Source organism: Bacillus sp. BHET2 (genome assembly GCF_005938125.1).
Lineage (GTDB): Bacteria > Bacillota > Bacilli > Bacillales > Bacillaceae_B > Rossellomorea.
Genome location: NZ_VCQN01000003.1, coordinates 346,029 through 461,371, shown reverse-complemented (window position 1 = coordinate 461,371; position 115,343 = coordinate 346,029). Strand labels below are relative to the sequence as shown.

The following is a 115,343-nucleotide window of genomic DNA, read 5'->3' as shown; positions in this document are numbered from 1 at the left end:
GCTCTACCTTCAACGAATCTCGCTTCAATGTCGCTTGCACGAAGCATAGCAATCGCAAGGTATGCGTAATCCTGACACACACCTGTTTTGGTTTGGAGTGTTTTCAATGCGCTGTCATCCCAGTTAAAGTCATCATTCTCATACTTTTCAACATCGTAGGAAACATTTTTCGCCACATAATCGTAGATGGCTTTCGTTTTATCTCTATCGTTCTTCTTTCCATTTGTAACGGTCTTCGCCCGTTCGATAATTTCAGGGGCGTCTGACTGAACTCCCCGCGAAGGCAGCAAGTCCCTCTGATCTTCACTTGTCGATTCCACTTCAAACTTCGCGAAACCGAAAAATCTGAAATAGTCACTATTCTTCTCCTTTATCTCAGGCACGCTAAGGGTTACCTCATATGTACCTGGTCCAAATCGCAGATAAAAAGAATCATCAAAGGTAAAATCCTCTACAGGAATCACATCAAGTGCCTCATCTTCCCCTTTTTTAGTCGTGATATAGATATGAGAGGTTTCCGGTCCGAATTCTGCTTTCGGATCGATGCTTCCTTTAATGGAGTAAGTACTATCTGCCTCCCCACCGCCAAATTGAGGGGATTTCAGGGTAACTCCCCGTTCACGGTATGTGTCCGCATATTCAATGGGGCTCATCACCCGCTCGGACTTATTATCAATGAGGAGGGTGCTTGCTGTTTGATAGTAATTTTCACGTTTGTCATCAGGAACCAGAACTTCAAGCTCATGAATTCCTTTTCCATAAAACAACGGGACATCGAAGCTGAATTTCCCATTTTCCACTGGAATGACATGTGTCCAGTTTTCCGAATCTTTCTTTAACCTGAGCATGATCGTATCTTCATCCTTCAAGTTGGCAGCATCCCCTTTTAAAGAAAAAACTTCACTCTCTTCCACATAGCTTGAGTTGGAATTCAAGGCTAGCCCAGCCTCCTGTCCAAACGGAGTAAGCGTCACATCCCTCTTTCTGTCAGGATTCACATTATGAACGGTGAAGGAAGCTGTATCATAGTAATAATTTTCACGGTCCTTATCAGGCAGCTGCACAGAAACCTTGTACTCCCCTTCACCATTGAAAAAGTGGATGTCCTGTTTGAACTTGCCGTTTTCAATAGGGGTGTAATATTCGAGCTGTTTCCCTGCAGGACCTTCTTCACTTGCCCTGACCTTGATCCATGCGTAACCTGACTTCAGTTCAGCATGCTGTGCGATTTCCCCGTTGACTGTCACTTTCCCATTCGCCGCGAATTCCTTGTAGACAGGTGCATTCATTTTAACTCCGATTTCCTCACTATAGGAGGTTAAAGGAAGTGGCTCCATTTCTCCAATTTCATCATTCATTTTCTTCATTTCATTATTAAAAGGACTTTCTTCTTTTTTATCAGTCCTCGCATCCTCACTCTTGGCACTCGGATCACTGCATGCCGTCAAGACCAGGAAACTTGTCACCAAACTCAACAAAACAATCCCCAAAGGATTTCTCTTCTCCATGACTTCCTCCTCAAAAAAATATACTTACTATTCGTACGAATCATCCCGCCAGTGGTTCCTAATTCTATTTACCTATTATTCCCCAGTAGGGACGGACCTCTAAACCTATTAAATTATCTAAATTCAAGTGTGATTTTGAGGTCCGTCCCTCTTATCGTCCCAGGAGCTTATAATAAATAATTGTTGCTTCTAGTTTTCACACTCAATAGCGCCGATTTCCCCGAACCTGATAAAACTACATTCAACACGAAATTCCCCTTCTTATACTTAGCAGATACATTCAATAAAGCATGATTTTCTATACCTTGACCCATTTGTTCTCTTTTAGATCCCTGGATTTTTTTGGGTTTTTAAACATTAGCACAGGTTTGAAATTGAAAGAGGGACGGACCTTTCTGATTTAAAACGCTGTATATCTGGCAAAATGATAATGAAGGTGTTAGCTCCTCAGGAATTCTTAATCAAAAATCTTTGCTTCACACTTCCATCCCATTTATCCTGATGATAAATGGACAAAGGAAAGAAAGGAGGGTGAACGATGTCTATCATTCTGAAGAGAATCTATGATGAACCTCCCCGACTAGGAGGTCACCGAATCTTGATCGACCGTGTATGGCCCCGAGGAATATCAAAAGAAGATGCCGGACTGGACGAGTGGATGAAGGAAATTACCCCAACTCCTACTTTACGAAAATGGTTTAATCACGAGCCCGTCAAGTTCGAAGAATTCAGACAAGCCTACAAAGAGGAACTCTATCAAAATAAAGAAAAGCAGAAAAAGTTACAGGAACTAAAGAAAATTGCGGCAGATAAACGTGTAGTCCTTCTCTACGGAGCAAAAGACGATCAGCACAACCATGCCATTGTGTTAAAAGAAGTATTAGACGATATGTAAGAGGGACGGACCTCTAAATCAGCAGAAAACTATTAGGTTATTCGCTCATTGTAGGTCCGTCCCTCTTAATAAGACCCTATAAATTAAAGGCTATCTATCAGCAGATAGATTCCCGTGAATAATAGGAGTGCATAGGTAAAGGTTTGAAAAGTTTTTTGATTGATTTTGCTGAATAGGGCCTGTCCAAACACTAGACCTATCGCGACTACCGGTAATGCTTGCAGGCTTGATTTCCACACTGTTAGAGTGGTTCCTGCCACTTTCACCTGGATCCCTAAACTGACGAGATAAATGAACAAATAAAAGGCAAGGGTTGTTCCTCGAAGTTTCTCTTTCCTTGTCTCGGTTCCTGAAAAATAGAGAAGCAGGGGTGGTCCAGGCATACCGATACTTGTGGTCAGGAACCCCGACAATCCCCCTGCCACAAAGTCCCGGATAGTTGTCTGCCTGATACGGTATTTCATCATAAGGAAAACGGTTAGCAATATGACGACCAGGCTGATAGAGGTCTTTAAGAGACTCATATCAATAAGAATGAAAAACAATATACCCAATGGTAAACCGGGTATGCTCCCTATCATGAACCGTTTCACCATGGGAAAATCGATGTCCTGTCTAATTTTCACTAATAGTGAGAGTGAGATCACAAGAGATAAGATCAAATTAATCTGTATCGCTTCTTTAGGTGGAAACATGAGCAATAGAAAAGGTGTTGCCATTATGGAGAATCCAAAACCGGTACTAGCTTGCAATATGGATGCACATAAAATGATAGCCATAAACAAGATTAATGTACTCAAGAAACACTCTCCTTACTCTTTCTGTCGAATAGATAACCATTCGATCCCACCCATAAACCCATTTCAGTTAATAGAAACAGGAGGACAATCCACGCCCAAAAATGTAAGAAGTCCCTATGAAAATCATAGAATGCATTCAAATAATAAGGATTGTCATGCATAGTTAAGGTAAAAGCATAAAACATTCCGAAGGTGAAATTCCGAGACCATTGACTTACATGATAGGTGAAAATTCCTTTTTTCCAACCCAGCTTCTGAATCCGTTTAACCGCCCTCACCATTTCCAACGATTCCACACCAATCAGGAGGACAAACACAAAAGACCAAAATATCATCATAACCATCCCTGACAACATTTGTGAAGAGACTATCGCCAAACCCGTAATAGATAAAGCACCATGAATGATACAATTTGTGCTTGGCCAATCATCAATGATTGTCCAAGGGTATCCTCTCACATAGCGAAGCACGATCAATGTCATACCAATCAAATAAAAAAGGATTCCTAGTGACATCACCCCAATCAGCAGTCCCTCCGAAAATGAAAAGACCTTTACCCAGAAAATCACCAATGATTGAGTAGCAACAGTAGACAGTAGTACAATCCCATGGGTAGAATACGCTGTCGGCCGTTTCATCATCTCTTTAAAATGGTAGAAGCAGGTTGCCATAAAGACGAGCCACAAAAGGGTATTGATGAGCATCACAGCCTGTGCACCCACACTCATACCAGGAAAATATTTAACGACCACATTGCTCAAAACCGAAATGCCAGCAACCCACGATCCAATGACGAAAGAGTGAACAGGATTACATATCAGTGCATATGAAAATGGTTTATTGAACAATTGCTTGAAAAGAGATTTATAAATGATGGCTGCTAATACAATCAGGGTCACAACCAGTATTTTTCCAATGGTATGGTTGATCCACGTAAAAGCATCAATAGCAGCAAAGAGAAAGATTCCAAGTGCCATAATGACGGCACCTGAAGCCGGATTGATGATTTTGTTGTTTTCTTTAGTTTTCATCCTTATGTTCAGAGACCTCCCCTCTGACTGTCGAATCACAAAGCCACTTAAGAAGATCATCATGTGGAAAATGAACCCTTGTCTCAAGGATAAGCTTTGGAAGAAGTCCATCAAGACTCTCCACTAATAATTGTAGATCTCCCAGCACATCCCCATTCTCAAACTCTCCCATTGCAACTGGCAATTCCTCTTCATCCAGAACAAAAGCTCTTCCATCGGTAAAAACGAGGACATCTATGATGAGATCTTCGAAAGAAACCACCTTATTTTTAATAGTAGTATTTCTAACAATATTAAAATAGGATCCTAAATACACACCTCGATAGTCTCTCCAAATATATACATTATAAGCACGATTTTTCCAATAATACGCAAGGGTGTAGCTTCCTTCAGGGATGGTTATACTTGATTGGTTTGTTGACATAGTGAAGGCATTCTCTATTTTATGAAAGAGGACCACTTCATCCACACCCGCTTTCAAAACCCTGCAGCAATGCTCCACTACACTTCCGTCATAACCAACCTTTCTCTCTATAACCGGATCACCAACCTGAAAGGGGATGCCCGTCGTATTTTCGTTCACGATCATCCCTCCTAAACTCTAAGTATCAACCCTATAAGTTTAACAAACATACACGAGGGACGGTCCTTTAAACGGGAAAATCCTTGTGAAATATTTGACTGTTTTGAGGTCCGTCCCTCTTCACTAACCAACACTCTAACTTTTTTGGGAATAATTCGCATTTTGTTATATCTATACCAGAACAATTCTGTTATACTAAGCATATAACAAAGTAGGAGGTGAAATCTTGTTTATCCAAATAGAACCTCATTCGGATTTACCGATATATACTCAGGTGAAAAATGGCATCATGGAAGGGATTGTCCGGGGGGAATTGGTTCCCGGAGATATACTTCCATCGGTCCGGAGCCTTGCCGGAGACCTTGGAGTGAACATGCATACCGTAAATAAAAGTTATCATGAATTGGAAAGCAAGGGCGTGATCCGGATTGTGCCAAAATCGGGAGCTGTAATTTGTACGCCTTTCGAAGGTGAAGTTCCCCATTCCCGCTTGGAGAAAATATCACAAGATTTGCGACCGATATTAGTCGAAGCTCTGGTAATGGGCATGTCTGAACAGGAAATTCAAGCATTCGTAACATCCATCATTCTGAAGGTTAAGGGGGAGTAATAAATGGAAATGATTCTTTTATTCATCACGGTCGGATTTCTAATGGTGATCCAAATCGCCATTCCTTTTATCGTTAAGCGAACAGTGGTGTTTGGGGTAACTATACCTGTGGATGAAGTAAGGAATACTCAGCTTCTTCGCTACAAGAAAATCTACGCTATCTTAACATGTCTCATTTCAATGCTGGCATTAGTACTCTATTTTATCTGGTCAATGAGTATTCCAGTAACGGAAAATCACCTCATCTTAGCGGGACTATTCCTTCCGTTTGTGATTCTGCTTATATCTCTGTCTCTTTATTTTTACTTTCACATGAAAGTTACCACACTAAAGCAACAAAAGCAGTGGTTCAAAGATCGCAGACAGGTAAAGGTTTCAGAATTGAACCTACGAACGAAAGATGAGATGCTCCCTTGGATTGTGTATACGATTCCCATGATCATCACGGTTGGATTAATCGTATTTACACTGGTCAACTACCATGGCTTCCCTGATCGATTCCCAACCCATTGGGGACCCGATGGAAAACCGGATTCCTTCACTACGAAAACGTATCTTTCTGCTTTAACATTACCCACCATATTGCTGGTGATGAATGGAATGTTCCTAGGGATCAATCAAATGACGAAGAACTCTGGAATCAAGCTAAGTGCAGGAAATGTGAAAGCTTCCCGCATCCGGCAGCTACGCTTGCGTAAATACACAAGCTGGCTTCTGTTCTTCATTTCCATCTTAATATCTATGCTGTTTACGTTCTTACAATTTACTACTCTCTATGAAAATAGTGTGAACGACCTGTTAATTCTCACTATGCCGCTTGCATTCTCTGCACTCGTCCTGATAGGGACCGTCATTCTGGCCATCAAGGTAGGCAGAAAAGATTCAGATCTTGATGTAGAAATCATAGATGAGGACTCTAGTGAAGTGATCAATGCCGATGATGATCAATACTGGAAGGGTGGACTCATCTACTTCAACCCGAATGATCCATCCATCTTCGTCGAAAAGCGCTTCGGAGTAGGCTGGACCTTGAACTTAGCAAGGCCGCTTGGATACATCATCCTAATTGGACCACTACTGGTCATATTGATCATCACATTACTATAAGACTTAAGGGACGGACCTCTAACATTCAGCGATAACACGGTACCAAATGCCGCTGAATGAGAGCTCCGTCCCTTTATTTATACGATTCCACCCCTTTCGATTTACTTCAAGTGCTTCTTTCGTGTAGGTGAAATGGAGGTCCGTCCCTACTAAAAAAGGCTCAATCTCTGGAAATTGGGACGTTTTATATGGACAGATTGTTCGGAATACTATATAAATAGTAGATGGAAACTCACAAAGAAAACGTTTACAACATGAGATTACACTAGGAGGATTCTATGTTAGATGTGCTAGACAAGATTAATTCATTCTTATGGGGAACACCAAGTTTAGTACTGTTATTCGGGACAGGCCTTTTCTTAACCTTTAAGCTTAGAGGGCTCCAGTTCAAAAAACTACTGTATGCTTTTAAGCTTGCATTTACGAAAGAGGATAAATCAGCCAAGGCTTCTTCAGAATCCGAAGGTGATATTAGTAACTTCAAAACCCTGATGACAGCCTTATCCGCTACAATCGGAAACGGCAACATAGCCGGGGTTGCTACTGCTCTGACGATTGGTGGACCTGGAGCCATCTTCTGGATGTGGATTGTGGGTCTCCTTGGAATGGCCACGAAATACGCAGAAGCCCTTCTTGCCATGAAATACCGGGTGAAGAATAAAAACGGGGAATACTCCGGTGGGCCTATGTACTATGTGGAAAAAGGACTGGGCACCAAATGGAAGTGGCTGGCTGTGGCATTTGCGTTATTCGGTGCTTTCGCCGCCCTAGGAATCGGGAACAGCGTACAATCCAATACAATTGCAGACGTCATGACCACAAGCTTTCACATTGACAATCTAGTCACAGGGATCGTTCTGGCCGTCCTGACCGGTTTGATTATCTTTGGAGGGATTCAGCGGATCAGTACAGTCGCTTCTTTCTTTGTCCCAATCATGGCATTTCTGTACGTTGGAGGCTCACTCATCATCATCGTTCTGAATTATGACATGATCATTCCGGCGTTTGAAATGATCTTTTATTATGCGTTCAATCCTGTAGCAGCTGCCGGTGGTTTCACGGGGATCATTATTTCCGAGGCAGTTCGCAGCGGGGTTTCCCGAGGAATCTTCTCAAATGAAGCAGGCCTTGGTACCGCAGCACTGATTGCAGGTAATGCCAAAACCGATCATCCGGTCAAGCAGGCACTTGTTGCCATGACCGGTACATTCATCGTTACAATTGTGGTTTGTACGATGACCGGCCTGGTGCTGTTAATCACAGGATTCTGGGATCCGACAGGCGGAGCGATTTCGGGTATCGAGCATGCTCAAAGCCTTGATGGTGGAGCATTGACCAGTGCAGCATTCGGACACGCCCTCGGTATCGTTGGAGAATATATTGTTTCATTCTCCGTTATCTTCTTCGGTTTCTCGACGATCGTCGGATGGTATATGTACGGGGAAAAATGCTTCGAGTATTTAACAAATTATCGGTTTGCCAACACTTACCGACTCATTTACATTTTTGCCACAGGACTTGGTGCAGTTGCAAACCTCGAGCTCGTATGGGCTTTTGCCGATATGTCCAACGCATTAATGATGATACCGAACTTAATCGCGTTACTGTTGCTCTATAAAGTGATTGTTTCTGAGACGAATCATTACTTTAATGAGTATATGCCTATGATGGAAGCAAAACCAAGGAAAAAAGCCAGTTAAAAAAAAGCCCGGCGTGATTTATGATCATGCCGGGCTTCTTTTTTTATGATATGATTTCATATTTACTGTGACTGCCGTGAATATGTGCAACTGCTTTTAAGGGATATCGCTTCTTGGTAATAGTGGTTCAATCCTTCGTTACTCGCGATACAATCAAAGCGGATGATTTTTTCACTTGCTTGATTTCATAAACTTCTTCATCATTTGGATATAAACTTTGCAATTCCTTCATTTAAAAGAAAAAAACCATCCCTATTTACACACAGGGACAGCTCCATCTATCAAGCAAACCACTTATGCCACATATGATCATTTCTGCCCCTGGCAAAAGCGTCCACTCTGTTTGGACCCCAGGACACGGCTCCCGGTGATGAACGAACGCCTCCTCTAGGTGCTCCGAGGTCTTCCCATTTGCTCCAGCGGGAACCGTTCCACCACTTGTGCCACATATTGTTATTGTCGCCACGGACGAAGGTGTCGATGCGGTTACTTGCCCATGAAGACGCTGCGGGGGCGCCTTCGAAACCTCGAGGTGGTGAGCCAAGATCTTCCCAATTACTCCATCTCGAACCATCCCACCACTTATGCCACATCCGGTCGTTGTTTCCCCGGACAAAGCAATCTATGCGATTGGGTCCCCAGGATACCGCACCCGGTGAGTCTCTCAAACCGCCTCTTGGAGCGCCAAGGTTCTCCCATTGACTCCAGTTTCTTCCGTCCCACCATTTATGCCAAAGGTTATTGTCGTATCCTTGCACGAATACATCCAACCGATTGGCTTGCCAAGAAGACACTGCCGGGTCCCCCTTGAAGCCACGCGGTGGCCCCCCAAGGTCTTCCCATTCACTCCATCGCGAACCGTCCCACCATTTGTGCCATAGAATATCCCGGTTTCCTCTTACAAACGTATCAATCCGGTCCTGTCCCCAAGATACGGCAGAAGGTGAACTCTTTAATCCTCTTTTAGGAGCTCCGAGATCCTCCCAGTTACTCCAGCGTGTACCGTTCCACCATTTGTGATACATCCTGTCGTTCTCACCACGCACAAACGTATCCAACCGGTTCGCCTGCCAGGAAGCTGCGGCTGGTGAACCCTTCATCCCATGTGGCGGTGCACCAAGATCTTCCCATTCCCTCCAATTCGCTCGCTGATCAAATGGATCATTGTATACAGGTTGCTCAAGATATCCTTGGTAAGGATCAAAGTAGTTCAGATTCTGTGGATAGTAATTGAATTCAAACTCACGTTGCGGAACATATGGTTGCTGGTAAGTATGTGGAAAAAGAGTATCTTCATAGTCGTTTCTTACTTCCGATTCATTTGGATAGCATTCATACAGAATAGGATAAAGCGGAAAACGTCTTTGAAAAAACATACTGCATCCCTCCTCTGCATTTACTCTATGCAGGAGCCCAGTTGGAGGAGTATGTACATTATTTACATAAAAAAAGACCCCTTCCACAAGTGGAAAGGACCCTGTTTGTTACACCATATACTCCCGGTACCGCTCAGCATCACTCAATTTACACTCTAGTGTCAATTTCGTACCGTTTTCTTCATACTCGGTTTCTAATACGTTGGCATTCTCGTTAAAATAAGAAATCAAATGTCCTTTATCAAAAGGAATCAACATTTGACAACGTTTATAATCTTTAAAAATATAACTTTTTACGACTTTCAACAACTCGTCGATTCCGATTCTATTTTTAGCTGAAAAATAAATGCGGTCCTTTTCCACTCTCGGAACCTCTTCTTCCATCAGTTCTGCCTTATTGAATGCATAGATGACAGGGATATCGCCTGCTCCTATATCTGCAAGGGTACGCTCTGTCACCTCCATCAATTTCTCATAATGGGCATCTGAATAGTCCACCACATGAATGATGAGATCTGCTTCTACCACTTCTTCAAGAGTGGACCTGAATGCCTTGACCAACTGATGGGGCAGCTTGTTCACAAAACCGACCGTATCCGTCAGCAGAAACGCCTTTTTGTCCGGTAACGTAATATTTCTCACCGAAGTCTCAAGGGTGGCAAACAGCATATCTTTTTCAAATACCTGCTTATTTTCGTTCGGATGGAATTTTTCTACGAATGCGTTCATCGTCGTCGACTTTCCTGCATTCGTATAACCTACAAGAGATACTACCGGGATTTCACTTCTTTGACGTTGCTTACGCTGAGTCGTTCGCAAGTCGACGAGTGAATCGAGTTCTTTATTTAACGCCGTGATTTTATCTTCAATACGGCGGCGATCAAGTTCCAGCTTCGTTTCACCGGCCCCACGGTTAGAAAGTCCCGATCCGCCTCCTTGACGACCGAGTGATTCACGGCGGCCAATTAAGCGTGGAAGCATGTATTGAAGCTGAGCCACCTCGACTTGAAGTTGCGCTTCCCTTGTATTCGCACGTTCCGCGAAGATATCAAGAATCAACATCGTCCTATCCATGACGCGAATATCAAGCTGTTCTTCGAGTACACGGATCTGTGATGGTGAGAGCTCATCATTAGAGATGAGGACATCCGCTTCCCACTCTTCTACAAGAGGCAGCAGTTCTTCAATCTTCCCTTTTCCTATATAATGAACGTGGTTCGGTCGGGGCAGGTTTTGAGTCAGTTCACCGACAACATCCATATGTCTCGCTTCAGCCAATCCTTTCAACTCAAGCATCGAGTAGTCGAAGTCATTATTCTTGTCTTTCGTATTGACGCCAATGGCGATTGCCTTTAAACGTTCTTCCATCATTTCGTCACTTCCCATCCTTTTTCTTGTATTAAATGCATGAAAAAAACACAGACATCTGCCTGTGTTCTTGTAAATGGATTTGAATAACCGGGAGTACACGAAGAAGCCCGCATTTCTTCTGGCGCTTTCTAGTTGGAGACACCATTATTAGCGTCACCCGGTAAATATTCAATTCTATTCCTAACCAAACAAGAAAGAGAAGCCAATTGGCATCCCCGTCCTCCATTCATCGTCAAATGAAGAATCCTTTAGAAATAGTCAGACCGATCCCATTTACCCTGCACACAGGCAGAGCCTTTGAACTTATTCAATTAAGCGTTCAAATTGCGGATGCGTTGTCTGATTAAAATCAAAAGGAAAACCTCCATTTCATATAAATTATACCCATTCTACCACAACCGGAGATGGATGGGAAGATATGGTTTGGTGAGGGACGGACCTCCAATCGGCATAATCTGTCCTTATTCGGAGGCGTTGGAGGTCCGTCCCTTATCACGATCCCCTGCAAATCAAGTTTTCCAATGAATGAAATTCCTCCCGAAACACCAAGATCCCCGTAATACTAGTAATGCTTCTATTTCAAGGTCCGTCCCTCAATTCTTAATGGATACGTGCACTTGATCGGCTTGGGTGATGGTGATGGGGTGTTGTCCGTTTCCAAGTTTCAAGGTGGCGGATTTGTTTGGGGTTGTTTCTGTGTAATCATCGTTCTCATCCTCATGGACATTGGAGATGTTGGCGATTTTGGTGTATTGCCATTTAGTGTCTCCGCCTTGAATGTCCCTAACATTTTCAGCATTGATGCTTACGTTTTCTGATGAGGGAAGGACTAGGTTGACCAATGATGAACGTGATACTTCCCAAGAGCTTGAAAGGGTTCTCGGCTTCAGGGTGACTTCATTGTCATCACTCGAGATTTCCAAGGCCGTGTATGCCGGTACAACAAGCGTCGCCTCCATTTCGCTTCCCGATTGCATCCAGCCGTTCTGATCCGGAAGACTTTTCAACGTGATATACAATGTATCACCTTTTTTTGCGGTCATCAGGTAATCTTCCGAACCAGTCAACAAAGATTTCCCTCCGATTAAAGATGAACGATACGTCCCGAAGACGCTCACTTCATTACCCGTAACCGTTTCTACCGTTAAAGGATGATGGCTCGAATCCACAACGATCCTCTTAATATCTTCATCCACCTGCTTGTTAAATGGAGGAAGATCTGCTGTTTTCACTTCCGAATCAAAAAAAGCATGAACCTGCCCCATCAAACCTGTCGCCTGCAGTACTGTAAACCCAATCCCAACCGTTCCAATGACTGCCACAAATAGTATACTTAAAATATCATATTTTACTATCGGATTTTCCTGCTTTGATAAAAATAAGTACACTAGGATCTCTGCCCCTAACACGATAAAGAGTACTGGCCACCAACCTGCTAACATGTATGCTGAATCCCATTTTAATAGTTGGGATAGCAGTAAATAAATTCCTAAAAACAGAAGGGATGCCCCCATTGATATAGATCCCACTCTCCATGTTCTCATTAAGATACCTCCTCTTTCGAACTGGTCTTTTTACTTCCCGCCACCAATTTGATGCCTCCCCCAATCAGGAGAAGACAGACGATTCCCGGCTGGATATAACTGTTCATCACATGATATGGGTCAATTCCATAAAGCTCTAACATAGGAAGGGATAGAGGCATCAGGATGTTCGTTGCCAGGTAATACACACCAAGAAGCATCAATCCGATTCCCACCCACTTTTGTTGATTGATAAGATAAGAGACAATCGGAGTATCTTCTAAAGGTTCTTTGCCGTGTTTCGAGGACCTTTGCAAACCATCGAAGAAGCTATAGAACCAGATGATCGGTACTAAGAAAAGAAAGATTCCTAATCTGAGAACATCTAAAATATATATAGAGAACAAGAACGTAGCCATAAGCTGAATGCCCCGTTTCTGGTAACCAAGGTACAAATGACCCGCCCCGGGGAACATGGATAGAAATGTAGCGAACGCTTTACTCTTTCTGCCTCCCTCATGCTGCGCCTCGAGGTCTTCCAACACGGACCGGTCCTTCAGCACTTCCCCTACCTGCTTTTTATTCAACAGCTGCATCGTATCGAAGAAGTTGTATACCCAAACAACAGGGAGGACGATCAAGAATACCATGAATTCCCCTCTTCCTGTCATGGCTGTCACAAATAGGATCATTGCGGCAACACCGAGAAACGTAGCCAAAAACGTAACACCACGATTCATCAATCCAAGCTGGAAATGACCAAGTCCTGGAATCATGGAAAGGATGATGGTGTAGAATCGTTCACTGCTTAAATTTTCATCATTTGTTATGCTTTTTTCCCGGCCCTTTAATCCTTTTGATGCCAATAAAGCTGTATTCACAATACTGATTACATAAACGAGAAATCCACATCCTACCAACAATATGGCAAGCGGAACACTCATGATATAATCTGCTGCAAAAAAAGCGACTGGAAGGGATCCGAAAACAATTAATAAGAACCCGAATCCTCTCATCACCTTCCCCAAATACATCAACCCAACCCCTGGGATAAACGCCAACAAAAATGCAATAATCGGATTCTTCCTATTTTCCATCTTACTCTGCCTCCTGTTCTTTTACTTTTTCGACATCATCGAGTAATGCCGTTGTTTTACTTAAGATATTTTCCGTAAAGGATGATTGACGATTTTTTTCAAATTCTGAGGGTACCTTCAGTATCTCACCAAAAATACCCGTAGCCATCAAAATCAGCGTCATCGCAGTCGCCAGTACATAATGGAACACTTTTTCCTCATACCAACGCTTCCGGGACAAATCTCTTACTCGTTCGCATGCAAACGGAATCCGCTCCATCACCTCATCTGTGTAGAGGGACGGACCTTCAAGGGAAGGAAGATCTTCCTGAACCGCATTCACTGCTTCCATATAAAGCCCCATACAATGATCACATCTGTAAAGATGCTCTTCGTATTCGATACGCTTGTTATCATCCGTTTCATCTCTGGCATACATTTTCCATTCATCCAGGGCGATATGACTCATCTGAAATCCTCCTCCTTCCAATTCTTCCGCATCCAAAGCCTTGCCCGGTACAGTTTCGTTTCAATCGTCTTTACCTGCACCTGCTGTTCACTCGCCAGCTGTTGATACGATTTTTCTTTTATGTAGAAACCTTCAATCACTTCTCTGTAGGATTCAGGTACATCCTGTAAATGCCTCATCACGAGCTGCTTTTGCTCTTTTTTTAACAACAGGGTTACTGCTGAATCTCGTGTTTCCTTCACCGGGAGCTCGTCGACAAGGTCCTCACTCTTCCTTTCAAGCTTTCGCTTACAATCAATCGCATGATTCACCGCAATCCTTGTCATCCACGTCTTAAAGCCTTGATGCTCATATTGAGGGAGAGAGTTGTAAATCTTCATCCACACTTCCTGGGACGCATCTTCTGCATCCTTCTGGTTCCTCAAGACACCGTAAATGCATTTAAACACATACTGTTTATGCATTTCGATCAGCATCCTGAAAGCATGCCCACTACCATTCTTCGCTTTTTCAACTACCGGATCCACCAACCTCTCTCCCCCTTTCTTGTGGTCTCATAGTAATAGACGAAAGAAAATAGAGAATCACTACAGTTTTAATCAAAAAAAAAAAAAAATAAGTTTAATAGACATGTTTCTTTTTCTTCCATTTGTCAGATTGGCTATAACCTGACACTCAATCTACATTCCTGTTATACTCGTAAAGTACAAATTCCATAAAAAAGTGGTGTTTATTGTATGAAAGAAAGCATTACGTTTATAGTGGAGATCATCAACAACCTCCACGACATGTTCATTGTACTGGCGGGTGATCTCGGATTCACGCTTACGGATAAAGATCTTCATTTTTGGATCATGGGTATCATTGGAATGTCAGTATTCTTTCTTGTATATGTTGTGTCGAAGATTCTATCGAAGTTTACTTTCGGGATTACAGCACTTGCTTTCTTCTATACATTGACCTTCATGTTTGTGTTGGTCTTCGCAATCGAGATTCAGCAATCGATTACAAACCGTGGGCAGATGGAATTCATTGATGCCATCATTGGGTTATGGGGATACATTGTCTTTTTCCTCATTTATATCGGAATCGCTGCTTTTGTTTTGTTGGTAAAGCATTTTTATCAAAAATTGCATCAAAATAAGAAGAAGACCCATTGAAGTGAATCGGGTCTTCTTCGCTTATCAATACTCCCCAAACATACCGCTCATTTCTTATAAAAAAAAAAGCAAACGCAATTAGCGCCTGCTCTAAAGTTCTCTTATATAAATACTTCAATCCTATTCCCTTCCTCATTCAACAGATTCTCAAGAACCTTATGATTAACCCTCACTCCACCAGTTCGATAACGGTTTGAAACCGTTTCTGTCACTACCTTTTCACCATTCACAACAATATGGTTACTCTCTTGTCCTATGTGATAAGTAAAGGCTACCGGACGATTCATAAATCTAAATTCAAAGGTCAAGCCATCAAATGTCTCTGGTAATACGGGATCAATGATCAAATCCTTTGCTTCTTGCCGGATTCCCAAACAATTGGAGATCAATTGGTTCATATAGATTCCAGGTCCGCTTGAGTAAATTCTCCAGCCTCCTTTTACAGGTACAGTTCCTTCACGGAGCTCATGAAAGCGTTCTTGTGCTTCATATCGAGTATTAAATTTGCCGTCTGAACTGCTGAAATATGTGTTACTTTGTCTTCTTTCTGCATTCGGAACGACTTCTTTCAACCCTACAGGATTAATGATTTCAAGGCCCTTCCACACTTCTTCCTTATTTCCGAGCTTAGCCATCGCCTCTACAAAACGGATATGGGCATGTACATATTGGAGACCGATTTCCCGTCCAAAGTTGGCTGCTTGTTCTGCTCGTTTAAAATGTGTACTTACACCGCCTTTGTAGTTGGCAGGCTGATTCATTAATCGGACCCCATCTGGGCAATAGAGATGTTCCTTTATTAATTGATAATGGGAATCGGCTTGTTCTCGTGTAAATAACTCAGAAATGATGCTCCGGTTCATTGGCAGAAGGCGATAGTCTATGCCCGTTTTCGTGTCGGTTGGATGCAGCATCATCTCTGCATGTTTCGGGTCTTCCAAGTATACAAAGCCCGGTATCACATCATCTTGCAAAATGTATCGATTATAATCATTCTGAATTCCTGTAGCAAGGGCTTTGAATTCCTCGGCTTCCCCATCACGGACACCTTGAAGAACATCAGCAAGCTTATTCAATACCTGATAAGTAAGCGCGACGGTCCAGCTACTAGCCATATACTGTTTAAGTTGAGGATTGGCCGGTTGGAGTGTATCATCCCAATCGCCGTCCCCATATGAGGAAAGAAATGTGCCATGTAAAAAATGTTCTTTCATATACCCGATTTGTTTATGAATATGATGTAACAGCGTCGCCTTTCCCTCTGAAAAAACAAAGCCTTCCCTGCTTGTATAAGGGATCTCTTCCTCCAGAATACTGTAATCATGAGTTGCAGCGATATAATCACCGACTACCTTTAACGGCCAAACAATGATATCTCCATGACTATCATCCTGCTGAATCGTATAATAACGATCAAACATGAACCACTGTGGCCAATTACCGTTATCTTCATATTGATGGGAATAAACCGTTTTGATGATATCTTTCACGGCTTGATAGTTATGAGTTGCCATGAAGTACTCCGTCGGTCCTTGGCACACATCCCTCGTTCCCCAAGCCGCTCCCCCGTATTGCTCCAACCCATGAGGGACCGAAAAATGAACAAGCATATTGTGGGTATACCACCATGCTATGGAATTGACTTTCGCTAGTTCACTTGGAGCTTTGCCATGTTGAGAAAGATTAAACCCGTTCATCACTTGGTGATAGTAATGGCGATAACGCTCTATTTCACGATCACTATCCCGCTCTTGAATTTCTATGTCCTCCCCGTAAAGAAGACCTTGAATGGTCATGGTCCATTCCGTGGTCGCTGTTAAATCGAGTACACAAAGTGATGCACTGCCAGGCTGGATATTCTTACCCAATATCCCTTCATCTTTCACGCTCATGTCAGCCCCATCCACCTTCAGTTTATAGCAAAGGTCAGGGTATGTTTGACTGCTTTCAGATTGAGAATCAGCAGATACGGTAAGGATGTCTCCGTTTCTTTCAACCTTATAAGGTACTTCATATTCATTGTTGTTCATCGTAATCTGATTTGACACAAGATACCGGTATTGTCGTCCGTTCTCAGATCGGACATTTAATCGGACTTCAGGCGTATCAATAGTCGTATAATTTGTGATGATGATTGTGTCATCCTTTGTCTTGTAATACCAGCGTGCATAATTGAAGCCCAGTTCAAACAAGGATGGCATGGTAAATAAACGATATTTCCCATCGATTTCAACATAAATACGCTGTCCTGAGGTTTTCAGGACGTTTAAATGATTGCGGGTATTCGTTAACATCTTATTAAACGATGTATTTCCAACCACAAGTTGCGAATTGAATACTCCGTACATGAAGGATGTGGATGTGATAGTCCCTTCCTTCCGTTCATGATTCCCACCAGACATGAGAATATGTCCATGTGGACGTTCAACGATCAATTCTTTTTCTTTTAACACAACATGTTCATGAGTCGTTGTGAAAAAGGATAGCAAACGGTCTCCATCCCATTCTTCCGTATGACGTTCCGCGAATAGATTGTCGATTTCTTCTTTAGATATTCCATCAGTTTGAAGAGGCTCACCAATTCCCGCCGCTTGTGACACTTTTTCAAGTGGAGCTGTGAATGCCTCATCTCCCCTTTGTGCTTCTTCCCAAGCACTTCCAACTTCTTGTTGAAATTCTAAAGTGGAAATGGCTTCAGAATGATTTTCTCTAAACAAACCATAAAAGACAAACTGTTCTTTCCCTGATAAGCGAACCTTCTCTGTTTGGAGTGCCGTATAGGCAAATTCATATTGATAAACTTCATTTGCTAATGAAGACTGTGTTAAGATTTGCGGTTTATTTGTCTCTTTGTAAGATAATCCGAAAAATTGAAAACCGTCCGTTGAGTAGCCGATCGTCTTTCCAATAGATCCTTGCTGAAAATAAGGAAACCCACTCGTCTGCGGTTGATTTTGACGGGAACAGACCACAAAACCTTTTCCATCATCAACAAACACTTTATGGTCAATGTATTGAGACATATAAGCTTCGTTCGAGCGGACTCCACCTTTATCTGCCAGCCCTAAATCTTGTCCATAAATCACATCTATCTCTGAATCTTGTCCATCCACCATCACATCCCAGAACCAAATCCCGTCTTGTGTAAGGGTAAACGTTACGTCGTACTGAAGATTCATGTATTTCCCGGACCACTTCACCTGTGATTCTGAAAATTGGACCGCACTCTTTGACCCGACACCGAGTAATGGAACAACTTCGATACCAGATGGTTGATAGATCCTTAAATAAAGATTATTTAATGAGCCATCAATCGGGTTACTCAATAATTGATTGATCATTGTAGATGTATGGCTTATTTCAAAGACATCACCACTATTTAAAAAGGTGAATTGAAGGCCTCCGGATGAAAGCTTTTGTGTAGAATTCATTGCGTTCCCCTCGTTTCTTCTATTTTACTAGTGTAAATGAATGGCTCATTCCTTCTTTGCTATTGGGACCTACATAGACTACAAATGTGCCAGGGTCACTTTCAAATTGTAAATCTGAGTGATGATAGCGTAGCTGTGGTTCTGTAATAGTGAAAGTAACCTTCTTCGTTTCTCCAGGTTCCAGGATCAATTTCTGGAAATCCTTCAGTTCCTTTAAAGGTCGGATGACTTCCCCACTTACATCTCGAACGTAAAGCTGGACCACTTCTTCTCCCCTATAGGATCCGCTATTCGTTACATTAACGGAGACGGAAATCGGCTGCTTTGCGGTCATCGTCTCTTCGGAAATGGTCAATTCACTATACGAAAAAGAGGTATAGCTCAACCCAAACCCAAATGGCAGGAGCGGATCATTCGGAATATCCAAGTATTGTGAAACATACCGAACCTGAGCGTCTGGTGCTCCTTTTGGTCTACCTGTATTGAAGTGGTTATAGTAAACCGGCACTTGACCAACACTATATGGAAACGACATGGTTAGTCGTCCTGAGGGATTTTCATCGCCGAATAACAGGTCAGCAATCGCAGTCCCTCCTTCTGTTCCAGGGTACCAGGCTTCTAATACCGCATCGACTTGATCGATGACGCCGTGTAAATCCAGTGGTCGACCATTAAATAGAACAGCCACCATCGGTTTATTCAATGTCTTTAATCTCGCTACTAGTTCCAACTGAGGATCAGGTAGTTTAATATTCGCTCTACACCCTGCCTCCCCACTCATTTCAGAATCCTCACCAAGTGCAAGGACAATAATGTCTGCTTCTTTCGCTTCTCTCTCAGCCTCAAGTAATTGCTCTTCAGACGCTGATTCAATTTCAGATCCTTTAGCTATCGTAAGGTGAGAAGATTCCACTTTCATTTTCATTCCGTCCATTAATGTCACAGCATCTGCTTTCGATCCCAACCACGACCATGGCCCCAGGATGTCAGTGTTTTGTGCAAACGGTCCAATAAGGGAAATTTTCTGACCCCGTTTCAATGGTAAAACGTGATTATTTTTTAGTAGAACACTAGATTTTGCTGCTAGTTTACGAGCTGCTTCACGATGTTCCTCACTCATGACAACTTGCTGTTCAAGCTTTTCATCTGCACCGCGATATGGATTCTCGAATAATCCTAATTTTTGTTTAAGTTCAAGTATACGGAGAACCCCTTCGTTGATAACCGATTCGTCTACCGTTTTTTCTTCCACCAGCGTTTTTAAGTATTTCACATACGTCGAGGTCATCATTTCGATGTCAACCCCTGCAGTGATGGCTTTCCTGGCAGCTTCTTTTTCATCTTCTGCCACTCCGTGAGGAATCATTTCTTTCACTGCTCCCCAATCAGATATGAGAATGCCATTGAATTCCATTTCGTCCCGAAGAATGGAGCGCATCAGCTTTTTATTTCCAGTAGCCGGAATCCCAAATACTGTGTTAAAAGCCGTCATCACCATTTCACAACCTTCGTCAAGAGCTGCTTTGTAAGCTGGTAAGTAAGTCTCACGGAGCTCACGCTCAGACATATCAACCGTATTATAGTCACGGCCTCCTTCAGCAGCTCCGTAAGCCGCAAAGTGCTTGACACAAGCTGCCACACGGGTAAGATCGTTTGATAAATCATTTCCTTGGAACCCTCTTACGAATGCCCTGGCGAATTGGCTGTTCAAATAGGAATCTTCTCCGGTTGATTCCATTACTCTTCCCCACCGAGGGTCGCGAACGAGGTCAACCATGGGGGCAAATGTAACATGAACACCTGACACCGATGCCTCTTTCGCAGCAATTTCCGCACTCTTTTCAGCAAGTTCAAGATCCCAAGAGCAACCGATCCCGAGCGGTACCGGAAAGATTGTTTTGAAACCGTGTACAATATCAGACATGACTAACAATGGTATTCCCAGTCTATTCTCTTCCATATGAGTTCGCTGAATATTCATCACTTCCTGAGCACCTGATGCCCCTAACACAGAACCACTATTTCGCACAACTTCTTCATCGATCCCCATGTCGACCATCGGGCCTGTAATCTCCCCTTGATTGCTTGCCCCTTTAAAAAAAGGAGTAGCAAGTTGAGTAAGCTGTGCAATTTTCTCATCCAGCGTCATTTGATCTAGTAATAGAGTCAGTTTACTGTTATTCATTGTAGAACCTCCAATTCAGGTTTCTCAGTCTATTTTTTATGAAATTGAAACGTTTCGATTAACAATTGATGAAAAGTATAAAGGTAAATAGAAAGACAGTCAACTATATATCTATACCCTTTCATTCTCCATTAAACATTGATATTACAACACTTAACCCTCGAATACTGTAGGGATAATATGGTATGAATCTTAAAATTGTAGTATTTTTCAGAAAAGTATTGAAAGCGGATACACCTTTGATTATAATATAGTCATCGAAACGTTTCAATAACACTTGATAAGATATCTCCTCTTAAGAGAAGAACTCTTATCACCCCTGATTCAATTTTTTAATAGTGTTACAAACTAATAGAAATGGAGATGAAGGCATGAAAAAGAAAACATTCGCTCTTCTTTTGATCTGTATTCTGACGCTTTCAGCTGTACTTGCAGGCTGCGGTGGCGGAGGGGATTCAGAAGATGGCAAGAAAACGATCACTGTATGGGCAATGGGTGAAGAAGGTAAAAAACTGAGTAAACTTGCTGATCAATTCGAAAAAGAGAATAAAGATATTGATGTAAAAGTACAAGCGATTCCTTGGGAAACAGCTCATGACAAGCTGTTGACTGCCGTAGCTTCTAAAAATGGTCCTGATGTTCTTCAATTAGGAACGACTTGGGTACCGGAATTCGCTGATGCAGGAGCATTGCTTGACTTGACTCCTTACCTAGAGGACTATCCGGATTTCAAACCTGAGAATTATTTCGCAGGTTCCGCAGACTCTATGACATATGATGATCAAATCGTCGGAATTCCCTGGTACATTGATACTCGCGTATTATACTATCGTACCGATTTACTAAAAGAAGTCGGGTACGATCAGGCTCCCGCTACCTGGGATGAAATGAAAGATGCTGCGAAGAAGTTAAATGACAGAGGCGATGACGTTTATGGTCTTGATATTGACCGCAACGATCAAATCACACCATTTATTTTCGCTTGGCAAAATGGATACGAATTTGAAGGTAAAGATAAAATGAATTTCGATAGCCCGGAATTTAAAGAGGCGATGGAGTATTACACAAGCTACTTTAAAGAAGGAATCAGTCCTACGACTGAAGGGATGGATATCGTTCAAGCCTTTAAGAACGGTGTGAAACCGATGTTCTTCAGTGGTCCTTGGATGATCAATATCATTAATGATCAAGCTCCTGACCTTAAGGACAAATGGTCAGCGGCCGTTATGCCGAAGAAAGAAAAAAATACATCAAGCATGGGTGGAGCAAACTTCTCTATCTTCCATAATTCAGAGAATGTAGATGAGTCACTTAAGTTCATCTCTTTCGTGAATGAAGTGGATACACAAATGGATTGGCTGGAAATGTCGAATACACTTCCTTCACGAAAAGAAGCATGGGAAGAGCCTAAATTAAAGGACGATCCACTATTATCAGTATTTGGTGAACAGCTGAAATCGACGAAAGCTTCTCCTCAAATCAAAGAGTTCGAGAAAATTGCACAGGAATTCCTTTCAACAATCGAAAAAGTTACCGTTGGTGGAGCTGACTTAGACAAAGAATTAAAAACCTTCAACAAAAAAGCGAAAGAAATCGTGGAAGAATAACGTTTAAACTAAATTAATGAAACAAACGCTTCTCAGTGGAAGTCATAGGATGGAAGGATGGAGTTCCAGGCGAATGCCTGAGCTCCATTTTTAGAATCTGAGGTAGGGGCGTTTTAGTTAGGTGGGATATCATGGGCAATGGATTCAAAAGGATTACGAACAATAAACATCCATATGTGTTTATAGCTCCTGCGGTTATCATATTAGCTGTCTTCAGTATCATTCCGATTATCGTTGCATTCTTTATCAGTTTCACCGATCTCGATTTAAAAGGCCTGGCAGATTGGTCGAATATCAACTTTATCGGGTTAGAAAACTATTCAAAACTGATATCTGATGAATTGTTTCATAAGTCGATTCTTAATACTTTATTTTATGTTGTGATTGGGGTTCCTCTCGTTATCCTATTCTCATTAGGGATTGCGTTATTGCTCAACTATGGGACAAGCTCAATCTTTAAGGTATTTCGAAGCGTTTACTACATGCCCTCCATTACAAATATCATTGCAGTCGCTGTTGTGTGGGGTTTTTTGTATAACACCGAGTACGGCTTATTCAACTACCTCCTGTCACTCCTGGATGTAGAGAAGATTCCTTGGTTAGGAGAGCCAACGATCGCTAAGCTATCGTTGATTGTTTTAGCTGTATGGAAGGGTATCGGAATCAATATGATCATCTTTCTCGCTGCCTTACAGGGGATTCCAAAGTCTTATTATGAAGCAGCTGAAATGGATGGTGCCAACAGATGGCAAGTACTATTTAACGTCACGATTCCTTTACTTAGGTACGCGACTTTCTTCGTGACCGTCACAACCTTGATCGGCTGGCTGCAGTTCTTCGAAGAGCCATTCGTCATGACGAACGGAGGTCCACTGGACGGTACTGTTTCCATGGCCCTGTTTATCTACCAAAAAGGCTTCCAATTCAGTGAATTTGGTTATGCGGCAGCAGGTTCCTTTATCTTATTTATCTTTATCATTCTCATTACACTATTCCAATTCAAGCTTAGAAAATCTGATACAGAATATTAAGTCTGAAAATCTCTTAGTATCGGGGCTGAATCCATGAAAGCTAAAACGATGAAACAAAAAACTGAAAAGACATTTGTCATCCTCTTAATGATTCTTGGCGGGATCATCGTCTCGATCCCCTTCATTTGGATGATATCAAGCTCATTCAAGCCTGAAAGTGAAGTAATGCAAATACCACCGACCATATTTCCTGAGAGTCCAACACTTGAAAATTATTTCAACTTATTTGAAAGCATGAACTTCGGAGTCTATTTACGAAATACGATTATCATTGTCTTATTCTCATTCATGGGATTATTCTTCAATGCCATGGCTGGTTATGGCTTTGCCAAATTTAATTTCAAAGGAAAAGAAAAAATCTTCTACATCGTGCTTGCGACCATGATGATCCCTGCACAAGTCACAATGATTCCCGTTTACCTGATCTTGAACGAAATGGGATTGACTAATACGATGGCAGGAATCATCCTGCCCGGTCTTGCGGCGGCATTTAGCATCTTCCTGTTCAGACAGTTCATGACGACCATCCCAACTGACCTGCTTGAAGCAGCACGCCTAGATGGAGCCGGGGAATTCTATATCTTCTTTAAGTTAATTGTCCCAATCGCCAAGCCAATCTTTGCCGTACAAGGAATCCTTACCTTTATCGGAGCATGGAATAGCTTCTTATGGCCATTAATCATCGCCAACGATGAAAGCCTGTATACACTTTCAGTAGGGCTATCCCTTCTTCAGGGGCAGTATGCAAATAACTTTGGATTACAGATGGCAGGAGCTGCCTTCATGGTCGTTCCAATCATCATCATCTTCTCCTTTTTCCAAAAGTACATTGTCGAAGGCTTTACAATGTCGGGAATCAAATAAGGTTTACACTAAGTGTGATTAACCTCATGTAGAATGTATAATGGACTTAACGAGTAACATGTGAAATACACACATATGTAAAAACTTCAGTCGTCTAGAAATAATAGGATGTGACTAAATGGCAACAATCAAAGATGTGGCAAAGCTGTCCGGAGTCGCCGTTTCAACGGCCTCCTACGCTTTAAATAACAGCACCAAAGTAAGCGAAGAAACAAGAAAGAAAGTATTGGATGCAGCAAAACAATTGAATTATCAAAAAAACGGGCTCGCATCCGATTTGAAACGCACGAGCACAAATACGATCGCTTTGATCCTGAGCGACTTATCAGGTCCTTATTATTCAGAGTTGATCAAGGGTGTCCAGGACGTGACCTCCACTAACGGCTACGACCTCATCGCGTGCAGCTCGATTGGCGGGACACAATCCACCGCTATCAAGTTCTTGAAAGAAAAACGGGTAGACGGCGTCATTATCCTCGCCCACAACATATCCGACGAAACGATCCTTGAATCGGTCCGTGAAGGCTTCCCGATTGTCGTACTCGATCGGGACCTCCAACACGACTACGTCTTACAGGTTGAAGTGGACAATGTGCAAGGAGCTTTCATGGCTACTGAACACCTAATCGAAAACGGACACAAGGATATCGCTTATATCAGTGGTCCCTATAACTCACACGATAATGAACTGCGCTTCCAAGGCTTTAAACAAGCACTGGAAAAACACGATATTCTCTATCGTTCAAAGTGGAAAACCTCCGGTGGTTTCACCCGTGAGGGCGGATACAAAGCAACCAAAATGCTCATTGCCCAGCAGGATATCCCCCAAGCAATCTTTTATGCAAACGATGAAATGGCCATAGGCGGATTACAAGCTCTATCCGAGAAAAATATCAGGGTGCCAGATGATATCTCCATTATCGGATTCGATGATATTCAACTGGCAGAGTACGTCTCTCCTCCCCTCACCACCATGAGGCAGCCAAAATACGAAGCAGGCGCACTAGCCGTACACCTTATCTTTCAGAAGCTCGCGAAAGAAGAAGTCGATCCTTATTATAAATTAACGACTGAGTTGGTTGTGAGGCGGTCGGTTAAAGATCATCGTTAGATCCTGAAGCAAACCGCGGTAAATCCCGGTTTGCTTCTTTTTTTGACTTCCTGATTGGTCATTATCTCAAGGATAGTCGAATTCAGTGGTTAACTTATCTGTTTATGATCTATTGGACCATTGCTAACACGGGATAGGGCGGTTTCGCCGATATATTTGAAATTTCGCCGTTAAAATTTGGATATCGCCGTTATATTGAAAATTCCGCCGATAAAATTGGAATTTCGCCGATAAACGGACAACATACCCAAGCGAACCACAGGAACAGACAACAAGATCCGTCTCTAGCCTATCCTCGAATGCTCTAATGCATTGATTCACACTGAATCCTAAATTTTCACGATATAATCAACAAAAAAAGCAGCGAATCCACATCGATTCGCTACTCTCCTTATCTAGTCAGCCCAAGTTCATTTAAATGCTCCGCTCTATGGTAAACGTTCTCGACAGTCGCTCCGATTTGCTGGAACGTCGCAGCCACCTGTTCTATGGCTGAAGCAATTTCAGAAATATTTTGATCATTGGTCAAATGCTTATTCTTCAGTGTGGACATGGATCCAGTCAACCTCTTACTATCTGTGGATAAAGATTCAATTGAGGAAATAATGTCATAAAGTTTCGTTTTCATTCCTTCTTGTAAGGTGACCAATTCGTTGTTTTATCCTTCAGAGGCCAAATGGCGGAAGAAAGCGGTCGAAGATTTCCGTGCTGCTGTAGAAGGCGTGCTCCGAAACTCTGATCCTTATGTTATCTTGTTCTCAGTTATGGGGTAGTTTCGCCGATATATTTAATATTTCGCCGTTAAAATCTGGATTTCGCCGTTATATTGAATATTTCGCCGATAAAATTAGGATTTCGCCGTTAAATGACTCCTTACTTAAAAAGAACACATTACCATCCCTACCAGATCCACCATTCTTCTTATCATTGTTTAAATCCTCACGAAAGAAGTCTCAATGATAAAAAAAGACAGCGAATTGGAATCACTTCGCTGTCTTCACCGGTACTAAATTGTTCATCGTTCGTTTGAACACCGAATCCATTACACGGATGCCGCATACAAAAGAACGTCCTCTTAAACAAAAGGCATTTCCACCCTACTTTCTCGCTTCATGTACTTTAAGCATTTTTCCTTTTACCGTGGTACTCTTCATTGCTTGTAAGACTAATGGTCCTTTACCATTCAGCATCTCCACATACGAAAGGTTCTCCTCGATCGAGATGATGCCGATATCGTCAGCCGTCACTCCATCAATTTTCGCAATCGTACCGACGAAATCTACTGCACGGATTTTCTTTTTCTTCCCGCCATTGAAATAGAGTTTCATGATGTCACGATTCAACTGTTCGCTTTTATCTGATTTGAAATCTGGTTCCTCTTCCAACTTCTGCAGGAAATCAGCTTTTGCATTGGAGACAGCTTCATCTGATGGTGCATCTAGCCTTGGAATTCTAAATCCTATATACTCTTCAATCTCTACACGGAATTTCTCTTCATACGGTGTGCAGAAAGTGATCGCTTTCCCTGCCTGACCTGCACGTCCCGTTCTCCCGGTGCGGTGAACATAGCTTTCTTTCTCCATTGGAATATCATAATTGATGACATGAGTGATGTTCTCAATATCAATTCCACGGGCTGCTACATCAGTTGCCACAAGATATCGGAACTCTGCCCGCTTAAAATCGTCCATCACTTCAAAACGGGCTTCCTGGATCATCCCGCCATGGATCTTATCAACAGGATATCCGGAACGGTCCAGCTCTCCACATAATGTGTCCACATTTTCCTTCGTTCTGCAAAAAATGATGCAGCTATCAGGATTCTCTACAGTGGTTACGTTCTTTAGAAGAGCATGCTTATCTTCTTCTCTCACTTCGATCAAAGAATGATCGATCTTATCTGTCGTGATACCCGTCGCTTTAATTTCAATGTGAACAGGTTTCTTCATATATTTATGACAGAGTGTTTCAACGTCCTCGGGTAAAGTAGCAGAGAATGTTAAGGTCACTCGCTCAATTGGTAACTCCTGTATAATTGCTTCCACCTGATCAATAAAGCCCATGTTCAGCATCTCATCAGCTTCATCAATAATTAAATACTCCACCTTATCGAGCGGAAAGGTTCCCTTTTCGATATGATCAAGTACACGCCCCGGCGTACCCACTACTACATGATTTTTCTGCTTTAGCTCAAGCTTTTGACGATGAAAAGGTGATTTGCCGTAAACAGCCGCCGCTTTGATTCGCTTATATCTTCCGATGTTCGTGATGTCTTCTTTCACCTGCACAGCAAGTTCTCGGGTTGGCGTCAGCACTAGCGCTTGCGGCTTATTCTCTTCCCATGACACCATCTCACAGATCGGAATCCCGAAAGAAGCCGTCTTTCCACTCCCTGTTTGTGATCGTACTACAAGATCTTTTTTCTCGAGGGTAAGCGGCAGCACCTTGGACTGAACCTCAGTCGGAGCCTCATACCCTAAACCAGAAAGAGCTCTTACAATATCTTCGCTTAATTGATAATCCTTAAATGTACCATTCATTTCAATACCTCATTTATTTTGTCGTTTTTTTCTTATTCTCATAGGAAAGTGTGGTTATTATTCTACAGAAAAGCAGCTTTCAAAATTCTTTTCAAATTTCTTTAGGTATTCATCCAATAGTGTGTTATGCTTTACTTAACCATTTTAACTTGTAACATGTTGTCTCCGGGACCGACAAACTTTGTCGGTCCCTTTTTATATTTTAAAGTGGAGGCGACAAGTATAAGGATAAACCTACCCGACAGGTGCTCTTTGCCTTTTTGGTAGGTTTTTCTTATGACCTTGAGCATCTAGCAGAAACTTCCCCTACCTCAAGAATCATTTCCCTCCACCAATAAAAAAAGGACCCTCTGAGAGAGTCCTTTCAAAAAGCTATTACGCTTTGTTTACGTTAGTCGCTTGAAGTCCACGTTGACCTTGCTCAGTGTCAAATGTAACTTTTTGACCTTCGTCTAAAGATTTGAATCCTTCGCCTTGGATAGCTGAGAAATGTACGAATACGTCTTCTCCGCCTTCGATTTCGATGAAACCGAATCCTTTTTCTGCGTTAAACCATTTTACTGTACCTTCTTGCATGTGTGTATCCTCCTGTGTGGATTTGAATCCACGATTTATTACTATAGTTGCTCAATTAGATATTAAAGGTGAAAAGTTGAACACTTATTCTTTCCTTACATACCGAACAAAAATAATTCTTCTTTAGAATAACAGATAAACTGAGAAAAAGCAAATCCATTCCGGTAATCCATCATAATTCAGCAAATTGTCTTCATTTATCTTTAAACTCTCGATTAATAAGAGGATAAAGCCCCTCATATGTCGAAAGTAAGAACGAAAGGGGTTGACCCAATGAATAAAATGGGATTATTGAAAAGTTTGAATCAGGCCAGCCGGGGAAATTTCTTTTCGATTGAAATTCCGATGGCATCGAAAGAAGAAGCTGAAGGTATCAAGTTAGTTGCACATGAATTAGAAAAAGAGGGAAAGATCAAAATCAGGGAATGTACTCAGAAGGAAGATTCCATTTATCTTCAAGGAATCATCAAGTACGCATTAACGTAGGTGAGAGGTGCCAAACTTCCGGCACCTCTTTTTTTGCATCAAAAAAAGGACCCTCAGAGAGAGTCCTTTCCTTAAAAGCTATTACGCTTTGTTTACGTTAGTCGCTTGAAGTCCACGTTGACCTTGCTCAGTGTCAAATGTAACTTTTTGACCTTCGTCTAAAGATTTAAATCCTTCGCCTTGGATAGCTGAGAAATGTACGAATACATCTTCTCCACCTTCGATTTCGATGAAACCGAAACCTTTTTCTGCGTTAAACCATTTTACTGTACCTTCTTGCATGTGTGTATCCTCCTGTGTGGACTTGAATCCACGTTTTATTACTATCGTTGCTCAAGTTAGATATCAAAGGCGAAAAGTTTAAATACTTTCATTCCTTACAGACCGAACAAAAATAATTCTTACTTAGAATAACAGGAAATCGTAAAAAAAGCAAACTTTTTTCTGATTTTATTTTTAAACCCTATTGGAAGAAACTAAAATGGTTCATTTGAATTTTCCTTCTTCCGATCAAAAAGCTTTAATCTCGACTTTTCATGATTAAGTGAACAAGTTTAAACCTCTGTTTCTCTTAATAATTGTTTGCATCAAATGAGACTGTTAAGAACTTTCTTCATAATATGCGTCCTCCTCAATAGAAGGTAGATTTTAATAAATAGAAAGAGATCATTTCCCTTCTCTCATTCGATTCCAATGCTTCATTCGTTTTAAGGACAAAAAAAAGCCCATTCCAGACAAGAAATGGACTAACTGATAACTAATTATCTTCCTGCTTGCTACCATGCTTTACACCTTTACTTGTATAAGGCTTGTAGCTTTTCTTCTTATTGGCTCCGGCCTGCCAGCGATTCCAGCCTTTTTTTCCAGTTCCTTGGCCTGTTCCACTCTTCTTCTTTGGTTTACTCATTTTTCCACTCCATTATATTAAGGTTCGTTCTTTCAAGTTCGTCCTCATATCATAACACTTTTTGGAGGGAGAGAGAACTTCTTGTTTATTCCACTTCCCTGTTCTCTCCAGTATAAATATTAATCGCATCTCTAAGAAATGCTGCTACCCCGTCTTGATCGGCATCATAATAAGCCTTAAATCGCTCATCATCTACATACATTTGGGCAAGGGCGGCATGTGCTTCTTTGCTGTAATGCCCCCAATGGAATGAAATCCATTGCCTATGGAGGTCTGCTGCTTTTTGGGCTGCCATACTTGAAGGATCACCCGTTTGGAATGCTTCCTCTAAGGTTTCTTTGATTTCCTGTTCCAGTTTCGTGACCTGCACCCACTCATCCTTGGACATGTTCATCATGTTAGCCTTGGATTGGTCTGCTGCCGTGTCACCATATTTTTCTCGTACTTCTTTTCCGTACTTTTTCTCATTATCCTCCACCATCTTTTGTTTGAACCCCTCAAATTTTTCTTTATCTGACATGGTGATTCTCCCTTTCTTTACATGTATTGTCTTTTCGACATTCTTAATCAATTGATCGAGTTGATCACGTCGAGCCAGTAATTTCCCCCGATGCTCCTGTAAAGCCTTCGTTGCATCAAAGGAGGGATCATCGAGAATAGCCTTGATCTCATCCAGCCCTACTCCTAATTCTTTGTAAAAGAGGAGCTGCTGCAGGCGGTCGACTTCTTTCTGCCCATAGATCCTATATCCTGAAGAATTGGTTCTAGCCGGCTTTAGAAGCCCGATTTCATCATAATAGCGAAGGGTTCGTGTACTCACTGAAGCGATCTCCCCCAGCTTCTTCACTGTATATTCCATGATTTCACCTCCTGATAATTACTACTTTACAGCTTGACGTTGCGTCAATGTAAAGGCTATTTTTAAACGTAGGTTGTCGTGATTTCCTCTGCAGGTGCTCGCTTTCCGCGGGGCGTGAGTCGGGCACCTGCAGAGGAAATCAACTAAGTAAGTACCCTTAAATTATTTAAAAGTGGAGAAAATACATTTTCCAACGTGTGCAGTGGTCTATTTTAGCCTCACCATCTATAGCACTCACTTATAGACAGAGCCTTGATAGCTCTTATGTTAGAAAACAACAATCTATAGTCTTTGATAGTAACCATAATTGCCCATTTATGTACTCATACATTCCCTTGAAAATAAACAGCCAGTCCGATATTCTTAGAATAGTTATTATCAAATAAAGGTTGTGTTACCGATGCGAATTAATAAATATATAAGCGAAGCTGGAAAAGCATCCAGACGAGGTGCAGATAAATTAATCACTGAAGGCCGGGTCATGATCAACGGGAAGGTTGCCAATATTGGCGATCAGGTGAATCCCGGTGATGATGTGTTGGTAAGCGGAGCCCCTGTGAGAGTTGCCAGAAACAATGTGTATATCGCCTTAAATAAACCGGTTGGAATTACGAGTACAACTGAAAAAGGCGTGAAGGGTAATATCGTGGATCTTGTCAATCATCCGTTGCGAATTTTTAACATCGGACGATTGGACAAGGAGTCAGATGGCTTGATCCTCATGACGAACGATGGGGATATCGTCAATGAAATCCTCCGTGCAGAAAATCAGCATGAGAAGGAGTACATGGTGACTGTAGACCGCCCGATTTCAGACGATTTCTTAAAGCAGATGTCAGAAGGTGTCAAAATCCTTGGTACGAAAACACTTCCTTGTAAAGTGGAACAGGTGTCTAAATATGTTTTCCAAATCACCTTGACTCAAGGGTTGAATCGGCAGATCCGTCGTATGTGCGAAGTGCTTGGATATGAAGTATATCGCCTACAGCGTACACGGATCATGAATATTCAATTAGGGAATCTTCCTGTCGGTCAGTGGCGAGATCTTTCTAAGAAGGAAAAGAACAGATTATTTCAAGATTTGGATTACGAACCGAAGGAATGGTAAATGAAATGCGGGATCCTACAAGTAGGGTCCCGCATTTATGATTGAATATGTACGTCAGCTCTTCCCCGAATGAATCCAAGATAACGCGAGCCTTGGAAGGACAGTTCTCCCTGGTCCCCTTCCGCAAGCATTCCATACTCAGTATCCTTCACCTTAAGCTCCATGCGGTCACCACTTTCCACTTCGAAGGTAACATAATATTCACTGTAAGCTCTCGTTTCTCCTCCGCCTCTGACATTCGTCCTTTTAGCCAGTACCCTTGCAGCCACATTAAGCTTTGGTGATTGATTATTTTGACTCCATTCCGTTACTCCTTTGGCAGCAGAAAACATGATTGCTACTATAACGATCACAAAGATCACACCAATAAAGATTGGTGCGATGTCGAACATCACATTACCGTCTGGATACATATAAACTCCCCTCTCATTGCTCTTTTTCTATAGTTTAACATTTAGATACATATATGTAATACAATTCCTATTTATAACACAAAGAGCCTGATCCCCGAAACGTTAATAACTAACGTTTTGAAGTTCAGACTAAAATCACATGTATCACCCTGTCGGATGCTTCATCTTATCCATAATCATCGTAAAATAGTTCTTCTTCATCGTACCCGGCGCATGAGGGATCTCATAGGAAACCGACTCCTTCTTCTCTATGAGCTTCGGAGAATATACCTGTGCTCCCTCCATGATCCTGCGAATCGAAGACGTTAACTCCTCGCTCGGACTGTCTTTCAATAAGTACCCGTTTGCACCGATTTGTTGAACCTGTTCCAAATATCCCTCTTTAGCGAATGTCGTGAACAATACCAAATGACATCCTATATCTGTTAGAGGTCCGTCCCTCAGTAGATTCTCCATATCGAGGATGAAGAGGTCGGGTTGCCGTTGTTCGATGAGTTCCAGGGCATGCTCTCTGTTCTTAGCCATTCCCACTACTTCCATGTCTTCTTCCAGGTCGAGTAGAGAGCCGATCGTCCCTAACAATAATTCCTGGTCGTCTGCAATTACAATGCGGATCATGTAGGTTCTCTCCTTTTACATCTGTATCAAGTAAAGACTCCCCTTATATGGTTCGTTCATAAGGAGAGTCGGTTTAGATTATAATTCAGGTTTGGCTTCTGTAGAAATACGTGATTTAGATTTAGCTTTAGATTTGACTCCTCTGAAGCTTACAAACGTTTTGTTATCTTCATCCCATAGTTTGAATCGTAGGGATTTCAAGCTGGTTGCAAGAGAAATCGTCGGTACGTTTTGTAATGGCTCCGAATTAATATGAGCTTCTTCCAGCTTATAGTTCGGCACTCTTGGACTCAAATGGTGGATATGGTGATACCCGATGTTCCCTGTCAAAAACTGCATGATTTTTGGAAGCTTATAGAATGAGCTACCCTCAACAGCTGCCAAAACATACTGCCATTCTTTATCTTCTTCGAAATAAGAATCTTCAAACGTATGCTGCACATAGAACAACCAAATCCCGATGGATCCGGAAATCATGAAGATGGATCCCTGCACTAGAAGGAATTCCTGCCATCCAAGGGCAACAGATAGAAGTGCGATAAGCGTCACGATGATCACATTAACTAAATACGTGTTATTACGTTCTTTCTTTCTGGCATTCTTACGATTGAATCGATTTTTAAGAAGGAATACGTAAATCGGTCCTAACACAAACATAACGAGTGGACTGCGGTAAAAGCGATACGCTAAACGAGTTTTGAAAGGTGCTGCTAAATACTCTTCAACTGTCAGAGTCCAAATGTCACCTGTTCCACGCTTATCCAGGTTTCCACTAGTCGCATGATGGACCGCATGTTCATGCCCCCACTGATCGAATGGGAACAGTGTCAGTACACCCATGGCCGTTCCGACTGCCCGATTGGCTTTACGGCTTTTAAAGAAAGAAAAATGGGTGCAATCATGAAAGATAATGAAGATTCTGGTCAAGAATCCTGCTGCTATCACGATTGGAACGAGTGCAAGCCAGTACGATATCGAAAGACTCTGATACGCAAGGAACCACAATAGAAAGAATGGTCCGAGCGTATTTACGATCTGCCATATACTTTCTTTATTTGTTGATTTTTCATAAGGAGCAACTTCTTTTTTCAACGTTTTTATATTTGTCATGTCATTATTCCCTTCATTTAAGGCGTTGAATTCATTATAGGATAAGCGAAATCATCGTGTTAGTAGTAGGTGTCATATGCTGGGCATGACAAATGTCATAAGGGAGAAAATGCCAAGCGCTTTCATCGACTCAAACCCTTGGTAACGCTGACTTTCCCCCACTCTCTAAACGCTTCCAATTGATTATATTATTTTTTGAGAATAGAAAAATATTCTTAAAACGGCAAAAAAAAGATAAGAATATGATTCCCGAGCTCTTTCTTCTTTCTATTCTGGTCACGTCCTTATGTTGTAAACATCAATCATGCTCAGGGCAGTCGAACATACCTCTTTCAGCTATACAGGACCAGCGTATTGATAGGAAGTCTTCTAAACCCAATGAAAAGAATAATTAGAAACGGATTAGTGCCGTACTTTTGGGAATCATCATGCAAGATAACCGTTTTCTAATTGAACGGCTTACATCCCTACATTTCTGAACCTGAAATTAAGTTGACACTTAATTAAGCACATGCTAAATTAATAACATGATTGAAAAAGCATTTTCTTCGTTATCTGTACCAACACGCCGAAAAATATTGGAGCATTTGCGTGATCGGGAGCTTACTTCAAGTGAAATTGCAGGAAATTTCGAATTATCTGCGCCCGCCATATCACAGCACTTGAAAGTTTTGGAGCAATCGGGCCTTGTCGTTGTAAGAAAGGCTGGCACGAAACGCTACTATCGAATCAGAAGGGAAGGTTTTTCTGAATTAAAGACATACATCGACCAATTCTGGGACAACAGCTTACTAAGCTTGAAAGAAGCTGCAGAAGAGGAAGAAAGGAGAAAGCATGACAACTGAAAATCTTAGAAAAGAAATATTTATCGAATCCAGCCCAGAAACTCTATTCTCCTTCTTTATCGACCCTGACAAGATGAATCGTTGGATGGGCAGAAACGTATTACTGGAACCGAAAATCGGCGGTAAATACCGAATTGATATCAACGGGGAGAACGTCGCCATCGGGGAGTACACAGAAATCGTCGAAAACGAAAAGGTCGTCATGACCTGGGGATGGAAGGACTCAGACATTATGCCCCCAGGCTCAACGACTGTGGAATTCCTTCTTATCCCGCAACATGAAGGAACCTTGCTTGTTCTGAATCATTATGATATTCCGGTTGAGAAAGTCCCTTCCAACCACAAAGGCTGGACACATTACATGGAACGAATAAAATGTTTAGGGCAAGGCGAAGACCTGGGAGTAGATCCTTGGTCGGGTGACAACATAAATATATAGGAGGAAATACAAATGACTACTACCATTCATGAAGAAATCAAGTTCAATACAACACCAGAAAAAGTTTATCAAGCTTTAACCGATTCAAAGCAATTCAGTAAGATGACAGGAGATGCACCTGCTGATATTCAAGCTGAAGCAGGGGGTTCCTTCTCTTGTTTCGGGGGAATGATTGAAGGAAGAATGATCGAACTCCTTGAGAACGAGCGTATCGTTCAGGCATGGCGAGCTGGAAACTGGGAGTCAGGTATGTATTCCATTGCAAAATTCGAATTGAAACAGGAAGGAAATGAAACCCTTCTTATTTTTGACCACACTGGATTTCCTGAAGGACAAGGGGACCATTTACGAACAGGATGGCAGGAGAATTACTGGAAGCCACTAAAGAAATTCTTAGGCGCATAGCTTTTAGTTTCTGAATGACTTATTTTCAAATCACACAAAAAAAGCCCAGAGCACGTTCATTCGACTCTGGGCTTTTTTCGCACGCTTGGTTGGACGACCTATACAAATAACAACATCTATTCCTTGGGCAAATCTTCATTCAAAACAGAGATTTGCGGGATTGTTACTGGAAGTCCCTGGTTGATCTATGCTACGGGAGGGGAAAGGTTCGTTTATTTGCCATTCTGCCATTTTGGGGATTTATCTGCCTTATTTCAATTTTTCTTCCATTACACACTTTTCAACACCCTTCCTCTCACAAAAAAAGAGCGTGGGAACCGCTCCCACACTCCTTACTTACATACCAGTACTTGCCGGACAAATCTACCCTTGCTCACTTCACAACGATCGATAATATCGAAGCCCGCTTTCCCCACATTCGCATCGACATCTTCCAGGGTTACAATCACGACCTTATCAGCAAATCGTCTTGCACTGCGAAGCATTTCCAATTGTTCGTCATCTGTTATGACGGAACAGAGATTATATGGAAGATCAATGACAGCAACGTCATAGCTGTTTGTCACGTCATTAATGTCCATCAGCGACACTTCCCCTTCTAACCCGAAATGTGCGATATTCTCTTTCACCCCGTCCAGGATCAATGGGTTACGGTCACTGCCGACGATATCAATACCCATAGATAATGCCTCCACAAGGACCGTACCGATTCCGCAACAAGGATCAATCATTTTGATTCCTTCCGTTTCCGGTGCCGCTATATTGACAACGGCTCTTGCAACCCGGGTACCTAGGGCAGTGGAGTAACTGTGGGGCTTCTTCACATGGTGCAACCATACCGCTTCATTTTTCACATAATACCCAAACACCCAACGGTCATTCGTCTTCGCTACACCAAACCAGATGTGAGGGTCGACTAACTCTGCCTCCCCTTTCAGGTGCAGACCCACTTCCTTCTCGATTCGGCGGAGTTTTTTGAAGCCTACTCTATCAACATCTGGATTCTGTACAAATACGACCTTGAATCCATCCACTGCTTCAAGTTGATGTATTTCATTCAACAATTCTTCAAAGTCATGCCCTTCGCAGACAATCTCCAGCCTCTCCCGGATGAATGGACTTCTGCTCGGATCGACTTCTACCTGACTCAGGATAATACTAGATTCAGAATCGTCCCCGAATAGCGATCGTTTTTCCAAGGCACATAAGAACTCTTCGTTCGGTTCCCATGAATACGTATATAAAAAGTTTTTCATCTCTATTATGATCATCTCCGTGTGAGGTTAAAATGTTAATTGCATTTGACCATTGTATCATATAGAGAGGGTTAATATTAGCAAGGGGACCGATTCATGAACCAGTCCCCTCTCTTCCTCTTACCCAACCAATAAATGCTCCTGTGATGAAAATCAATTCACCCATTCTGATATCCTACTACAGAAGTGTTATAGGAGGTTCTTCTCTATAACAGAATGTATAAAACTTGTCATAAAAAAGACTGACCCCCATCAAACCGGGAGTCAGTCTCAACAACATGTATTATTCCATTTCGGAAATATACTCTTTCACCACTTCATACACATACCCTTGATTCGCAGCTGCCGTATCTGGATTGTATGCTCCGTCATTCGTCTTGTTGTTTGACAATACGCGAATCCCAAGGAATGGAACATCATATGCACCAGCGATTTGTGCAGCTGCCGCACCTTCCATCTCTTCTACAGATGTGCCGTAATTCTCATGGAACCACTGAATACGATCGACTTCGTTGTTCCAAACGTCTGCAGACCCGATTGTTCCTTGGACAACTTCCCCTTTTTTATATGTATCCTTAACGGCATTTGCCGCGGCAAGTAGACCTTCGTCCCCATCGTAATAACGAATTTTCTCAGCATCCGGATCTTCTCCGGCACTTCCTTCTGAAGCCATCAAATCCATTGGCTTCCAGGCAGTTGGATCGATTCCTTCCTCATCAGTCATGTTTCCTGTTTTCAAAGAGCCAAGATTGACGGTTCTTTCACCGATTACGATATCAAAAACATTTAACGCCGGGTCATGTCCGCCGGATGTCCCTTGATTGATGATTGCAATCGGATCGAATTTTTCAATGGCAATAGCCGTAGCCGCTGCCGTATTTTCCATTCCCTTACCCGTTTTAGCGACAATCACGGGGTAATCATCAAGTGTCCCTTTATAGAAGATAAATGAGCCGGATTTTTCTTCCTTCACATTTTTAAGTTTCCCTGCGAATTTTTCAGCTTCAATAGGCATCGGTCCCTGAATGATAATGGGTTGCTGAGCCTCTTCTTCTTTCGCTTCCGTTTGTTTCGTTGAACTGCAGCCAGTAAATACGGATAAAGCCAATACCGATACCGCTGTGAATGATGCGATTTTCTTTTTCATATGAACCTCTCCCTTTTCTTGATGAATGAATTCCGGTTGTTTGGTCAAACGAAAAAGGTCTAGAATAGTAGAAGGATTTCTACGTTCCAGACCTTAGAAGTTAAAGTATTGGTAATAGGGCAAAGAAACGACAAAGATGCCGAAAAACCGAACACTTCAACTCGTAGTCTGGTTCTTATAATGGGAACCAGGTAGAAACGCTCAGACCATATTACCGAGAATATACGAGTAATGATATGTATTTGTGGTACGCTGTTACTATAACAAACCCAGCTTGGAATATCAACAAATATACGAATTTTATTAGAATCAAATTATTTAATGTTCGTGTTTTGCTGAAGTTCCTCTCGTTTTCTTTTGAGCTATAAAATTGAAATATGATGCTAGAATCATATAATGAAATAAAAACCATGAGGTGAAAAATATGAAAATCGGACTTATCGGATTAGGTGACATTGCGAAGAAAGCCTACCTGCCTGTTCTTTCTAAAAAAGAAGGCATCGAGCTTTCGCTTTGTACGAGAAATGCAGAGACGCTGCAGAAACTAGTAACCAAGTATCGAATAAAAGAAAGCGTTCAAACCGTCGACGAACTGATTGCCACAAACATTGACGCGGCTTTCGTGAGTACAGCTACCGAGGCCCATTTTGAGATATCGGAAAAACTCCTCAAAAATGGCATCCATGTATACATAGATAAGCCGATTTCTTTGAATTTCGAGCAAACAGAACGCATCGTTCAGCTCGCCAAAGATAGCGGAAAGATCGCCATGGTGGGATTCAACCGTCGCTTCATCCCAAAGGTCAGGGAATTGAGAGAACACGGGAAACCAAGCTTCCTTTTGATTCAAAAAAATCGATTCCGAGCACCTGACAATCCGCGACGATTCATCGTAGAGGATTTCATCCATGTGGTTGATACCCTTCGCTTCCTGATGAATACAGAGATAAAAGATGTACAAGTTCAATCACTTAAAAAAGGAGATCTCCTTCATCATCTCGTCGTTCAGCTCATTGGGGAAGATTGTACAGCCGTGGGTATCATGAACAGGGACGGTGGTGTAACGGAAGAAACGATTGAATACTCCGCTGGTGATCATAAATATGTGATAAAGAGTCTGGTTGAAACAACTCATCATCACAACAAGGAGACCAGCATATCCACATTTGGTGACTGGGAGCCGACTTTGTATAAAAGGGGATTCTATGACCTCGTCGATCACTTCATCGACTGCATAGACACAGGAAAAACACCTGATCCTTCCATCGATGACTCACTGATGACCCATGAGATTTGCGAAAGAATCGTTGGGATGATCGAATAAATGGAATGCAGGTAGAGAGGAAATGGTTCCTTTCTACCTGCATTTTTTAATTTCTAATTTCCGCCCGCATTCACCATTGTCGACTATATTCCTATAACTTTCTACACACTTGGTCACTATCCTATTAAATCAAATCAAGTATCTCTCCGCGGCAGCTTCATTATAATTCTTACCCCATTCCTCACTTAATAATTAGTCAAATAGACTCACAATTAATAGTTGTAGTGTCATCTTTATTTTTCAGATAATTGTTACTATTGTGTGATATACGTATAGAATTTCCTCTTGTATACTTTTAATCGAAACGTTTCACCAAATCGAAAGGGCGTGAAGAATGTGAAAAAATTAATGTCATTGCTTTTAATTTTATTATTAGTCATTAGTGCTACCCTTCCTGCATCGGCTTCTGCTGAGGGCAAGGACAGAGGAAAAGAGATTGCTTTATCGAAACAATTAAAAGCGATTTCAAAGAAAACCTACCGCTACTTTGAAGATTTCACAGATCCTACCACAGGTCTTACTTATGATGCCGTTCGAATGGACAACGGGGAAATCAGCACCCAAAAATTCACATCACCAACGAATATTTCTATGTATATGATGAGTACTATTTCAGCTGAGGAAGTTGGCTTGATCTCACGAGAAGAAGCCGTGACTGAAATTGAAAAGTCACTGAAATCATTAGATAGCATGGAAAAATGGAACGGACTATTCTATAACTGGTACTACACAGAGGATGCATCTCTGATGAAGGATTGGGGGCAATTCATTTCTACTGTGGACAATGGATGGCTGTCTGCCGGTCTGATTGTAGTGGGACAAGCCTACCCGGAACTGTATGATCAAACTCATTCACTAGTAGAAGATATGGACTACTCCACTCTTTACACGCCTGAAGTCGGACAAATGAGAGGCGGGTATGATGTGGCAACCGAGAGCTACACAGCTCATCACTATGGTGCCTTTTATACAGAGCCACGGGTAGCAAGTTACATAGCGATTGGGAAAGAAGATGTACCGGAAGAACATTGGTGGAGAATGTTCCGCACCATGCCAGAAAGCTGGGATTGGCAGGCTCAAATTCCAGAGGGATATACAGAAACATATGACGGGGTGGATGTTTTTGAAGGCCATTATAGCTACAAGGGTACTAAATATGTACCAAGCTGGGGAGGAAGCATGTTTGAAGCGCTGATGCCACAGCTTGTACTGAAGGAAAAAGAACTTGGAAAAAATGCACTTGGCTTGAACAACAAGCGTCATGTGGATATCCAGATTCAATATGCCAAAGATCAAGGCTATGCCGCTTGGGGCATGTCACCGGCTGCTACACCGGATAATTACTCTGAATTCGCAGCAACACCTTTAGGTATGGATGGCTATAAATCAGATGGTACCGTTACTCCACACGCCACTTTCCTGGCACTAGAGTACGCCCCGATGGAAGCGTTCAAAAACATCCGTGCATTGAAACGTTTCGATATGTACGGTAAATATGGTTTCAAGGATTCTGTCAATGTCGAAACAGGTGAGGTTACACAAGCCTACCTTGCTTTAGATCAAGGTATGACAATGGTTTCAATCGTCAACTATTTAAAGGATGGGGTCATCAGGGATTACTTCCATCAAGATCAAATCGGGAAATCTCATGAGGATCTGTTGAGTAAGGAGACATTTTCGATTGAATAATGGCTGAAACAATTTTTTATAAAATGGAAAGTCCAAGTAATAATGCTTGGGCTTTTTATCTTTCACCTAAACATAAACGGTTTAAAAGATTAAATCAAAGCGGGACGGGGAACATCTATATTAAAAAGGAGTATAGTATCATGCCAGAAGGTCCTGAAATCAGACGAGCCGCAGATGCAGTTGAGCGAGCTCTAAAAAATGAATCCGTGGAGGATATATATTTTGCCTTCCCTCAGGCCGGTAGACTGCACGGAGCAGCAATGGAAGAAGGCAGCTATTGGCATCATCGATTTAGTGAAGCAATCGTATGAGACTGGCGGTATCACCAATGATCTCTCTCTTGTACAGAAACTGCATGGCCAAGGAGTGAAGCGCTCCCGATATCGTCACTGGGTTTTCAACCGGGAAGGAGAGTCTTGCTTCATCTGCGGAAGTGAAATCGAGAAGACCGTTGCAGCTTCAAGGAGATTGTACTACTGTCCGGTTTGTCAGGGGCTTGATGGCTAACGCAGAAAAGGTGTCGCTACCTTCCTAAGGTAACGACACCTTTTTAGTATAAAATAACGTTTTTCACCAACCTACGAGTCACCTATTCCGTACTCCGGTTAATCGCCTCTGTCATAGAAATCCCCTTTAGTTTCCGATGATTCAGCCACAAGGATATATAATACGATACGATGATCATGACAAAACTGATGAGGACACTCAGCCAATCCAACTTTACAGGAATCGTCACATTCATCTCTGCAGTGATCGAATTCATAAAGGCCGAAATCGATAGGAGTGTCACAGGAATGCCTATCAGATATCCTAAGATGATAAACCAAATATTATACCCGATCATCATCCTCATGATTGAATGCTCACGATAGCCGATAACCTTCATGAGGGAGATTGTAAATGAATTCTCTTCAATCAATAAGGAGATTAAGATGTAGATGATGATGACAGCAATGATGGCGGCAACGAATGCTATCCCTGCTACCCCATAGTTCAACGGTTTAATCATATCCTTAAATCCTGAAATCGTATCTGAAGATTTTGTTGTAGACACGATCTTTTCTTTCGCCACAGAGAGTTCTTGGTTCGAATAAATTTCTGTGTAGCTCCCTGAAGGATAATCATTTAATTGGTTGAATTCCTCCAGTGGCATATAGATCATATTTCCAAGATATGATTCTGCGATGTGATCAACGGTGATAGTAAAGGATTTGTTTGTCAATTCATTTGTCACTTGAATAGAATCTCCTACATGAATACCCAGCTTATCTGAAAGGGATTGATTCATGATGACTGAATTGAACCTTAGTTTATCCCCGTTGGAATCCTCCAAACGAATGGCTGTATTATCCGGCTTCAGGCCGGTGATCGTTATGCTCTCCTCCATTGTCGTAAAAGGGGCCACAGCTCCGATTTGTCCTGATTCAGGCGGGGCCGTCTGTGGAGCATAGAATAGATAGCTATACTCATAGTTATACACCTGTTGAAAATTATCGGTCACCAGGTATTCCATTGAGTTCTTCGTGACGAAGCCGAACAACAATAATAATGTAGCAAATAGTACACCGATGATTAAAAAAACTGCCCGTGGAAGGTTTCTCATGATTTCCCGGATCACGAACTTCCGGCGGAAAGGAAGCTTTTTCAGCTTAAAGAGCCGCTCCAGTCTACTTACTTTCACCTTCCTCTCCCCGCCTTTTATTAAACTGACAGGTGGAATTTTCAAGACACGCTGAACCAGGTAATAGGTTAACGGGATGAAAAGAATCAGTGGTAATAATAAGCTCGTAAGTAAATATACCTCGTGTGGTTTCACTTCTAATACAGGAAGATTATAGTAAGCAGCAAACGTTGATAGCAATGGATGCAAGAACACCCAGCCAAGGATCGTACCTACTACGCTTCCTGAGACGGCAAGGAGTCCTGCATAGGAAAGATAATGACGGACAATCTCGCTCTTTTTGTAGCCAAGGGCATACAATGTTCCGATTTGAACATATTCTTTTTTCATTAGACGCCACAATAATATGAGAATGATTACCATACTAATAAACAGAATACCAATCGGAAGAAATTGTCCCATCTTTTTGACACCGGCAATATCTCCTTTGATAAAGGAAATTCGATTATTATCCTTTTTATCTGTCCATTTTATGATGTTATTCGATTTATTCAGTTGCTTCTTCACTTCTTCGAGAGAAGCTCCTGAAAGGCGAACGCTATAGTATACCTGATGCTCTTCCCACTTCTCCAAAACAGATTGTTTCACGACAGCTACCCCGAATGCATCAGGGTTTTTCAGAAAGCCCGATTCCTCTTTTAGTGGATAGATGTAATCAGGGATCGCCATATACCCGGAAATATGAAACGTTTTCCCACGGAGCTTGACGTCGTCTCCAATCGAAAGTTCATGTGCTTTGGCAAACCCTTTATCTACTAAGATATCACTATTTGCCGACAGGTTTTCCCCTTCAACAACAGAAAGGAGATTGACATCATTCGTCGCATCCAACAATCGGAGAGTCGCATCTTTGTTGTATGAAACATCCGCTACATACCTCTGTTCAATCTCTGCCCCATACTGATTTTCAATTCCCTTGATATCGTTCAAAGGCTTTTGTGTAATGAATTGAGCATCTTCCACCTTATTCTCCTTAAAGAACACCTGTAAATTATCAATGAGATTCGCTCCTGTTGCGGTAAACGAGTAAAACACAATCGAGCTGATGACTATCAGAAACCAAGCAGAGAAAAACTGTGCTTTCTTTTCCATAATAGTCCGAAAGAGCTTCTTCCTAAGAGGCATTACCACTCAACCCCTTCAGCAGAGGTTTGATGTTCATTGATAAAGTCTGATTCAATCTTCCCGTCCTTAAGTGTGATCACCCTGTTTGCCATGCTTCTAATCGCTTGATTATGCGTAATGATGAGGACTGTTGTGTTAAATTCTTTGTTTACTTTCTCGACCAGCTGTAGAATTCCCTTCGAAGTGACTGAATCCAATGCTCCCGTAGGCTCATCACATAATAATAGTTTCGGAGCCTTTACGACGGCACGTGCAATCGATACACGCTGCTGTTGCCCGCCGCTTAATTCACGTGGAAAGCGATCCTCCATCCCTGACAATCCCACAGCATCAATCACTTCAGAAATAGACAATGCCTTCGGACTGATATTCGCCGTCAGCTCAATATTTTCATAGACCGTTAAATTCGGAATCAAATTATACATTTGAAAGACAAACCCAACGTCGTCACGTCTATAGCCCACAAGGTTCCGATCATTCAATTGAGTGATATCCTTCTCATTGACCTTAATACTGCCAGAATCAACTGAATCAATCCCTCCAATGGCATTTAACAAGGTGGACTTTCCCGAACCGGATGGACCGAGAATAACGACAATTTCCCCCTTCTCCACTTGTACTTGTATATCCGTCAGAGCTTGAAAGGTGGTTTGACCGCTCTGGTAGGTTTTATGAACTCCATTGATACTCAAGATACTCATGTTCATTCCTTCTTTCCCGGTTTCATTTTCCCTGCGAATATAAAGCGGATATGCCTCGATAGCTGTTCCTTATATTCCTCGTGACTCATGGCTTCGTTATACATGTAGAACATGGTATCCGACATGGCTGCGCTATAAATTGCATACGCCGCTTCCTGGGGATCGACCTTGACGAGAAAACAATCTGAATGGCTTTCAATCATAAACATGACCCACTTCATCATCTCTTCATCGATTCCAAACAACCCTTGCCGCAAGCGGATACTTTCCTCCACTTCCTCCGTCATCACGTGAAAAAGTTCACGCCAAAACGATTTCGGATAATGCTGAAAAAACTCTGCAAAACCGTGCATGGCTCCAATCACACTCTGTACTAAATCACCTTCATCATTGTATGGGTCACCTAGTGAGCCCTTCATCTCCTCTGCTTCTTCGGTGAAAATTCGGAGAAGCAATGCCCCCTTAGAAGGAAAATAATTATAAATGGTTCCTGTTCCAACCCCGGCATCCTTTGCAATTTCAGCCATTTGTGCCTGTTGGTAGCCATTCAAAGAAAAGATATGTTTCGCCGCTTCCATAATATTCTGTTGTGTTTGCCGTTTTTTATCTTCACGTAATCCTGCCATATTGGTGTTCCTCCTAAAAAATGAACGAGTTCATTTATGAACCTATTCATATTTTAATTGGTATTTTTTAGAATGTCAAATAGGGTCTGTCCCTCAGCACATATATGTGTTGGGGTCAGACCCTATCTTCCTTATTTACAAGTGACAGCTCTCTTCAATTCCCTCGCCGCTCTTCTACTATCTTCAGCACCAGCTATGGCGGAGATTAAGGAGATTCCATTCGCACCTGCCTCAATGACTTCCATTGCATTCGATGAACCAATGCCTCCAATTCCCACAATTGGTATCAGGATATTGTTGTTTCGAAAGCTTTTGATGATTTCTAATCCATGAATCTTTGCTGTATCGTCTTTAGATATGGTGGGATAGATGGGACCAAGTCCTAAGTAATCGGCTCCGTCGACGACTGCTTGCTGCGCTTCAGCCAGTGTATGAGTTGAAACGCCAAGCCATTTATCTCCAATCTTCGCTTTCACCTCACTCGCCCTTTCATCTTCCTGACCAACATGAATGCCATCAGCATCGATGGCTAAAGCTAATTCCACATCGTCATTTACGATAAAAGGGATCTCAGCGTCTTTACAAACTTTCTGCAGTTTTTCAGCGAGTTTCATCTTTTCGGGTCCTTCTAAGGAACCCACTCCTTTTTCCCGGAATTGAAAGAGGGTAATCCCTCCTTCAATTGCCTGCTCTAACACATAAACAGGATCTTTCAGGCAGTTCGTGCTTCCCATGATAAAATAAAGAGTAAGAAAATCTTCTACTTGCTGGCGATTATCATTCATTTACTTTCACCCATAGTCTTCTTATTGTAAGCCCAATGATTTGTCGGACCGTGACCATTTCCAATTCCAAGCGGATTTTCAATGGCAGCCCTGATAAACGCTTTCCCTGACATGACTGCTTCCTTTGTGTCTACTCCATTGGCCAACTGAGCGGCGACTGCAGCCGAAAAGGTACAGCCTGTCCCGTGGGTGTGACGTGTATCGATTCTTGGCGAAATCATCTCCTCAAATGATTCTCCGTCATAAAATAGGTCGATCACTTGATCGTCATTGGCGTGTCCACCTTTGATAACCACTGATTTTGCACCCATTTCGATGAGAATCTTTGCTGCGTCTTTACGATCGTCAAGCGTATTAATCTTTATCCCGGTGATGACTTCCGCTTCTGGTAGATTCGGTGTAATGACAGCAGCAAGTGGTATTAATTGTTCTTTTAAGGCAATCACTGCTTCATCTTGTAAAAGCTTGGCTCCTCCTTTTGCAATCATGACAGGATCCACCACAAGATTCTTCCACCCATAATGATGGATTCTCTCACTGACTGCTATAATAACTTCACCAGAGTGCAGCATACCTGTTTTTAATGCATGGGGTTCCAGGTCTTGACCTATTGCATCCATTTGCTTCACAATTCCTTCTATTGAAACAGGATACACACCATGAACACCTAATGTATTTTGTGCCGTTACTGCAGTAACAACCGACATTCCATACGAACCAAGCTCTTGGAATGTTTTTAAATCTGCCTGAATGCCGGCTCCTCCGCCACTATCTGAACCTGCTATCGTCAATGCCTTATGTACCGTCATGTTTCAATCACCCTTACCCTTTATATTCTCTCTATTTTTGCAAGTGCATCATCTTCTTTACAAATCGTGGAGAGCTGATCGATGAATTCAATTTGAAAACTTCCCGGACCCTTTTCAGATGTGACACTAGCTGCTTTTTCTGCTGCTATACCATAAACAGCAACTGCTGTTACACAAGCTTTCAATGGATCTTCCTCAATGGCTGCAAACGCACCGATGACCGAAGATAATAAACAGCCCGTACCGGTTACCTTCGTTAAGATCGGATGACCATTCGCTACTTTATAGGTTACTTGCCGCTTCGAGATGACATCGGTTTTCCCGGTTATGACAACTGTACAATCAAATTGTCCCGCCACGTTTTGTGCTAACTCCACCGTGTCTCTCCCCCCTGAACCACCATCAACCCCTTTGATAGCCCATTGCTCTCCTGCAACGTTAGCCACTTCCGCTGCATTTCCTCTTAAGATCGAGATGTTTACTTCACTGAGGATTTTCCTTGCCATGTCGGTACGAAAAACGGTTGCCCCTGCCCCAACCGGGTCCAATACTACAGGTATCCCCTTCTCATTGGCGGCTTTTCCAGCGATGATCATGCTTTCGATGATTTCTGTGGATAAGGTTCCAATATTAAGTACCAAGGCCCCGGCCAACTTCGCCATATCCCCCACTTCTTCCTTCGCATAAGCCATCACTGGAGATGCACCTATGGCCAATAAACCATTGGCCGTAAAATTCGTGACCACAACGTTCGTAATATTATGTACTAATGGATTTTTTTCTCGTACTACCTGAACCAATTCAAACATTATCCTATTTCCTCCCTTTTTATCGTTAAAGAAAGACGGGAATTCTCCCAGATATGCTATTACTATAGCATATCTGGGAGCTGGGGACAGGTTCCGCGTCCCGGGGTAACAAATCTGTTTTTTTTCATAAAAATGCCTTCTGAAAATGTCTTATAGGTTCAGGGTTTGTCCACTTCTTAAAGGAAGATTAATCATCGATATCCCATGGCGCTAATACATGGATCAAGGTGCCTATCCCTAAATAAAAGCCCATTCCACCAGCTCTTACACTGATAAAATGGACTTAGGCCCTTTACATTCCATATTCCTTTCGATACTCATCATGCTTCGGATGAAACAAATCCTCATCTGATGGTCTTACATCCGAGAAATGGTCTACATTATAATGACCTCTCAGCGCAACATTATGATGGGCGATAATTTGTTCCGCCTTTAATGCCGTCGAATCTTTTGTCGAATGACCGTCCGCAACGAGGGTGACGTCGAACCCGCTTACTGTTGCATAGCGGACAGCTGTATCAATGCAATACTCAGTCTGACATCCTGCGATCACGATATGCTCCACTTTATTTTCTTTCAAGTAAGAAAGTAACGGCGTCCCGTAAAACGAATTGGTCGCCAGCTTATCAAATACGACGGCTTGATCTGGAACTTTCAAATCCCTGTGAACCTGAAATCCATCACCGGTTCCACCTGCCACATCCTTATCCCTTATGAAAACAATGTGTGCATCTGCTTCCTTAGCCTTGTCACTGACCTTGTTAATGGTCTCGATCAGGTTTTCTTTTTGAAAGACGGCTTGTTCCTTTTCATTTCCCTCTACTAATTCCTGCTGAACATCAATGACGAGCAATGCTTGGTTCACGTTGAAAACCCCTTTACGATTTTAGTCTCCTGCTAATTGGGTGTCGTACGATTCGATTGTTCACCATAATAAACCGCCCCCTTTACAATCTATATATGTATAGTTCGCCCGAACATCGGTATTTCCTTTAATCCTATTCAACACAATTAAAAAAAGCTCAGAGTCGTAATACTCTGAGCTTTTCCAAAACCTGTGATGTGCTAAAAACCTTTTTCTTAGGGTAGGAGGAGAACCTTACCCAGTTTTCCTGACTTTTTAAAATGCGTTTGTGCTTCCCCCGCCTTTTTAAGTGGATAGCTGCAATCTATTACCGGTTTGATTTTCCCGGCAGAGATCGCGCCAAGCATACGTTTGAACTCTGTTCTAGTACCTAAGACGGAGCCATAAAACGTAATATGCTTTAAATAGAGGGTTCTAAAATCGAGTTCGGTTTTCTGTCCACCAGCAGATCCGGATATGCAGAACTTGCCACCTTTTTTCAATACTTGAAGGGATGCTGAAAAAAGCGCATCCCCCACGACATCTAACACCGAGTCGACAGGACCACCATTCACTTTTAAAATGTCTTCTACCAGAGTATCCGACTTATAGGATAATACGTGGGTAGCGCCTAATGTTTTCAATTTATCTTCTAAGTGCATATCGCCTACAAGAGCAATCACCGTTGACCCAAATACATTGGAAGCAATTTGAACATTCAATGACCCCACACCACCATTGGCACCGGTCACGACAATCGTTTCGTCAGGCTTAGCCCCGATTTGTTCAACCATATGCCATGCCGTCAAACCACTTACTGAAAACACAGCACTCTCTTCATATGTGGAAAGAGGCATATCATAACAGAGTTCAGACGGCCAAACGACGTATTCGGCATACCCGCCATCATATTCAGATCCAATAAAGGACATGTCCTCAGAGATATGTTCACAACCTGCCTTGCCAGTTGACGTAAAAGGAAAGAGAACAACATCCTTCCCTATCCTCGTGTTAGAAACATCACACCCGACTTCAACGATTTCCCCCGTAATATCCGAACCGGGAATTCTAGGAAAATGAACACCTTCAGGGCGCCATCCTGACTTCTCCCCTTTCCCATAAGCCCCTTCTCTCATCCATATTTCAGTATTATTGATGGCACAAGCCTTTACTTTAACAAGGACTTCATCACGATCGGGCGTGGGGATTGGAATTTCTACTAATTCCAGCTTATCGATATCTCCATATCCAGTAACTTGAACAGCCTTCATTCGTTCCTCACCTTTCCACTATCTGATTCATTTAATCGGTAGTCTACCCAAGGATTCACCACGCATCCATATCTATAGCAAAAATCATCACGTACCACAAAACGTCCGATATGGCCGGTCAGATGGCTCTGGCAGCTTACAGTACTCTTCATGTTCCCCTAAATAGGCATATGGATCCTTCGTCACATCGACAAGTCGCTCCATCACACTGAAATCATTCTCTTCAACCGCAGCCGTCAGCGCTTCTTCCACTCTGTGGTTCCGGGGAATGACAGACGGATTGCTGCTCTTCATCAGTTGTTGTGAGGCTTCCTGAGTTTCATCCTGCCTGCTCTTTCTTTCATTCCAACGTTCTTTCCACACAGCAAATTCAGGCGTTTTGAAAAGAGGAGAATCTTCATTGCCGATGGTCATGCTCCGGAATGTATTTGTATAGTCTGCCTGATTGATTTTCATCAAGTCGAGCAATTCTTCAGCAAGAGATCGGTCTCCCTCCTCTTGATTGAATAATCCAAGCTTTCTTCTCATACCGTCCAGCCAATGAGATTCATATAACTTCGGAAATTCCATAACCGTATCTTGCGCAAGCTTCAGAGATTCTTCCTGTTCATCGTGAAGGATCGGAAGAAGGCTTTCGGCAAATCGGGCAAGGTTCCAGCCTGCAATCTGAGGCTGATTGCCGTATGCATATCTTCCCTCCCTATCAATGGAACTGAAGACCGTTTGCGGGTCATATGAGTCCATGAAGGCACAAGGACCATAGTCGATCGTTTCCCCTCCGATTGTCATATTATCCGTGTTCATGACCCCATGGATGAAACCTACCATTTGCCACTTGGCGATGAGAGCGGCCTGACGTTTAATAACTTGTTGAAGAAGATAAAGATAGCGGTTCGGTGCACCTATACCCTCAGGATAGTGACGCTCCAAAGCATAGTCAAGAAGAGCACGAAGGTCCTCTACGCTCCCGAATCGGGAGGCAAATTGAAACGTACCGACACGAATGTGACTAGCTGCCACCCGTGTCAGGATCGCCCCCTCCAGTTCCGTTTCCCGGAAGATTGTCTCACCTGTCGTCACCACTGCTAGACTCCGTGTCGTCGGGATTCCAAGTCCGTGCATCCCTTCACTGATGATATGTTCTCTGAGCATCGGCCCAAGACCTGCGCGGCCGTCCCCACCCCGGGAGTATGGGGTGCTACCTCCGCCCTTTAATTGAATATCGAATCGTTCTCCACTTGGTGTGATTTGTTCCCCGACCAGAATCGCACGTCCGTCCCCCAGCATATTAAAATGGCCGAACTGGTGCCCTGCGTAGGCTTCGGCAATGGGTTCAGCACCTTTAGGGATGTCATTACCCGATAGGACCCCTGCTCCCAGTTTCTCAACATTCAGACCAAGCGACTCAGCCACCTCTTCATTCAAAACAACCAGCTTAGGTGAACGCACTGGAGTCGGATCCTGTCTAGTGAAAAAAGAATCTGGAAGTTTGGTATAGCTGTTTTCGAAATTCCAACCTGTTTTATTTTCCATTATCTTCATCTCCTTCTTTTCTTTAAATAAAAACAAAAAACCATAGACTGCCTATGATTTTTTGTAAAGTTCTTCTTAATGTTACTTTCATTATAACGCTCTTCTACTCTATTGTCCTTTATGGCCACTGCGGAAAACTCCCCAATAAGAGAGATAAATCACAAGGATCAATGCTACTGAAATGTACAACCCGACACGCTGATTGGGATGAATCATAGCACCTGAAATTGCCAGGAGGATCAGACCGATTCCAATGTATGATGTGTAGGGATAACCAAACATTTTGAACTTTCCATTCAAATCATCGTAGGAAGGATGCAGCTTAATGTGGGAGACAAGGATGATCACCCAGTTCAGAATCAGCATGACACCTGCTGCAGTAGTGATGTATTCATACACGTCATTGGGAAGAAGGAATGAAAATAGGATGGATATCCCAAGTCCTACCGCTGTGATCATCAGGGATTTCACTGCCACTCCCCTGTCATTTTTCTCAGCGAATCCTTTAGGCGCATCCCCATCGACCGCCAGGGAAATCATCACATTCGTGATCGAAAATAAAGCACCGACCATCGTAGAGAAGGCAGCACTGATAATAATGATGTTGAAGATCGAATCAAGGAACGGGATATGATAAGCTGACAGCGCCGTAACAAACGGACTTTCCTTTTCATTGATTTTAGTCCAGGACACCATACTCATGACAAAAAACAGGGATAAAACATACACCGTCACCAGTGAAAATAATGTCCCTTTCCCGGCTTTAGGGACATCTTTTTTCTCCCTCAATTCATTGGAGGCAATACCGAGGACCGCAATTCCACCGAAGGAGAAAAACACAAAAATCAGCGCAGCCCAAGTCCCTTTGATTCCTTCCGGCATGAAGGGTGAAATGCCTGCATTCTTGGCGGAAGCGAGTTCTGAAGGAGTGATAACGTGAAACATAAGGAGCGCACCAAACACGATGAAAATTAGCAAGGTGGATAATTTAATCACAGCAAAAACCGACTCAATTTTCCCAAAATTGCTTGCACCGAGAAGATTGATCCCAAAACCAAGAATGGCATAGACGATAGAAAAGATCCATAACGGGATATAGGGAAACCAAAATTGAGTGAACGTCGATAACGCTACGATTTCACTGGACATGATCAGGATTCCTGACAACCAGTACATCCATCCGGAGACGAATCCGAATGAATGGCCGAACGCTTTCCTCGCGTAGATCCGGAATGTTCCTTTTTGAGGATCATTCGTAATCATTTCCGCTAGAGCGCTAAACACAAAATAAGCCGTCACACCGGCGATACAATAGTCAATCAGAATGGATGGACCCGCCGTCTTGATTGATAGTCCTGTTCCAAGGAAGAATCCGGCACCGATGACGGATCCGATGCCGATTAGGGAAAGTTGCCACCAGCTGAGCTTGGTTCCTTCTTTTTTCTTTCTTTTCTTATGCTGCTGATGTGCCACCGTCTGGGTCAATAAATGCTCGTCTTTCATCCAACCACCCTCTCATATGTATCACGCTCATTTCATACTGATAGGTTTTTCCACGATATTGAATACTATACAATTGGTTAAACCTAGTTAATTAACATTATTGTAAAAATTAAAATTATTTTGAAATTTTTGTAATAAGTCGTTATAATGGTCGTAAAAGATGGTGGAGGTGCTTCTACTGAGAAGATTCAACTTGATCGGACTTCCGATTCAATTTTTGCTTACATGTATCGGTTTATTCCTTTTTAGCGGAGCAGGATCATTGCTTGCATACGACAGTGAATTGGTCATCATGCTGGGGAAATATCTTCAGACTCTGCAGGAAATCGGACGTGAAATTTTTCAACCAGGTTCCATTATCATTAAAATTGGGGACCCACCAGACTACAAAAGCTATCCGCTTTATCCATTGTTTTTTCAGCTGTTCGGCTACTCGTTCTCACTCTTGCTTCTTGCTTTCATACTGGCTGCCGTTGCGTCTTCCTTTGTAAGCTATATTTTTATGCTTCTTCCGAAAAGAGTATATCGAATCTGCTTCCGTTTGCTGGATTCGCTGGATTCCCTCCCTGACGTTCTCATCATCGTGTTTATCCAGTTATTTATCGTCTGGTTTTTCAAGAGAACCAATATCCTCTTGTTTGATATTTACACCCTTGGAGATGAGAAGATCTATTTGCTTCCGATTATTTGTCTTGCAATCATGCCGATTGCCTTTTTGACCAAGCACTTCTTATTCCAACTTCGGGAGGAAGAGGAAAAACCTTATGTAGAATACTCCTATTCAAAGGGTTTCTCAAAGGCGTATACCATATGGGTTCATTTATTCCGAAATGTGTGGATACACTTTTATTACCATATCAAACCGATTTTTCTGCTCATGCTCTCGAATTTGTTGATCATTGAGATCCTATTTAATATCCATGGGTTTATGAATGTGCTATTGGACGTATCAAGCAATACACCAAGTGCTTTCTTCATCGGAATGTTGATGATTTACATACCATTCTTCATCGTATTTACATTAGGAGCTATTGTATTGAAAAAATGGTTGTCCGGAGAGGAGGTCAGTTCATGAGCATAGTTCGATCATTGAGGCTTTGGCTACCATTGAGTCTTCTCTTTATTACGATCGCAGCAAGCTTTATCGTGCCTGTCGTCTATCCTGAACTTCTCGAGCCGGGGCCACGGTATTTAAAAGATGACGCAGGAAGGATTATCTCTGATCCCCCTTATACTATGGAGGAAATGAAACCTCTAGGAAGTGATAAACTCGGTCGAAATCTATTCTACTTGCTACTAGCCGGTGCAAAATATACGCTTCTATCGGCTATCGCTATTGCACTCCTCCGTATGATCGGTGGGTTTGCATTCGGGATTATCTACGCATTCCTTCCTGCTTGGGCGAGACAGATGATCAAGGGAATTGGTGATACGTTTAACTTCATCCCCCTAGCCATCATCGCATTTGTTCTCCTTACCCCCTTGCAGCTTGCCTTCGAGGCTGGGGCAATGTTTTCCTTTCGATTTCTGGTCATTGAGGTACTGGTGATCGCCATCATCGTGATCCCGTCATTGGGAATGTATATCGGCGAGGAAATGAAGGAGTACCTAAAGAATGATTTCGTATCTGTATCCAAACAAATCGGGGCATCAAGATTCTATATTATTAAAAGGCATCTGCGTCCGCAGTTCAGTCGCCACGCTCTTGTCATGTTTTCAGAACAAATTTCTCAGACCCTTTATCTCCTTATTCAACTCGGGGTCCTTCATATCTGTTTGGGAGGTTTGAAAACAGAGGAGTTCGGGATTATGGAACATATACCTGAGTACTTCTCCTATACAAACGAATGGGCGGCGACGATGAGCATCAATATCCAAATGGTCTTTCTTCATACTTGGCTCGTTCTGACGCCCCTTGCTTTTTTTGCTGTGTCTATTTTTTGTATGAATGAAGTGACTAGGTATTTAAAAGAGGTGTTGCTAGAAGACGCGCTTCCTGCTCAACAAACGAATAATGTCACTGACAAACCTGCACCTGAGGCGTCCTTGACAGATCCATTCACCTTTTCCAAGCGTTCAAAGGAGGGATTCCATTGAGATACCGGATTATCTGTACACTAATGGTTACCCTTTTGTTCCTAACTGGATGCCGTGTTGAAATGGTGTCAGAACTCCCACAAGAGAAGCTCGTCCCAGACGGAGTCAGGATTGAGCTTACAGGGACGGTCCTGCTTGAAGAAAAAGAACTAATCGTTGAAGGACAAAGTAACCTCCCCGAAGATGCCATCATGTTTGCCGGCCTTAAAGATTACGGAGACTTTGAAAATTACGGAAGGGTCATCAACTGGCAAGGTCAAGAAGGTGAAGAATACGTTACAGAAAGCACAGGAATCGTAGATAAAAATGGGAAGTTCCGAATAAAAGTAAAACGCCTCAATCCAGACAAACGCTATAAGCTGGAAGTCATCTTCAATCCTGCCATCCAAAAATCAAAGGTTCAGGAAATCTATGGGTTCTGGGGGGAAGACATCGCCCCCAACATCGGCTATTTTGATTTCGAGCATAACGAAAACACCGTATCCGGGATGATCAAGGTAGCACCAATTGTAAACACCACCGACGCCAGCGGGATTGGTGTCAAGTGGAACCTAACCAATATCCCGAAAAAATCCAGACCAGTGAAATAAATTGTTTGAGGGACGGACCTGTATTTCAAGGTCCGTCCCTCACATGTTGAAATAACCTAAACAACAAAAATACCCGACTCCATATGAGTCAGGTATTTTCAAGCAGGACAACAAATCTATCCCTTTCGTCCCGGTTATTTGTTTAAGGTTAATGTTGCTACACATTCAACATGCACGGTATGAGGAAACAGATCCACAGGTTGAACCCCATCGAGCGTGTAGCCAAATGGTTCCAGCTCCTTGACATCCGTCGCAAAGGTATCAGGGTTACAAGATACGTACACAATACGCTCCGGTTGAGCTCTCCCAATCCGTCTCATCACCTTTCCTCCTGCACCCGAACGTGGTGGATCAAGCATCAATAGCTGTGGGTGACCAAAGCTCTCCAGCATCTCGTCGATTCCTTTTCTCGCATCCTTAGCGAGGAATGTTGTATTCGAAATGCCATTATCATCCGCATTTCTCTTTGCTGATTCAATCGAACTCTCGACGATTTCTATGCCGGCAAGTTCACCGACTCTGCTCGCAAATGGAAGAGAGAATGTTCCCACTCCACAGAAAAGGTCGATCATTTTTTCTGTTTCCTTCGGCTGTCCCATTTCAATCGCCAAGTCCACGAGTTTCTGTGCCTGTGTCGGATTCGTTTGGAAAAACGTATCAAACCAGAGACGGAATCGATAGCCGTCCATTTCATCATAGATAAAGTCGCGGCCGGCAAGAAGATGAATTTCTTCTGCTTGAGTACGGTCTGCCCATGCTGTGTTTTCGAGCCATAGTAAGCTCTTCACATGTGGGAAATTCTTCTCTATCCGCTTCATTAAATCATCCACGGCTTCTTCATGAGCTCCCGGTGCTTCCGTTGCAAACAATGCGAGCATTAATTCACCAGTCGCAAACGATTGACGTACCATTAAGTGCCGTAGTAAGCCTTCGTGCTTGTCCTTATTGTATCCGGATAGATGATGATCCTTCACCCAATCGGCTACTTCCATTGCGGCTTCTACCATCTGTTCGCTCGCGATCAAGCATGTTTCAAGTGAAATGATCTTGCGGAAATTTCCTTGTTCATGCAGCCCAAGAGCTCCTTCCGGTGAAAACGTAAATTCCATCTTATTACGATAACGCCAAGGCTCTTCCATTCCCATCGTATCCTGGACCAAGTTCGGATCAAAACCTTGCTCTATTAGGGCATCCTTCACATGACCTGTCTTTTGCTTCAACTGCCCTTCGTAGTCCCAATGCTGCCAAACACATCCTCCACAACGTTCAAAGTGTGGACATGGAGGCGCTGTTCTTTCTGGGTGGGCTTCCAGAATTTCATCCGGCACCGCTTTTCTTCTTCTTCGGTCCGGCTGATCAACCGTCACACGAACCTTTTCACCTGGAAGAGTCTGCGGCAACGTCAGCCTTAATTTCTTCGGATTCCCAAGTTCATTCTCACGCCAGGTCACAGCCTGTCCCGAACCCTTTCGATCTAACTCTTCTATAGTCACAACCATTGTTTCTGGTTTGGTATTCGTCAATTTCTGAATCCTCCTTCAACATGCTCTCTAACTCTATACTTTATTAAAAATGGAGGGGGAATGCAACTGAGTGTTGTGGACAATTACCTTCTATCAGTAAACTAAGAGACCAATTGTGGCCAAGAATCAAAATGGAGGTCCGTCCCTCGAATTCGAGGGACGGACCTCCAAAGATCACCATAGAAGATTAATAGGATTGATACCGGCCAAATTCTCCAGTAATATATGCTCTCTTTCCGTTATAAATAACCTCCCAATATCCTGAACTACTATTGTTCCCACGGACGGATCCGGTGACCTCAATGGTCCTGCCCTTTGCGATTGTGCCTAAATCTTTAGAATTTAAACGATCTGGTCGATCTTGTATGATGGCAGCATCCGCTACACCTATAATACTGATCTTCCCGACCGCTATCGGACCGCCTGATGATGAATTCGAAGTGGATGGGGATACTTGTCCACCAGAGGATTGGCTGATTCCTTCCACCCTCACAAATTCCGGAGCTGCCGTTACATAATACACATGTCCCCTTGAGTTCTTGACCTCATACATATAGGCCCCTTCTACCTTTAATTTCCTTAAGATGGTGGGGAACCCATATTGATACTTCAAGATCCCTGCACGGAAGGCGTCATTAAATGTCGGTCGACTGTAAAAGTCCAAACCTTCACTACCCTTGTAAATGCTCTCCACTCGTTTACCGGTGAAGTTTTCACTGGTCGATACATCTTTCACATCCGTTTTAGGAGGAATGACCACGTTCCCACCACTTGTTGCAGCTACATATGGGACGCCGAAGAAATCACAGATTCCCCTCGCTTGTTCCCTGGCGGTTTCCCGCTGGAAATCCTCATTGATCATGAGCAACGCTTCTCTCTCATTATCCATGAAGCCATTCTCCACAAGAACAGCAGGGCCATTGAACTCCCTCGTCATATGAAGATTCTGCTCAATAATGCCTCGGTACACTTGTTTCGTGCCCTGTCTCAAGTATTTCGCAATCGCTTCAGCCAGCCTTCTATCATTCACATCATTAAAGTAGATATGAAGTGAATGACCTTCCGAATCCTTACCAGGACCATCGAATTTCCCATCGAATGCATTATAGTGGTTTGAAACCAGTGCATGCGCCCCCATGGAATTAGCGATACCCGTGCGTGCTTTCAGAGGTGTATCTTCATCTGTAGGAGCTGTAAGCAGCGTCCTGAATCCACACCTCTCAAGTTCCGCTTTCAAATATAACGTCACTTTCTCATTGAACTCATTTTCATGGATCTGCCTGCCAATCGACTTAATAAAAGGTGTCCGTTTACCAGCTGTCCCGATTCCATGACCATCGTCTAAAGCAATTAATAATTCACTAGCTTTTGCCATCTAACCTATCACCCCTTCTACTAGTAAAATATTCACTGCTTGGACAAATGGTCACGGCAGGGGGGAAAAGAGTTGGTCGGATCTATACTAAAAGAAGTCTCCTATAAAATAATGAATGCTATGAATCAATTTTTTCAATAAGATTTTCATCTTTAAACTCAGATCTCTTCCACACACTAAAAAAGGTGCCTGACCCCCATTCCGGGGTCAGGCACCTTTTCATTCTATTATTTCGCTTCTAAACGACTGATCCGATCATCTAAATCAGGGTGCGTCGAAAACATCGCGGATTTTCTTTTTCCATTAATTTTCAATGTGGAAATGGCCGTGTCATCTTCACCCTTCATGCGGCTTGTATAACCTTTCAACATGCGAAGGGCATGGACCATTTTATCCTTACCTGCAAGATCCGCTCCACCGCGGTCTGCATGATACTCACGATGGCGTGAATAAGCAAAGACAACCAGACTTCCAAGGATCGAGAAGACGATTTGGAACACGATCACAGCAATGAAATGCACGATCGGTGCCATCTCTTCCCTTGCAAAACGTGATGCAATCCAAGCGGCGATTCTTGCCAGGAAGACAACGAATGTATTGACCACACCTTGCAGCAGGGTCATTGTCACCATATCTCCGTTCGCTATGTGAGCAATCTCATGGGCGATGACGCCTTCAACCGCATCATCATCCATTTCACGAAGCAGTCCAGTTGAAACGGCTACCAGTGACCGCTTCTTCGAAGGACCAGTCGCGAAGGCATTTACTTCAGGAGATTGATAGATCCCCACTTCAGGCATATGCGTGAGACCTGCCGCTCTTGATAAGCGATGAACCTTCTCGACAACGGTTTGCTCCTCAGAAGACAACGCTCCATTCGGATCTACCACTCGGACACCCATCATCTTCTTCGCCATCCAGCGTGACATGGCGAGTGAAATGAACGATCCAGAGAAACCGATAATTGCACTGAATACCAGTAGTGCCCCTAAATCAAGTCCACCTGAAGCAGTGATGTAATTCCCGGCTCCTGTGATTGAAAAAATGATACTTATTGTCAGTAATACTAATACGTTCGTTAAAAGGAAGTAAAATATACGTTTTCCCATCTTGTCTCTCCACTCCTATTTCAAGTTCATATGAACCTGTATATGAACCTATTATAAATCCTTTTTTGATAAAATACAAGTCAAAGGTGAAATTGACGTGACCCTGTCGAACCAGTAGTATAGAAGAAGATATTTGCAAAAGAGACGGGGTATTCACGATGAAAACGTTTAATCTGACACGAAAGAATATGGCCGACTTCCTGCTCTCACTGAACGCATCAAATGACATATCCCCAATCGATGTGCTTCAGGAAGCGTGGACGGTTTCAGATAAAAAGAATGACATGCCTCCGATTATTCAAAAGCTCCTCAAGCCCACTAAAGGTGAATGCGGTTTTTCCCTCAATGAAATCGTCTCCCTGGGCAACTTGATCGAATTCACTAACTTCCCCCAAAGCACCGTACAGAACTGGGTGAAGCGGGATGTTAGAGGATTGATCGGATCCCCTCAGCTCGGTAAGAAATACACCGTGGAACAAGCTGCTATGTTGTTCATCGTCGAAGACCTCAAGGCGACATTGGATTTCGAATCGATCCGGAAGATCTTGACGCTTGTGTTCAACAACATTGATGATCGTACGGATGACATCGTCAATCCCACAGATCTTTATCTTGCTTATGCATCCGTTTTTGATCAGATTCATCACCGGCCATTGCCCGTAATGAAGACTTCTGCCCAAGGTTCTGTCAATGAATTGATTGATCAGTTTCTTCATCATGAATGCAAGGCCATGTTATCCTCCTTTGACGGGATTAAGGAAGAGAACCTCAACATCGTACTGAATGTTATGATCGTATCGGTGCTCACGGTACAGGCTGGGTTTTACCAGACTGCTACACAAAAATATGTGACCGATGCTTTATCTTAATAAAAAGCTCTTTTCGTAAACTTTGTTGCTGTTTAAGGTAGCGAGTGGTGGTTGATTTCCGCTGCAGGTGCTCGCTTTCCGCGGGGCGTGAGTTGAGCCTCCTCAGGCTTTGCCCTGCGGGGTCTCAACTTTCCCGCAATTCCCGCAGGAGTCGAGCACCTTCCGCTACAATCAACTTTCTAAGCATGATGATGAATCTAATACCAAACATTTCTAGAAAACATCATTTTTCAACGTGTGAAGTGGTCGATTTTAGCTTGAATAGGAAGACATTATTTCATTCGTTTTTTTTCACTATTAAGCTCTGTCACGATATCTCTTTTAGATGGTGAGGGGAACGGCGTAGACTCCTGCGGAAAAACGGGCGTGCCGAGACCCCGGAAGCGCAGCTGAGGAGGCTTGGCCGTTCGTCCGCCGGAAAGCGAAGCCGTTCCCCTCACCATCTATCGCACTCACTCATAGACAGAGCCTTGGCAGCAGCTCCTATGTTTAGAAAACAACAATCTTTGTGAAAAGAGCCTAATAAAAAAATGCCTGCCCCCTTTTTAAAGGGAGACAGGCATTTTTTTATCCGTTAGCTACTTCAACCGTTTTCGAGTGCTGAAGATGGCTTGTGAACCAGGCGATTCCGCCTGCTACAGACAAGTATGCAAACAGAATCCATAACTGGTGTGTCAATTGAGTAAAGTCACCTAGAGTAATGACTTCCTGGAAGCTGCTTAATGAGTGAGCCATCGGTAAATTCTCGCCAATCGCCCTCATGATCGGTGCATTTAAATCCCTTGGGAATGTCCCTCCACATGTCGCCAGTTGAAGAACAAGGAAAGTAACGGCCAGGAACTTCCCTACGAATCCGAATACGGTGATCAGCATGAAGATAAAGGTCATGAACGTAAAGGAAACGATGACACTCGAGAGGACAAATAACGGTATATTGACCACTTCCAAATGGAAACCAAATAGAAGGACAATATCCACGATTAGTGCCTGGATGAATCCAATGGAACAGACCAGTCCTAGTTTATTGATGAAATGAGTGGTCCCATTCACCCGTAAGTCATTCCTTCTGCCAAGGGGCAAAATATTCGCCGCCATGATTCCACCGACATATAGTGCCAATGATAAGAAATAAGGGGCAATCCCGGTTCCATAGTTCGGTACCTCAGAAAGATTGGATTTCACGAGTTGAACAGGATTAGAAAACATAGATGACAGCTTGTCCGTTGGATGAACGGCTGATGTTTCATCTGCTGCATCAGCGAGCTTCACCGATAATTCACCAGATCCTGTTTCAAGCCCTGTCAAGCCATTATTCAAACTATTAACCCCTGAAGTAAGTTTGTCACTTCCATTCGAAAAGCGGTCGATTCCAGCAGTCAAGGTTCTAAATCCCTTGTTCCAGTCAGCAAATCCTGAAGAGATTGTCGAAGTTCCCGACGCTAATTCGGCTGCTCCGCTGGAAACTTGATTCAGTTTGTCAGCAAATTGAGTGAATCCCTGGTTAAGCTTGCTCTGTCCTCCAGCCAGTTGTTCTGCATTTTGCTGAATCTTCGCGTGATTGCTTTCAAGCTCCACTGTAGAGGTTGATAATTTTTCAGATAAGGCTTGAATCCGCGCGAATTCTGGATCATTCTTCGCCTCTGTATGTGTTGCCTGGTATTCTTTTAATCGGTTCTGCAGTTGTTGAGCCGTCGATTTCGCTTCCGATTGCTGTTGCTGCAACTTGCTCTCTGAACCGGCCAGCTGCTTGGTTTGGTTCGTCAACTGATCGGCACTCGCACTCATTTTTCCGCTCTTTTGTGATAAACTCGCCATTCCACCGGCTAATTGAGCTGAGCTTGAATCAAGGTTGTGGAGACCACTTTCAAGAGAACTGGCACTAGAAGACAGCTTTTCACTTCCTGATAGAAGCTGGTTTGATCCTGCATCCAGGTCGTTGATACCAGCTGCAAGAGTATCCATTCCCTCTTTCTCATCTGCAACCCCTTCGTGTAATCGACTTGCGCCTTCACTAGCTTCCGTTAAGCCCTCTCCCAGTTCCTCGAACTTTGAGAACACCCCCTCCGCATAGGATTTCGAAATGGTGTCAGACAGTTTGTTCTTCATTTTCTCCGTAGCACTTAAACCGATTTGAGAAGCTACGAAGTTCTTACCCGGGTTGTCTTTATATAACAGTTGGGCTGGCTGCGGATTCTCGTCCATCAGCGTGCTCACCTTAGCGGAAAAGTCCTCGGGTATAGTCACGACCATATAGTACGCGCCATTCTTCAATCCCTCGTCCGCCTTAGAGGAAGAGACAAATTGGAAATTCAGGTCCCTTGTCCTCTTCAGCTCTTTCACAAAATCCTTCCCCGCTTCTACCTGTTCACCCTCCATGATTGCCCCCTGGTCTTCATCAACCACGGCAACAGGTAGTTGCTCTAGCTTCCCATAGGGGTTCCAGTAGCCTGAAAGGAACAATCCAGAATATATTAATGGAACTAAAAGAAGAAACCCCAGAGCGATTCTTCTATGTTTATGGCTGAGCATCGCTTTTAAATCTTGAAAAATTAACCTGAATGCTTTCATAAGAAACTCCCTTACCTACATATTTACATTTGTTTATCATAAAGGGATATAATGATAATGTATAATACATAATTAGTTATATATGCATAGCTTCAAATCTATAAAAAGGAATGATGGCATGGAATTACTTCAGTTGCATTACTTTCAAACCGTTGCCCGATTGGAACATATGACAAGGGCCGCCGAGGAATTGAGAATCGCCCAGCCCTCCCTCAGTAAAACGATCTCCCGTTTGGAAGAGGATCTTGGCGTCCCTTTATTTGAAAGACAAAACCGTCAGATTAAATTGAACCACTTTGGAAAACTGTTTCTGAATCGGGTCGAACGTGTATTCATGGAAATCAATGAAGGGAAAAGGGAAATCCTTGAGGGAATGAAGGTAGAAGAACATACCATCCGAATGGCTGTTACGATTCCTCGAGTGCTTCCAGATTTAATCGGGGCTTTCTTGAAAGACAATCCTCATGTCAGGTTTCAACAATTCGTCCACTCTATGACTGAAATGAAGAAGCAGTTAAAAAATGGGGAAATCGATTTCTGCATCTCTTCCATCCCGTTGGGGGAAGATGAGGACATTGTTTGGGAGCCCTTGATGACAGAGGAAATCTTCCTAATTGTTCCTCCCGGCCATCGGTTTGAGGACAGAGATGAAATCGATTTGATCGAAGTAAAGGACGAACCGTTCATCAGTATGAATACAGGGTATGGACTACGGAGCCTAACCGATGAATTCTGTCTGAAAGCCGGCTTCTCCCCTGTGATTTCATTTGAAGGGGATGAACCCGGCGTAATCGGTGATCTTGTCAGACAGGGACTCGGAATCGCCTTCATCCCAGCCATATCATGGATGAATAGACGCAATCCCTTCCCACATAAAATCAGAATCAAAAACCCGACCTGCCAGCGGACCATCGGACTCGGCTGGTCAAAACGAAGGCACTTCACCAAAACCGCCAAACAATTCCACCCATTCATGATCAACTACTTCAACACCATCGACAACCAATTGAACCAATTATAGCAGAGGGACGGACCTTCATTTTTGCAAATGAAGGCCCGTCCCTCTTGGTTTTCTTATTAAAATGTGAGGTCCGTCCCTCTCTTGATTGGAATCCATACTTCTTCAATTGCGTTTGGGTCTCTTGGGTGGTAGTGTTGGTCAAAGCGTTCGAAGTGCTCGCGGTCGTCTAGTTGGTAGTTTGAAGATGGCATCCATACATCATATATGTATTGAAGGGTTTCATGGAAGTGGCTTGCGGGACCGTGGTGTAGGAACATGGCGTACAACCCACCCATTATCTCGTGTGCCTCCATCCCTTTTACATCCTCTCCAAAGGCCTCGACCTCTACTGCTGCCCATTTTTGAAACGGAGTGGAGGGGGTCAATCGCTTCACATCGAAACCAGGTTCAAATATCTTCATATTATATAATTTTTCATCTACACGATGAGGGATAGACTTCCAGTTGGGCATGAAGCTTTGCCAGAGTTCTTTCGTGGTGTCGCCTGCTAAAGACATGGTTCTCGATTTTCCGATCAGTTTTTTCTCTTCTAATTGGATGATTTCTGGATTCATTATGGTCACCTCTCCTCTAAATAAAATGAAGGAATCAATTCACATTTTGACTCGATTTCTTAAGCATCAGATCCATTTAGCAAACCAGGCAATATAATAAGCCGCCGGTATAAAGATCACCTGCGCCAATAAAGTCCCGACAAACTTAGAACTCAGCATGGTCATGGAATAGCTCTTCAAGTAAAGGTAGCTACTTTCCTTTTTCACCACACGGTGGAACCCTTCAGGATCCCACTCACTATTCCTTATCGATCTTTCCGAACGAGATCCGCATATGTCTCACGCTCAATCACAACCCGTGCTTCCCCGTCTTTCACAAAAACCACTTCTGGTCTTGGAATCCGGTTATAGTTACTCGCCATTGAATATCCGTAGGCCCCTGTACTGAACACGGCCAAAATATCACCGTAATTCGTCGGCGGCAGCATCAGATCCCAGATCAGCATGTCACCGGATTCGCAGCACTTCCCGGCAATGCTCACGAGCTCCGTACACTCCTCATTCGGACGGTTAGCAAGTACCGCATTGTATTTTGCCTGATACAAGGCAGGACGGATATTGTCTGTCATCCCTCCGTCAATCGCGACATACGTTCTGACATCAGGAATGATTTTCTTCGATCCCACTTTATATAAAGTGGTTCCCGCTTCTGCCACCATGCTTCGGCCCGGCTCCACCCATACTTCCGGTAATGGATATTCATGCTTCGCGAAATACGTTTTCACACTATCCGTGATCCCCTTCACATACGTAGGAATCGGCAGGGGCTGGTCTTCTTCTGTATACCGAACACCGAACCCTCCACCAATGTTAAGTACGGGCATCGTCACGTCATACTCGATACGAATTTTTTGAAGGAAGTCTGCCAGTACATGAATCGCCTGATCAAACCCTTCCCGTTCAAAAATCTGGGATCCGATATGAGAATGCAGGCCAAGTAAGGAGAAGTATGGCTTGCGAATGGCCAATTGAATCGCCGTTTCCGCCTGCCCGTTCGATATGCTGAAACCGAATTTCGAATCCTCCTGTCCCGTCGTAATGTATTCATGGGTATGGGCTTCGACACCCGGTGTGACTCTTAACAGGATCTTCACCTGTTGCTCACGTTCCTTGGCAAGGTCATGAAGCAGTTCAAGCTCCAGGAAACTATCGACGACAAAGCAGCCAATCTCCGCTTCAAGAGCCATGAGAAGCTCTTCTTCCGACTTATTGTTCCCGTGAAAATGAATGCGATCCGCTGGAAATCCTGCCTCAAGGGCCGTATACAATTCCCCGCCAGAGACAACATCCAGAGATAGATTCTCTTGTTCCGCCAAGCGAACCATCTCTTTACAAAGAAATGCCTTACTCGCATAAGCTACCTGAAATTCCAATTCACTCTCCTTGAAAGCCTCCCGAAACAACCTTGCATTTTCACGAATCATCCCTTCATCATAGACCATTAACGGAGTTCCATAGGATTCAACAAGATCCCCCGTGCTCATGCCTCCGATTTCAAGATTTCCACTAACGTTCACATCAACTGTACTCATATCCCTTAATCTCCTTTATCTCTCTGGAAAAACACAAAAAACCGTATGAAGCGATGCTCATACGGTTTATCATCAGTATACGGAGACGTGATGAAGATTATGTATTAACATCTCTTCAATAGTGCTCCACAACTTTTTCATTGTGACAGTTCAACATTTCTTCAATGCTGACCCAACAAAAAATAGAATTGGCTATTTTCTGCTTCGGCGATCTGCCTTTCTCTTCTCATCCCGGAATCCAATATTCTCAAAGAAGATACTCATCATACTCGCGCCTCTATTATCAGAGAGTGATTTATTATTTTGTTTGAATTACTATACCATTCTAGTGAAAATATTGTCAATTGGTTTGTATGAATCTCTATCGAATATAAGCTATTTGCACAAGGGAGTCACCGTGGCATCAGGTATCCCTGCTTTGGGATATCAGATAGGAAAAGCATAATCCCACGATCAAAAAGAAAACCATGATGACAAATAGAGCAGTCCCGGGATTATCATTTACTGTTTTCCACAGAGGTGTCCCTTCCCAGCTCGTGACTCCTTCTAGAGCGAGCCCCTGGTCTTCATATAAAATCGCCCATATTTGATATATCTTGCATATGACAAAACCTATGATTAGTCCAGCAGTCCCTCCGATAAACCAAGTCAGTTCTTTTTTTCCCATGTGAGAATCCTCTTCTCTTATTCATCTATCCAACTGTTTGGTCACTGTCTTCCCAGTTTTATTTCGAACGGTTTCATTTTGATTGGCGCATCATTCATGCTCAACGTCGCAAATGGCACAATCAACGAGTAATCTTCTATGCGATTATCTTGAGATATTGTAAAAGTGGTTTGAAAGTGTAAAGTGTCTTTATCCACTGATTTTGTTTTCTCACTTCGAATCATATGGTTCACCATCTCATTATATTCCAACTCACCCTCCGCATTTCTCTTAATATCCGTTGATGGGATGACATGAACGAATTGAGCAATATTCTCTAACATGTCATATTGGAATTGCTTATCTTTAATATGATTGATGGTGAATTCGATTGTCACTTTCCCGTTTGCATTTTCGATATCTGTCACGGTGATCTGATAACCGAAGCGGGGGCTCTTCACCTGGAATGGAGGTTGCGTCGCTAATGTACTGATCCCATCTTCATCCGCCAGGTTCATGTCTGCCTGGACTTTCAACGAATTTGCCTTGTCACTGAGTTTACTCGTGAAAAGTTCTCTGACAGTCTTTTGAACCTTTCCATCTATGGACCTGGTCTCAAGTATTTCAGCACTGGATTTCGAAAGCCGGTTCCCTAGGTCATCGAACACAATAAGATTTAGATCATCCTTCACCGACTCTACAGTATACGTATACTCAAGTGTAGTGGTGGCTTTCCCCTTCGTCACCGATGTCATCTGAAGCTCGAACTCTCCGTCTGGTGTTTCAGTCCTGGCGGTTGTTTGGATAGTTTCAGATGGAATCCGCTTCACCGGTACATCAAAAGACCAGTTTCCATTCACGTCTGCCATATGAGTGAAAGTCAATGGAAGGGTGAAGTTTTCCGGCAACTCTTGCCCATCACGATAAAACTCAATGGAACCGACAAACTCATCCCCATCTTTTTGAAGGCCCGAGCTCCCCGATCCCCATTGATTCTGATCCTTTCCGTCAAAGAGGTGATAGCTATAGCCACTCACTGGACGGTTCCCCTCATCCATATGTTCAATGGAAAGATTGTCACCCTTCGCCTGGAACGTCACCCCGATAATATTTCCGTCGTAATAGGTGCTCGTAATCGTCACAGCCACATCGTTTGAAGTAGCAGCCTGATTGACTTCGGTGACTCTCTGGCTTGAATAAAGTTCTTTTCCCACATGAGATCCGACTTTTTCATATATTCCACCAAGTACAGGCAGTTTCGCCAATGCATTGTTCACTGGAGTAAAAAGGAAACCCGATATGAAAACCATGGAGGCTACTGCCGTAGTGATGGCCGCACTCACCTTGACCATTTTTGTTCGTACCTTTTGCTTTCTACCCTTTTTAATTCCTATTGAAATCGCCTCGAATACTTCTTCTTTCGGCACCTCGATGCTTTCCATTTCTTCCTCAAACCATTTTCTGTCCATACTGATTCACTCCTTCCAACAGCTTTCTCAATTCAAGCTTAGCCCTGTGAAGATATGTCTTGACCGTCCCCTCAGGCGTGTCCATCGTTTCTGAGATCATCTTGATCGATTGCCCCTGAAAGTAAAATAAAATAATCACCGTTTGATAGTGATGATTCAATGACGCCATGGCCGTAATCAAATCAATCCTTCCCTCTACATCCGTTTCTTCTGCGATGAGAGCATGGTCGAGAAAATCTTCCCCCGTCAGGATGAATCTGTTTTGTTTCTTAAGGAAGCTGTAAGCGGTATGGATTAGAATTCTGATCAGCCAAGTGCTGAAATACTCCGGATTCTTCAAACGGGATATCGAGGTGAATGCCCTGCAAGCCGTTTCCTGTACGACGTCTAATGCATCTTCTTTATTTCTCACATACAGGAATGCCGTTCGGTAAAGCTTCTCGCTTTCATGCTGGATAAGCATCTCGAATGCCTTCTCATTCCCTTTGATGGCTTTTTTTACTAGTTTTACTTCCATTGATTAACCTCCTGTCATTCATTAGAGTGGTGGGGAGATGGAAAAGTTTCAAGAAATTTATTATGAGGATGACACGGGAGAGGTTTTCCTTTTTTTAAAAAAACGCATAAATGGTGGATGGAGACGCAATTATGATTGAAAACGACGCAATCACCGCTAAAAACGACGCAATTCTCCTCAAAAATGACGCAATCATGGGTGATTTCGACGCAATTAAATGAATAGGGCGGAAAATAGAATTGAAAGAATGGAATGAAAATGGTGCAAAAGCTAAAGAAAGTTTGAAAAAACCTTTTTAAATTTTCTTTGTAGGGATATTTGCCAGTAAACATGCTTTTCCAATCGATAAATTTCAGTTTCACCTTCCTTATGAAGGAATAGCCTAGCCGTTTAGATTCACAAGCCAAAAAAGGAGGAGCATCCCCGATGCCCCTCCTTTTTTGATATTATTTAAACACTCTTCTTCTCATCCACTGCGTAGCAGCCCATTTATCCCCGATGACAACCGGCGCCCCACCATGAAGCGTCAAGTCGTTCAAATCCTGGTTATCATAGAAATATTCGAAGTAGACCGCCATCCCCTTTTGAGGAGAGACGGAGAAATTCAGTTTAGGGAAATACGTTTCCCCGCCTTCTTCCACATCATTCAAATACATGACCAAGGTGCTGATTCTCGGATTCTTCACCGGTCGTGCCGATGCAGAGAAGAAATCAAAATGGGCCTTGTACTCCTGCCCAGGTTTATAATTCAGGATTTGAAGGCCTTCCCCGTGCTCGACCGGTATATTCATAATCTGAGAGATTCGCTTTTCAATTCTCGTCACCACATCATGTTCATTCTCTTCAAGGAACACAGAGCTACTCGTTCTAAGCTCATCCACTGTACGGGTATTCCCAATTTTTGAGCGTTCAATCCGGTCCTTTGACAACTGAATAAGTTCATCACACTCTTCATGGCTTAACACATTCCCAAGAACGAGGATCAGTGGCTCTTCCACCTTCGCGATAATCTTAATTTCCCGATCTTCCGTCATGAACTTATTCCCCGTATGGTGAAAAATCGTTTGTTCCTTAACAGCTATTTCATTAGTATCCATTGCCAACATTCATCAACCTCTTATCGTATTTTTAACATTCTGAATTCTTTCATTGGTGGAAACATTCATTTACTCTTCCAATCCGGAAAAACGATTGCAACAATAGACATAACGATGGTATTTATTTGGTTGGCTGTTTCCTCCTGCGTGTGTGTTTTCATATATTTTACACCTGGAATGGAGGGAATTCTATCTTTATTTTTTCATTTTGTTGATGAAAATGAAGGGAATTTGGAGGAGTGTAGAGTTCACGTGGTTGTAGGGCGTCACAAAAAAGACAAGGGTTAAGTTTATGCGTCGCATTTGAGATTTATGCGTCATTTTATCATTTCATGCGTCGATTCAACTCATTTATTCGATATCCACAAAAAAACAGGCTGCCGAATCCAACCCTCGACAGCCCATCCAATCTACTATTTCTTCAATCCTTCATACTGAACCAATACTTCCTTCACAATCTCACTATCCGCATCCAACCTACTCACTTCTTTCAACACATGAGCTGGACCGTGCTCTTTGACCATGCCTTGGATTTCCATTGCTTGTTCATCTCGAGGATTGTCGAATAAGAGTGCAGCGGCAATCGCTTCGGCAAGATAAGAATAAGAGAGACCTGCTTTTTGAGCCTCGGTTGTCGGACGGATCAAGCGGTCGTCCGGACCAAGCTTGCGGATCGGCGCACGCCCTACACGGGTGACATCATCGTTCAGGTAAGCATTTTTGAAGCGCTCAATATTTTTATCTATATAAGCAAGATGCTCTTTTTCATCTAGCCCATATTGCTTCACAAGATACGCACCGGTCTCTTTCAATGTTTCCTTGACCTGTTCTGCGATGGCATCATCAGCCAATGTTTGATCGATGGTTGATTTTCCTTGAAGGTAACCAAGATACGCAATGACCGCGTGTCCAGTGTTGACCGTGAACAGCTTACGCTCGATAAATGGCGCAAGATCTTCCACAATCGTCATCCCCAGAACAGGAGGAATCATTTCCGTCGTTTCGACCACCCACTCGTAGTACGGTTCAACTAGAACGTCTAATGAACCTTGATCTTGCATCGGAACAATGCGGTCCACAGCTGAATTGAAGAAGAATACCTTTCCATCAAGCTGAGCTGCCGTGTCAGCATCAAGATTTTCTAAAATATATTTTTTCAAAATATCTGTTGCTCCGATTTGATTTTCACATGCAATCACATATAATGGCTCATTTGAAGACGCCACACGTTTGGCGATCCCTTTAGCGATAAGAGGCGCGATTCTTGGAAGAATATTCGGTCCGATCGCCGTTGTCAGATACGTGGACCCGACGATCGTCTCGATGACTTCCTCTTCCTGATGAAGATTATTAAGTCCTGAAACATTCTCGATCGTTTCCGTTTCCATCGTTTCCGTCGCAAGCTTCACCTGGTAACGCCCTTCTTCATTCAGCTTATTGATGACCTGTTCTGCGATATCTACAAAGGTCACGTGATAACCTGATTGGGAAAACAGTGCTCCGATAAATCCTCTGCCTATATTACCTGCTCCAAAATGTACGGTTTGTTTCAACATCATCATTCCTTTATCAAATTAGTTTGTAAGTAATCGAGAAATAAATCTTCTAATTTCTTCAGGATGATCACTTCGTTCGTAGACGAATAAATCATCATGCTTATATGATCTTCGATTAAACTTGTACTGATCAAGCTCAGGATTTCCTGTTCCCTCCTGCTCAACTCTTCAGGGGCGAGCATAAGGAGGAGACTTTTCATCTCCATTTCCACTCCGTCCATTCCCTTGATCCTGCACGGTTCATCCAAATGGGCAACTTGGAAAATCAACTTCTTCACGTTATCTTCCCGGCAATGGAAGAGACCCATATTCGTGTTTGGAATTCCGAGTCCGCCCTTTTTCTCCCTTTCCATCAGCTGGTGTATAACCACATTTGGCTGCTCGAGAAGTTCGTCCCGTTCCGCCTGTTCCACCATCTCGTTCAATATCCTGAGATGACTTCCCCCAGACCCTTTACGATACACGCGGAAATTGGTGAGGATAGCTTCCATACTTGAATGGACCTCTTTGATTTCCTGGAGAAGTGATCTGACTTCGGTTCCGCTACTACCGCTCGATCTCTGTGCGGGCTTTAAATATTTTTTTCTCGTCAGCTTTTCTACATTATTCTGGAGATAACTTTGAATAAATCCTATATCCTTTTCGCTTAGCAGCGGACTTACCAGAATATACTCGACTTCTGTGAAGGGAAGTCTGACCGTAGAAATCACGATATCATAGTCAAGGAGATTCGCTGTTTGGAAATCCTTTATCGACAGGATCTCCACCTTATTGATCATGGTCAGTTCCCGCTGTATGCGGCTTGCAAGCATCTTCGAGGTACCAATCCCGGTCGGACAAACAACCACAGCACGGATATTAACCTTCTCTTCATTCATCAGCATGGCTGATCCGAAGTGAAGGACGATGAAGGCCACCTCATCATCGGGAAAAGAGATATCCTTAAATTCAGTTTCAAGACTTTTTTTCACCGCTAAGAATAACACCGGATACTTCTTCTTGATTTCATCCGTTAATGGATTGAAGAGCTCTAATTCCTGCTGCAGTCGGAAAATGGACGGTCCCATATGGGCAAGCAGCCCTTGAAACAGGGAAAAGTCATCAGACAAATCCACATGGAGGTCCGTCGATACATCCTTTATGACATTCTTGATGAGTTGCCCAAGAAGGATGCTGTCATAATACACGACATCTGGATCCTGTACCTTAGACCCTTTCAAAATGACTGTCAAAAATCGTCGGTCCTGTCTAGTCATTTGAGCGGACAGGTCACGTTCCAATTGTGTACATACCACATCAATCAGCTGGTGTTCATTCGAATCCTCAGCTTCCATTGGTTCATTCGTTTGGAGCTCATAGCCCTTTTCCGTTCGCTGGATCGTTAGGCAGACATGTACGATCAAGCCGATATAATCACTGTCTGTTAAGGTGATATGGTCCTGCGCCAAATAGTGACTTGTCACCTGATCGGCGGTCACTAAATAGTCTGGCTTGAAATATCCCAGTACCGGTTCGTCAAGCCTATTCCCCTTTTGCATTCCATACAATGTTTCGATAATATCTTCATAAAAATTCACAAGAAAGAAGCTTGCCAGGGCATGACGCTTATCCGACTCATCGGCCACAAGCTCCACTCCCACTCCCCTCTTCCTTGTAAGGGTGATGCCGAATTTACTCAACCAATCCGCCAGCTCATCCAAATAGGAAGTGAGCGTGGTCACGCTGATTCCCAGTTGATTGGCAAGAACCTGCTTTTTGAAAGAAGGACCTTCATGAAGTAGGATGATCAGCAAATTAAGCTTCCGTTCTTCAGGGGTTTCATCGGTGGGGTTCACTTCAGCAAGATGTTGAATCAAGCGATAAACATGTTCGTTCTTCCCATCGATGAAAAGTCCTTCATTAGCAGTCCGCTTAAGTTCTAAATGGTATTCCGTTAAAATGCTTTCAATTGATTTGAGGTTTCGCTGGATGGTTCTTCCACTAACGTTCAAAAAAGCAGAAAGAGAGTAAACGGTATGTTTCCCCGATGTTTTTACAATCAATTCAATGATGGATTTTTCCCTTGATGTAATAAACATTCTTTCCACTCTTTTCTCTGAATTAGCTTTTATCGATACAAATGAGAACAGAAAGGCAGGAGAATCCCGCCTTTCTGAATGATGTCTAGTTGCTGTTGATAATGTCTTTCAATTCTTTGGCTGATTGGGCCTGAACCATCTGGTCAACGTTTTCCTGCTCGGAGCAGACTACGGCGATGCCAGAAAGGATTTCAAGATGAGTGCCGTCTTTACCGGCGATACCGAAGATCACCTTCGCCTTCTCACCGTTGAAGTCAACCCCTTTTGGTACTTGAACGACCGTAAAGCCTGATTTGATGACGGCTTTCTTCGCGTCTTCTGTACCGTGTGGAATGGCGACGTTGTTACCCATGTACGTAGAAGTAATTCCTTCTCTGTCAATCATAGCATCTACATAGCTTTCTTCAACGTATCCTGCTTTGACGAGAGCTTCACCTGCGAACCGGATTGCCTCTTCTTTCGTGGCAAATTCCTGATTCATGAAGATGTTCTCTTCGAGCAGTAAATCGTCGTCTTTATCTGCATTTGGTTCAGCGTTTACTGCTTCTTCCTCTGCTTCTTCGACTGTCTCTGCTTGCTCACTTGTAATCCCGTCTTGAAGACTCGCAATTAGCTTATCGTATTCAGGACTTGATAAGAAGTTATCCACAGAAATGTGGTACACATTTGGAAGCTTATTCTTCGCACGCGGCGTCAGCTCTTCCTGTGTGATGACAACTTGGGCATCCGCTGGAAGGTTACTGATAGATGTGTTCGTCACACTAACGTCTAGATTTGCAGCCTTCACTTTCTTACGGAGAAGGGAAGCCCCCATTGCGCTTGAGCCCATACCTGCATCACAAGCAAAGACGATTTTGTTCACATTTTCAGGCATTGTTCCTTGTCCGCCCACATGATCGGCAACGGAACTTTTCTTGCCTTTCATTTCTTGCATTTTCTTCGTTGCGCCTTCGATGTCTTCATCGGTTGCCTTACTTGATTTCAACACGATTGCCGATACGATGAACGATACGGCTGTTGCCACAAAGACTGCTGCAAAGTTTGCCAGATACGCCATTCCTTCCGGAGGAGTAACGGCTGTAATTGCGATAATACTACCAGGTGATGCCGGTGACACCAATCCTCCACCCATTAATACAAGGGTAAAGACTCCGCTCATTCCACCAAGGATGACGGAAATGAACAGCATCGGTTTCATTAGCACGTATGGGAAGTAGATTTCATGAATCCCTCCAAGGAAATGAATGATAGCTGCTCCTGGAGCCGATTGTTTCGCTGTCCCTCTACCGAACAACATGAATGCAAGTAGAACTCCAAACCCTGGTCCAGGATTTGCTTCTAATAGGAAAAGAATCGATTTTCCACCCTGTTGAACTTGCTCCAAACCTATTGGTGACAAGACACCGTGGTTGATGGCATTATTTAAGAAAAGAATCTTCGCGGGTTCGATCAGGATACTTGTTAACGGGAGTAATCCTGCCGCTACAAGCCAGTCAACGCCGGAAACGAGTACGTTTGTAAATGAATGTACCGCAGGACCTACACCAAGGAATGCTAAGATTGCAAGAATTCCTCCAAGGATACCGGCTGAAAAGTTATTTACGAGCATTTCAAATCCTGCTCTGATTTTCCCTTCGATTGCTCCGTCGAACTTTTTGATCACATAAGCCCCTAAAGGACCCATGACCATGGCACCTAAGAACATCGGTGTATCTGGTGCACCGACAATGACACCCATTGTCGCAATCGCACCTACGATCCCACCACGTTGGTCGTGAACGAGCTTACCTCCTGTATACCCGATTAAGAGCGGTAACAGATACGTAACCATCGGCCCTACTAGATTGGCAAGGCTTTCATTTGGAATGAACCCAGTTGGTATAAACAACGCTGTAATTAAACCCCAAGCGATAAATGCGCCAATATTAGGCAAGACCATAGAACTGAGGAAGTTACCAAACTTTTGTACCGCGACTTTCATATTTGATTGAGCCACTTCTCTCATCCTTTCATAAATAGATAATAATTTCTTATTTTAATGATAGGCCCTAGCGCATTGGGGATTCAAGGATGATGAAAACTAACTTTGTCACCCATGTGACGACAAACCTATTGTTTCTCTATTGGGGGAAGTTATTCTTGGGAGCGATTTCGGTTCTTTAGCTTTCTGTAGAGATCTCGACCACCGTTAGGATTGGCCGCATTTACTCGTAAATTGATTAAAAAGCAAAAAAAAAGAACAGCATTGCACTGTTATCTCTATTTATATTAGCCTTTCAACACTCGCAACAAGGTTGAGTGTGACTGATAGTAGATTTTATCGGCGATATCCTGAATATATCGGCGATATTTTCATTATAACGGCGAAATTCTAAATTTAACGGCGAAATTTCCATTTTAACGGCGAAACCCGATTTCCACCCCATCTTCCCATAAAAAGAACCTGCCCAGTCATGTCAGAACAGGTTACCAGCAGCATTTTATTTTCATCAGCGATAATCCAGAATCACCATGAACCTGAAACCTGTTTCCAGAAAGACACTACGTAAGGTTGATGAATAAAAAAATAGCTGAAGACGAATCATTCGCCTTCAGCTATTTATCATCTCCTATATAGTGACGTTTCATTGTCAGTCAGGATGCCCCCTTATTACGTAAAGATCTACTTATCCAATGAAATGCTTATCTTATCATCTACATATTTCGTAGTGCTGTAACCCTCGATTACAAGCTCTGTCGGCGTCACGTCTTCAGTGGAACCATCGTTGTAAAAATCAATCGTCTGCTCCGTTTCAAAGTAGCGAGGATGATCCAATTTATCATACACATACGCACCAACGTCGTGTGTCTTCCCATCTTTATCCATCAACACGCCATCCCCGCCATTAATGCTAATAGAGATATTTTGATCGTCTTCAGGCGTTCGATAGAATTGATAATTTACATTCTCATAAACCCTGTCCTTCGATAAGTCATGGGTAAGAACCACCCTTGCAGGATTTCCGACACTAATTTTATCAATAGAAATCGTGTTGCCAAGATACTCAGTGTTTTGCGGCAGATCCTTGGTGGCATCAAGCTCGATGGTTTTCCGGCTGTCTACGGATAAATGCAAGGAACCGAATTGGATGCCCACCTCTTTGGGATCATCGAAATATAGGGTGTCGAAGCTCGCTGTAAAGGCATTCCATCCCTCCTGATTAATGGAATCCATGTACATATTGCCACCAAAGGGATCAGCTTCCATCTTCTTCCCATCTATTTCAAGAGAATCAAAGTTGATCACGTCAATCCGTTCCTCATCACGATCAATCTGAAAGCTATACTGAAGGAGGGTGGTGGTGGGTGCGATGGTCAGTTTATCCAATCGAACCGGGATCCCTCCCACTTCGACCTCCTGATCCAGTTTATGAACGCGAGATGACTGCTTTTCAAAAGGGATCTCGAAGTTCCATTCCCCCTCGGCAAATTTCATTTCCCCTCCGCCATACAAGCCTTCTTTCCCGTCGTGTGCCAATTGCATGAGCCTTGCCACATTCAGCTTGATGGTTCCCTTATCAACAGCTACCGGCATCAAGCTCATCGTTCCTTTATACACATTTTTTTCTTCATTATGTATCTCGCCTTGGTCGATAGGAGGCGAATAAAACCGTGAATCTGCACTCATGTTCATGACTTCACTTTCATTCTCTATATATACGCCTTCATACCCATTCATCATATAGCGATTATCATTCTTACTATCTTCAATCTCATAAAAAACAAGCGTCTGAACATCATCGGCCACGACACTCTTGACTGTAATCTTCACCCCATTGCTTTCCGCTTCCAAGTCCAACCGCTCCCCGAGATCGTGCTGGAGAAAAGCGCGAAGCTGTTCGTCTTCCTCTGTATATGAATAGTAGAGACGCGCGAATCCACCGGTCACGAATCCTGTACACACAAGCAAGGCGAAAACACCTGCAATGGAAAGCCAAATGGATTTCCGTTTTTTCTTCCTTTTCTCCCTTTTCGCTTCCCTTTCGTACAGCCTGCTTCTGACTCTCTCCATAAACCCAGAAGGAACAGCAATGTTCTCGGCCATTCCACCGAGGGAAAGCGTCACTTCTTGAAAAGAGGCCAGGTCTTCCTGGCAGTGTTGACAATGATAGATATGTATTTCAAAATCCACCTTTTCCGGTCGATTCATCGTTCTTCCCAAGTAATCCAGGTAATGTATCTGATAGTCATGACAGCCTTTGAAACCCGTATCATACCCCAGCTTTTCACGAAGAGTCCTAACGCCTCTGAATAACCTGGATTTCACCTCATCAACCGTGATCTCCAGTACACAGGCAGCCTCTTCATGTGAGCATCCTTTGACATACACTAATGCCACTGCTTCTTTAACCCCTGTCTCCAAGTGATGAAAAGCTTTGAATGTGTCATTCCCACCTATACTCAGTGATTGGTTGGACATTTCCTGACAATACTTAAGAAAAGCCGAAGTGGCCGATTGCCCCTTCTTACGTTTATATGACTCCTCATGTACCTTGATGATCGATTGATAAATTGCATCCTCAATCTCCTGTTGACCTTCAAAATACACCCTGCCCAGTGCATAAAAAGAAGGCATCTCCCTCTCAAACAAGGCAATGATCGATTCTAGTCCCCTAACTCCCAGGCCGTTTGCTAACACAGGATCGATTTCCATTTTCACCATTGCTGTCTCCCCCCTTTACCAACTCTCCTACTTTCTTACCACTAATTATTTCAAAATTCCTACTATTTCACAATCATTTTCTTAAAAATCAATTGGAAAACTCTTCATAATAATTGACGTATCTCTTCTTTTTCATCTATACTTTTTCCAAAATGTCATTTATCGGTAAATGCACATGATCGCAGGCATCACTACTGCTATCCCGTAGACCGCTGTACAATTAGGACGCACCCTCAGTCAATAATGGAACAAGAAAAGGGACGAACCCCTCAGGATCCATCCCTTTTTTGTCTTTTTTATAAACGATCAATTTCACCCAACTGTGACTGCATATCCAACTCAATCATCTCTTTTGCCTTTGTAAAGGTAACTACTTCATTCGATACCCAATGATTATACAACTTAGGAAGGGCGTTCCGGTGGTAGACCGTACCTTTCACTTCTGCGAAGAAATAAATGATCAGTAAGTTGACCACGTCGGTCGGAAGTGCCTTCTTACGCTCGATTCCCTTTAAAGAAAGGATATCCAACCCTCTTAATGGGCTGCCGATCACCGCTTCTGCCATATGAAAGGGATCAGCCGCCTGGCATAAAGTCACGAGTTCAGGATTAATATCTTCAAATTTCAAGTGAATTCCCCTTTTACATAGCTAGTGAACGAATATACGTTACACTTCAACCATCGATAGATTGTAAGATCAACTACTATGTATTATAACAAAAAGATGTTCCAAGAATCACGTACTTGTATGTTAATTTTTACTTAACCAAAATTCCATGACGGTTTCTGATGTTGAAGGATAAATGAGACTCCTTACCTGGTTCTCTATCAAATAGCATTCCGTGATCCAATCAGGAAGATCGTCATGTTGCTCCTTCCATAAACGTTTCCGTTCTAAAGCATCTGCTACCCTCATTTCAATCCAGGAATCCGCTATCATATTTTCACTACCACACTCGTCCGCCAATGGATGAATCGATCGATTGTAGTATGGTATTCCACCATGGATATGACTCCTGTTCCTCACCCATATGACACTTTCCCTAGGAAGGAAGCCAATATGACGGTACCCAAGAACTGACAACGGTTGAGAGTACTCATCTAAATGACAGTAACACCCCGACCACTGCCTGTCTGTGTCACTCGGCAGAACCATTTCTGACGTGTAAAGCGATAGGCCGGTTTGAAATAGATTATGTATCTTGCGGTTGAGGAAAACCGGATTTCTCTTTTGTTCCTTACAGTCCGATTTAGGTGAATGACACGTAAAGCCAAGTCGGTCGAATCGGATCACTTTAACAAGCTGCATGTAGCCCCTCCTTCTAGCCTGAATTTCTCAAGGACATTCTATCCAAGCCCACTCTATAATGGTGGGATTTCCCTATATAGAGTGAGTTCAAACAATAAAATTTTATGACAAACAAAAAAGGAAGATCGCTCAAATGCGAAATCTCCCTTTTCCATACTCACGACTAAACTCTATCGCTGCTCATTCAGCGCACGCTCAAGGGTAGACGTAACCGATATATTGTCAAATGAAATCCCCAGTTGAATCGCGGTCTGGGCAATTTCCGGCCGGATCCCGGAAATCGTGCTCTTTACACCGATCAAGTTCAAGCTATCAATGATCTGAAATAATTGGTGCGCGACCATTGTATCCACCATGATGACCCCGGATAAATCTATGAACAAATGCTCAAGATCTTTATCTACACATTCAGCTAGCGTATTCTCCAGGATATACCTTGCTCTTCCCGTATCGATATCTCCGATTAAGGGCAGGACACCTGTTTTTTGATTCAATAATATAACCGGTGAGCTTAGTTCACGGATCATAGCCTGCTGGGCATTCAGACGTCTTTGAGAATACTCGTAATTCTCTTCTGCGAATTTGGAGATGACGAGGCTGAAGGTTTTGATGATCAACTCCCGGAAAGACTCGATTCTTTCAGGTGGAAACTCATTTCTATAATGGCGAATAAAATCCTGTAAAATGTCAAGGTACTGATCCTGGGTTCTGAAAAACTCCCTCAAAATAAAATGTGTGGGGGTCGTTAGGTGTTCTTCATCCTGAGCGATCTCCTCAATCCAATGCTCGAAGTTACAAAGCGCATCCTGCCCTACATCCTTAAAGAGGACACAAAAACGTTCGTGAAATTCGTGATTTTGCCCTTTCAACGTTTCGATCACCAATGGATCCGTGGAGGCATATACCCCTGACTGGTCACTTTTATCCAGGGACTCATACCAATTCTCCGTCAACTGCCATGTGCGTTCGCTCATAAATTCATAAAATTTTTCCGCTACCTGCATAATCGACCTACTTTCTTAAAGTGATCCGTCCCTCTTCCATCTCAACTGCCATTTCATTGGCCCGTTCCGAAACGATATATTTTTACACTTATATTAGTAATGTACTATGTCCTTCACATAAAGGGAAGCAAAATCTAAGGATGCATACTCTCAAAATCCTTTAATAACAAGACTTCACATTTCTTAAGGCAAAGGACATGCATTTTTAGGAATTCATTGGAAGGAAAGAACGACTATTTACATTTTTTCTCAAATTTCAGCCGTAATTCTTTGACGCTATCGGGAAAAGAGATTTACCATGTAACGTGAACCCGTAATAAAGGATTCTTGCAACAACCAATAATCAACTTCGTGGAGAGCGCTCACCATGATTAATTTTGAGAAAGAAGGCGTATGAATATGTGTGGAATTGCAGGTTGGATAGATTGGTCAAGAGATCTTTCAGGAGAGAATGAGACTCTCAAGAAAATGACAGATGCCATCGAACATAGAGGACCTGATGCAGAAGGATTCTGGCTCGGTCAACATGCAGCACTTGGACACCGGAGACTGATTGTCATTGATCCTGATGGCGGATTACAACCTATGCTCTACAAGGATGGAGACCAATCAATCGCGCTAACGTATAATGGCGAACTCTATAACTATCTTGAGCTCCGCAATGAACTAATAGAGAAAAACCATCATTTTACAACCAATTCGGATACGGAAGTCCTTCTTCATGCATATTTAGAATGGGACGAAGAATGCGTTCATCATCTTAACGGAATTTTCGCATTCGGAATTTGGGACGATCGAAAAGAGAGATTGATGCTTGGTCGAGATCATTTAGGTGTGAAGCCGCTATTTTATACTAAAAAAAATGGAATCATTATTTTTGGCTCTGAAATCAAGGCTCTATTAGCACACCCTGAAGTCCACGCTGAAATTGATGCTGAAGGTTTATCCGAGGTTTTCGGCCTTGGACCGATGAAGACACCTGGAAAAGCTATTTTCAAAGACATTAATGAGGTCCGTGCAGGACATTACATTACCTTCACTAAAGATAAGATGAATACGGTACAATACTGGAAGCTCGAGAGCAAAGAGCATACAGATGATATGGACACCACCGTTCGAACCATTCGTGAACTTCTCGAAGATACGGTGAAACGTCAATTGATCGCAGACAAACCATTAGTGTCCATGCTATCAGGAGGACTGGATTCAAGCGGACTCACTGCCATTGCAGGAGAAGAATTCAAACAACAGAACAAAACTCTCCCCACCTACTCCATTGATTTCGTAAACAATGAAGCCAATTTCAAAGAAGACTTCCTTCGCCGCGATTTGGATGAGCCTTGGGTGAAGCGAGTGTCAGAACACGTGGGCACCGAGCATACCTCCATCGTCTTTGATGCAGAGAAACTCGTCGACAATCTTTTGACTCCCATGAGAGCTCGGGATCTTCCGGGAGTCGGAGAAATTGAAACCTCCCTATACTTATTGTTCAAGGAAATGAAAAAGGATGCGACAGTGGCTCTATCGGGAGAATCTGCCGATGAAGTATTCTCCGGTTACCCGTGGTTTCACCAGCAGGAATATTTAGATGCCGATGTGTTTCCATGGCTTCTGAATATAGGTGGGATCGCAGGGGTCTTGAAGGATGATCTTCAAGAGAAACTCAATATAGAAAGCTATCAAAAAGAGCGATATCAAGAAGCACTCCGAGAGCTTCCTGTCTTAGACGGAGAGAATGAAGTAGAGGCAAAGCAGAGAAGGATGTCCTATATGTTCATCACCCGCTTCCTGCCATTTATGCTGGATCGGAAAGACCGCGCCAGTATGATGACAGGCTTCGAAGTCCGTGTCCCATTCTGTGACTACCGTCTTGTTGAATACTTATGGAATATTCCATTTGAAATGAAGAATGTCGATGACATTGAAAAGGGGATCCTTCGCCGAGCATTTGATGGATATCTTCCGGATGATGTACGGAATAGAAGGAAGAGTGCCTATCCAAGCACGAAAGATGATGCCTACCTTAAGGGAGTCAGCAACTGGATGATTTCCATATTGGATGATCCCGCTTCACCGATCCTTGACTTGATCGACCGTGAAGAAGTTAGGAAAATTGCCGAAGGGAACAGCGAACTCCCTGATTCAACTGCCAAGGGATTACTTGACTACCTGGTTCAGGTAAATGCCTGGCTGAATGAGTATCAGATTAAGATAGCTATATAAGAGACAGGACGGGGCTTAGTTGCCTCGTCCCTTTTTCTATGATTCTTCGTTATTTCCCTATTGAATCACAGTACGATAAATGGAATGAGATGAGATCGTATGAAGAAATCCACAGGTTCTTAGAAAAGCTGATTAAAAGATAAATGAAAGAGAGGGACGGACCTTTTGAAGGTCCGTCCCTCTTTTTTAAATTGTTTTCACTAGTTGAAACAACACTTTTTCACAGATTTTTATTTCTTCTAGGTCTACATATTCATTGACTATATGTGCGTTGGTGAGGCTTCCTGGTCCAAATACAATGGCTTCAGTGCCGGGTGATAATAATGAGATGATGCCTGCATCCGTATATGCTGGAAATCCTTCGTACTCCACTTCTTCACCCGTTTCAGTGAGATATGCTTCCGCCAATCCTCTACAAAAATAGCTATCTATCGGAGTTTCCAATGGTGGCCGTGCCAAACCTTTTTGTTTGAACGCTATGCTTACACCGGGGACGGACCTTTCCCCTACTTTTACAGCCTCACTTAGAAATTCTTGAATATTTCCCACTGTGACCGGTGGTACAAGCCTGAAATCCAGCTCTGCATTGCATAAACGTGGGACCATGTTTGTCTTTTCCCCTCCGGCTAGTTTCCCTACGGTAACGGCCGTTTTCCCAAGTGTTTCATGCTCATAAGGAAGTTGATTGATCTTATCTTTAATAGAAGTAATAACCGCACTCATGGCATGGATGGCATCCAGACCTAAATGGGCGTACCCGGCATGAGAACTTTTCCCGGATACTTCAACATCAAACCAAACTGTCCCCTTATGGGCAGGCGCGATATGATTGCTTGTAGGCTCTGTTGCAATGATCATGGCATCTCCCGGTAAACGTTTCTTTTCCACTAGATTTACTGCACCGGCCATCTGAGGACCTTCTTCATCCACTGTGACACATACATAGAAATCCCGTTTCAAGGACAGTTCTTCCTCTGACACTTTCTCCAGTACCTTCATCGCAACAGCCAGACCACTTTTCATATCACAGGAACCTCGTCCATACATCTTCCCTTCGATGATTTCCCCTCCGAACGGGTCCATATCCCATCCTTCCCCTGCAGGAACCGTATCCATATGGGCAATCAATACAATGGGCTTTTCATTGGAAGCTCCCTTATACTTTGCAATGATATTCGGTCTTCCTGGAGAAACTTCTTCATAACTGACCTCTACGTTTTCTAATCTTTTTAGCCATTTGTATACGAAGTCTGCACATTCCTTCTCCACGGTTAACGGATTTTCTGTGTTGATTTGGACGAGTTCTTTCACTAACTGAACCGTATCTGTTTTCACTCTCATTCTATCCACTCCCTATGATCCGATTTTGCGATACTCTTCCGCAATTTGAACGCTTTTTTGCTTGGTCAATGCACTGACGCCCACCACAATCACTACATTACAGATCAGTCCAAGAATACCTGCATGAATATCGAGAGGTGTAGTCTCTGCTATTAACTGATAATAATAGTTTACGAATGTACCGACAATCAATCCTGTAATGACAGCTGGTCCAGTCACCCTTTTCGAATAAAGAGCGCCATATACACCTGGTGCGAATTGAACGATCGAACCATACGCTCCTAGTAATAGGGCGATGAGTCCTTGTCCACCAAAGACGGTGATAAAATATGCAAGTCCACCGACAACAAATACACCGATTCTCATTAGGAGTAAAGTCGTTTTATCAGAAAGATCTGGTTTCACGTTCTTAATAACCCCATCGGTGAATTCAAGTGAAGCACTATGGGTAATGGCATCTGCCGTAGACATGGCCGCTGCCAAAGCTCCAGCGCCCACGAGCCCGTAAACCCAACCAGGTAGATTAAGAACTGTCGTAATCAAGTAAGGAAGAATCTCATCTGGCGCACCGATGTCAGCTGGATTGACGATATTTACCGCTGAAAATCCAACAAACAGTAACGGGATAAGAAACAAGGCAAAGATTGGATACACTAATACCGTTTTCTTTATGGTCCGTGCATTGGAAGCATAGGATTTAGAAAATAAGTGGGGCCACATCAAGAACCCTATGAGTGATACGAGAATTGTAGTCGTATAGGCCGTTCCAGACATGGCAGACCCTTTATTCCCGATTTCAAAAAATGTTGGGTTGTCCTGAACCAGGTTCGTAAACATCCCTCCTACACTATCATGAAGCTTATTCACAATCGCCAATCCGACCACCCATGAGATGACGATCATTAAAATCCCTTGAAATACATCCGACCATGCAGCTGCCCTCAGTCCTCCAGTTGCCACATAGACAACAACGATTCCATACGCAAGCAATGCCCCAAGCCAAAGGGGGATACGACCTTCTGTCATGATATTAAATATATAGGCCATCCCCTTCATCTGAGTTGCCAGATATTGAATTGAAGCGAATAATGCGATGATCCCAACCAGGATCGGGAGAGTTTTACCTCCGTATCTCTTCTTCATAAAGCCTGCAACGGTGTAAATATTATATTTCCGACCAATTTTCCCGATTTTAGGACCGATGATATACCACGGGAGAATGGCAAATGCGGTATAAGTTAAGATATAAAGTGCTGGTGCACCTTTGGAGTAAGCCCACCCGGGTGCGCCGAGAAATGAAAAGGCACTGAAGACCGCTCCACCCATCAAGAACCACATGACGATAAGTCCAAGACCTCCGCCTGCAACTGTAAACTCATCTAAAGAATGTTTATCATGGCCTCTTCCTGCCATTACGCCAACCACTAGTGCAATCACAAGGTAGCCAATCATCATGATCATCGCAATCTGCCAATCTGCCATTAATGTGCCTCCTCTTCATCTTTATCAGGATCTATTCGGTAGAGAACTAGAACAATTAAAAATGTAATGATAATCCAGAAAATAACCCAAAACACGGAGAACGGCATCCCCATTACCATGGGTGTTGCCCTGTTCCCCAGTGAAAACAATGGGAAAACTAATAAAAGAAACGGGAGAATCAAAGACAAACAATAGATTTTAGTAAATTTGCTTTTACTCATACGACACCCTCCTAGTTTGATGTATCGGGAGATTAGGGACAGGTCCATTGTCCCTAATCTCCTATTTTTCATTAACAGCTGCAGAATTGTTTCCCTCTTGGACAAGGTGCCTGTCCCCTTGTCCCTGACTAATCCGTAAAGCTGTGGCATATAGGAGCTCAACGCCTTTCTCGATGTCGTCCATCTCTGCAAACTCCAACGGATTATGGCTGATTCCTTTTTCACAGCGGACGAAGATCATTCCGTAATCACTGATATAGGACATGATCAACGCGTCATGGAAAGGTCCGCTCATCAAGGTCGGTGACTCGAATCCAAGTTTCTCGTCCTCCTCCTTCATGATGTCTTTGATCCAATCCGCACAATATCTAGGTTCACTGCGTGTATCCTCTTTGATTTCATATGTAAGGTCATAGGCTGATGATGATTCTTCAATGATCCGGTATAGCTTTTGTTCGAGGTTATTACGTGCCTTTAGATCGATATCACGGAGGTCGACGGTGAACTCTACCTTTTCGGCAATAATATTTCTGGAGTTTGGAAATACTTGCATGCTACCAACCGTCCCAACGGTTGTGTCGCTTCCTTCTTTTTTAACAAGGTCATCAAATTTCCTGATGATTTCTGCAGCACCGACAAGGGCATCCTGCCTCATCGTCATTGGCACTGATCCCGAATGACCGGCAAATCCCTCGAGTGTCACTGTCAACCATATCGGACCGGAAATCCCGGATACAATCCCTACCGGTTTTCCCTTCTCTTCAAGAACCGGCCCCTGTTCGATATGCAGTTCAAGAAACGCTTCGATGTCACCTTTTTCATACACAGGACTTGCCGTCAAATCCGTCTCTACTCCGAACTCTTTAAGCGCCTCACGTCTCGTGACACCCTGTTTATCTTTCCGCTCAAGTTCGCCTTCTTCAAGCATCCCTGCCAACGCCCTTACTCCGAAGATGCCTTTATTGAAACGGCTTCCTTCCTCATCGGAAAAGCAAATCACCTCAATCGTCCTTTCAGGGTTGAATCCGTTGTCCTTCATACTATGAATGACTTCGATCGCCCCCAACGCCCCGGCTGTGCCATCGAATCTTCCCCCATAGGGCTGAGAGTCAATATGAGAACCTAGAATCAGGACCGGTTTGTCTATGTCCGTTCCTTCCATCCTTCCAATCAGGTTACCGAAACCATCGATTTCTGCTCTCAAACCGGCCTCTTCCATCCAGCTTTTCACCAATTCGACGCCTTGACGATCTTCCTTTGAATGGGCCAACCGACAAACACCTGTTTCTCCGATCTTTCCGATTTCCGCTAATTCCTCCAGATGCCGTTTTAATCGTTCACAATTGATTGACATAAAATCACCCTTTGTTTTTCATTTTTTAAAGACTTATAGTAAGTTTATTTTGAAAAAGCTCCGTTATCATTAGACACTCTGTCTAAGAAAGAGCGGGATATTCAACCAGAATGACAAAAGAGAAAGAATTTTCCAAAAAATTAAGCGAAATTTTTTTCTCCTCTTCTTTTCTCAAGTTTGCCCTTACTCTTTCAAAATCACCGTTTGTCTAGTTTCTAGACTCATTTACCTTAATCCTGCACTTTTCCAAAAAATGAAACGTTGTGCTCAATAGAAAAAGAGCCTATCCAATCGTGGATAAGCTCTTTTTACTTGAGTTCTACTATTAAGTTTGTCATATTACTTAGTTAAAAGATGAGAGACTAGTGGTTGAATTTCGATATTCACTAAGACGGGACGCGGGACCTGTCCCCCCGTCCAAGCATTCCGAAGAAGACGAGCACGGATACCAGGATCAATCCAAGGGAGACTATCGTGATGGATAGCATCTTGAAGATGACACTGACCGCCACAACCATGTACAGGACTGCTAGCATTCGTTTAACGCTGACGCCAGAGAAACGTTTCAGCTGAATAGAACCGATCGGTGTCCCAATTAGTGCACCAATGATTAGTAAAATTCCATGACGATAATCAAGTGACTCCCCTGTATACATATAGGAGGTAATGCCCGACAATACGATGATGGATGCCGCAGAAATACTCGTTCCGATCGCTTTGCTTAGGTCAAGTTTAAGCCACTTTGTAAGTAATGGGGTCATCACAAATCCCCCACTGACCCCCATAAGAGATGAAATAACACCGGTGAATAACCCGATAATAGGAGCCGCAGATTTTCCTTTTGCTTTCAAATCTTGTTGTCTTCTACTTAAGAACTGATATGAAAACCAGCTTAATATGGCAATATAAACAATCGATATCACAGTGGATGCCCCGTTCATCTCATCCAGCCATTTTACAAATGGTACGGTCACAACAGAGCCAATCACTCCGAAAACACCAAGAAGGACCGCTAATTTCACATTCACATTCTTTAACCGGATGTGTGACATTGTCCCTGTCACCGTTGAGCCTAATGTGAGCATTAAGGAAAGAGTGATTGCCTGGCTCGGTTCGTATCCCAGGACAAGTAAGGTCGGTGTCAGAACAATTCCGCCGCCTATACCAAAGAATCCCGAAATGATGCCGATGACCGCACCACCTATCATAAATAAAATCCATTCCATTTTGTTTCACTTCCTTCGTCTTTCATTATACATTTTCGTAACCTATAATAGAAATGCATAATAATAATACAGATGATTACGTTTCATAATAAAGGGAGGATACCTATGCAACTGGATTGGATTCGAACATTTGTGACCCTTGCGCAGCTTCAGCATTTCACGAAAACAAGTGAATTCTTGAATTTGTCACAACCTACTGTCAGCGTCCATATTAAGAAGCTTGAACAATCCTTGGGAGTTGAGCTTATCCATCGTTCATCCACCAACCAACTTTTCGAATTAACACCTGCAGGAAAGAACGTGTTTGAACAAGGGAAGCAGATGTTGGATTTGTGGAGAACGATGGAACAAGCCACTCAGAAAACGGAAGATATCCAATTAAGAATCGGATCCACTCACACCGTCAGTGACGTGCTCCTTCCCGACTTTGTCAAAAAGATAAAGGTCCTCTACCCCCACGTCCGCCTTCAGCTGATGATTCACAATCATGAAACCATCGTTGAAGCGCTGAATCACCACGAACTCGATCTCGCCCTAGTTGAAGGAACAAAGGGATTAGAGCCATTTCATGTTGAAGTGATCAGCCGTGACGAACTCCGTTTCTTCGCGAGCAGCCGAATGAATCTCCGCTCCTCCCCATTGATACTTAGAGAAATCGGATCAGGAACAAGAGAATATGCTAATGAATTCTTGCGTTCTGAACGAATCGTACCGGCAGAAATCCTACAAGCAAGCAGTCATTACTTAATCAAGCAACTGGCAGTAAGGGGGCTTGGCATCGCGTTTCTGTCAAGCTCAATGGTCAAAGAGGAGGTTCAGCAAGGAAAGCTTGTCCCGATCGATCCTTATGTCATCCATCGGCCGTTTTATGCAGTCTACCCTGAAAGTGCCGCGTCTGTGGCCCTAATAAAAGAATTAGTGGCTGTGATTGAGGGCCCATTATAACATCCATTGCGTGAGGGACGGACCTCCAATAGAGGTCCGTCCCCCTTCAAGCTTTACTTGAATAGGCACCTTTTTCAAACTCAAGTATTGCTTTATAGGAAAGCCAGGAGATACTCCGTACACTTAACTTATACTTTTAAATGGGGTGAGAAAATTGTTTGATATGACAAAGGTTGGGAAGAAGATTTCACAGTTAAGAAAAGAGAAGAACATTACTCAAATGGCACTGGCGGATCTGCTTGGGGTCAGCTTTCAAGCGATCAGTAACTGGGAACGGGGACAAACAATGCCTGATATCTCTAAACTCCCTGAGATCGCAAGGATTTTCCATACCAGTATAGACGATATTTTAGGGAACACCAAAGGGACGAAGTTGGTCAAAGACCTGGTTGAGGGTGAGACACTTGCTGATTCAAAGTCTATAGATAAGGTAGAATTCATAAACGCGGCACCCATCCTTACTATGGAGCAAGCAGATATGGTATATCAGAAAGTGGTAGGCGAGCTTACTGAAGAAGACTTGTCAATAATTGTACCCTATATCAATCAAGAATCGATTGACGCATTAGCAAAGCGAGAGTTTGGTTTGAGAGGAATGAAAGGTTTGGCCTCCATCGCACCTTATATCAGTCAGGAAGTCATTGATGAAAGTGCCAGGAAGGAACTTTCATCAAACGGAATGAAAGGGTTGACTCCTTTGGCTCCTTTTATCAGCCAAAACGTAGTAGATGAGTGTGCCCGGAAAGAATTCCAGTCAAAAGGATTAGAAGCATTATCATCCATGGCCCCTTTTATTAGTGATCAAGAATTAAACCTTTGTGCTAAAGAAGGTTACGAAAGGGACGGACTTCACTCCATCCTATCCATTGCTCCATTTATTCAGAAAGACCTCCTGAATAAATTGGCATTGGACGCCATCTCTAAAAAAGGAATGAAAGAAATCATTCCGATCATGCCTTACCTGGATCAAAACGTGTTGAATGATAATATCCTTAAATAATCACGAGGAGGCTGGGACATAACCAAATCAATATAATCGAAAAACGAACAATCAGGATATAAGACCATGTTAGGGTTTCTTGTGACACCGCTGTTGATTTCCGTGCAAGACTTCGCTTTCCTCGGGGCGGAAGGCGAGCCTCCTCGTCGCTGACGCTCCTGTGGGGTCTCACCTATTCCGCTTTTCCCGCAGGAGTCTTCGTCTTGCACTCCAATCAACAGCTAGAACCAGTTAAATACACTGAGTATGCTTTTAAAATAACAATAAAAAATCCGAACGTTTTCGATTTTCATGAAAGAATATCGAATAATTGTTCGGATTTTTCTTTGGCTAAAACCCTTTTGTCCCAGCCCCCTCTAAAATATCACTCACTATAACTGAGCCACAATTCCATAGCGGTATCCAGTTCTTTAAGGATATGAAGCTTCCTGTTATACAGATCCTGAAGTTCATTATATTCTATTTGTTTGGAAGACATCTCCAGATCAATTCCCCTAATTTCATGTTCGAGGCTCTCGATTTTTTTCAATACTTTTTCCTGTGTTCATTCATCATTAATACCATCAGGTTTCCCAAGTGACTTCTTACTCTTTTCACTAACCGGTTCTTTCTTATCGGCCATCCTCTGCTTTTCTATTTCAAGTTTATAATCATCATAATCTCCAGGATAACTTTTCAACTTATGATCTTCTACTGCAATGATTCTCTCAGCCATTCGGTTACTAAAATATCGATCATGGGAAATAAAGAAGATTGTCCCGTCGAAATCTTCCAATGCTTCCTCAAGTGTTTCGATGGACTCGATATCTAGATGGTTCGTCGGCTCATCTAGTATCAGCAGATTCACTTCATGAAATAGTAGCATCGCAAGCTTTAATCTGATTCTCTCTCCCCCGGACAGATGCTTGACTTTCTTGAAGACACTCCCTTTATAGAACATAAATTTAGAAAGATACTCGCGTGCTTTTCCTCCCACTATCGAAACATCTTCTCTAAAGCAATCCAGCACGGTTACTTCTTCATTATTAAATGTAATGTGTTGAGGTAAATAAGCCTGCTTTACGTTTGCACCGAATTGGATTTTTCCTTGATCGGGCTGCTCCTCCCCCATAAGCATCTTCAGGAATGTGGTTTTCCCGCATCCATTCGGACCAAGGAGACCGACTCTTTCACCAAATCGAATCATCACATCCATGTTTTCAAAAATCACTTTGTTTTCAAAGCGTTTGGACACGCCGAACGCTTTGATGGTCTCATTCCCGGACCTCTCCACTACTTTCACGTCAAGGCGCATATTCCTTCGCTCGAATACCGGCTTATCGATTTGATCCATTTTATCCAGCTTCTTTTGAACACTGGCCGCCCTCTTAAAGAATTTCGTATTATCCGCTCTCATCGCCCAGTCCCTTAAACCCATCACGGTTTTTTCCATACGATGGATCTTCTTCTGCTGTTCTCTGAAATGGTCATATTGAATTCGCATATTCTCTTCTTTTTGAAGAATAAAGGAAGAGTAGTTTCCCTTATAAGAAGTTGATCTCTTATCTTCAATTTCTACAATCTTTGTCACGACGTTATCCAGAAAATAGCGATCATGGGACACAAGAATAACCATTCCTTTATAACTCTTAAGATAACCCTCCAGCCATTCGATCGACTCCATATCAAGATGATTGGTAGGTTCATCCAAGAGCAGAATATCAGGTTGATGAATCAAGAGTTTTCCAAGCACGACGGACGTCTTCTCCCCGCCGCTCAACAAGTCAAAATCCCTTTCTAAAAAGCTCCCAGTAAACTGAAGCCCCGTGCAGACCCTGCTTAATTTCTCTTCTCGTTCGTACCCACCCATCACTTCAAATAATTGAGTCAAATCGCTGTATTTATTCATTACTTTTTCAAGTTCAGATCCTTGTAAGACCTTCATTTTCTCCTCTAACTCATGCATTTCGTTTTCTATACAGTCCATTTCCTCAAATGCCAAATTCAGCACTTCCATGACCCTCATTCCTTCTGGATAACGGGGTGATTGTTCAAGATAAGCCGTTGTCGCGCCCGTAGACTTATGAATAAGTCCTTCATCATACCCAGGGCTTGAGGTTTGTGGGTAACCCGGATAATATTTCATCGGTTCAATGCCTGCAATTACTTTCATCATCGTGCTCTTTCCGCTTCCGTTCGCCCCAACAATTCCGACCTTGTCTCCCTCATACACTTCTAAGGATACATCTTCCATAACAAGCGTCGCGTCCATGTATTTCTTTATCCCATTTACTTTTAATTCCAACATATGCGTTCCTTCTTTCATCCATATTAGAAGTTACGCTATTTATAGAAGGGTCAAGAAGACCTTACTCTATTCATTTGCATAAAAAAAAGACTGTAAGAAGGGGTTCCTTCTCACAGTCCCGTATCATCATGATCATAAAGCAGGCTAAAAAATGCAAATCTGTGCCCTATACTATCCAGACACAGCTGGACGCTTCATGAATATACATCATCCGATATCAGTAAAGTAAGTTACCTTCTAATTGCCCTGATTCCATAAAGAGCATAACAAATAAACCTATCTCTATAGGCCTTTTCAAGCTCATTAAAAAATCATTATTAATTTAAAAATAAATTAATTAGCAATTAGTTGGTTCCATAAACTTACTTCACCTCCAAAATTTTCTTTATTGTCTCATTTTTTTGTGAATTTGTAAATAAGATTGTGTCGGGTATCCCTATTCATAAGAGTTTGTTTAACTTCCCTCATCAACTTTTATAACTTTTCCCCAGATAGTAAAGTAGGTTCCGACTTATCCCTACCCTAACTGTTCAATCTTGCAAAAACAACTCCTACAAACTCTATACACTGAAACCCCTTTCAAAACTTATAGATAGCACTTATACTAGATTCACAAGATGATCATCGAAATCAACACAGTATAATTATGCAAAAATGGAACCTTACGTAATTAAGCGAGGAGGATCCTCATGGTACTGGATAAAAGACGTGCACACCTATTATCCATCATTCAACGTTCAACCGAACCGATTCCAACGAAAGATTTGATTTCCAAAATGAATATGTCTCAACGGACAATTTATTATGACCTCGATCAAATTAATCATTGGTTAACGACTCAGAAAATAGATCCCATTAAAAGTATCCATGGAAAGGGATTGTTTTTATCCACTGAATCGAAATCAAAGTTGGTGGTGTATCAAGATCAGAGTTTTGAAGATTGGCAGTATCAATTATCCAAGCCTGAACGGGATATCCTGATTAAGGCAAAAATATTATTAGAAGAACAGGACGCTTCGATGCAAAGGTTTATGGACCTAACGAGTATGAGCCGAGGGACGATTTCCAAGGTTCTTAAATCTATCAAACAAGAGTTCAGCAAGGCTGGCTTGCAGTTGTATTACCAGAAAGGATCAGGCTACCGATTAAATGGTCCTGAAGATGCAAAAAGAACTATGCTTTCCAATATTCTGGCAACCATCTTCTCCCGCCCGGATTGGCTGAACGTCCGGAATGAAGTTCATAAAATGATTCAACCGGATGCCGCCACTTGGTCGCAGGAGACTGATCAAAGACGCTTAGTTAGAGAGATCCTTTTTGAAGCAGAAAAAGAATTAGGATTGACTCTGACTGATGAAATGGTAGAGATCCTTTCCTTACAAATATTGATGATAATGAAGCGCATTGAACTAAAAGAGTACATCTTTGTCCCAAATGAAGAAAAACAGGTTCTGCAACAAACAGAATCATACAAGGCTGCATTGCATATCACAAATAAATTGAAAGAGTTCAAGAGAGTCACGTTTCCTGATGATGAGATTTGCTTCATTACTATGAATCTATTAGGTTCAAAGGTACAGCACGATAACTTTAACCGATATACCGAGCAAGAATTATCAGGGCTGAAGGAAGTCATTCATCAGATGATTGATGATTTCCAACTCTATTCCTGTGTAGTGTTTGATGATAGAAACGGACTTGAAGAGAATCTCATCTCACACATCAAACCTACCTATTATCGCCTTAAATACGAGCTTCAAATCGCCAATGATCTAGCCGGCAGCATCCAACAGACTTACCCAGATATCTTTCATTTGACTAAACGGGTGATGAGACACCTAGAACTGTATGTCGGAAAAACCGTTCCCGATGAGGAAGTGGCATACATTACCCTGCACTTTGGTGGATGGTTAACGAAAGAGAAAAAGAAGGTTGAGACGAAGTTCAAAGCTCTCATTGTTTGTGAGAATGGAATCGGGACCTCCAATATGCTCCGCACACAGTTAGAAAATTTGATCGCCGGTCTGAATGTCATCACCACGATCTCCATGAGGGAATATCGAACGAATGAATATAAGGCAGACGTCATCTTTTCCACTAATTATATCAAGGAGAAGGAGACTCCAGTTGTCCATGTTCCAGCGATTTTGACAAATCTGGAAAAGGAACGGGTCATACAACAAATGAACGAGCTTTTCGACGCTAAGCAACCGGAACAAAATATGACCGATCACCTGATGGATATGATCAAACAGCATGCGACCATCCATCAAGAGGACGCACTGAAAAGAGAATTGGTCCATCTATTAGAACAAAATACTCCCAGGATAAAGGAGCTTAGAAAGCCTATGCTCAATGAATTATTGACAGAACAAACGATACAGCTCAAAGACAGTGTAACCAGCTGGGAGGAAGCCATCAAGGTGGCGAGCCAGCCTTTGGTCGACCAGCAATCCATACGCTCGGAATATGTAGAGGCCATGATTTCGAACGTGAAGGAGTTAGGTCCTTATATAGTCATCGCACCTAATATCGCCATCCCCCATGCACGACCTGAGACTGGAGTGGAGCAGCTTGGAATGAGTTTTTTAAGACTCAAAGAACCAGTCTATTTTTCAGAAAAGGAAAAACATCGGGCTCAATTAATTATTGTGTTGGCGGCGATCGATAATCAAACCCATTTAAAGGCATTGGCACAACTCACAGAACTGCTATCCAATGAAGAAAATGTGGAGCAGTTACTCACAGCAAGTGATCGTAAAACCGTGATCGAACTAATCAACCAAACAATTGAAGTATAAATTAGAGGAGGAAAAAATGATGAAAAAAGTATTAGTCGTATGTGGAAATGGTTTAGGCAGCAGCATGATTGTAGAAATGAATGTGAAAGCAGCACTTAAGGAAATGGGGAAAGACGCTGAGGTGTCACACACAGACTTATCAACAGCCAAGACTGAACAAGCAGACCTTTTTATAGGTTCAGAGGATATTGTTGAGCGTCTGGAAGATGGCCAAAAAAATGTCGTGAAGTTGAAGAACTTAATGGACAAGAACGAACTGCGCGCGGCGCTAGAACAAAATATGTAATCTACAATAATTCAAAGGAGGGATACAAATGGTTGATATCATAATGAAGGATATACTAGGTACACCTGCAATCCTTGTCGGTCTATTCGCCTTAATCGGGCTCCTTATTCAACGCAAGAATTCGGGAGATGTCGTGTCAGGAACCCTTAAAACGGTCATGGGCTTCGTGATTCTTGGGGCGGGTGCGAATGTACTCATCCAGTCCCTGGGGCAATTCAGCAGCATGTTCAATCATGCATTTGAAGTCGACGGGGTGATCCCGAACAATGAAGCGATCGTCGCCCTTGCACAAGAAAGCTTTGGTACGGAGACAGCGATGATTATGCTGTTCGGTATGGTTGTCAATATTATTATTGCACGATTCAGTCCTTTTAAATATATCTTTCTAACCGGACATCATACCATGTTCATGGCCTGTCTAATCGCTGTCATCTTAACCACTGGAGGATTCACCGGGTTACCATTGATTCTTCTCGGTTCAATTATCCTTGGGGCACTGATGGTCTTATCGCCTGCGATGCTTCAGCCATTCACACGCAAAGTCACCGGGTCAGACGACTTTGCTGTTGGTCACTTCGGATCGATTGGGTATTTGGTTTCCGCCACGGTCGGTAAAGTGGTTGGGAAAGGGTCAAAATCGACAGAGGAAATTAAAGTTCCAAAGTCCCTCGGCTTCCTCCGGGATACATCCGTCTCAGTATCGCTGACGATGGTCATCCTCTTCTTTGTCGTAGCTGGCGCCGCAGGTCCTGCTTTCGTGGAAGGAGAATTGAGTGGCGGACAGAATTTCCTTGTGTTTGCCTTTATGCAAGGGATCACATTTGCCGTTGGTGTGTACATCATTTTAGCAGGGGTACGCATGCTCCTTGGTGAAATCGTCCCTGCCTTTAAAGGGATTGCAGACAAAATCGTCCCCAATGCCAAACCGGCACTCGATTGCCCAGCTATCTTCCCTTTCGCTGGGAACGCCGTCATCATTGGATTTCTATTCAGCTTCATCGCTGGACTAGTGAGTATGTTATTTCTGCCTTTACTTGGATTGAAGGTTATCGTGCCTGGACTCGTCCCTCACTTCTTCACAGGGGCAGCCGCCGGAGTGTTTGGCAATGCCACCGGCGGACGCCGGGGTGCCGTCTTCGGTTCCATGGCGAACGGGATCATGATCAGCTTCCTGCCGGCTCTCTTGCTTCCGGTACTTAGCTCGCTTGGATTCCAGGGAACCACGTTTGGAGACGCGGATTTCGGTTTAGTTGGAATCCTTCTTGGTAACCTGGTGAATATTGTCGGATCGAATATTGCCGTTTTCATAGCAGTCATTGTTATCCTGGCCATCTTGTTTTTCATCAGCTTTAAATCAAATACAAATGAAAACAAAAAACAGACAGAAACAGCTTAACCTGTTAAAAACACTCGTTTCCTTTTTATAAGGGACGGGTGTTTTCCTATTTTATTTCGTGACTTGCATGCATCTTTCTCATCAAGAATACTATTTTTTATATAATAAACGACTGTCCTAATCGAGATATGGTAGGTAACTCTTTATGACTCTCTCTATAACCATTTTGACTATCCAGTTTTTTCATTATATAGTTGAAATTAGATATAACTTAAGAATGTAGCTGTTTTGAGAGGAATATTAATGAGGCTTTTTTAATTTCTCTGAACGACATACTATTCATTTCAGGAGGAATAAAAAATGGAAGTTTTCGCGGAATATTTATCGAGTATCGATGACCCTCAGCAACGGGTGCGCACGGAAGAAGTGTTGATGTGGGTAAAGAAAAAATATCCGAATTTAATACCGAAAATCGCTTGGAATCAGCCTATGTTTACTGATCACGGTACATTCATCATTGCATTTAGCATTTCAAAAAAACATTTGGCTGTTTCTCCTGAAAAGGAAGGCATCACTCATTTTTCTGAGGACATTGTTCAAGCTGGATATGACCACACCAAAATGTTAATGCGTATCCCATGGGATAGTCCAATTGACTTCTCATTGCTTGAAAAAATGATTGAGTTTAATTTGGTGGAAAAAGCAGAGTGTTCGACTTTTTGGCGTAAATAGGATAAGAGAGAGACCTGAAAGAAGCATATATATCACAATAGCTAGGTACCTATGTAAATGAGGTATCCAGCTTTTTTTTACATTTAAATAAATTCCAGAAAATCATACGATGTTTTTCTTTAACTAGAAGTTGGGTTACCTAAAATTGTTACAAATAACCAAACATAAACAAATAAAACAAAGTGAAGAATACTGATAAAATCAACGCAAAAAGCGGTTTTATAAAATGCAGTCTTATCATTGGAAACATCACACAATTAAATAATATTGACCATCCCATATGCCAACCATTATGGTGTGTAATCTTCCCTAACTCAACCCCTATCCACTCAAATATAGTGAATAAAAGGATCCATTTAATGGTGTATGAAAGTTGTTTTTTTAAACCGTTGGGATAATTAGACAAATAAACAAAAGATATTAGAGAATTTATGATAAGATCGTGTGCAAAATGAACATTCATAAGGTTAAAATAAGAATCTTCTTGAAGTTCCCATAACTGATAATGGCTATGTGATATAAACTCATAAAGGAAAGTTGATAAAGAAATGTATAGCATGGTGGGATAATATTTTTCCCAGTTTTTCCAATCGCCCTTTATTAAAGAATAAGTGATAACCATGATTAAAAGGATTAAATGCATTTAAATTTCTCCTATTTCAAGCTATATTTTACCTTTCATCATCTCTGTTAGTTTTAACAAAGATGTATGAAAGATGAATGTAAAATAATGTCACTTATTCTCACTTAACAAAGACGTCTCCTTCTTCGCACAATAGACCAATTACTTCAAATTGTCACCTGTATTGTAGATTTGCTTATCGTTACATTCACAAAGGCTTTCTAATTAAAAATAAAAGGAAAAGTAAATATAACGAAAGCTGCCCAAAGGCCATAAACCGGCAAAAACTTAGTAACTGAATCTTGGATAGTTGAAGATCCTGATTTGTTTTGTAGAAAACGCATATAGGGGAACATAATCCAAATTAGATTCGCCCAGATAAGTATGTTCACACCTAAAACAGCAAGTCTATTTGGCGTAATCCCAAAAAAAGAAAGTCTGAACACTATCGCTGAGAGTGCCACACTATCAATGATAAGCGCAAGAACAATGAGCACAAAATTTATATAATCTGAAATGTTCTTTTTCTTGTCTGAGTCGCTTTCGGTAATGGAAAAAATGGTGACGATCAATACACCAAGGAGTATCCCGTTGAAGGCTATCAGGAAATTACGGTCTAAGAATGGATTTTTTCCGATCCATATAACCGCAATAAGATAGACCAACAAGGTGACCAGGACAAGAGGGCTAAAAATCTTAGCTATATAGGGTGTAATATTCTTAGCAAGTTTAAGATTCATCGATACCAGGTATGCAGCCACAATAGCGAGAGCGGAAGCACCAAATAAAACGACATTACTAAAATAAAAGTCTTCTATATCTAAGCCGATAAAGCTGAATAACTGCATGGTTAATGCTGCTAGTACCATTCCACTAACAGCCATGCTGGCGTAGAGAATACAATATTCCATATTGAATTTGATATAGGCTAATCTAGTACTACCCTTTGAATACTCATTTCCTGTAAATGCAAGTCCTAACACTATCCATAAGAATATGGGAATGTGTAAATAGACAAGGATGATACTGTCTTTATCATTTAAAGGCAGCGTATTAAGGTAAACCCCAGAAATCAGGAACAATGCTACAAGGGAATAAATAACACTTTGTTTCGGCGTATTTTTGTAAACAAAATAGGCAGCAATAAAAGGAATTATACCAAAGGCCAGGTTTATTGGAGCAATCACTTCCTGTTCGACAAAATGGAAAATGATCCTGGTAAGTATCCCTGCCATAATGGCTAAAATGCCCATGAATATGAAATCTTTTTGGACATTGGAAGATTTTTCTGTATTTGTTGTCTCTTTAAAATGCAATCTTTCATACCAAACCCCAAGGACCTGAGAATCAGGATTTTGTTCCCATACCTGTAAGAATGCATTTTTAAAAGCTTTTGGGTCTTGTCTATATATTCTCTCGAGTTCATGAGGATTAGCAATGTTTTCACTAATTGAATTGTTTAATTCCATCGTTATACCTCCCCTAATAAAAGTTATTTCCTCCACAATGCTTAACTGTCTTCGTCTCTGTTGTATTCTAAAATATCCCCAGGCTGACACGCTAAAGCCTCACAAATTGCCTCTAAGGTGGATAATCGAATCGCTTTCGCCTTTCCATTTTTCAATATAGAAAGGTTAGCCATCGTTATCCCAACCCTCCCCGAGAGCTCTGTTACGCTCATTTTCCTTTTTGCTAACATCACATCAATATTGATAATAATCGCCATTGTTATTCACCTCAGACCGTTAAATCATTTTCTGATTTTATATCAATTGCTTCTTTTAAAAGCTTCTGGAGAACTGCCGCAAACACTGAGATAACAACCGAAGCAAAAGGAACAACCAATCCGACAAAGATAACTCCTGGGGTATCGTCTACTTCCGCAAAAATATAGAAGAACGGCAAAACTAGTGCATGCAAAATACTGATTGTGATTGCACAATATTTGATTTTCTTTAAAGCTATTACAGATAAATCAGAGAAAGCTTTATTTTTGTTAATGTAACGCAAGAGTTTAAAAGCCTGATACAAAGCAAAATAAAAAGGTATAGCTGATGCATCAAAAACGATGAAAACGAAATATTTTATCACTGCAAACTCTGGAAGTGATTTTGCTGAAAGATTCGCGATCTCAGGCACCAAAAAGATGCACAAAGCAAGAACTGGGACTCCTAAAAAAATAACAGCTATTTTCAAAAACAATGTTGAAATTTTCTCCATAAACGCACCCCCATTTATTTATTCTGATTTTGATTTTAATCTAAAATTTATTGTTTTACAATAAATATTTATTAAATTTTATATTATTTTTATTGTTAATTAGAATTAATCATCATTTTCTCAAGAAAAAAAGGGATCCTTTGACTTAAAAGGTCCCCTTACTTATTCTGTGTTGAACTTTTGTTATTATTTTCCACTAAACTCTAAAATATTTAAACCTTCAGATGCTTCTGGTGCTTCAAAAAATTTAGTAACATGAATAAACATGGCTTCCGTGTCAAAAGCTGCTCTTTCGGGTTGTTCGTTACGCCTTTGTGCAATTTGACGTAGGCATTGCTCGTTATTTAGATTAAGGAAAATGAGTTGATGGTTCGCATTGGCCTCTGACGCTATATCCAAAAACCACTTTCTCAGTTTTTGAGTGTTAGCAGGAAAATCCATCACTACATCTGTTCCGACACTTAATATGTTTTGGACATGCTCTTTCACCAACGGCTTTAGCTGCGCTGAGAATTTTAGATAGTCCTCAAACGTTGCGATCTGGTTTGGATAAAGAGAAGAAAGCCATTCATCCTCAGACAACAGTACCGCCTGTTTATCTATCGCCAATTGTTTTGATTTAGTTGATTTTCCTGCGCCCATTTTCCCACAAAAAAAGTATAGCGTCCCCAATTGTTTCATACTTTTCAATCCCCCCGGGCTAATTTTAGTGGTTGGTGCCACACCTAATAAAATAATAGAAGTTTTCGGTTTGGATTCTTTATTAAATCTTCCTCTTTTTTTAAAAACACTAGCTAAAAAAATTCAAACCTTAAATAACTAACCTTTAATTAAATATAGATAAAGCCGAAGACCAACTTCACGATCTACAGCTTTATCCAATATGACCGCAATCCTTAACCATTCACTAGTACAACAAGCATTGGTCTTATATCCAATCTTCTCCATGTTCCTGGATGAATTTTATTTCTTTTTGATAATGTTCGAGATGGCCTTCATCAATCATTTTTAGAAACGCCTTATTGCCTTCAACAGCTTTTCTCTTCATGTATTTACACAATCCTTCTAATCGCAACAATACCATCTCTACATATCCTTCATCCATTCCCTCAATATCGTAGGTTTCAAAAAACAATTTAACTCTTTGTTTTGTATGATCGGCATCAAGTCTTGAATGCCTACTCAAAGGAACGCATGTGTATAGTGTATAGGCTATATCCCAAAGCCTTGGACCTGGAGCTGCTACATCGAAGTCGATAATCCCCACAGGCTTTTCGTAATTAAAAATAATATTATAGACGGCAAAGTCATTGTGACATAACACCTCAAATGGTTGAGGGGTATTGTCAAGCGGTTGCCAACTTTCTTCAATTGGAAAGTCACTTACAGCGTCATGATATTGACGAAGCATTTTCGCTATCTCTTTTAATGCGTCGTTAGACCACATATAACCTTTTAATGGATAATTACCTGCTTCTCCTTCAATAAATGATAATATTTCTCTATTCTTATCATCAATACCTAAAAATTTTGGTGCGTAATTGAAATTTTTGTTTTCCAAATGCTTTAATACTTTATGAATCTGGGAACTCTCTTTCTTCAGATCTCTTCGCACAGTATCTCCCGAACGATATACGTTAGAGACATTTCCACCTGATAATATTTCTTCTTTTTTATTATAACTGTTCATTTATATTCCCCCAAAATAGGGACAAGGTGATTGCGTTAAATAGAGATGTAATTTTACCCAAAAATAAAAGCAGACATACAAAAGGTATCTGCAAGGCAATGGGAATTTAATTGTCCACACCATGTATCCCTTGAATGATTTTTAAGATAGACAAATAAACGTATCCTTAAGAATATCAAGAATCGCAATTGCCTCTATCTAATTAGATAATCATTTCAAGGTTTTCCACATAGGTATAGATTCCCCTCTCTTTTCATCTCTAAATTAAATATTACCAAATATAACTAATTAGGTAAATAAGTAGTATAGAGCTTTCAATTAATGCTGCCCTTTTGTTGAATAAGCATCTATTTATTTTATTCAGCAATCCTTTTTAGTTCTTTTGCACGGTTAATTATAAATTCTGTCATATATTTCTCCAAAAACAATTTGTCGGCAATTACCCCAATTGAACCAAAAGGTGACTTATATTCAAATGTATCAATCATTAAGGTTCCTCCTATTTCTTCTACAAATTGATGTGTATGAGTAAAGGAACTAAAGGCTCCTTTTACCATAGTATCAACAAACTCAATAGGCCTTTCCATATGAGTAACTTTTGCCGTTAGCTTTTGTTTAATACCAAAGTGAGTAGCTTCCCAAGTAACACTATCTCCCTCTTCTAATAAACCCTGCATAACCCCACCCAAAGCTTTTTCCTTAGTTTTAGAAGTGGTTTTAGTATGTATATCTACGTTTCTTGCAAGGCCAAAGCATACTTCCAACGACAAATGGCTGCTCCGATTCCTTTCGAACGACTGGCTCCTGTCACAATGGCTACTTTTCCTTTTAGATTCGTCATTTCATCTTCCTCCTGTTATTCCGAGGAAACGATGGGCATCATGAAGAGACGTACATATCCCTGTACAAACAAAAAAAGCGGATACACAGGTATCCACTCAAGTGTCGGGTAGTCAATCACACCTGGCGTTCCTCGTATATGATGGGTAAACAGACTTCTCCCGTCGGATTGACCGGTCATCGTCTATTCAGCTTGTTCATCATTACAAGATTATCCGCATGTTCAAAAAGTTCCCCTTCCGTCTACATCTCTTAATGAAAGTATAAAGGGAAAAATTTCAATATTCAATAATTGACTTGTGATTGTACATTTCCATCACACTTCTTAAAATCAAGCTGGCTGAATGTTCATCAGACGGCACTCGGTGATTTTCACCCCGTCCTAACAGTTGTCCATCTTCAAAACCCGCCACTCATCTTCCACCTTAAAGCCTTCGCCCACAATTCCCTCTGCATCTTCCATTAGTTTCGCCGCTTCCACTAATCTGGGATAACGATTCTTCACATACATATGGTGACACACTTCATTCTCCCAACCGGATAACGTCAGAAAAAGACCTTTTTCGTTTTGAGAGAATGAATACACACCACCAAGCATCCCTTCTGATTTACCCATTCCGGGACTCCATACCTTCTGCTGCATTTCTACAAAATGATCTAGTCTATCTTCTCTCACTTTAGCTAAGGTTACACGGATATACTCACTCTTCCACAAGACACTATTCAATTCGCTTTCATTTCTAAAAATGCTGCCCCTTTCATCAAATAAGCGAACATCGATAGAAGAATAGGTACTTCCCTGATCTGAAGGCACAAATATCTCGTCATGTACCTCATTCATAAAATAGTCATAATCCTCTTGGCTTTCCCAAAAAGCATAAATACAGGCTGTAAGTGGTTCCTCATTGCTCCATCCCCCCACTTGTCCGATGAAACCTTTCTCCTTACTTAATGAACTCCATTGTTTCTGATTCTCATGGAAAGCAACCTTTTGGTCCTCTATTACCTTGCATATGATTCTCTTTATGATCATGTCATCACCCTTACTCTGTTCATCATAGAAACTTCCATATTACTACCAATTATTTAAAATTATTCAAATGAGTTCAATCGTTTATTTTCGGGAGGAGCCTCTCTCAAAAAGGGCGACATACACAGCACTATACTCTACCAAACCACATATAGTAAATATATCAAGTGTTATTCTAGAATGAAGGAGGAAGAAAATTGAGAAAAAGTAGACGTTCCACATCCCATTTCGCTGCTGGAATTAACTGCGCTCCCTTATTGCCTCCAAAAGGTTGTCAAACGATTTATCCCAACCAACCGGTAAACAAACCTCCTTTAATTATGAAAACAAGCACGTTTCAATATGTAGCCTTCTCTGATAGCAACACGCGGATATTTACGAACCAGAACCGATCCATCGAGTACAGTACTTCCGGTATACTAGCTCCTGAAAATGTCTCCTATATGAACCTCTTTATAAACGCCATGCTCCAACCACCTTCACTTTACCAAGTCAGGGAAGGGATGCTGACTCTCACTTCATCTGATCTTCCAGCACTCGGAACACCAATCATTCTACAATTCATCATCATCCATAAAGATTAGAAAAGAGCGATGAGATTCTCATCGCTCTTCATTCATCAGGTTTCAATTGTTGTTGAAGCGGTTGGTACATAGTTGATGACTTCCAAAACGACAGAAGAATCCTGGATGATGGAATCTCCACCTGCAGGTACGTCGATGGCCAAAGAACCAACACCAGTTGCTCCTGGTGTGTATGTGTAAATATCATCCATCTGAAGTGCGCCGTTGATAAATACATTTACATAACTGTTACTTGCAGCCAAGGCAGGTAGCGTTGTTACCGCAGCTCCTGTATTATCGAAGAAATCAGCAGCATCAATAGTCAAGGTCGCTCCTGCTGCTGTTTCGGCGGTGGTTACGTTGAAGAATTTAGCAGCATCCGGGGCCACTGAAATTGTAGAACTGGCAGTCGCTTGTATTTTCATTAGTTGTAGTGCCAAGTCATTCCCTCCTCTCTTTCGTAAAATAGTAGTACACTATCATTTATATGTTGACTCTAGCAAATTGATTGGGATTCTAATAGAAACAGCATATAAAAGCTCAGAGTACGGACTCTGAGCCTTTTATAATATTATTTTTCAACCTGCATCGGTTGATCCTGGAACTGAAGTCCTCTTTCAACACTATCGATATCACATAATGGAACAAAACTAGTCGTACCAGGAACAAGCAGGTCATCGATTTCAAGGACACTATATTTCAACCCTCTGAATCTGCCTACAAAGATTCCTGCTGATGCATCTCCAAATCGAGTGATGCCAATCGTATCTCCACAACGAAAATGGTCTCTGATCGTCTTCTCTAATCCAATGACACAACAATTGCACGTGTCTACTTGAGTGTGGTCACTATGATCATCATACTTGTGGTCTTTAAATTTTTTGCAGTTACAGTCATTATATTTACTATTCATATTCTCCCCCCTTTCTAAACAAGAGATATTCTAGTATATGAAATAATTAATAGAGTGGTATAGGCTTTAAATTCAAGCCTATTCATAAATGTGCTGACACCTCATCCATACAACTGTTATCTACTTACCAAAAACACAAAAAAAGCCCAGAATACACATTCTGAGCTTCATTCATAAAAAGATAAAGGGGAACGAAATATGTCGGTTCAACTGCAAGGTTATAACTAGGGATACGCTCCCCCCTTACATCTAATTATTTCAAATTGCCTTCTCAAACTCAATCACATGAAAAAATGTCTCGTTGTCAAAACGAGACGCTGGTGGACATTGGGACAGGTTCATTGTCCCCTCTTTCTCATTCTATTTCACTGCACCGAAAACCGGTTTGCTTACGTCAAATTGCTTTAAAGTCAAAAGCTCGGATACCGTCACAAACTCGTATCCTCGGTCTTCCAGTGCGGAGAGCAGTTCCGGCAATGCTTTCCCCGTTGAGGGATGGATATCATGAAGAAGCACGATGGAATTTGGTGCAATTTCTTGCTCTACGGTGGTGATCACATCCTGAGCATTCAAGCTCTGCCAATCCAAGGAATCAACGGACCAAAGGATCAGCGGTTCGTTTTCTTCATCCGCTACGGTTTTCACCTTTTCGTTGAAAGAACCATATGGAGGCCGGATTAACAAGTTCTCTTGACCTGTCGCATTAGTGATGATTTTCTCTGATTCCCCAATTTGCTGTTCGATTTGTTCTTTCCCAAGTTGAGATAAGTCTCTATGGTGTAATGTGTGATTGGCGATTTCATGACCTTCTTCAGCCACTTTTTTAGCAAGATCCGGATAGAAGTCAACTTGGCTTCCCAGCATAAAAAAGGTGGCCTTGGCTTTATGTTCTTTCAACGTCATGAGTATATCCGGGGTCACCTTAGGACTGGGTCCGTCATCGAAGGTAAGGGCTACGTATTTGCCATTAGGATCTAGCGGCTGTACTTTCCCTTTGCCTTGCGAACTTTCAGAACCTTGATGATCAGTTGGATTTCCACGTATATCAACAGAAAGCAGAGACTGCACTTCCTTCAATGGAATCTTCACATCTATCGCACCTGCTGCACCTGCGGCAATCTCATACTCATCAAAATACATCCTGAAGTAATCCGAATCAATGGACCATTTCCAATCTTCCGGGTCTTCCAACGCCTTTTCTAAATCCTCATCAAACACATAGGGTGAGAGAATTTTATCATCTTTTAATTGTTCTTTAACCTTTGTTCTTAAACGATCAAGATTCGCCTCATCATCTACCATGTCATGAATCGTGAGTAACTTTTGAGAAGATGTATCAATATTGAAAATTTTCTTCATCTCTCTTCCGTTTGCTCCCCCAGCAAATTGATAGCTTGTAAATTCCACGCTATACAATTGTTTTTCCATCTGATGGGTATCAACCGTGATCGTCATATTTGCCCTATGTTCTTTATTCAAGATAGACTCATTTCCATCCACTTGACTCATAAACTGTTCTTTCTCTGAGGAAATCCAGTCTTTAATCGTTTGGTTTATTTGCTCATTTTCTGTCATAATATAGCTAATGGATGAGGTATAGAGGTCCGTTTCCTTTGTCTTTGTTTCAAGCTCTAGACCGGGATATTTACTCCAGTCCTCCCTTTGCACCTTTTCTTTTGATTCCTCATCTGTCTGTTGGGTTATACCAATAATTGCCGTACAAATTAATACTACCGCTATCATTCCAATGATTATCCCTATCATTTTTTTTCTCATCACGATTGGTTCCTTTCTAAAGTTCAAGAAGTCTACTAGTTGCTAATGGACAATTATATCATAATTCATTCTGACAATTTCTGTAGTAAAATAAGCGTAAATATGATTAAACAAATGTCACATTTAACACTACGAAACTTGATATCACATATAACAACCTTAGTATAATATGACCCTCACCCCCCTTAAATATAATGGACAGGGTAGAATAAACTTCATAACAAAAAGCTTACCTTTTGAAAGATAAGCTTTGGTTGAGAAGAAAGATGATTATGTGGACGTAAACAACCCAGTCGATTTTGAAATTTTTATGAATCCATTATTTGAATCCTTCTTTGTCTTTAGAAAATGAAGGAACTCTATTAATCGTTCATCCCCTAATGATCTGCCAACATCTGTGTTGGATGAAAGAATATAATCTGCCACCGCTTTTTCGTCGGTGATATGAAGATCTCCCGGAAAATCTTTATATACTATTTGATCAAAAAACGACCGGAGCTGCTTTTCCCCATTCTCCACCCCGAACTGCCTGGCATGTTCCAGAGCAGAATCAAAGTTTAGACTCTGATCGAACTCATTTACCAGCTCCCCAAATTCCTTCATATGATTCTCCCCGATGGTCGACGCATAGAAAACACCACCTGGTTTTAACACACGGCGAATCTCTCCCACCCCCTTCTTGCGATCTGGGACATGGTATAGCATATGGTTGGCAATGATTACGTCCATACTATTATCCTCAAATGGAATCTCTTCAATATTGAATTGCAGATAATGGATTGAATCCAACTCTTTGAGCCTCTCCTTTGCAGAGTGCAGCATTCCCGGGGAAAAATCTGATAGTGTAATGTGCCAGGTACTAGGAACCCTATCCTTATTCTTAAACCAGAAGCTCCCATCTCCACACCCTATCTCAAGGATTCGACTGTTTGGAGTAATTTTATATTGCTCAAACAGCCATTCATGCCAGTCCTGTTTATTCTCACTGTATAATTCGTGAATAGTGATTCGGGTTTGTAAGTTGGATGCATTTTTATATTGGTTTTGGATATCTGTCATTTTGATCGTCTCCTCCATGCACTATTAGACATTCTTTCAAACAGTATTCAATTCTTTGACTGAACATTTTCAAAGGCTTGAACCGAGACTAGATTCTTTCTTCTGTAAACACTCAAGAATAACCCTATCACCAAGGAAGTCTGTAAGGTCGGATTCAATCCATAGCTTACAAACGGTAGAGACATTCCAGTGAGAGGCAGGAATCCCAGAATCATTCCGATATTATAAAGGAATTGGGTAGAAAATAACGTAACCCCACCAATGATGATCACTCGTCCAAAAGGATCCTTGATCGATTGGATATTACGGATCATCCGGTACATGATGAAGAGTCCGGTTATGATTAGTACCCCGCCCACTATCCAGCCGTAATGATAGGTGATTGTGGTAAAGGCAAAGTTGGTATGTGGCTCAGTGATAACTTCATTTCCACCCGCTTCTCCAATCCATCCTCCCCTTGCCAGTAAGTCATGATTACGCAAGTACATGTAGCCAGTGGTACTTTTGTATTCTTCCGGATGGATTAAGGCGAAGATTCTTTCAAATTGATATGGTTTTATGTTTAAATTAATCATCATGATCGCTATAATCAGTGCGCTTCCTGTATATCCTAAAATAATGTGTTTTCTTTTGTTTTTATAAACCAGCCATAGCAATACTGTAATCGTCAGTGTAAACACGAAAACAGCCGGTAAACTGGGAATGATCATCAAAGGGTATAAACTTCCAATAAATAATAAAGTAACCACCCAGAAATTCGTCTTGGTTGTCCCTAAAAAGATAATCCAGCTTAGTACCAATAGTGTCACAGTCGCGGTGCTATCAATTGTGAAACTTTCCATCCTAAAATAGGCTGCACCATTGACGGTTGTATTTGGAAAAAACGTTAATGAAATTAAAACCAAAGCAGTAAACCCATAAATCCACCACTTCAATATATGAAGCTTTCTATAATCAAAAAACATCAAAGAAAGGCTGATTACAGCACCTATCATAAGAAAGACTATTTTTCTGACTAAAAAGCCGTTATCATTATATAACTCTTCACTAATATGAAGCGTCGGAAGAATCCCTATCATTGAAATTACCAGAACCAACCCAATCATGGTCCAATCTACTCTCGGACGATGAAGCTTATTCATCTCAAGTCCCAGCCGCTCTGCACTCCCCATTAGATGTATCGCTTGATCTTCTGCTACCTGCTCGTCCAAACCACTATCTTTCAAGTTTATTGACTCTTGATCAAGATGGTAGTGAAGCTCCTCTTCCACAAATCGCTTTGCTTCTTTATTCCTTACATATCCCAAGACTTTATCCATATATTCATTCCGCTTTTCAGTCATCCGTCACTCCCCCTCCAGCAAGCCTTTGAAGGAATATCTTTTTCTATGATCGCCTTGTTCTATATGTTGAAGGTGCTTTCTTCCCTGTTTTGAAATCATATATCTCTTTTCTCCTTCTACCCAATAAGATTCCAACATTCTGTCCTGCTCCATTTTATGAAGGACAGTATAGAGAAACCCCTGTCTTTCCTCGTATTTCTTGATTCCTCTCGCACGAAGATTGTTGAGCAGTTCATGACCGTTTTTCTCCTTTTGAAGCAATTGAAGAATGTGCACCAGAATATCCTGATCATTCTCACGTGAACAATTGATGCCTCTATTAATCATCCTCTTCTTTTCTTCCGTAAAAGGCATTTGCTGAAAGCTTCCTCGATCCATCGCACTCCGGAGTCTTTTTAATCGATCCTCCATCATTCGTTCACCAGTCCTTCCTTCACCAATTGCTTCGCCTTCCTTAATCTAGTTTTAACAGTATTTTCCTTTACGCCAAGAAGGAATGAAACTTCTCTTATCGTGCTTTCTTCATAATAATATAAATAAATAATTTCTCTGTACTTCATCGGAAGTCTCAGGACGACCTCTTCCAACTCCCGGTCCTCATCCCTTTGAATGACATCCCCTTCGACCGAACTGCCGGAACTCATCATTTGAAAATGGCGATCCTCTTCAGTAAATACCTGTCGCTTATACCAGCTATTCAAATAATCCTTGCAGTGATTAATGGCCACTCTCCAAATCCAGGTTCGCAGGGTTGAATGACCGGCAAATGTATCTATTTTTTTATAAATCTTAATAAAGATCTCCTGGGTGAGATCATCGGCAGCCTGTTCATGACGGACATATGAGAATACGAGCTTCCACACGTCCTCCCCATACTGATCCACGACATCCTCGATCGTCACACCATCCATCTCTTGAATCCTCGTTTCTGATAGTTCCCCCACTGTCTTCCCTCCCATATGAATAGACGAAGCAAAGATAGGAAAGGTTTTCCTAATCTAAAAAAATGGATTCACTTTGGAATCCATTTTGAATGTGTAACATGCAGATCACCCATTAAATCCATGAATGAAGTTGGGTGATTCCAGTATTGAGGTTGATCGTATTCTCCTATTTTCCGAACGATGGAAATGATATAGCCTGTTTCTTCTTCGGTTTCCCTGATTGCATACTGCTTTAGCGGTTCTCCCTCTTCTACTGTACCTCCAGGTAGACCCCAAAGAGGATAGTCTTTTCACTTTGCCAGTAATACTCGATTTTGTTTATTCATTACAATGGTAAAAGCACCTGAGGTTTTTGCCATATCTGGTGTTTCTCCTTTGTTTGCTATTGGTTAGCCTATTCTCTCCAGAAACCTTTCTACTACTCTATTAAATATCTCCGGCTGGTCGATATTTGCAGTATGACCTCCATCAGGAATCAGTCCTACCTCAATGGTTTGATTTGATCTTTTAACAAAAGAAACGGCTTCTACTTCATGAACATCATGACTCCCATTAAGCATCAGCACTGGGGGCTTGATATCCTGCATGTTCTCTCTTGTAACAGCTGGATAATGAAAAGTCATCGAATGAAGAACTTTCTTTATCGTTTGCTCCCATTTTTCTCCGTGTAGTTTATGGAAGTGTTCGGCAATCTCCTCATCATTTTCTTTGATATTAAGATAATATTCGTTTTGTTTTTCCATGATTTCCTTTAGCTCATCTGGTATATAAGGGGAATACCCTGTCAGAACAATACCTTTTACTAACTCCGGTGCTCTTAAGGCTGTATGTATGGCTAATGATGCACCCAATGATAAACCGATTAGATACCCTTCACCCTTCTCCTGCAATTGAGTGATCAGGTAGTCGAGTGTATGCTCGAAATAATGATCAGACGCTTCTAAAGTCGATTTTCCGTGTCCGGGTAAGTCTAAAAGAATGAGTTCATACCCATCACCAAAGTATGGGATTTGATTTGAAAAATGTGTTTGTGCCGTCCCCATGAAGCCGTGTAGCATGTATATTTTTTTGATGATAATTCCTCCTGTTTTTTTGTATGCGTCTTTATTTTAACATATTATTCCATTAATCTAGACTTTTTATGGAATCACCTTTAGTGAATTTTTCACTTCATTTGTATATAAAAATCCCCTGAGTAGTTGTAGGTTTGAAATAAACTCGCGATGTTTATAAAAAAGATGCGATGTGTTGAAGAAAGTCACGATGTTTTAAAGAAAGTTGCGAAGCTTTTACCCATTACCCTATCCATTTTCACTGTTTTACTACCCATAAATCGGTTTTTATTATCCATCTGACATGAATTCCAATCCATTTATGCGTTGGATGTTATTGGGAGTTATTAAATTTACGGAGTAAGAATCCATTTTGATCAATCTTTTTTCAAAATGGATTCTTTGTATATATTATAAAGCTGGGGGCTAATGAGAAACTTGTAATCATTCTAAATCAACATCTATATGTTTAATAGGATAGTAGAAAAACCACTCCAGCCAAATATTAACTCGGGACTGTATAAGCTATCAATTCCTAATTTTCCAAGTCCATCAGTTGAAGAAAATGAAGAGGATGGACACAGGGATATTCGTCGAGATGAAGATTTAGCAAATGGAATTTTTGGAAGGTTCGTCATCTATGAAGAAGAAAGTCGTTTGATAAGTGATTGGTATAAAACTGTTTTTTCATTTTTTTTCATTGTTGTCTGTATGGAAATTAATACAGCCCAAAAAATCTTCATATACTGATATATCAATATTATAATACTTTAAATACGTTCTCTCTTCTCACTCTCTATTTAATAGCAATTCTCCTTTTGTTTTACAATCCATCCCTCATTCAATCTCCTTTAAATTCCATTCAAATATTAAGGTAACCAATGTTTATAATATTTAAGGTTTATTTAAGGTCCTTTTTAAATTTTGTAGATGGAAAATGTGTTAAAATTTATATGTAATGTAAATAAATTGATGTTGGAGGGTATTTAAATGTTTAAAAAAGCTTCTTTAACGGGATTAGCTACTATTATGCTAGTTTCTGCAATTGCACCAGGTGTGTCTGCATCTAACGAAGAAACTAAGAACCTAGAAATGAATGAAACTGAAAAAACTAACGAATTTAATTTAAGTGGAATAGAGGGTAATGTTGCTATTACGGAAAAAGAAAAGGTAAAATTTGAACCATATGTTAAACTAGAAGATAATTCTGAATATGTGATTAGTGATGAAGCCAAGACCAAGCTAAGTCAAGAAGAATATCAAAAGTTACAGTCTATTCTTGATGATACTAATATTTTTATTATTAATAATAAAAATGAGGATTTAAACATTATTGATCCTAAACAAGAGAATCTGAAAATAGGTTCAGATAAAATGAGGATGTCTATTGCGGCTTTTAAAAATGGTAAAACAGATGCTGATACATATTGGTGGGGAGTAAGAATATATCTTAGTCAATATACAATAAGAGCTATCGCAGGGGGGATAACTCTTGGGGGTATCTGGGTACCAGAGCCACTAGTGACAAAAATTTTAGCTACTCTTGGAGTAGTTGCTGCTCTTTGTCCTGGTGGAATCCAATTTGATATGAACTGGCTTCAAATTAGTCAGATACCAAACCCTAGTGTCCGTATTTCGAGTAAGTTCTCGAATGCAAAATTTCAATAAAATATAAAAGGGTGGAGATAATAAATGCTTAGCTTTGTTAAAAAAAATTTTTTGAGGATTATAACGACGCTAATCTTAATCACATTATTCTTTTTATCAACGGAGGGATATATAAGTCATTATCTCGATTTGGCATTATTATTGCTCACTCTAATCACTTTTTTTATAATCCAAAATCACTTGGATAATAAAAAATAGTTACTCCCAAAAAAGGGCGCTCAGAAAGAGGGCACTGAAAAAGTCCAATTAAAGAAAAAAAGGAGTTGATTACCTACTAGATGTAGATAGTTAACTCCTTTTATTTACGAACAAGTTAACCTAATGCTATAGATGAGCCGACCTTTCAGAAGTGTAGTGAAGTTGTGGTTAAAACTAGTTTATTATGTAGGATTCCCGTCATAGTTTACGGAAATTTCTACTTCCACATCAAATAGTGCTTCGTCTTTTACAGGGCTAAAGAAAGATGTATCGTTTTAAAGAAAGTTATACCGTTTTATAAAATAGATTGATCTTTTTTATAAAAATTAATCTTTAATTTGTGGATTAGAATCCATTTTGATCAATCTTTTTTCAAAATGGATTCTTTTTATTTACCGGAATATCCCGTTTTATAATCTTTTTTGATTAAACTTTATTTCAAACCAACAGTAGTAAACTTTTGTGCCTATTACTCAGAGTACAGTTTAGTTATTCCTATTCTCTTTTTTGGCTCAAGAGATTATGTGACTAAAGTTCTTTTTATTAATTTTAAAATTCTCATGTCTATATTCCTAAAAAGGATGATTAAATACATAAATTACAAATAATAAAAGAAATATCACTAACACCCTTTTTCTTTTTTGTCTGGCACTAGTAACGATTAAAAAACATAATATCGAAAAAGATAAACAATATGCTAAAAAATCAAACCAAGCATCCTCTATAATGTTATCCATCATGACTATTAAAAATAAAAGCGTTGATATTATAAAGAAACTTGTATTATATTTCTCTCCTTTTTGACTCATTAGTATATCTTCCTTTCTTTATATATCTAACATATGTAAGATAATTTAAATATAAAGAGTCATAGAAGGTTATTAATATTATTAATGATTTTTTTAACGCATTCATACAACTACTAACAAATATTATATTTCCCCAGAATGTAAATAGTTTACCATACGCAAAAATCCAACAACATAAAAAACCACCTTAAGTTAACCTTAAATTCCCATCCAATCATCCTCTAGACCACTACTAGATACCACCCATTACACAGATAGCATGGGGAGCTTTATCGCTGATTTCTTTTTATAAATCCTGTTATGGGTGACACAAGGCTATGAAACAAGGAAAAAGGTTTGGCCGCAAAAAAAAATAATCCGCACTCTTAAAATCACAAACATTTTCACCAATCATATGCTAGTTAGTAGTGGTGGTATTTAAGGAGGGATACAATGAGAATTAAAAGGAAGAAGCACTACCATAATAAAAAGCGTGTACTAAGACGTAAGAAAAAGTTTTTTGCTTACGTCACTAACTTTGGGGATGATACTATTTCAATGATAGACACCCAAAATGATAAAGTTAAAGATACTATTCCAGTAAGCGATCAACCAGATGGGATTACAATTTCCACTCTAGTTAAAAATGCATATGTGTCCAATACAAATAATAACTCTGTTTCAGTATTAGACCTTTCTAGTAACAAGATAGTCAATGAAATACCTGTTGGTGAGGGGCCAGTTGGCATAGCTGCGACTCCTAATGGAAAAAAGGTGTATGTAGCGAATTTCGGTGGTACAACAATCTCAATAATTGATGTCTGCAAGCAAACAGTGAAAAATATAGAAGTAGGAAATAATCCATTTGATGTGGCATTTAGTCCAAATGGAAGAAAGGCATATGTTGCTGTTACAATAAGTAACTTTGTTGCAGTAATA

General features: G+C 41.9%; 109 protein-coding genes, 1 pseudogene and 2 riboswitches (2 of these 112 cut by a window edge). Of the genes and pseudogenes, 33 read left to right on the top strand and 77 right to left on the bottom strand.

Features of this window, described 5'->3' with window-relative positions; genetic code table 11:
* On the bottom strand, nt 1-1,508 hold the 5' portion of the coding sequence (locus FGG79_RS14875; RefSeq protein WP_138779654.1) for a transglutaminase domain-containing protein. 193 nt of this gene lie to the left of the window's left edge; only the first 1,508 of its 1,701 coding nucleotides appear in the window; the start codon lies at nt 1,506-1,508; the stop codon falls past the left edge of the window.
* Between the two features lie 538 nt (nt 1,509-2,046).
* Between FGG79_RS14875 and FGG79_RS14870 the strand changes: the two genes are divergently transcribed.
* Nucleotides 2,047-2,403, top strand: coding sequence for a DUF488 domain-containing protein (locus FGG79_RS14870; RefSeq protein WP_138779652.1), 357 nt, complete (start codon nt 2,047-2,049; stop codon nt 2,401-2,403).
* Between the two features lie 83 nt (nt 2,404-2,486).
* On the opposite strand, the gene FGG79_RS14865 is transcribed toward FGG79_RS14870, so the two are convergent.
* Genes FGG79_RS14865 through FGG79_RS14855 form a run of 3 tightly spaced genes read right to left on the bottom strand, consistent with a single transcriptional unit; the run spans nt 2,487 to nt 4,817 of the window.
* On the bottom strand, nt 2,487-3,203 hold the full coding sequence (locus tag FGG79_RS14865) for a sulfite exporter TauE/SafE family protein (RefSeq protein WP_240794299.1): 717 nt from the start codon (nt 3,201-3,203) through the stop codon (nt 2,487-2,489).
* Nucleotides 3,200-4,234, bottom strand: a complete 1,035-nt coding sequence (locus FGG79_RS14860; protein ID WP_138779650.1) for a TDT family transporter — start codon at nt 4,232-4,234, stop codon at nt 3,200-3,202. The genes FGG79_RS14865 and FGG79_RS14860 overlap by 4 nt, the downstream gene beginning before the upstream one ends.
* Nucleotides 4,224-4,817 carry a ribonuclease FAU-1 family protein gene (locus FGG79_RS14855; RefSeq protein ID WP_240794298.1) on the bottom strand — a complete coding sequence of 198 codons (594 nt, stop codon included), beginning with the start codon at nt 4,815-4,817 and terminating at the stop codon, nt 4,224-4,226. Before FGG79_RS14855 ends, FGG79_RS14860 begins: the two co-directional genes overlap by 11 nt.
* 226 nt (nt 4,818-5,043) lie before the next feature.
* On the opposite strand from FGG79_RS14855, the gene FGG79_RS14850 reads away from it, so the two are divergent.
* The 3 genes from FGG79_RS14850 (at nt 5,044) to FGG79_RS14840 (ending at nt 8,234) form a co-directional block, all read left to right on the top strand.
* Nucleotides 5,044-5,427, top strand: coding sequence for a GntR family transcriptional regulator (locus tag FGG79_RS14850; protein WP_138779646.1), 384 nt, complete (start codon nt 5,044-5,046; stop codon nt 5,425-5,427).
* Between the two features lie 3 nt (nt 5,428-5,430).
* Nucleotides 5,431-6,534: a DUF1648 domain-containing protein gene (locus tag FGG79_RS14845; RefSeq protein WP_240794297.1), complete on the top strand. Its 1,104-nt coding sequence runs from the start codon at nt 5,431-5,433 to the stop codon at nt 6,532-6,534.
* Between the two features lie 278 nt (nt 6,535-6,812).
* Nucleotides 6,813-8,234, top strand: a complete 1,422-nt coding sequence (locus tag FGG79_RS14840; RefSeq protein WP_138779644.1) for an alanine/glycine:cation symporter family protein — start codon at nt 6,813-6,815, stop codon at nt 8,232-8,234.
* Nucleotides 8,235-8,515: 281 nt separating this feature from the next.
* Here FGG79_RS14840 and FGG79_RS14835 read toward each other — a convergent pair whose 3' ends face one another.
* Complete coding sequence (locus FGG79_RS14835; RefSeq protein ID WP_138779642.1) at nt 8,516-9,610, bottom strand: PLL family lectin; 1,095 nt, start codon at nt 9,608-9,610, stop codon at nt 8,516-8,518.
* 108 nt (nt 9,611-9,718) lie between these two features.
* Nucleotides 9,719-10,978 (bottom strand): GTPase HflX, encoded by a 1,260-nt coding sequence (gene hflX / locus FGG79_RS14830; RefSeq protein ID WP_138779640.1) that lies wholly within the window; start codon nt 10,976-10,978, stop codon nt 9,719-9,721.
* Between the two features lie 209 nt (nt 10,979-11,187).
* On the opposite strand from hflX, the gene FGG79_RS21870 reads away from it, so the two are divergent.
* Nucleotides 11,188-11,328 (top strand): hypothetical protein, encoded by a 141-nt coding sequence (locus tag FGG79_RS21870; RefSeq protein ID WP_171050953.1) that lies wholly within the window; start codon nt 11,188-11,190, stop codon nt 11,326-11,328.
* A 246-nt stretch (nt 11,329-11,574) separates the two neighbouring features.
* Here the strand turns inward: FGG79_RS21870 and FGG79_RS14825 are convergent, their stop codons facing one another.
* Genes FGG79_RS14825 through FGG79_RS14810 form a run of 4 tightly spaced genes read right to left on the bottom strand, consistent with a single transcriptional unit; the run spans nt 11,575 to nt 14,576 of the window.
* Nucleotides 11,575-12,525, bottom strand: a complete 951-nt coding sequence (locus FGG79_RS14825) for a hypothetical protein (protein ID WP_138779638.1) — start codon at nt 12,523-12,525, stop codon at nt 11,575-11,577.
* Nucleotides 12,525-13,601 (bottom strand): hypothetical protein, encoded by a 1,077-nt coding sequence (locus FGG79_RS14820; protein WP_138779636.1) that lies wholly within the window; start codon nt 13,599-13,601, stop codon nt 12,525-12,527. The genes FGG79_RS14825 and FGG79_RS14820 overlap by 1 nt, the downstream gene beginning before the upstream one ends.
* Before the next feature lies 1 nt (nt 13,602).
* Entirely contained in the window at nt 13,603-14,049 is a 447-nt protein-coding gene (locus FGG79_RS14815; protein ID WP_138779634.1) for a hypothetical protein, read from the bottom strand.
* Nucleotides 14,046-14,576: a sigma-70 family RNA polymerase sigma factor gene (locus tag FGG79_RS14810; RefSeq protein ID WP_346764078.1), complete on the bottom strand. Its 531-nt coding sequence runs from the start codon at nt 14,574-14,576 to the stop codon at nt 14,046-14,048. Before FGG79_RS14810 ends, FGG79_RS14815 begins: the two co-directional genes overlap by 4 nt.
* Nucleotides 14,577-14,786: 210 nt before the next feature.
* On the opposite strand from FGG79_RS14810, the gene FGG79_RS14805 reads away from it, so the two are divergent.
* The gene (locus tag FGG79_RS14805) at nt 14,787-15,209 is read left to right on the top strand and encodes a hypothetical protein (RefSeq protein ID WP_138779632.1); all 423 of its coding nucleotides are present in this window, start codon (nt 14,787-14,789) and stop codon (nt 15,207-15,209) included.
* 101 nt (nt 15,210-15,310) lie between these two features.
* On the opposite strand, the gene FGG79_RS14800 is transcribed toward FGG79_RS14805, so the two are convergent.
* Both FGG79_RS14800 and bglX read right to left on the bottom strand, forming a co-directional pair.
* Entirely contained in the window at nt 15,311-18,640 is a 3,330-nt protein-coding gene (locus FGG79_RS14800; protein ID WP_138779630.1) for a GH36-type glycosyl hydrolase domain-containing protein, read from the bottom strand.
* Nucleotides 18,641-18,659: 19 nt separating this feature from the next.
* On the bottom strand, nt 18,660-20,825 hold the full coding sequence (gene bglX, locus FGG79_RS14795) for a beta-glucosidase BglX (protein ID WP_138779628.1): 2,166 nt from the start codon (nt 20,823-20,825) through the stop codon (nt 18,660-18,662).
* Between the two features lie 371 nt (nt 20,826-21,196).
* Between bglX and FGG79_RS14790 the strand changes: the two genes are divergently transcribed.
* The 4 genes from FGG79_RS14790 (at nt 21,197) to FGG79_RS14775 (ending at nt 25,438) form a co-directional block, all read left to right on the top strand.
* Nucleotides 21,197-22,432: a sugar ABC transporter substrate-binding protein gene (locus tag FGG79_RS14790; protein WP_138779626.1), complete on the top strand. Its 1,236-nt coding sequence runs from the start codon at nt 21,197-21,199 to the stop codon at nt 22,430-22,432.
* A gap of 131 nt (nt 22,433-22,563) precedes the next feature.
* Nucleotides 22,564-23,463, top strand: coding sequence for a carbohydrate ABC transporter permease (locus FGG79_RS14785; RefSeq protein WP_138779624.1), 900 nt, complete (start codon nt 22,564-22,566; stop codon nt 23,461-23,463).
* Between the two features lie 33 nt (nt 23,464-23,496).
* Nucleotides 23,497-24,327, top strand: coding sequence for a carbohydrate ABC transporter permease (locus tag FGG79_RS14780; RefSeq protein ID WP_138779622.1), 831 nt, complete (start codon nt 23,497-23,499; stop codon nt 24,325-24,327).
* 118 nt (nt 24,328-24,445) lie between these two features.
* Nucleotides 24,446-25,438: a LacI family DNA-binding transcriptional regulator gene (locus tag FGG79_RS14775; RefSeq protein ID WP_138779620.1), complete on the top strand. Its 993-nt coding sequence runs from the start codon at nt 24,446-24,448 to the stop codon at nt 25,436-25,438.
* Between the two features lie 391 nt (nt 25,439-25,829).
* On the opposite strand, the gene FGG79_RS14770 is transcribed toward FGG79_RS14775, so the two are convergent.
* From FGG79_RS14770 to FGG79_RS14760, 3 genes are all read right to left on the bottom strand, one after another.
* The gene (locus FGG79_RS14770) at nt 25,830-26,087 is read right to left on the bottom strand and encodes a hypothetical protein (RefSeq protein WP_171050952.1); all 258 of its coding nucleotides are present in this window, start codon (nt 26,085-26,087) and stop codon (nt 25,830-25,832) included.
* 448 nt (nt 26,088-26,535) lie between these two features.
* The gene (locus FGG79_RS14765; RefSeq protein WP_138779616.1) at nt 26,536-27,978 is read right to left on the bottom strand and encodes a DEAD/DEAH box helicase; all 1,443 of its coding nucleotides are present in this window, start codon (nt 27,976-27,978) and stop codon (nt 26,536-26,538) included.
* 375 nt (nt 27,979-28,353) lie between these two features.
* On the bottom strand, nt 28,354-28,554 hold the full coding sequence (locus tag FGG79_RS14760; protein WP_060671790.1) for a cold-shock protein: 201 nt from the start codon (nt 28,552-28,554) through the stop codon (nt 28,354-28,356).
* Nucleotides 28,555-28,827: 273 nt separating this feature from the next.
* Here FGG79_RS14760 and FGG79_RS14755 point away from each other — a divergent pair, with 273 nt between their 5' ends.
* Entirely contained in the window at nt 28,828-29,040 is a 213-nt protein-coding gene (locus FGG79_RS14755) for a hypothetical protein (protein WP_171050951.1), read from the top strand.
* Nucleotides 29,041-29,121: 81 nt separating this feature from the next.
* Here the strand turns inward: FGG79_RS14755 and FGG79_RS14750 are convergent, their stop codons facing one another.
* The 3 genes from FGG79_RS14750 to FGG79_RS14740 all read right to left on the bottom strand — a co-directional run bounded on the left by FGG79_RS14750 (nt 29,122) and on the right by FGG79_RS14740 (nt 30,806).
* Nucleotides 29,122-29,322, bottom strand: coding sequence for a cold-shock protein (locus FGG79_RS14750; protein WP_060671790.1), 201 nt, complete (start codon nt 29,320-29,322; stop codon nt 29,122-29,124).
* A 475-nt stretch (nt 29,323-29,797) separates the two neighbouring features.
* The gene (locus FGG79_RS14745) at nt 29,798-29,947 is read right to left on the bottom strand and encodes a DUF3934 family protein (RefSeq protein WP_138779612.1); all 150 of its coding nucleotides are present in this window, start codon (nt 29,945-29,947) and stop codon (nt 29,798-29,800) included.
* 85 nt (nt 29,948-30,032) lie between these two features.
* Nucleotides 30,033-30,806 (bottom strand): MerR family transcriptional regulator, encoded by a 774-nt coding sequence (locus FGG79_RS14740; protein ID WP_138779610.1) that lies wholly within the window; start codon nt 30,804-30,806, stop codon nt 30,033-30,035.
* A 400-nt stretch (nt 30,807-31,206) separates the two neighbouring features.
* On the opposite strand from FGG79_RS14740, the gene rluF reads away from it, so the two are divergent.
* Nucleotides 31,207-31,914, top strand: a complete 708-nt coding sequence (gene rluF / locus FGG79_RS14735) for a 23S rRNA pseudouridine(2604) synthase RluF (RefSeq protein ID WP_138779608.1) — start codon at nt 31,207-31,209, stop codon at nt 31,912-31,914.
* Between the two features lie 35 nt (nt 31,915-31,949).
* Here rluF and FGG79_RS14730 read toward each other — a convergent pair whose 3' ends face one another.
* The 3 genes from FGG79_RS14730 to desA all read right to left on the bottom strand — a co-directional run bounded on the left by FGG79_RS14730 (nt 31,950) and on the right by desA (nt 34,055).
* On the bottom strand, nt 31,950-32,327 hold the full coding sequence (locus FGG79_RS14730) for a DUF2500 domain-containing protein (RefSeq protein ID WP_138779607.1): 378 nt from the start codon (nt 32,325-32,327) through the stop codon (nt 31,950-31,952).
* 144 nt (nt 32,328-32,471) lie between these two features.
* Complete coding sequence (locus tag FGG79_RS14725; protein WP_138779605.1) at nt 32,472-32,945, bottom strand: response regulator; 474 nt, start codon at nt 32,943-32,945, stop codon at nt 32,472-32,474.
* 78 nt (nt 32,946-33,023) lie between these two features.
* Nucleotides 33,024-34,055 carry a Delta(5) desaturase DesA gene (gene desA, locus FGG79_RS14720; RefSeq protein WP_138779603.1) on the bottom strand — a complete coding sequence of 344 codons (1,032 nt, stop codon included), beginning with the start codon at nt 34,053-34,055 and terminating at the stop codon, nt 33,024-33,026.
* Nucleotides 34,056-34,582: 527 nt separating this feature from the next.
* Between desA and FGG79_RS14715 the strand changes: the two genes are divergently transcribed.
* From FGG79_RS14715 to FGG79_RS14705, 3 genes are read left to right on the top strand one after another with little or no spacing between them, the layout of a single operon-like run.
* Nucleotides 34,583-34,900, top strand: coding sequence for an ArsR/SmtB family transcription factor (locus tag FGG79_RS14715; protein ID WP_138779601.1), 318 nt, complete (start codon nt 34,583-34,585; stop codon nt 34,898-34,900).
* Entirely contained in the window at nt 34,890-35,339 is a 450-nt protein-coding gene (locus FGG79_RS14710) for an SRPBCC family protein (RefSeq protein ID WP_138779599.1), read from the top strand. The genes FGG79_RS14715 and FGG79_RS14710 overlap by 11 nt, the downstream gene beginning before the upstream one ends.
* A gap of 12 nt (nt 35,340-35,351) precedes the next feature.
* Nucleotides 35,352-35,744, top strand: a complete 393-nt coding sequence (locus FGG79_RS14705; RefSeq protein WP_138779598.1) for an SRPBCC family protein — start codon at nt 35,352-35,354, stop codon at nt 35,742-35,744.
* A gap of 332 nt (nt 35,745-36,076) precedes the next feature.
* On the opposite strand, the gene FGG79_RS14700 is transcribed toward FGG79_RS14705, so the two are convergent.
* Both FGG79_RS14700 and FGG79_RS14695 read right to left on the bottom strand, forming a co-directional pair.
* Nucleotides 36,077-37,000, bottom strand: coding sequence for a TRM11 family SAM-dependent methyltransferase (locus FGG79_RS14700; RefSeq protein ID WP_240794295.1), 924 nt, complete (start codon nt 36,998-37,000; stop codon nt 36,077-36,079).
* A gap of 283 nt (nt 37,001-37,283) precedes the next feature.
* Nucleotides 37,284-38,147, bottom strand: coding sequence for a 5'-methylthioadenosine/S-adenosylhomocysteine nucleosidase (locus FGG79_RS14695; protein WP_138779594.1), 864 nt, complete (start codon nt 38,145-38,147; stop codon nt 37,284-37,286).
* A gap of 144 nt (nt 38,148-38,291) precedes the next feature.
* A riboswitch (purine riboswitch) is annotated at nt 38,292-38,395 on the bottom strand.
* A gap of 176 nt (nt 38,396-38,571) precedes the next feature.
* Between FGG79_RS14695 and FGG79_RS14690 the strand changes: the two genes are divergently transcribed.
* The 3 genes from FGG79_RS14690 (at nt 38,572) to FGG79_RS22170 (ending at nt 41,667) form a co-directional block, all read left to right on the top strand.
* Nucleotides 38,572-39,471: a Gfo/Idh/MocA family protein gene (locus FGG79_RS14690; protein WP_138779592.1), complete on the top strand. Its 900-nt coding sequence runs from the start codon at nt 38,572-38,574 to the stop codon at nt 39,469-39,471.
* A gap of 336 nt (nt 39,472-39,807) precedes the next feature.
* The gene (locus FGG79_RS14685; protein WP_240794294.1) at nt 39,808-41,160 is read left to right on the top strand and encodes a glucoamylase family protein; all 1,353 of its coding nucleotides are present in this window, start codon (nt 39,808-39,810) and stop codon (nt 41,158-41,160) included.
* Between the two features lie 222 nt (nt 41,161-41,382).
* The gene (locus FGG79_RS22170; protein ID WP_240794293.1) at nt 41,383-41,667 is read left to right on the top strand and encodes a zinc finger domain-containing protein; all 285 of its coding nucleotides are present in this window, start codon (nt 41,383-41,385) and stop codon (nt 41,665-41,667) included.
* Between the two features lie 82 nt (nt 41,668-41,749).
* Here FGG79_RS22170 and FGG79_RS14675 read toward each other — a convergent pair whose 3' ends face one another.
* The 10 genes from FGG79_RS14675 to FGG79_RS14630 form a co-directional block, all read right to left on the bottom strand.
* Complete coding sequence (locus tag FGG79_RS14675; protein WP_138779588.1) at nt 41,750-43,966, bottom strand: ABC transporter permease; 2,217 nt, start codon at nt 43,964-43,966, stop codon at nt 41,750-41,752.
* Nucleotides 43,966-44,667, bottom strand: coding sequence for an ABC transporter ATP-binding protein (locus FGG79_RS14670; RefSeq protein WP_138779586.1), 702 nt, complete (start codon nt 44,665-44,667; stop codon nt 43,966-43,968). The genes FGG79_RS14675 and FGG79_RS14670 overlap by 1 nt, the downstream gene beginning before the upstream one ends.
* A 2-nt stretch (nt 44,668-44,669) precedes the next feature.
* Nucleotides 44,670-45,293 (bottom strand): TetR/AcrR family transcriptional regulator, encoded by a 624-nt coding sequence (locus FGG79_RS14665; protein WP_138779584.1) that lies wholly within the window; start codon nt 45,291-45,293, stop codon nt 44,670-44,672.
* Nucleotides 45,294-45,424: 131 nt separating this feature from the next.
* Entirely contained in the window at nt 45,425-46,078 is a 654-nt protein-coding gene (gene thiE, locus FGG79_RS14660) for a thiamine phosphate synthase (RefSeq protein WP_138779582.1), read from the bottom strand.
* Nucleotides 46,075-46,887 carry a bifunctional hydroxymethylpyrimidine kinase/phosphomethylpyrimidine kinase gene (thiD, locus tag FGG79_RS14655; protein ID WP_138779580.1) on the bottom strand — a complete coding sequence of 271 codons (813 nt, stop codon included), beginning with the start codon at nt 46,885-46,887 and terminating at the stop codon, nt 46,075-46,077. The genes thiE and thiD overlap by 4 nt, the downstream gene beginning before the upstream one ends.
* A gap of 20 nt (nt 46,888-46,907) precedes the next feature.
* Nucleotides 46,908-47,696: a hydroxyethylthiazole kinase gene (gene thiM / locus FGG79_RS14650; protein ID WP_138779578.1), complete on the bottom strand. Its 789-nt coding sequence runs from the start codon at nt 47,694-47,696 to the stop codon at nt 46,908-46,910.
* A gap of 292 nt (nt 47,697-47,988) precedes the next feature.
* Nucleotides 47,989-48,561 carry a cysteine hydrolase family protein gene (locus tag FGG79_RS14645; protein ID WP_138779576.1) on the bottom strand — a complete coding sequence of 191 codons (573 nt, stop codon included), beginning with the start codon at nt 48,559-48,561 and terminating at the stop codon, nt 47,989-47,991.
* A 215-nt stretch (nt 48,562-48,776) separates the two neighbouring features.
* Nucleotides 48,777-49,811: a zinc-binding dehydrogenase gene (locus tag FGG79_RS14640; protein ID WP_138779575.1), complete on the bottom strand. Its 1,035-nt coding sequence runs from the start codon at nt 49,809-49,811 to the stop codon at nt 48,777-48,779.
* Between the two features lie 87 nt (nt 49,812-49,898).
* Nucleotides 49,899-51,353: a protein adenylyltransferase SelO gene (locus FGG79_RS14635; protein ID WP_138779573.1), complete on the bottom strand. Its 1,455-nt coding sequence runs from the start codon at nt 51,351-51,353 to the stop codon at nt 49,899-49,901.
* A gap of 99 nt (nt 51,354-51,452) precedes the next feature.
* Entirely contained in the window at nt 51,453-52,847 is a 1,395-nt protein-coding gene (locus tag FGG79_RS14630; protein WP_138779570.1) for an amino acid permease, read from the bottom strand.
* A 160-nt stretch (nt 52,848-53,007) separates the two neighbouring features.
* Between FGG79_RS14630 and FGG79_RS14625 the strand changes: the two genes are divergently transcribed.
* The 3 genes from FGG79_RS14625 to FGG79_RS14615 are packed head-to-tail and all read left to right on the top strand — an operon-like array spanning nt 53,008 to nt 55,534.
* Nucleotides 53,008-53,922 carry an ABC transporter permease subunit gene (locus tag FGG79_RS14625; protein ID WP_138779568.1) on the top strand — a complete coding sequence of 305 codons (915 nt, stop codon included), beginning with the start codon at nt 53,008-53,010 and terminating at the stop codon, nt 53,920-53,922.
* Nucleotides 53,919-54,944 (top strand): ABC transporter permease subunit, encoded by a 1,026-nt coding sequence (locus tag FGG79_RS14620; RefSeq protein WP_171050950.1) that lies wholly within the window; start codon nt 53,919-53,921, stop codon nt 54,942-54,944. Before FGG79_RS14625 ends, FGG79_RS14620 begins: the two co-directional genes overlap by 4 nt.
* Complete coding sequence (locus FGG79_RS14615; RefSeq protein ID WP_138779564.1) at nt 54,941-55,534, top strand: hypothetical protein; 594 nt, start codon at nt 54,941-54,943, stop codon at nt 55,532-55,534. The genes FGG79_RS14620 and FGG79_RS14615 overlap by 4 nt, the downstream gene beginning before the upstream one ends.
* 134 nt (nt 55,535-55,668) lie before the next feature.
* Here the strand turns inward: FGG79_RS14615 and rlmD are convergent, their stop codons facing one another.
* The 3 genes from rlmD to htpX form a co-directional block, all read right to left on the bottom strand.
* Nucleotides 55,669-57,033 (bottom strand): 23S rRNA (uracil(1939)-C(5))-methyltransferase RlmD, encoded by a 1,365-nt coding sequence (gene rlmD / locus FGG79_RS14610; RefSeq protein ID WP_481747287.1) that lies wholly within the window; start codon nt 57,031-57,033, stop codon nt 55,669-55,671.
* 211 nt (nt 57,034-57,244) lie between these two features.
* A complete protein-coding gene (locus FGG79_RS14605) occupies nt 57,245-58,432 on the bottom strand; it encodes an N-acetylmuramoyl-L-alanine amidase family protein (protein ID WP_138779560.1) in 1,188 nt (395 codons plus the stop codon).
* Between the two features lie 227 nt (nt 58,433-58,659).
* Nucleotides 58,660-59,541, bottom strand: a complete 882-nt coding sequence (htpX, locus tag FGG79_RS14600; RefSeq protein WP_138779558.1) for a protease HtpX — start codon at nt 59,539-59,541, stop codon at nt 58,660-58,662.
* Nucleotides 59,542-59,699: 158 nt separating this feature from the next.
* Here htpX and FGG79_RS14595 point away from each other — a divergent pair, with 158 nt between their 5' ends.
* Nucleotides 59,700-60,410, top strand: a complete 711-nt coding sequence (locus FGG79_RS14595) for a DUF1836 domain-containing protein (protein WP_138779556.1) — start codon at nt 59,700-59,702, stop codon at nt 60,408-60,410.
* A 272-nt stretch (nt 60,411-60,682) separates the two neighbouring features.
* Here FGG79_RS14595 and FGG79_RS21860 read toward each other — a convergent pair whose 3' ends face one another.
* Together FGG79_RS21860 and FGG79_RS14590 are read right to left on the bottom strand one after the other, a co-directional pair.
* Entirely contained in the window at nt 60,683-60,853 is a 171-nt protein-coding gene (locus tag FGG79_RS21860; RefSeq protein ID WP_171050949.1) for a hypothetical protein, read from the bottom strand.
* A 124-nt stretch (nt 60,854-60,977) separates the two neighbouring features.
* Nucleotides 60,978-62,978, bottom strand: coding sequence for a YhgE/Pip domain-containing protein (locus FGG79_RS14590; protein WP_138779554.1), 2,001 nt, complete (start codon nt 62,976-62,978; stop codon nt 60,978-60,980).
* A gap of 118 nt (nt 62,979-63,096) precedes the next feature.
* Here FGG79_RS14590 and FGG79_RS14585 point away from each other — a divergent pair, with 118 nt between their 5' ends.
* Nucleotides 63,097-63,999 (top strand): LysR family transcriptional regulator, encoded by a 903-nt coding sequence (locus tag FGG79_RS14585; RefSeq protein ID WP_138779552.1) that lies wholly within the window; start codon nt 63,097-63,099, stop codon nt 63,997-63,999.
* Between the two features lie 56 nt (nt 64,000-64,055).
* Here the strand turns inward: FGG79_RS14585 and FGG79_RS14580 are convergent, their stop codons facing one another.
* From FGG79_RS14580 to FGG79_RS14515, 14 genes are all read right to left on the bottom strand, one after another.
* Nucleotides 64,056-64,553, bottom strand: coding sequence for a GyrI-like domain-containing protein (locus FGG79_RS14580; RefSeq protein WP_138779551.1), 498 nt, complete (start codon nt 64,551-64,553; stop codon nt 64,056-64,058).
* Between the two features lie 66 nt (nt 64,554-64,619).
* On the bottom strand, nt 64,620-64,763 hold the full coding sequence (locus FGG79_RS14575) for a lipid II flippase family protein (protein ID WP_481747281.1): 144 nt from the start codon (nt 64,761-64,763) through the stop codon (nt 64,620-64,622).
* A 35-nt stretch (nt 64,764-64,798) separates the two neighbouring features.
* Nucleotides 64,799-66,085 carry a diaminopimelate decarboxylase gene (gene lysA, locus FGG79_RS14570; protein ID WP_138779547.1) on the bottom strand — a complete coding sequence of 429 codons (1,287 nt, stop codon included), beginning with the start codon at nt 66,083-66,085 and terminating at the stop codon, nt 64,799-64,801.
* Between the two features lie 111 nt (nt 66,086-66,196).
* Nucleotides 66,197-66,373, bottom strand: a riboswitch (Lysine riboswitch).
* 115 nt (nt 66,374-66,488) lie between these two features.
* Nucleotides 66,489-66,752, bottom strand: a complete 264-nt coding sequence (locus tag FGG79_RS14565) for a hypothetical protein (RefSeq protein ID WP_138779545.1) — start codon at nt 66,750-66,752, stop codon at nt 66,489-66,491.
* Nucleotides 66,753-66,793: 41 nt separating this feature from the next.
* On the bottom strand, nt 66,794-68,200 hold the full coding sequence (locus FGG79_RS14560) for a DUF4179 domain-containing protein (RefSeq protein ID WP_138779543.1): 1,407 nt from the start codon (nt 68,198-68,200) through the stop codon (nt 66,794-66,796).
* Nucleotides 68,181-68,717 carry a sigma-70 family RNA polymerase sigma factor gene (locus FGG79_RS14555; protein ID WP_138779541.1) on the bottom strand — a complete coding sequence of 179 codons (537 nt, stop codon included), beginning with the start codon at nt 68,715-68,717 and terminating at the stop codon, nt 68,181-68,183. The genes FGG79_RS14560 and FGG79_RS14555 overlap by 20 nt, the downstream gene beginning before the upstream one ends.
* Nucleotides 68,718-69,163: 446 nt before the next feature.
* Nucleotides 69,164-69,814 carry a 2OG-Fe(II) oxygenase gene (locus FGG79_RS14550; protein WP_138779828.1) on the bottom strand — a complete coding sequence of 217 codons (651 nt, stop codon included), beginning with the start codon at nt 69,812-69,814 and terminating at the stop codon, nt 69,164-69,166.
* A 413-nt stretch (nt 69,815-70,227) separates the two neighbouring features.
* A complete protein-coding gene (locus FGG79_RS14545) occupies nt 70,228-71,367 on the bottom strand; it encodes a mannitol-1-phosphate 5-dehydrogenase (protein WP_138779539.1) in 1,140 nt (379 codons plus the stop codon).
* A 5-nt stretch (nt 71,368-71,372) separates the two neighbouring features.
* The gene (locus FGG79_RS14540) at nt 71,373-73,448 is read right to left on the bottom strand and encodes a BglG family transcription antiterminator (RefSeq protein ID WP_138779537.1); all 2,076 of its coding nucleotides are present in this window, start codon (nt 73,446-73,448) and stop codon (nt 71,373-71,375) included.
* Nucleotides 73,449-73,533: 85 nt separating this feature from the next.
* Nucleotides 73,534-75,444 carry a PTS mannitol transporter subunit IICBA gene (locus FGG79_RS14535; protein ID WP_138779535.1) on the bottom strand — a complete coding sequence of 637 codons (1,911 nt, stop codon included), beginning with the start codon at nt 75,442-75,444 and terminating at the stop codon, nt 73,534-73,536.
* Nucleotides 75,445-76,110: 666 nt separating this feature from the next.
* Nucleotides 76,111-78,150, bottom strand: a complete 2,040-nt coding sequence (locus tag FGG79_RS14530) for a DUF4179 domain-containing protein (RefSeq protein WP_138779533.1) — start codon at nt 78,148-78,150, stop codon at nt 76,111-76,113.
* Nucleotides 78,151-78,446: 296 nt separating this feature from the next.
* Nucleotides 78,447-78,779: a hypothetical protein gene (locus FGG79_RS14525; protein ID WP_138779531.1), complete on the bottom strand. Its 333-nt coding sequence runs from the start codon at nt 78,777-78,779 to the stop codon at nt 78,447-78,449.
* A gap of 123 nt (nt 78,780-78,902) precedes the next feature.
* Nucleotides 78,903-79,460, bottom strand: coding sequence for a hypothetical protein (locus FGG79_RS14520; protein WP_138779529.1), 558 nt, complete (start codon nt 79,458-79,460; stop codon nt 78,903-78,905).
* A gap of 170 nt (nt 79,461-79,630) precedes the next feature.
* A complete protein-coding gene (locus FGG79_RS14515; RefSeq protein WP_138779527.1) occupies nt 79,631-80,464 on the bottom strand; it encodes an STAS domain-containing protein in 834 nt (277 codons plus the stop codon).
* Between the two features lie 399 nt (nt 80,465-80,863).
* Here FGG79_RS14515 and asnB point away from each other — a divergent pair, with 399 nt between their 5' ends.
* Entirely contained in the window at nt 80,864-82,687 is a 1,824-nt protein-coding gene (gene asnB, locus FGG79_RS14510) for an asparagine synthase (glutamine-hydrolyzing) (RefSeq protein ID WP_138779827.1), read from the top strand.
* 186 nt (nt 82,688-82,873) lie between these two features.
* On the opposite strand, the gene FGG79_RS14505 is transcribed toward asnB, so the two are convergent.
* From FGG79_RS14505 to FGG79_RS14485, 5 genes are all read right to left on the bottom strand, one after another.
* Nucleotides 82,874-84,028 (bottom strand): M20 family metallopeptidase, encoded by a 1,155-nt coding sequence (locus tag FGG79_RS14505; RefSeq protein WP_138779525.1) that lies wholly within the window; start codon nt 84,026-84,028, stop codon nt 82,874-82,876.
* Nucleotides 84,029-84,040: 12 nt separating this feature from the next.
* Nucleotides 84,041-85,510 carry a sodium:solute symporter family protein gene (locus FGG79_RS14500; RefSeq protein ID WP_138779523.1) on the bottom strand — a complete coding sequence of 490 codons (1,470 nt, stop codon included), beginning with the start codon at nt 85,508-85,510 and terminating at the stop codon, nt 84,041-84,043.
* Nucleotides 85,510-85,731 (bottom strand): DUF3311 domain-containing protein, encoded by a 222-nt coding sequence (locus FGG79_RS14495; RefSeq protein ID WP_138779521.1) that lies wholly within the window; start codon nt 85,729-85,731, stop codon nt 85,510-85,512. Before FGG79_RS14495 ends, FGG79_RS14500 begins: the two co-directional genes overlap by 1 nt.
* A 61-nt stretch (nt 85,732-85,792) precedes the next feature.
* Nucleotides 85,793-87,085 (bottom strand): M20 family metallo-hydrolase, encoded by a 1,293-nt coding sequence (locus FGG79_RS14490; protein ID WP_138779519.1) that lies wholly within the window; start codon nt 87,083-87,085, stop codon nt 85,793-85,795.
* Between the two features lie 386 nt (nt 87,086-87,471).
* Complete coding sequence (locus tag FGG79_RS14485; RefSeq protein WP_138779517.1) at nt 87,472-88,311, bottom strand: sulfite exporter TauE/SafE family protein; 840 nt, start codon at nt 88,309-88,311, stop codon at nt 87,472-87,474.
* Nucleotides 88,312-88,416: 105 nt separating this feature from the next.
* On the opposite strand from FGG79_RS14485, the gene FGG79_RS14480 reads away from it, so the two are divergent.
* A complete protein-coding gene (locus tag FGG79_RS14480; RefSeq protein WP_171050948.1) occupies nt 88,417-89,256 on the top strand; it encodes a LysR family transcriptional regulator in 840 nt (279 codons plus the stop codon).
* 163 nt (nt 89,257-89,419) lie between these two features.
* Nucleotides 89,420-90,256, top strand: a complete 837-nt coding sequence (locus FGG79_RS14475) for a helix-turn-helix domain-containing protein (protein ID WP_138779513.1) — start codon at nt 89,420-89,422, stop codon at nt 90,254-90,256.
* Nucleotides 90,257-90,620: 364 nt separating this feature from the next.
* Here FGG79_RS14475 and FGG79_RS22160 read toward each other — a convergent pair whose 3' ends face one another.
* Together FGG79_RS22160 and abc-f are read right to left on the bottom strand one after the other, a co-directional pair.
* Complete coding sequence (locus FGG79_RS22160; protein ID WP_240794290.1) at nt 90,621-90,785, bottom strand: hypothetical protein; 165 nt, start codon at nt 90,783-90,785, stop codon at nt 90,621-90,623.
* 15 nt (nt 90,786-90,800) lie between these two features.
* Nucleotides 90,801-92,543, bottom strand: coding sequence for a ribosomal protection-like ABC-F family protein (gene abc-f / locus FGG79_RS14465; protein ID WP_240794289.1), 1,743 nt, complete (start codon nt 92,541-92,543; stop codon nt 90,801-90,803).
* Between the two features lie 689 nt (nt 92,544-93,232).
* Between abc-f and FGG79_RS14460 the strand changes: the two genes are divergently transcribed.
* The 4 genes from FGG79_RS14460 to FGG79_RS14445 all read left to right on the top strand — a co-directional run bounded on the left by FGG79_RS14460 (nt 93,233) and on the right by FGG79_RS14445 (nt 97,698).
* Nucleotides 93,233-95,344, top strand: coding sequence for a BglG family transcription antiterminator (locus FGG79_RS14460; RefSeq protein WP_138779511.1), 2,112 nt, complete (start codon nt 93,233-93,235; stop codon nt 95,342-95,344).
* 19 nt (nt 95,345-95,363) lie between these two features.
* Entirely contained in the window at nt 95,364-95,630 is a 267-nt protein-coding gene (locus FGG79_RS14455; RefSeq protein WP_138779509.1) for a PTS sugar transporter subunit IIB, read from the top strand.
* A gap of 28 nt (nt 95,631-95,658) precedes the next feature.
* Nucleotides 95,659-97,026, top strand: a complete 1,368-nt coding sequence (locus tag FGG79_RS14450) for a PTS ascorbate transporter subunit IIC (protein ID WP_138779507.1) — start codon at nt 95,659-95,661, stop codon at nt 97,024-97,026.
* Between the two features lie 300 nt (nt 97,027-97,326).
* Entirely contained in the window at nt 97,327-97,698 is a 372-nt protein-coding gene (locus FGG79_RS14445; RefSeq protein ID WP_138779504.1) for an iron chaperone, read from the top strand.
* 148 nt (nt 97,699-97,846) lie between these two features.
* On the opposite strand, the gene FGG79_RS14440 is transcribed toward FGG79_RS14445, so the two are convergent.
* The 8 genes from FGG79_RS14440 to FGG79_RS14400 form a co-directional block, all read right to left on the bottom strand.
* Entirely contained in the window at nt 97,847-98,341 is a 495-nt protein-coding gene (locus FGG79_RS14440) for a CBO0543 family protein (RefSeq protein ID WP_138779502.1), read from the bottom strand.
* 200 nt (nt 98,342-98,541) lie between these two features.
* The gene (locus FGG79_RS14435) at nt 98,542-99,789 is read right to left on the bottom strand and encodes a DUF4153 domain-containing protein (protein WP_138779500.1); all 1,248 of its coding nucleotides are present in this window, start codon (nt 99,787-99,789) and stop codon (nt 98,542-98,544) included.
* Nucleotides 99,790-99,830: 41 nt separating this feature from the next.
* Nucleotides 99,831-100,046: a helix-turn-helix domain-containing protein gene (locus tag FGG79_RS14430; protein WP_138779498.1), complete on the bottom strand. Its 216-nt coding sequence runs from the start codon at nt 100,044-100,046 to the stop codon at nt 99,831-99,833.
* 11 nt (nt 100,047-100,057) lie between these two features.
* On the bottom strand, nt 100,058-100,540 hold the full coding sequence (locus FGG79_RS14425) for a DUF2975 domain-containing protein (RefSeq protein ID WP_138779496.1): 483 nt from the start codon (nt 100,538-100,540) through the stop codon (nt 100,058-100,060).
* Nucleotides 100,541-100,726: 186 nt separating this feature from the next.
* The gene (locus FGG79_RS14420) at nt 100,727-101,221 is read right to left on the bottom strand and encodes a P-loop nucleotide/nucleoside kinase family protein (RefSeq protein WP_138779494.1); all 495 of its coding nucleotides are present in this window, start codon (nt 101,219-101,221) and stop codon (nt 100,727-100,729) included.
* 247 nt (nt 101,222-101,468) lie between these two features.
* Nucleotides 101,469-102,230, bottom strand: a complete 762-nt coding sequence (locus FGG79_RS14415) for a phosphotransferase (RefSeq protein ID WP_138779492.1) — start codon at nt 102,228-102,230, stop codon at nt 101,469-101,471.
* Nucleotides 102,231-102,586: 356 nt separating this feature from the next.
* Nucleotides 102,587-103,000, bottom strand: a complete 414-nt coding sequence (locus tag FGG79_RS14410) for an SRPBCC family protein (protein WP_138779490.1) — start codon at nt 102,998-103,000, stop codon at nt 102,587-102,589.
* A 452-nt stretch (nt 103,001-103,452) separates the two neighbouring features.
* The gene (locus FGG79_RS14400) at nt 103,453-104,103 is read right to left on the bottom strand and encodes a YdbC family protein (protein WP_138779487.1); all 651 of its coding nucleotides are present in this window, start codon (nt 104,101-104,103) and stop codon (nt 103,453-103,455) included.
* 194 nt (nt 104,104-104,297) lie between these two features.
* Between FGG79_RS14400 and FGG79_RS14395 the strand changes: the two genes are divergently transcribed.
* A complete protein-coding gene (locus tag FGG79_RS14395) occupies nt 104,298-104,684 on the top strand; it encodes a DUF4183 domain-containing protein (RefSeq protein ID WP_240794288.1) in 387 nt (128 codons plus the stop codon).
* A gap of 35 nt (nt 104,685-104,719) precedes the next feature.
* On the opposite strand, the gene FGG79_RS14390 is transcribed toward FGG79_RS14395, so the two are convergent.
* The 9 genes and pseudogenes from FGG79_RS14390 to FGG79_RS14350 all read right to left on the bottom strand — a co-directional run bounded on the left by FGG79_RS14390 (nt 104,720) and on the right by FGG79_RS14350 (nt 111,756).
* Nucleotides 104,720-105,103, bottom strand: coding sequence for a DUF4183 domain-containing protein (locus tag FGG79_RS14390; protein ID WP_138779485.1), 384 nt, complete (start codon nt 105,101-105,103; stop codon nt 104,720-104,722).
* Nucleotides 105,104-105,234: 131 nt separating this feature from the next.
* Complete coding sequence (locus tag FGG79_RS14385) at nt 105,235-105,576, bottom strand: hypothetical protein (protein ID WP_138779483.1); 342 nt, start codon at nt 105,574-105,576, stop codon at nt 105,235-105,237.
* Between the two features lie 360 nt (nt 105,577-105,936).
* Nucleotides 105,937-107,352, bottom strand: coding sequence for a polysaccharide deacetylase family protein (locus tag FGG79_RS14380; RefSeq protein WP_171050946.1), 1,416 nt, complete (start codon nt 107,350-107,352; stop codon nt 105,937-105,939).
* 270 nt (nt 107,353-107,622) lie between these two features.
* On the bottom strand, nt 107,623-108,411 hold the full coding sequence (locus FGG79_RS14375; RefSeq protein ID WP_171050945.1) for a class I SAM-dependent methyltransferase: 789 nt from the start codon (nt 108,409-108,411) through the stop codon (nt 107,623-107,625).
* A gap of 47 nt (nt 108,412-108,458) precedes the next feature.
* Nucleotides 108,459-109,754, bottom strand: coding sequence for an FtsW/RodA/SpoVE family cell cycle protein (locus FGG79_RS14370; protein ID WP_138779477.1), 1,296 nt, complete (start codon nt 109,752-109,754; stop codon nt 108,459-108,461).
* A 3-nt stretch (nt 109,755-109,757) separates the two neighbouring features.
* Nucleotides 109,758-110,165, bottom strand: a complete 408-nt coding sequence (locus tag FGG79_RS14365; RefSeq protein WP_171050944.1) for a PadR family transcriptional regulator — start codon at nt 110,163-110,165, stop codon at nt 109,758-109,760.
* Nucleotides 110,165-110,665 (bottom strand): sigma-70 family RNA polymerase sigma factor, encoded by a 501-nt coding sequence (locus FGG79_RS14360; RefSeq protein ID WP_481747286.1) that lies wholly within the window; start codon nt 110,663-110,665, stop codon nt 110,165-110,167. The genes FGG79_RS14365 and FGG79_RS14360 overlap by 1 nt, the downstream gene beginning before the upstream one ends.
* A 101-nt stretch (nt 110,666-110,766) precedes the next feature.
* A pseudogene (locus FGG79_RS22155) lies at nt 110,767-110,964 on the bottom strand (NUDIX hydrolase); the annotation flags it as partial.
* Nucleotides 110,965-111,087: 123 nt separating this feature from the next.
* A complete protein-coding gene (locus tag FGG79_RS14350; RefSeq protein ID WP_138779471.1) occupies nt 111,088-111,756 on the bottom strand; it encodes an alpha/beta fold hydrolase in 669 nt (222 codons plus the stop codon).
* Between the two features lie 984 nt (nt 111,757-112,740).
* Between FGG79_RS14350 and FGG79_RS14345 the strand changes: the two genes are divergently transcribed.
* Nucleotides 112,741-113,418 (top strand): hypothetical protein, encoded by a 678-nt coding sequence (locus FGG79_RS14345; protein ID WP_138779469.1) that lies wholly within the window; start codon nt 112,741-112,743, stop codon nt 113,416-113,418.
* Between the two features lie 770 nt (nt 113,419-114,188).
* Here the strand turns inward: FGG79_RS14345 and FGG79_RS14340 are convergent.
* Nucleotides 114,189-114,425: a hypothetical protein gene (locus FGG79_RS14340; RefSeq protein WP_138779467.1), complete on the bottom strand. Its 237-nt coding sequence runs from the start codon at nt 114,423-114,425 to the stop codon at nt 114,189-114,191.
* A gap of 432 nt (nt 114,426-114,857) precedes the next feature.
* On the opposite strand from FGG79_RS14340, the gene FGG79_RS14330 reads away from it, so the two are divergent.
* Nucleotides 114,858-115,343: the 5' end (the start) of a YVTN family beta-propeller repeat protein gene (locus FGG79_RS14330; RefSeq protein ID WP_138779465.1), read on the top strand. 507 nt of this gene lie beyond the right edge of the window; only the first 486 of its 993 coding nucleotides appear in the window; the start codon lies at nt 114,858-114,860; its stop codon lies off the right edge, out of view.

Coding starts and splice junctions, on each gene's coding strand:
- FGG79_RS14870 (WP_138779652.1), top strand. CDS start 2,047: ATGTCTATCATTCTGAAGAGAATCTATGATGAACCTCCCCGACTAGGA.
- FGG79_RS14860 (WP_138779650.1), bottom strand. CDS start 4,234: ATGAAAACTAAAGAAAACAACAAAATCATCAATCCGGCTTCAGGTGCC.
- FGG79_RS14845 (WP_240794297.1), top strand. CDS start 5,431: ATGGAAATGATTCTTTTATTCATCACGGTCGGATTTCTAATGGTGATC.
- FGG79_RS14840 (WP_138779644.1), top strand. CDS start 6,813: ATGTTAGATGTGCTAGACAAGATTAATTCATTCTTATGGGGAACACCA.
- FGG79_RS14835 (WP_138779642.1), bottom strand. CDS start 9,610: ATGTTTTTTCAAAGACGTTTTCCGCTTTATCCTATTCTGTATGAATGC.
- hflX (WP_138779640.1), bottom strand. CDS start 10,978: ATGGAAGAACGTTTAAAGGCAATCGCCATTGGCGTCAATACGAAAGAC.
- FGG79_RS14825 (WP_138779638.1), bottom strand. CDS start 12,525: ATGAGAACATGGAGAGTGGGATCTATATCAATGGGGGCATCCCTTCTG.
- FGG79_RS14820 (WP_138779636.1), bottom strand. CDS start 13,601: ATGGAAAATAGGAAGAATCCGATTATTGCATTTTTGTTGGCGTTTATC.
- FGG79_RS14815 (WP_138779634.1), bottom strand. CDS start 14,049: ATGAGTCATATCGCCCTGGATGAATGGAAAATGTATGCCAGAGATGAA.
- FGG79_RS14805 (WP_138779632.1), top strand. CDS start 14,787: ATGAAAGAAAGCATTACGTTTATAGTGGAGATCATCAACAACCTCCAC.
- FGG79_RS14800 (WP_138779630.1), bottom strand. CDS start 18,640: ATGAATTCTACACAAAAGCTTTCATCCGGAGGCCTTCAATTCACCTTT.
- bglX (WP_138779628.1), bottom strand. CDS start 20,825: ATGAATAACAGTAAACTGACTCTATTACTAGATCAAATGACGCTGGAT.
- FGG79_RS14790 (WP_138779626.1), top strand. CDS start 21,197: ATGAAAAAGAAAACATTCGCTCTTCTTTTGATCTGTATTCTGACGCTT.
- FGG79_RS14785 (WP_138779624.1), top strand. CDS start 22,564: ATGGGCAATGGATTCAAAAGGATTACGAACAATAAACATCCATATGTG.
- FGG79_RS14780 (WP_138779622.1), top strand. CDS start 23,497: ATGAAAGCTAAAACGATGAAACAAAAAACTGAAAAGACATTTGTCATC.
- FGG79_RS14775 (WP_138779620.1), top strand. CDS start 24,446: ATGGCAACAATCAAAGATGTGGCAAAGCTGTCCGGAGTCGCCGTTTCA.
- FGG79_RS14765 (WP_138779616.1), bottom strand. CDS start 27,978: ATGAATGGTACATTTAAGGATTATCAATTAAGCGAAGATATTGTAAGA.
- FGG79_RS14760 (WP_060671790.1), bottom strand. CDS start 28,554: ATGCAAGAAGGTACAGTAAAATGGTTTAACGCAGAAAAAGGATTCGGT.
- FGG79_RS14755 (WP_171050951.1), top strand. CDS start 28,828: ATGAATAAAATGGGATTATTGAAAAGTTTGAATCAGGCCAGCCGGGGA.
- FGG79_RS14750 (WP_060671790.1), bottom strand. CDS start 29,322: ATGCAAGAAGGTACAGTAAAATGGTTTAACGCAGAAAAAGGTTTCGGT.
- FGG79_RS14745 (WP_138779612.1), bottom strand. CDS start 29,947: ATGAGTAAACCAAAGAAGAAGAGTGGAACAGGCCAAGGAACTGGAAAA.
- FGG79_RS14740 (WP_138779610.1), bottom strand. CDS start 30,806: ATGGAATATACAGTGAAGAAGCTGGGGGAGATCGCTTCAGTGAGTACA.
- rluF (WP_138779608.1), top strand. CDS start 31,207: ATGCGAATTAATAAATATATAAGCGAAGCTGGAAAAGCATCCAGACGA.
- FGG79_RS14730 (WP_138779607.1), bottom strand. CDS start 32,327: ATGTATCCAGACGGTAATGTGATGTTCGACATCGCACCAATCTTTATT.
- FGG79_RS14725 (WP_138779605.1), bottom strand. CDS start 32,945: ATGATCCGCATTGTAATTGCAGACGACCAGGAATTATTGTTAGGGACG.
- desA (WP_138779603.1), bottom strand. CDS start 34,055: ATGACAAATATAAAAACGTTGAAAAAAGAAGTTGCTCCTTATGAAAAA.
- FGG79_RS14715 (WP_138779601.1), top strand. CDS start 34,583: ATGATTGAAAAAGCATTTTCTTCGTTATCTGTACCAACACGCCGAAAA.
- FGG79_RS14710 (WP_138779599.1), top strand. CDS start 34,890: ATGACAACTGAAAATCTTAGAAAAGAAATATTTATCGAATCCAGCCCA.
- FGG79_RS14705 (WP_138779598.1), top strand. CDS start 35,352: ATGACTACTACCATTCATGAAGAAATCAAGTTCAATACAACACCAGAA.
- FGG79_RS14700 (WP_240794295.1), bottom strand. CDS start 37,000: ATGAAAAACTTTTTATATACGTATTCATGGGAACCGAACGAAGAGTTC.
- FGG79_RS14695 (WP_138779594.1), bottom strand. CDS start 38,147: ATGAAAAAGAAAATCGCATCATTCACAGCGGTATCGGTATTGGCTTTA.
- FGG79_RS14690 (WP_138779592.1), top strand. CDS start 38,572: ATGAAAATCGGACTTATCGGATTAGGTGACATTGCGAAGAAAGCCTAC.
- FGG79_RS14675 (WP_138779588.1), bottom strand. CDS start 43,966: ATGCCTCTTAGGAAGAAGCTCTTTCGGACTATTATGGAAAAGAAAGCA.
- FGG79_RS14670 (WP_138779586.1), bottom strand. CDS start 44,667: ATGAGTATCTTGAGTATCAATGGAGTTCATAAAACCTACCAGAGCGGT.
- FGG79_RS14665 (WP_138779584.1), bottom strand. CDS start 45,293: ATGGCAGGATTACGTGAAGATAAAAAACGGCAAACACAACAGAATATT.
- thiE (WP_138779582.1), bottom strand. CDS start 46,078: ATGAATGATAATCGCCAGCAAGTAGAAGATTTTCTTACTCTTTATTTT.
- thiD (WP_138779580.1), bottom strand. CDS start 46,887: ATGACGGTACATAAGGCATTGACGATAGCAGGTTCAGATAGTGGCGGA.
- thiM (WP_138779578.1), bottom strand. CDS start 47,696: ATGTTTGAATTGGTTCAGGTAGTACGAGAAAAAAATCCATTAGTACAT.
- FGG79_RS14640 (WP_138779575.1), bottom strand. CDS start 49,811: ATGAAGGCTGTTCAAGTTACTGGATATGGAGATATCGATAAGCTGGAA.
- FGG79_RS14635 (WP_138779573.1), bottom strand. CDS start 51,353: ATGAAGATAATGGAAAATAAAACAGGTTGGAATTTCGAAAACAGCTAT.
- FGG79_RS14630 (WP_138779570.1), bottom strand. CDS start 52,847: ATGAAAGACGAGCATTTATTGACCCAGACGGTGGCACATCAGCAGCAT.
- FGG79_RS14625 (WP_138779568.1), top strand. CDS start 53,008: ATGGTGGAGGTGCTTCTACTGAGAAGATTCAACTTGATCGGACTTCCG.
- FGG79_RS14620 (WP_171050950.1), top strand. CDS start 53,919: ATGAGCATAGTTCGATCATTGAGGCTTTGGCTACCATTGAGTCTTCTC.
- rlmD (WP_481747287.1), bottom strand. CDS start 57,033: ATGGTTGTGACTATAGAAGAGTTAGATCGAAAGGGTTCGGGACAGGCT.
- FGG79_RS14605 (WP_138779560.1), bottom strand. CDS start 58,432: ATGGCAAAAGCTAGTGAATTATTAATTGCTTTAGACGATGGTCATGGA.
- htpX (WP_138779558.1), bottom strand. CDS start 59,541: ATGGGAAAACGTATATTTTACTTCCTTTTAACGAACGTATTAGTATTA.
- FGG79_RS14595 (WP_138779556.1), top strand. CDS start 59,700: ATGAAAACGTTTAATCTGACACGAAAGAATATGGCCGACTTCCTGCTC.
- FGG79_RS21860 (WP_171050949.1), bottom strand. CDS start 60,853: ATGGTGAGGGGAACGGCTTCGCTTTCCGGCGGACGAACGGCCAAGCCT.
- FGG79_RS14590 (WP_138779554.1), bottom strand. CDS start 62,978: ATGAAAGCATTCAGGTTAATTTTTCAAGATTTAAAAGCGATGCTCAGC.
- FGG79_RS14585 (WP_138779552.1), top strand. CDS start 63,097: ATGGAATTACTTCAGTTGCATTACTTTCAAACCGTTGCCCGATTGGAA.
- FGG79_RS14580 (WP_138779551.1), bottom strand. CDS start 64,553: ATGAATCCAGAAATCATCCAATTAGAAGAGAAAAAACTGATCGGAAAA.
- lysA (WP_138779547.1), bottom strand. CDS start 66,085: ATGAGTACAGTTGATGTGAACGTTAGTGGAAATCTTGAAATCGGAGGC.
- FGG79_RS14565 (WP_138779545.1), bottom strand. CDS start 66,752: ATGGGAAAAAAAGAACTGACTTGGTTTATCGGAGGGACTGCTGGACTA.
- FGG79_RS14560 (WP_138779543.1), bottom strand. CDS start 68,200: ATGGACAGAAAATGGTTTGAGGAAGAAATGGAAAGCATCGAGGTGCCG.
- FGG79_RS14555 (WP_138779541.1), bottom strand. CDS start 68,717: ATGGAAGTAAAACTAGTAAAAAAAGCCATCAAAGGGAATGAGAAGGCA.
- FGG79_RS14550 (WP_138779828.1), bottom strand. CDS start 69,814: ATGGATACTAATGAAATAGCTGTTAAGGAACAAACGATTTTTCACCAT.
- FGG79_RS14540 (WP_138779537.1), bottom strand. CDS start 73,448: ATGTTTATTACATCAAGGGAAAAATCCATCATTGAATTGATTGTAAAA.
- FGG79_RS14530 (WP_138779533.1), bottom strand. CDS start 78,150: ATGGTGAAAATGGAAATCGATCCTGTGTTAGCAAACGGCCTGGGAGTT.
- FGG79_RS14520 (WP_138779529.1), bottom strand. CDS start 79,460: ATGCAGCTTGTTAAAGTGATCCGATTCGACCGACTTGGCTTTACGTGT.
- FGG79_RS14515 (WP_138779527.1), bottom strand. CDS start 80,464: ATGCAGGTAGCGGAAAAATTTTATGAATTTATGAGCGAACGCACATGG.
- asnB (WP_138779827.1), top strand. CDS start 80,864: ATGTGTGGAATTGCAGGTTGGATAGATTGGTCAAGAGATCTTTCAGGA.
- FGG79_RS14505 (WP_138779525.1), bottom strand. CDS start 84,028: ATGAGAGTGAAAACAGATACGGTTCAGTTAGTGAAAGAACTCGTCCAA.
- FGG79_RS14500 (WP_138779523.1), bottom strand. CDS start 85,510: ATGGCAGATTGGCAGATTGCGATGATCATGATGATTGGCTACCTTGTG.
- FGG79_RS14495 (WP_138779521.1), bottom strand. CDS start 85,731: ATGAGTAAAAGCAAATTTACTAAAATCTATTGTTTGTCTTTGATTCTC.
- FGG79_RS14490 (WP_138779519.1), bottom strand. CDS start 87,085: ATGTCAATCAATTGTGAACGATTAAAACGGCATCTGGAGGAATTAGCG.
- FGG79_RS14485 (WP_138779517.1), bottom strand. CDS start 88,311: ATGGAATGGATTTTATTTATGATAGGTGGTGCGGTCATCGGCATCATT.
- FGG79_RS14480 (WP_171050948.1), top strand. CDS start 88,417: ATGCAACTGGATTGGATTCGAACATTTGTGACCCTTGCGCAGCTTCAG.
- FGG79_RS14475 (WP_138779513.1), top strand. CDS start 89,420: ATGACAAAGGTTGGGAAGAAGATTTCACAGTTAAGAAAAGAGAAGAAC.
- abc-f (WP_240794289.1), bottom strand. CDS start 92,543: ATGTTGGAATTAAAAGTAAATGGGATAAAGAAATACATGGACGCGACG.
- FGG79_RS14460 (WP_138779511.1), top strand. CDS start 93,233: ATGGTACTGGATAAAAGACGTGCACACCTATTATCCATCATTCAACGT.
- FGG79_RS14455 (WP_138779509.1), top strand. CDS start 95,364: ATGAAAAAAGTATTAGTCGTATGTGGAAATGGTTTAGGCAGCAGCATG.
- FGG79_RS14450 (WP_138779507.1), top strand. CDS start 95,659: ATGGTTGATATCATAATGAAGGATATACTAGGTACACCTGCAATCCTT.
- FGG79_RS14445 (WP_138779504.1), top strand. CDS start 97,327: ATGGAAGTTTTCGCGGAATATTTATCGAGTATCGATGACCCTCAGCAA.
- FGG79_RS14440 (WP_138779502.1), bottom strand. CDS start 98,341: ATGCATTTAATCCTTTTAATCATGGTTATCACTTATTCTTTAATAAAG.
- FGG79_RS14435 (WP_138779500.1), bottom strand. CDS start 99,789: ATGGAATTAAACAATTCAATTAGTGAAAACATTGCTAATCCTCATGAA.
- FGG79_RS14430 (WP_138779498.1), bottom strand. CDS start 100,046: ATGGCGATTATTATCAATATTGATGTGATGTTAGCAAAAAGGAAAATG.
- FGG79_RS14425 (WP_138779496.1), bottom strand. CDS start 100,540: ATGGAGAAAATTTCAACATTGTTTTTGAAAATAGCTGTTATTTTTTTA.
- FGG79_RS14420 (WP_138779494.1), bottom strand. CDS start 101,221: ATGAAACAATTGGGGACGCTATACTTTTTTTGTGGGAAAATGGGCGCA.
- FGG79_RS14415 (WP_138779492.1), bottom strand. CDS start 102,230: ATGAACAGTTATAATAAAAAAGAAGAAATATTATCAGGTGGAAATGTC.
- FGG79_RS14400 (WP_138779487.1), bottom strand. CDS start 104,103: ATGATCATAAAGAGAATCATATGCAAGGTAATAGAGGACCAAAAGGTT.
- FGG79_RS14385 (WP_138779483.1), bottom strand. CDS start 105,576: ATGAATAGTAAATATAATGACTGTAACTGCAAAAAATTTAAAGACCAC.
- FGG79_RS14380 (WP_171050946.1), bottom strand. CDS start 107,352: ATGAGAAAAAAAATGATAGGGATAATCATTGGAATGATAGCGGTAGTA.
- FGG79_RS14375 (WP_171050945.1), bottom strand. CDS start 108,411: ATGACAGATATCCAAAACCAATATAAAAATGCATCCAACTTACAAACC.
- FGG79_RS14370 (WP_138779477.1), bottom strand. CDS start 109,754: ATGACTGAAAAGCGGAATGAATATATGGATAAAGTCTTGGGATATGTA.
- FGG79_RS14365 (WP_171050944.1), bottom strand. CDS start 110,165: ATGGAGGATCGATTAAAAAGACTCCGGAGTGCGATGGATCGAGGAAGC.
- FGG79_RS14360 (WP_481747286.1), bottom strand. CDS start 110,665: ATGGATGGTGTGACGATCGAGGATGTCGTGGATCAGTATGGGGAGGAC.
- FGG79_RS14350 (WP_138779471.1), bottom strand. CDS start 111,756: ATGCTACACGGCTTCATGGGGACGGCACAAACACATTTTTCAAATCAA.
- FGG79_RS14345 (WP_138779469.1), top strand. CDS start 112,741: ATGTTTAAAAAAGCTTCTTTAACGGGATTAGCTACTATTATGCTAGTT.
- FGG79_RS14340 (WP_138779467.1), bottom strand. CDS start 114,425: ATGAGTCAAAAAGGAGAGAAATATAATACAAGTTTCTTTATAATATCA.